Origin of the sequence: Streptomyces sp. NPDC002602 (genome assembly GCF_042889445.1) — a bacterium.
Lineage (GTDB): Bacteria > Actinomycetota > Actinomycetes > Streptomycetales > Streptomycetaceae > Streptomyces.
In genome coordinates this window covers 695428-808698 of the sequence record NZ_JBIAQX010000002.1, presented here as the reverse complement: position 1 = coordinate 808698, position 113271 = coordinate 695428, and the positions used below count along the sequence as shown (strand labels likewise).

At 72.7% G+C, this 113271-nt stretch carries 104 protein-coding genes, 5 tRNA genes and 1 riboswitch (2 of these 110 cut by a window edge); of the genes, 60 read left to right on the top strand and 49 right to left on the bottom strand.

What is annotated here, in order from left to right; all coding sequences use genetic code 11:
• Positions 1–238: the 3' portion of a hypothetical protein gene (locus ACFYW3_RS09000; protein ID WP_389385925.1), read on the top strand. 179 nt of this gene lie to the left of the window's left edge; only the last 238 of its 417 coding nucleotides appear in the window; the start codon falls outside the window, past its left edge; it ends in the stop codon at positions 236–238.
• A 42-nt stretch (positions 239–280) separates the two neighbouring features.
• Complete coding sequence (rdgB, locus tag ACFYW3_RS08995) at positions 281–892, top strand: RdgB/HAM1 family non-canonical purine NTP pyrophosphatase (RefSeq protein ID WP_351758985.1); 612 nt, start codon at positions 281–283, stop codon at positions 890–892.
• 46 nt (positions 893–938) lie between these two features.
• Here rdgB and ACFYW3_RS08990 read toward each other — a convergent pair.
• Both ACFYW3_RS08990 and bcp read right to left on the bottom strand, forming a co-directional pair.
• Positions 939–1022 (bottom strand) — tRNA-Leu (locus ACFYW3_RS08990).
• Between the two features lie 140 nt (positions 1023–1162).
• Positions 1163–1630, bottom strand: a complete 468-nt coding sequence (gene bcp / locus ACFYW3_RS08985) for a thioredoxin-dependent thiol peroxidase (RefSeq protein WP_266947601.1) — start codon at positions 1628–1630, stop codon at positions 1163–1165.
• Between the two features lie 59 nt (positions 1631–1689).
• Here bcp and ACFYW3_RS08980 point away from each other — a divergent pair, with 59 nt between their 5' ends.
• The 3 genes from ACFYW3_RS08980 to ACFYW3_RS08970 all read left to right on the top strand — a co-directional run bounded on the left by ACFYW3_RS08980 (position 1690) and on the right by ACFYW3_RS08970 (position 2976).
• Complete coding sequence (locus ACFYW3_RS08980; RefSeq protein WP_351758988.1) at positions 1690–2079, top strand: DUF3618 domain-containing protein; 390 nt, start codon at positions 1690–1692, stop codon at positions 2077–2079.
• Between the two features lie 88 nt (positions 2080–2167).
• Complete coding sequence (locus ACFYW3_RS08975; protein WP_267801653.1) at positions 2168–2470, top strand: co-chaperone GroES; 303 nt, start codon at positions 2168–2170, stop codon at positions 2468–2470.
• Positions 2471–2541: 71 nt separating this feature from the next.
• A riboswitch (guanidine-III (ykkC-III) riboswitch) is annotated at positions 2542–2625 on the top strand.
• A 30-nt stretch (positions 2626–2655) separates the two neighbouring features.
• Positions 2656–2976, top strand: coding sequence for a multidrug efflux SMR transporter (locus ACFYW3_RS08970; protein WP_007264331.1), 321 nt, complete (start codon positions 2656–2658; stop codon positions 2974–2976).
• A gap of 39 nt (positions 2977–3015) precedes the next feature.
• Here ACFYW3_RS08970 and ACFYW3_RS08965 read toward each other — a convergent pair whose 3' ends face one another.
• Positions 3016–5556, bottom strand: coding sequence for a transglycosylase domain-containing protein (locus ACFYW3_RS08965; RefSeq protein ID WP_389385924.1), 2541 nt, complete (start codon positions 5554–5556; stop codon positions 3016–3018).
• Between the two features lie 177 nt (positions 5557–5733).
• Between ACFYW3_RS08965 and ACFYW3_RS08960 the strand changes: the two genes are divergently transcribed.
• From ACFYW3_RS08960 to ACFYW3_RS08940, 5 genes are all read left to right on the top strand, one after another.
• The gene (locus ACFYW3_RS08960; RefSeq protein ID WP_351758993.1) at positions 5734–6549 is read left to right on the top strand and encodes an ABC-2 family transporter protein; all 816 of its coding nucleotides are present in this window, start codon (positions 5734–5736) and stop codon (positions 6547–6549) included.
• Positions 6542–7414: an ABC transporter permease gene (locus ACFYW3_RS08955; protein WP_389385923.1), complete on the top strand. Its 873-nt coding sequence runs from the start codon at positions 6542–6544 to the stop codon at positions 7412–7414. Before ACFYW3_RS08960 ends, ACFYW3_RS08955 begins: the two co-directional genes overlap by 8 nt.
• Positions 7415–7421: 7 nt before the next feature.
• On the top strand, positions 7422–8393 hold the full coding sequence (locus ACFYW3_RS08950) for an ATP-binding cassette domain-containing protein (protein WP_389385922.1): 972 nt from the start codon (positions 7422–7424) through the stop codon (positions 8391–8393).
• Positions 8394–8563: 170 nt separating this feature from the next.
• Complete coding sequence (locus tag ACFYW3_RS08945; RefSeq protein ID WP_351758998.1) at positions 8564–9238, top strand: DUF1707 domain-containing protein; 675 nt, start codon at positions 8564–8566, stop codon at positions 9236–9238.
• A 114-nt stretch (positions 9239–9352) separates the two neighbouring features.
• Positions 9353–10726 carry a DUF445 domain-containing protein gene (locus ACFYW3_RS08940; protein WP_351759001.1) on the top strand — a complete coding sequence of 458 codons (1374 nt, stop codon included), beginning with the start codon at positions 9353–9355 and terminating at the stop codon, positions 10724–10726.
• A gap of 101 nt (positions 10727–10827) precedes the next feature.
• Here ACFYW3_RS08940 and ACFYW3_RS08935 read toward each other — a convergent pair whose 3' ends face one another.
• Both ACFYW3_RS08935 and ACFYW3_RS08930 read right to left on the bottom strand, forming a co-directional pair.
• A complete protein-coding gene (locus tag ACFYW3_RS08935; RefSeq protein WP_053683112.1) occupies positions 10828–11127 on the bottom strand; it encodes a hypothetical protein in 300 nt (99 codons plus the stop codon).
• 127 nt (positions 11128–11254) lie between these two features.
• Positions 11255–11431 carry a hypothetical protein gene (locus ACFYW3_RS08930; RefSeq protein ID WP_351759004.1) on the bottom strand — a complete coding sequence of 59 codons (177 nt, stop codon included), beginning with the start codon at positions 11429–11431 and terminating at the stop codon, positions 11255–11257.
• A gap of 221 nt (positions 11432–11652) precedes the next feature.
• On the opposite strand from ACFYW3_RS08930, the gene ACFYW3_RS08925 reads away from it, so the two are divergent.
• The 3 genes from ACFYW3_RS08925 (at position 11653) to ACFYW3_RS08915 (ending at position 14092) form a co-directional block, all read left to right on the top strand.
• The gene (locus tag ACFYW3_RS08925; protein ID WP_234350314.1) at positions 11653–12189 is read left to right on the top strand and encodes a GNAT family N-acetyltransferase; all 537 of its coding nucleotides are present in this window, start codon (positions 11653–11655) and stop codon (positions 12187–12189) included.
• A 426-nt stretch (positions 12190–12615) separates the two neighbouring features.
• The gene (locus ACFYW3_RS08920; RefSeq protein WP_389385921.1) at positions 12616–13485 is read left to right on the top strand and encodes a hypothetical protein; all 870 of its coding nucleotides are present in this window, start codon (positions 12616–12618) and stop codon (positions 13483–13485) included.
• Positions 13486–13489: 4 nt separating this feature from the next.
• The gene (locus tag ACFYW3_RS08915) at positions 13490–14092 is read left to right on the top strand and encodes a very short patch repair endonuclease (RefSeq protein ID WP_389385920.1); all 603 of its coding nucleotides are present in this window, start codon (positions 13490–13492) and stop codon (positions 14090–14092) included.
• Between the two features lie 7 nt (positions 14093–14099).
• Here the strand turns inward: ACFYW3_RS08915 and ACFYW3_RS08910 are convergent, their stop codons facing one another.
• Positions 14100–15428: a DNA cytosine methyltransferase gene (locus tag ACFYW3_RS08910; protein ID WP_389385919.1), complete on the bottom strand. Its 1329-nt coding sequence runs from the start codon at positions 15426–15428 to the stop codon at positions 14100–14102.
• Positions 15429–15492: 64 nt separating this feature from the next.
• Positions 15493–16488, bottom strand: coding sequence for an SEC-C metal-binding domain-containing protein (locus ACFYW3_RS08905; RefSeq protein WP_351759016.1), 996 nt, complete (start codon positions 16486–16488; stop codon positions 15493–15495).
• 56 nt (positions 16489–16544) lie between these two features.
• Between ACFYW3_RS08905 and ACFYW3_RS08900 the strand changes: the two genes are divergently transcribed.
• The 4 genes from ACFYW3_RS08900 (at position 16545) to ACFYW3_RS08885 (ending at position 19850) form a co-directional block, all read left to right on the top strand.
• Complete coding sequence (locus ACFYW3_RS08900; RefSeq protein ID WP_389385918.1) at positions 16545–17402, top strand: class E sortase; 858 nt, start codon at positions 16545–16547, stop codon at positions 17400–17402.
• Between the two features lie 256 nt (positions 17403–17658).
• Positions 17659–17925, top strand: a complete 267-nt coding sequence (locus ACFYW3_RS08895; RefSeq protein ID WP_351759069.1) for a DUF6412 domain-containing protein — start codon at positions 17659–17661, stop codon at positions 17923–17925.
• Between the two features lie 110 nt (positions 17926–18035).
• Positions 18036–18872: a hypothetical protein gene (locus ACFYW3_RS08890; protein WP_389385917.1), complete on the top strand. Its 837-nt coding sequence runs from the start codon at positions 18036–18038 to the stop codon at positions 18870–18872.
• A 120-nt stretch (positions 18873–18992) separates the two neighbouring features.
• Entirely contained in the window at positions 18993–19850 is an 858-nt protein-coding gene (locus ACFYW3_RS08885; RefSeq protein WP_389385916.1) for a fumarylacetoacetate hydrolase family protein, read from the top strand.
• Positions 19851–19976: 126 nt separating this feature from the next.
• Here ACFYW3_RS08885 and ACFYW3_RS08880 read toward each other — a convergent pair whose 3' ends face one another.
• On the bottom strand, positions 19977–21074 hold the full coding sequence (locus ACFYW3_RS08880) for a Gfo/Idh/MocA family oxidoreductase (protein WP_351759027.1): 1098 nt from the start codon (positions 21072–21074) through the stop codon (positions 19977–19979).
• 79 nt (positions 21075–21153) lie between these two features.
• Here ACFYW3_RS08880 and ACFYW3_RS08875 point away from each other — a divergent pair, with 79 nt between their 5' ends.
• The 13 genes from ACFYW3_RS08875 (at position 21154) to ACFYW3_RS08815 (ending at position 34158) form a co-directional block, all read left to right on the top strand.
• Positions 21154–22227, top strand: a complete 1074-nt coding sequence (locus ACFYW3_RS08875) for an ROK family protein (protein ID WP_389385987.1) — start codon at positions 21154–21156, stop codon at positions 22225–22227.
• A 172-nt stretch (positions 22228–22399) separates the two neighbouring features.
• Entirely contained in the window at positions 22400–23209 is an 810-nt protein-coding gene (locus ACFYW3_RS08870; protein ID WP_351759032.1) for a hypothetical protein, read from the top strand.
• A gap of 33 nt (positions 23210–23242) precedes the next feature.
• Positions 23243–24013 (top strand): GntR family transcriptional regulator, encoded by a 771-nt coding sequence (locus ACFYW3_RS08865; protein WP_351759035.1) that lies wholly within the window; start codon positions 23243–23245, stop codon positions 24011–24013.
• A 147-nt stretch (positions 24014–24160) separates the two neighbouring features.
• Positions 24161–25282: a TIGR03364 family FAD-dependent oxidoreductase gene (locus ACFYW3_RS08860; RefSeq protein ID WP_351759038.1), complete on the top strand. Its 1122-nt coding sequence runs from the start codon at positions 24161–24163 to the stop codon at positions 25280–25282.
• A gap of 101 nt (positions 25283–25383) precedes the next feature.
• On the top strand, positions 25384–26115 hold the full coding sequence (locus tag ACFYW3_RS08855; protein WP_389385986.1) for a phosphonatase-like hydrolase: 732 nt from the start codon (positions 25384–25386) through the stop codon (positions 26113–26115).
• Positions 26112–27161 (top strand): ABC transporter ATP-binding protein, encoded by a 1050-nt coding sequence (locus ACFYW3_RS08850; RefSeq protein ID WP_351759044.1) that lies wholly within the window; start codon positions 26112–26114, stop codon positions 27159–27161. The genes ACFYW3_RS08855 and ACFYW3_RS08850 overlap by 4 nt, the downstream gene beginning before the upstream one ends.
• Positions 27154–28170: a 2-aminoethylphosphonate ABC transporter permease subunit gene (locus ACFYW3_RS08845; protein ID WP_389385915.1), complete on the top strand. Its 1017-nt coding sequence runs from the start codon at positions 27154–27156 to the stop codon at positions 28168–28170. Before ACFYW3_RS08850 ends, ACFYW3_RS08845 begins: the two co-directional genes overlap by 8 nt.
• Positions 28157–28954 (top strand): ABC transporter permease, encoded by a 798-nt coding sequence (locus tag ACFYW3_RS08840; RefSeq protein WP_389385914.1) that lies wholly within the window; start codon positions 28157–28159, stop codon positions 28952–28954. The genes ACFYW3_RS08845 and ACFYW3_RS08840 overlap by 14 nt, the downstream gene beginning before the upstream one ends.
• A 76-nt stretch (positions 28955–29030) precedes the next feature.
• Positions 29031–30119 carry a 2-aminoethylphosphonate ABC transporter substrate-binding protein gene (locus tag ACFYW3_RS08835; RefSeq protein WP_389385913.1) on the top strand — a complete coding sequence of 363 codons (1089 nt, stop codon included), beginning with the start codon at positions 29031–29033 and terminating at the stop codon, positions 30117–30119.
• Between the two features lie 133 nt (positions 30120–30252).
• Positions 30253–31773 (top strand): alkaline phosphatase family protein, encoded by a 1521-nt coding sequence (locus tag ACFYW3_RS08830; RefSeq protein WP_389385912.1) that lies wholly within the window; start codon positions 30253–30255, stop codon positions 31771–31773.
• 122 nt (positions 31774–31895) lie between these two features.
• The gene (locus ACFYW3_RS08825) at positions 31896–32675 is read left to right on the top strand and encodes an HAD-IIA family hydrolase (RefSeq protein WP_053684256.1); all 780 of its coding nucleotides are present in this window, start codon (positions 31896–31898) and stop codon (positions 32673–32675) included.
• 153 nt (positions 32676–32828) lie between these two features.
• Entirely contained in the window at positions 32829–33482 is a 654-nt protein-coding gene (locus ACFYW3_RS08820) for a hypothetical protein (RefSeq protein WP_389385911.1), read from the top strand.
• A gap of 49 nt (positions 33483–33531) precedes the next feature.
• Positions 33532–34158 (top strand): class F sortase, encoded by a 627-nt coding sequence (locus ACFYW3_RS08815; protein WP_351759059.1) that lies wholly within the window; start codon positions 33532–33534, stop codon positions 34156–34158.
• Positions 34159–34236: 78 nt separating this feature from the next.
• Here the strand turns inward: ACFYW3_RS08815 and ACFYW3_RS08810 are convergent.
• A tRNA-Lys gene (locus ACFYW3_RS08810) sits at positions 34237–34310 on the bottom strand.
• 229 nt (positions 34311–34539) lie between these two features.
• On the opposite strand from ACFYW3_RS08810, the gene ACFYW3_RS08805 reads away from it, so the two are divergent.
• The 5 genes from ACFYW3_RS08805 (at position 34540) to ACFYW3_RS08785 (ending at position 41317) form a co-directional block, all read left to right on the top strand.
• Positions 34540–35970 (top strand): peptidoglycan-binding protein, encoded by a 1431-nt coding sequence (locus ACFYW3_RS08805; RefSeq protein WP_389385985.1) that lies wholly within the window; start codon positions 34540–34542, stop codon positions 35968–35970.
• Positions 35967–38510 carry an SPFH domain-containing protein gene (locus ACFYW3_RS08800; protein WP_389385910.1) on the top strand — a complete coding sequence of 848 codons (2544 nt, stop codon included), beginning with the start codon at positions 35967–35969 and terminating at the stop codon, positions 38508–38510. Before ACFYW3_RS08805 ends, ACFYW3_RS08800 begins: the two co-directional genes overlap by 4 nt.
• Positions 38511–38768: 258 nt before the next feature.
• Positions 38769–39362, top strand: a complete 594-nt coding sequence (locus ACFYW3_RS08795) for a lytic polysaccharide monooxygenase (protein WP_389385984.1) — start codon at positions 38769–38771, stop codon at positions 39360–39362.
• Positions 39363–39388: 26 nt separating this feature from the next.
• On the top strand, positions 39389–41065 hold the full coding sequence (locus tag ACFYW3_RS08790) for an AMP-binding protein (protein WP_351763471.1): 1677 nt from the start codon (positions 39389–39391) through the stop codon (positions 41063–41065).
• Between the two features lie 178 nt (positions 41066–41243).
• A tRNA-Lys gene (locus ACFYW3_RS08785) sits at positions 41244–41317 on the top strand.
• 103 nt (positions 41318–41420) lie between these two features.
• Here ACFYW3_RS08785 and ACFYW3_RS08780 read toward each other — a convergent pair.
• Complete coding sequence (locus tag ACFYW3_RS08780) at positions 41421–42179, bottom strand: IclR family transcriptional regulator C-terminal domain-containing protein (RefSeq protein ID WP_351377391.1); 759 nt, start codon at positions 42177–42179, stop codon at positions 41421–41423.
• A gap of 246 nt (positions 42180–42425) precedes the next feature.
• Here ACFYW3_RS08780 and ACFYW3_RS08775 point away from each other — a divergent pair, with 246 nt between their 5' ends.
• The 3 genes from ACFYW3_RS08775 to ACFYW3_RS08765 all read left to right on the top strand — a co-directional run bounded on the left by ACFYW3_RS08775 (position 42426) and on the right by ACFYW3_RS08765 (position 46065).
• Positions 42426–43553: an LLM class flavin-dependent oxidoreductase gene (locus ACFYW3_RS08775; RefSeq protein ID WP_389385909.1), complete on the top strand. Its 1128-nt coding sequence runs from the start codon at positions 42426–42428 to the stop codon at positions 43551–43553.
• 254 nt (positions 43554–43807) lie between these two features.
• Positions 43808–45514, top strand: coding sequence for a glycosyl hydrolase family 18 protein (locus ACFYW3_RS08770; RefSeq protein ID WP_351763475.1), 1707 nt, complete (start codon positions 43808–43810; stop codon positions 45512–45514).
• 119 nt (positions 45515–45633) lie between these two features.
• Complete coding sequence (locus ACFYW3_RS08765; RefSeq protein ID WP_351755640.1) at positions 45634–46065, top strand: PPOX class F420-dependent oxidoreductase; 432 nt, start codon at positions 45634–45636, stop codon at positions 46063–46065.
• Between the two features lie 10 nt (positions 46066–46075).
• Here ACFYW3_RS08765 and ACFYW3_RS08760 read toward each other — a convergent pair whose 3' ends face one another.
• The gene (locus ACFYW3_RS08760) at positions 46076–47854 is read right to left on the bottom strand and encodes an EAL domain-containing protein (protein ID WP_351755637.1); all 1779 of its coding nucleotides are present in this window, start codon (positions 47852–47854) and stop codon (positions 46076–46078) included.
• Positions 47855–48293: 439 nt separating this feature from the next.
• Here ACFYW3_RS08760 and ACFYW3_RS08755 point away from each other — a divergent pair, with 439 nt between their 5' ends.
• Positions 48294–49529, top strand: a complete 1236-nt coding sequence (locus ACFYW3_RS08755; protein WP_351755635.1) for a M6 family metalloprotease domain-containing protein — start codon at positions 48294–48296, stop codon at positions 49527–49529.
• Between the two features lie 102 nt (positions 49530–49631).
• Here ACFYW3_RS08755 and ACFYW3_RS08750 read toward each other — a convergent pair.
• The 8 genes from ACFYW3_RS08750 to ACFYW3_RS08715 form a co-directional block, all read right to left on the bottom strand.
• Positions 49632–49705: transfer RNA gene (locus ACFYW3_RS08750), tRNA-Lys, on the bottom strand.
• A gap of 11 nt (positions 49706–49716) precedes the next feature.
• Positions 49717–50277, bottom strand: a complete 561-nt coding sequence (locus ACFYW3_RS08745) for a bifunctional DNA primase/polymerase (protein WP_389385908.1) — start codon at positions 50275–50277, stop codon at positions 49717–49719.
• 219 nt (positions 50278–50496) lie between these two features.
• On the bottom strand, positions 50497–50844 hold the full coding sequence (locus ACFYW3_RS08740; RefSeq protein ID WP_351755631.1) for a hypothetical protein: 348 nt from the start codon (positions 50842–50844) through the stop codon (positions 50497–50499).
• 82 nt (positions 50845–50926) lie between these two features.
• Positions 50927–51484 (bottom strand): NADPH-dependent FMN reductase, encoded by a 558-nt coding sequence (locus ACFYW3_RS08735; RefSeq protein WP_389385907.1) that lies wholly within the window; start codon positions 51482–51484, stop codon positions 50927–50929.
• Positions 51485–51628: 144 nt separating this feature from the next.
• A complete protein-coding gene (locus tag ACFYW3_RS08730) occupies positions 51629–52957 on the bottom strand; it encodes an AAA domain-containing protein (protein WP_351755625.1) in 1329 nt (442 codons plus the stop codon).
• Positions 52954–54531, bottom strand: coding sequence for a hypothetical protein (locus tag ACFYW3_RS08725; RefSeq protein ID WP_389385906.1), 1578 nt, complete (start codon positions 54529–54531; stop codon positions 52954–52956). Before ACFYW3_RS08725 ends, ACFYW3_RS08730 begins: the two co-directional genes overlap by 4 nt.
• Positions 54519–55691: a hypothetical protein gene (locus tag ACFYW3_RS08720; RefSeq protein ID WP_351755620.1), complete on the bottom strand. Its 1173-nt coding sequence runs from the start codon at positions 55689–55691 to the stop codon at positions 54519–54521. The genes ACFYW3_RS08725 and ACFYW3_RS08720 overlap by 13 nt, the downstream gene beginning before the upstream one ends.
• On the bottom strand, positions 55618–56466 hold the full coding sequence (locus ACFYW3_RS08715; RefSeq protein WP_389385905.1) for a phosphatase PAP2 family protein: 849 nt from the start codon (positions 56464–56466) through the stop codon (positions 55618–55620). Before ACFYW3_RS08715 ends, ACFYW3_RS08720 begins: the two co-directional genes overlap by 74 nt.
• Before the next feature lie 128 nt (positions 56467–56594).
• Here ACFYW3_RS08715 and ACFYW3_RS08710 point away from each other — a divergent pair, with 128 nt between their 5' ends.
• The gene (locus ACFYW3_RS08710) at positions 56595–57191 is read left to right on the top strand and encodes a histidine phosphatase family protein (protein ID WP_351755614.1); all 597 of its coding nucleotides are present in this window, start codon (positions 56595–56597) and stop codon (positions 57189–57191) included.
• A 127-nt stretch (positions 57192–57318) separates the two neighbouring features.
• Here ACFYW3_RS08710 and ACFYW3_RS08705 read toward each other — a convergent pair whose 3' ends face one another.
• A complete protein-coding gene (locus tag ACFYW3_RS08705; protein ID WP_351755611.1) occupies positions 57319–58641 on the bottom strand; it encodes a tetratricopeptide repeat protein in 1323 nt (440 codons plus the stop codon).
• Between the two features lie 243 nt (positions 58642–58884).
• Here ACFYW3_RS08705 and ACFYW3_RS08700 point away from each other — a divergent pair, with 243 nt between their 5' ends.
• Together ACFYW3_RS08700 and ACFYW3_RS08695 are read left to right on the top strand one after the other, a co-directional pair.
• Positions 58885–59334, top strand: a complete 450-nt coding sequence (locus ACFYW3_RS08700) for a hypothetical protein (RefSeq protein WP_351755609.1) — start codon at positions 58885–58887, stop codon at positions 59332–59334.
• Between the two features lie 25 nt (positions 59335–59359).
• Positions 59360–60229 carry a spermidine synthase gene (locus ACFYW3_RS08695; protein ID WP_389385904.1) on the top strand — a complete coding sequence of 290 codons (870 nt, stop codon included), beginning with the start codon at positions 59360–59362 and terminating at the stop codon, positions 60227–60229.
• Here the strand turns inward: ACFYW3_RS08695 and ACFYW3_RS08690 are convergent.
• Both ACFYW3_RS08690 and ACFYW3_RS08685 read right to left on the bottom strand, forming a co-directional pair.
• Positions 60226–61725, bottom strand: a complete 1500-nt coding sequence (locus ACFYW3_RS08690) for a class I adenylate-forming enzyme family protein (RefSeq protein ID WP_389385903.1) — start codon at positions 61723–61725, stop codon at positions 60226–60228. The two genes, ACFYW3_RS08695 and ACFYW3_RS08690, sit on opposite strands and share 4 nt — an antisense overlap.
• Before the next feature lie 16 nt (positions 61726–61741).
• Positions 61742–62290: a hypothetical protein gene (locus tag ACFYW3_RS08685; protein WP_389385902.1), complete on the bottom strand. Its 549-nt coding sequence runs from the start codon at positions 62288–62290 to the stop codon at positions 61742–61744.
• A 78-nt stretch (positions 62291–62368) separates the two neighbouring features.
• Between ACFYW3_RS08685 and ACFYW3_RS08680 the strand changes: the two genes are divergently transcribed.
• The 3 genes from ACFYW3_RS08680 to ACFYW3_RS08670 all read left to right on the top strand — a co-directional run bounded on the left by ACFYW3_RS08680 (position 62369) and on the right by ACFYW3_RS08670 (position 65409).
• Positions 62369–63058, top strand: coding sequence for a response regulator transcription factor (locus ACFYW3_RS08680; RefSeq protein WP_063839417.1), 690 nt, complete (start codon positions 62369–62371; stop codon positions 63056–63058).
• Complete coding sequence (locus ACFYW3_RS08675; RefSeq protein ID WP_351755599.1) at positions 63055–64416, top strand: HAMP domain-containing sensor histidine kinase; 1362 nt, start codon at positions 63055–63057, stop codon at positions 64414–64416. The genes ACFYW3_RS08680 and ACFYW3_RS08675 overlap by 4 nt, the downstream gene beginning before the upstream one ends.
• A gap of 315 nt (positions 64417–64731) precedes the next feature.
• Positions 64732–65409, top strand: coding sequence for an NAD(P)-binding domain-containing protein (locus ACFYW3_RS08670; RefSeq protein WP_351755596.1), 678 nt, complete (start codon positions 64732–64734; stop codon positions 65407–65409).
• Positions 65410–66071: 662 nt separating this feature from the next.
• Here ACFYW3_RS08670 and ACFYW3_RS08665 read toward each other — a convergent pair.
• Positions 66072–66566, bottom strand: coding sequence for a MarR family transcriptional regulator (locus tag ACFYW3_RS08665; RefSeq protein WP_351755593.1), 495 nt, complete (start codon positions 66564–66566; stop codon positions 66072–66074).
• A gap of 569 nt (positions 66567–67135) precedes the next feature.
• Here ACFYW3_RS08665 and ACFYW3_RS08660 point away from each other — a divergent pair.
• Positions 67136–67714 carry a WHG domain-containing protein gene (locus ACFYW3_RS08660; RefSeq protein ID WP_351755591.1) on the top strand — a complete coding sequence of 193 codons (579 nt, stop codon included), beginning with the start codon at positions 67136–67138 and terminating at the stop codon, positions 67712–67714.
• A gap of 7 nt (positions 67715–67721) precedes the next feature.
• Here the strand turns inward: ACFYW3_RS08660 and ACFYW3_RS08655 are convergent, their stop codons facing one another.
• From ACFYW3_RS08655 to ACFYW3_RS08640, 4 genes are read right to left on the bottom strand one after another with little or no spacing between them, the layout of a single operon-like run.
• Positions 67722–69065 (bottom strand): GH1 family beta-glucosidase, encoded by a 1344-nt coding sequence (locus ACFYW3_RS08655; RefSeq protein WP_389385983.1) that lies wholly within the window; start codon positions 69063–69065, stop codon positions 67722–67724.
• Between the two features lie 23 nt (positions 69066–69088).
• On the bottom strand, positions 69089–69913 hold the full coding sequence (locus ACFYW3_RS08650; protein ID WP_267799501.1) for a carbohydrate ABC transporter permease: 825 nt from the start codon (positions 69911–69913) through the stop codon (positions 69089–69091).
• Positions 69910–70890 carry a carbohydrate ABC transporter permease gene (locus ACFYW3_RS08645; protein WP_389385901.1) on the bottom strand — a complete coding sequence of 327 codons (981 nt, stop codon included), beginning with the start codon at positions 70888–70890 and terminating at the stop codon, positions 69910–69912. The genes ACFYW3_RS08650 and ACFYW3_RS08645 overlap by 4 nt, the downstream gene beginning before the upstream one ends.
• Positions 70891–70897: 7 nt before the next feature.
• The gene (locus tag ACFYW3_RS08640; protein WP_389385900.1) at positions 70898–72214 is read right to left on the bottom strand and encodes an ABC transporter substrate-binding protein; all 1317 of its coding nucleotides are present in this window, start codon (positions 72212–72214) and stop codon (positions 70898–70900) included.
• Between the two features lie 114 nt (positions 72215–72328).
• Here ACFYW3_RS08640 and ACFYW3_RS08635 point away from each other — a divergent pair, with 114 nt between their 5' ends.
• Entirely contained in the window at positions 72329–73354 is a 1026-nt protein-coding gene (locus tag ACFYW3_RS08635) for a LacI family DNA-binding transcriptional regulator (protein WP_351755585.1), read from the top strand.
• Between the two features lie 49 nt (positions 73355–73403).
• Here ACFYW3_RS08635 and ACFYW3_RS08630 read toward each other — a convergent pair.
• The 4 genes from ACFYW3_RS08630 to ACFYW3_RS08615 all read right to left on the bottom strand — a co-directional run bounded on the left by ACFYW3_RS08630 (position 73404) and on the right by ACFYW3_RS08615 (position 76159).
• Positions 73404–73476 (bottom strand) — tRNA-His (locus tag ACFYW3_RS08630).
• A gap of 97 nt (positions 73477–73573) precedes the next feature.
• On the bottom strand, positions 73574–74176 hold the full coding sequence (gene orn, locus ACFYW3_RS08625) for an oligoribonuclease (protein WP_053674688.1): 603 nt from the start codon (positions 74174–74176) through the stop codon (positions 73574–73576).
• Between the two features lie 112 nt (positions 74177–74288).
• Positions 74289–75461 carry a helix-turn-helix domain-containing protein gene (locus ACFYW3_RS08620; protein ID WP_267799505.1) on the bottom strand — a complete coding sequence of 391 codons (1173 nt, stop codon included), beginning with the start codon at positions 75459–75461 and terminating at the stop codon, positions 74289–74291.
• Positions 75462–75838: 377 nt separating this feature from the next.
• A complete protein-coding gene (locus ACFYW3_RS08615) occupies positions 75839–76159 on the bottom strand; it encodes a hypothetical protein (RefSeq protein WP_351755581.1) in 321 nt (106 codons plus the stop codon).
• A 485-nt stretch (positions 76160–76644) separates the two neighbouring features.
• Here ACFYW3_RS08615 and ACFYW3_RS08610 point away from each other — a divergent pair, with 485 nt between their 5' ends.
• Positions 76645–77175, top strand: coding sequence for a universal stress protein (locus ACFYW3_RS08610; RefSeq protein WP_053674694.1), 531 nt, complete (start codon positions 76645–76647; stop codon positions 77173–77175).
• A gap of 99 nt (positions 77176–77274) precedes the next feature.
• Positions 77275–77844: an acetate uptake transporter gene (locus ACFYW3_RS08605; RefSeq protein WP_351755578.1), complete on the top strand. Its 570-nt coding sequence runs from the start codon at positions 77275–77277 to the stop codon at positions 77842–77844.
• Between the two features lie 92 nt (positions 77845–77936).
• Here ACFYW3_RS08605 and glmS read toward each other — a convergent pair whose 3' ends face one another.
• The 3 genes from glmS to ACFYW3_RS08590 all read right to left on the bottom strand — a co-directional run bounded on the left by glmS (position 77937) and on the right by ACFYW3_RS08590 (position 81071).
• On the bottom strand, positions 77937–79754 hold the full coding sequence (gene glmS / locus ACFYW3_RS08600; RefSeq protein ID WP_389385899.1) for a glutamine--fructose-6-phosphate transaminase (isomerizing): 1818 nt from the start codon (positions 79752–79754) through the stop codon (positions 77937–77939).
• A gap of 73 nt (positions 79755–79827) precedes the next feature.
• Positions 79828–80103, bottom strand: coding sequence for a hypothetical protein (locus tag ACFYW3_RS08595; RefSeq protein WP_053674701.1), 276 nt, complete (start codon positions 80101–80103; stop codon positions 79828–79830).
• Between the two features lie 107 nt (positions 80104–80210).
• Entirely contained in the window at positions 80211–81071 is an 861-nt protein-coding gene (locus ACFYW3_RS08590; RefSeq protein ID WP_351755576.1) for a DUF4429 domain-containing protein, read from the bottom strand.
• A 52-nt stretch (positions 81072–81123) separates the two neighbouring features.
• On the opposite strand from ACFYW3_RS08590, the gene ACFYW3_RS08585 reads away from it, so the two are divergent.
• Entirely contained in the window at positions 81124–82710 is a 1587-nt protein-coding gene (locus tag ACFYW3_RS08585) for a beta-N-acetylhexosaminidase (RefSeq protein WP_389385898.1), read from the top strand.
• Positions 82711–82812: 102 nt separating this feature from the next.
• Here the strand turns inward: ACFYW3_RS08585 and ACFYW3_RS08580 are convergent, their stop codons facing one another.
• The 10 genes from ACFYW3_RS08580 to ACFYW3_RS08535 form a co-directional block, all read right to left on the bottom strand.
• Positions 82813–84594, bottom strand: coding sequence for an IucA/IucC family siderophore biosynthesis protein (locus tag ACFYW3_RS08580; RefSeq protein WP_351755570.1), 1782 nt, complete (start codon positions 84592–84594; stop codon positions 82813–82815).
• Positions 84591–85175: a GNAT family N-acetyltransferase gene (locus tag ACFYW3_RS08575; protein WP_351755567.1), complete on the bottom strand. Its 585-nt coding sequence runs from the start codon at positions 85173–85175 to the stop codon at positions 84591–84593. Before ACFYW3_RS08575 ends, ACFYW3_RS08580 begins: the two co-directional genes overlap by 4 nt.
• Positions 85175–86473, bottom strand: coding sequence for a lysine N(6)-hydroxylase/L-ornithine N(5)-oxygenase family protein (locus tag ACFYW3_RS08570; RefSeq protein ID WP_389385897.1), 1299 nt, complete (start codon positions 86471–86473; stop codon positions 85175–85177). The genes ACFYW3_RS08575 and ACFYW3_RS08570 overlap by 1 nt, the downstream gene beginning before the upstream one ends.
• Positions 86457–87947, bottom strand: coding sequence for an aspartate aminotransferase family protein (locus ACFYW3_RS08565; protein WP_351755562.1), 1491 nt, complete (start codon positions 87945–87947; stop codon positions 86457–86459). Before ACFYW3_RS08565 ends, ACFYW3_RS08570 begins: the two co-directional genes overlap by 17 nt.
• 171 nt (positions 87948–88118) lie before the next feature.
• Positions 88119–89024 carry a siderophore-interacting protein gene (locus ACFYW3_RS08560; protein ID WP_389385896.1) on the bottom strand — a complete coding sequence of 302 codons (906 nt, stop codon included), beginning with the start codon at positions 89022–89024 and terminating at the stop codon, positions 88119–88121.
• Positions 89025–89085: 61 nt separating this feature from the next.
• Positions 89086–90126, bottom strand: coding sequence for an ABC transporter substrate-binding protein (locus ACFYW3_RS08555; protein WP_351755557.1), 1041 nt, complete (start codon positions 90124–90126; stop codon positions 89086–89088).
• Between the two features lie 152 nt (positions 90127–90278).
• Positions 90279–91439, bottom strand: coding sequence for an acyl-CoA dehydrogenase family protein (locus ACFYW3_RS08550; protein ID WP_351755554.1), 1161 nt, complete (start codon positions 91437–91439; stop codon positions 90279–90281).
• A gap of 7 nt (positions 91440–91446) precedes the next feature.
• On the bottom strand, positions 91447–92364 hold the full coding sequence (locus tag ACFYW3_RS08545; protein WP_389385982.1) for a hydroxymethylglutaryl-CoA lyase: 918 nt from the start codon (positions 92362–92364) through the stop codon (positions 91447–91449).
• 11 nt (positions 92365–92375) lie between these two features.
• Complete coding sequence (locus ACFYW3_RS08540) at positions 92376–94385, bottom strand: biotin carboxylase N-terminal domain-containing protein (RefSeq protein WP_389385895.1); 2010 nt, start codon at positions 94383–94385, stop codon at positions 92376–92378.
• Between the two features lie 16 nt (positions 94386–94401).
• Positions 94402–96018: a carboxyl transferase domain-containing protein gene (locus ACFYW3_RS08535; RefSeq protein ID WP_053674723.1), complete on the bottom strand. Its 1617-nt coding sequence runs from the start codon at positions 96016–96018 to the stop codon at positions 94402–94404.
• 99 nt (positions 96019–96117) lie between these two features.
• Here ACFYW3_RS08535 and ACFYW3_RS08530 point away from each other — a divergent pair, with 99 nt between their 5' ends.
• Complete coding sequence (locus ACFYW3_RS08530) at positions 96118–96696, top strand: TetR/AcrR family transcriptional regulator (protein WP_351755550.1); 579 nt, start codon at positions 96118–96120, stop codon at positions 96694–96696.
• Positions 96697–96752: 56 nt separating this feature from the next.
• Positions 96753–97574: a phosphatase gene (locus tag ACFYW3_RS08525; protein WP_389385981.1), complete on the top strand. Its 822-nt coding sequence runs from the start codon at positions 96753–96755 to the stop codon at positions 97572–97574.
• A gap of 73 nt (positions 97575–97647) precedes the next feature.
• On the opposite strand, the gene ACFYW3_RS08520 is transcribed toward ACFYW3_RS08525, so the two are convergent.
• Positions 97648–98556 (bottom strand): SDR family NAD(P)-dependent oxidoreductase, encoded by a 909-nt coding sequence (locus ACFYW3_RS08520; RefSeq protein WP_351755547.1) that lies wholly within the window; start codon positions 98554–98556, stop codon positions 97648–97650.
• 43 nt (positions 98557–98599) lie between these two features.
• Here ACFYW3_RS08520 and ACFYW3_RS08515 point away from each other — a divergent pair, with 43 nt between their 5' ends.
• A complete protein-coding gene (locus ACFYW3_RS08515) occupies positions 98600–99049 on the top strand; it encodes a MarR family winged helix-turn-helix transcriptional regulator (RefSeq protein WP_389385894.1) in 450 nt (149 codons plus the stop codon).
• 76 nt (positions 99050–99125) lie between these two features.
• Complete coding sequence (locus ACFYW3_RS08510) at positions 99126–99956, top strand: DUF4253 domain-containing protein (RefSeq protein ID WP_389385893.1); 831 nt, start codon at positions 99126–99128, stop codon at positions 99954–99956.
• Between the two features lie 87 nt (positions 99957–100043).
• On the opposite strand, the gene ACFYW3_RS08505 is transcribed toward ACFYW3_RS08510, so the two are convergent.
• The 4 genes from ACFYW3_RS08505 to ACFYW3_RS08490 all read right to left on the bottom strand — a co-directional run bounded on the left by ACFYW3_RS08505 (position 100044) and on the right by ACFYW3_RS08490 (position 105039).
• Positions 100044–100922 (bottom strand): acyl-CoA thioesterase II, encoded by an 879-nt coding sequence (locus ACFYW3_RS08505; protein WP_267799520.1) that lies wholly within the window; start codon positions 100920–100922, stop codon positions 100044–100046.
• A 38-nt stretch (positions 100923–100960) separates the two neighbouring features.
• The gene (locus ACFYW3_RS08500; protein WP_351377512.1) at positions 100961–102118 is read right to left on the bottom strand and encodes an acyl-CoA dehydrogenase family protein; all 1158 of its coding nucleotides are present in this window, start codon (positions 102116–102118) and stop codon (positions 100961–100963) included.
• Between the two features lie 254 nt (positions 102119–102372).
• Positions 102373–102897: a CAP domain-containing protein gene (locus ACFYW3_RS08495; RefSeq protein WP_389385892.1), complete on the bottom strand. Its 525-nt coding sequence runs from the start codon at positions 102895–102897 to the stop codon at positions 102373–102375.
• A 327-nt stretch (positions 102898–103224) separates the two neighbouring features.
• The gene (locus ACFYW3_RS08490) at positions 103225–105039 is read right to left on the bottom strand and encodes a helix-turn-helix domain-containing protein (protein ID WP_389385891.1); all 1815 of its coding nucleotides are present in this window, start codon (positions 105037–105039) and stop codon (positions 103225–103227) included.
• Between the two features lie 112 nt (positions 105040–105151).
• Here ACFYW3_RS08490 and speB point away from each other — a divergent pair, with 112 nt between their 5' ends.
• From speB to ACFYW3_RS08460, 6 genes are all read left to right on the top strand, one after another.
• Entirely contained in the window at positions 105152–106114 is a 963-nt protein-coding gene (gene speB, locus ACFYW3_RS08485; RefSeq protein ID WP_053674744.1) for an agmatinase, read from the top strand.
• Between the two features lie 5 nt (positions 106115–106119).
• Entirely contained in the window at positions 106120–107805 is a 1686-nt protein-coding gene (locus tag ACFYW3_RS08480) for a thiamine pyrophosphate-binding protein (protein ID WP_389385890.1), read from the top strand.
• 207 nt (positions 107806–108012) lie between these two features.
• Entirely contained in the window at positions 108013–108450 is a 438-nt protein-coding gene (locus ACFYW3_RS08475) for a hypothetical protein (RefSeq protein WP_351755532.1), read from the top strand.
• 10 nt (positions 108451–108460) lie between these two features.
• Positions 108461–110602 carry a hypothetical protein gene (locus ACFYW3_RS08470; protein ID WP_389385889.1) on the top strand — a complete coding sequence of 714 codons (2142 nt, stop codon included), beginning with the start codon at positions 108461–108463 and terminating at the stop codon, positions 110600–110602.
• A 43-nt stretch (positions 110603–110645) separates the two neighbouring features.
• Complete coding sequence (locus tag ACFYW3_RS08465) at positions 110646–111269, top strand: hypothetical protein (RefSeq protein WP_351755527.1); 624 nt, start codon at positions 110646–110648, stop codon at positions 111267–111269.
• A 256-nt stretch (positions 111270–111525) separates the two neighbouring features.
• Positions 111526–113271: the 5' portion of an ABC transporter ATP-binding protein gene (locus ACFYW3_RS08460; protein WP_389385888.1), read on the top strand. The gene runs 2142 nt beyond the window's last position; only the first 1746 of its 3888 coding nucleotides appear in the window; the start codon lies at positions 111526–111528; its stop codon lies off the right edge, out of view.

The window sequence follows — 113271 nt, the reverse complement described above, 5'->3', positions numbered from 1 at the left end:
GGTCTCGCAGGCCGGCAACAGCCCGCAGGACGCGCAGAACGCCCTCAACGCCATCGACACCAACCTGAAGAAGATCGGCGACCAGACCGACAACGCCGACCTGGGCAAGGCCATCGACTCGATGACCACCGCCGTGAAGAACGTCCGCACCTCCATCGAGGGCGGCAACGTCAACCCCGACATCCAGCCGGTCGCCGACGCCGCCTCGGAGATCTCCAAGGTCTGCACCCCCGGCTGACCCGTCGCCGGGCGCCGCCGGGCGACGCGGGATAATCGGCGCATGACGACCTCGCCGCGCCTGATCCTCGCCACCCGCAACGCGGGCAAGATCTCCGAACTCCACGCCATCCTGTCCGACGCCGGCCTGCCGCACGAGCTGGTCGGCGCGGACGCGTACCCGGAGATCCCCGACGTCAAGGAAACCGGCGTCACCTTCGCCGAGAACGCCCTGCTCAAGGCGCACGCCCTCGCCCGGGCCACCGGCCTGCCGGCCGTGGCCGACGACTCCGGCCTCTGCGTGGACGTCCTGAACGGCGCCCCCGGCATCTTCTCCGCCCGCTGGGCCGGCACCCACGGCGACGACAAGGCCAACCTGGACCTGCTCCTGGCCCAGATCGGGGACATCGCCGACGAGCACCGCGGCGCCCACTTCGCCTGCGCCGCCGCCCTCGCCCTGCCGGACGGAACCGAACGCGTCGTCGAAGGGCGGCTCCTCGGCACCCTGCGCCACACCCCGGCCGGCGCCGGCGGCTTCGGCTACGACCCGATCCTCCAGCCCTCGGGCGACACCCGCACCTGCGCGGAACTCACCGCGGCGGAGAAGAACGCCATCTCCCACCGGGGTCAGGCCTTCCGGGCCCTGGTCCCCGTGATCCGCGAACTGCTCGGGTAGCACGAAGGGCCTGTGAATCGCGTTTCGATTCACAGGCCCTCACGGGTGCGGCGGAAGGGATTCGAACCCTCAAGCCGTTTCACGGGCCACAGATCCTAAGTCTGCTGCGTCGCCGTTGCGCCACCGCCGCCGGCCGCCTGCCATGATAGCGGGCGGCCGGCCGCCCCGGCCGGCAGGACCGGTCGATCTCGCGGCGGCGGTCTCACGACACCATGTGTCGGTGGTCGCGCGGCAGTTGGGGCGAGGTGCCCGCAGGCCCCCCGGGCCGGATCAGATCCCGAGGTCCTTGATGATCTTGGCTACGTGGCCGGTGGCCTTGACGTTGTAGAAGGCCCGCTCGACCTTGCCGTCCTCGTCCACGACCACCGTCGAGCGGATGACCCCGGTGACCGTCTTGCCGTACAGCTTCTTCTCGCCGAAGGCCCCGTACGCCGCCAGGACCTCCTTGGAGGGGTCGCCGACCAGGGTCACCTTCAGGTTCTCCTGCTCGCGGAACTTCGCCAGCTTCTCCGGCTTGTCCGGGGAGACTCCGATGACGTCGTAACCCGCCTGGGCGAGTACCGCCAGATTGTCCGTGAAGTCGCACGCCTGCTTGGTGCAGCCCGGCGTCAGGGCGGCCGGATAGAAGTACACGATGACCTTGCGGCCCTTGTGGGAGGCAAGCGAGACCTCGTTGCCGTCCGCGTCGGGCAGGGTGAAGGCGGGGGCGGTGTCGCCCGGCTCAAGTCGCTCGCTCATGTCAGGAGTCTCCTCGGGAGGGGATCGGTACGGTCCGAGACTAAGCTGACAGACTGTTCATGGTGGGCTACGCCCCCTTCACGACCGACCACGACGACGGAGGCAGCGCGGTGCCGGAAGCCAGGACCCCCGCACAGGATGCCAGGACCCCCGCACAGATCGAGGCGGACATCGTCCGTCGCCGGGAGCAGCTGGCCGAGACGCTCGACGAGATCGGTGTGCGCGTGCACCCGAAGACGATCGTCGGGGACGCCAAGGCCCGGGTGGTCGGCGTCGTCGACCACACCGCCGGGCGCGCCGTCGTCACCGCGAACCGTCTGGTGACGGACGTGAAGGACGGCCTGCGGCACGACGACGGGGCGCCGCGCCTCGAACGGATCGTGCCGCTCGCGCTGTTCGCGGTCGGCGTCGCCGGTCTGGTGGTGCTGGCCGTGCGCCGCAAGCGCTGATGGCCCGCCGGCGCACACCGGGCGCGCGGGCGGGTAGGTTCGGGGCGTGAGCGACGACACCACCACCCACGACAAGCTGCCCATCCGCATGCTGCACGACCGCGTGCTCGTGCGATCCGACTCTCCCGAGGGCGAGCGGCGCTCGGGCGGCGGCATCCTGATCCCGGCGACGGCCGCGGTGGGCAAGCGGCTCGCCTGGGCCGAGGTGGTCGCGGTCGGACAGAACGTCCGGGGCGTGGAGCCCGGCGACCGGGTGCTGTACGACCCCGAGGACCGGGCCGAGGTCGAGGTGCGCGGGGCGACGTACGTGCTGATGCGCGAGCGGGACCTGCACGCGGTGGCCGCGGAGCGGCTCGCGGGGTCCGAGGATTCCACCGGGCTGTACCTGTAGGAGCGCCGCGGGACCCGTAGGGGCGCCGCGAGCGGGGCGAAGGGCTGGTGGCGGAGGTCACCGGCCCTTTTCGTGCTCCTTTGCTACGGTGGGAAGGAACCCCGACGAGACGCGCCGTACCGGGTGGCCTTGGCTGTACGACAAGACGACGCACCCCGTTCGCTCTCGTTCCGGAGGTGCCTGTCATGGCCTGGGTTCTGCTCGTCGTCGCCGGTCTGCTCGAAGTCGGCTGGTCGATCGGCATGAAGTTCACCGAGGGATTCACCCGACTCTGGCCCAGCGTGTTCACCGGCGCCGGGATCGTCGCCAGCATGGTGCTGCTGTCCTACGCCGCCAAGACCCTGCCGATCGGCACGGCCTACGGGGTCTGGGTGGGCATCGGCGCGGCCGGCGCGGCGGTGTTGGGGATGGCGGTGCTCGGTGAGCCCGTCACCGCCGCCCGGATCTTCTTCATCTGCCTGCTGCTGGTCGCCGTGGTGGGCCTGAAAGCGACCTCCGGTCACTGACCGGGCGCCGTCCGGCCGCGCGCTTCGGGCCGGCGTGCGTCACTCCAGGTAGTCCGCCGGGGGACGGCGGCCCCGGAGGGGTCCGCCCGGGCCCTGGTCCGGGGGCTGGTCGCCCTGGCCCTCGCCCCCGGTGCTCTGGCCGCCCCGGGTCTGGCCGCCGCCGGTGTCGCCCCCGGTGGTCCGGCCCGCGGTGGCCTGTCCGCCGTTGGTCTGGCCGCCCTGGGTGTCGCCCCCGGTGCCCTGCCCTCCGTTGGTGTCGCCGCCCGTGTTCCGTCCGCCGTCGGTCTGCCCCTGGTCGCGGCCCTGGCCCTCGTTCTGCCCCTGCCCCTGTGTCCGGCCCTGGTCCCGGCCGCCCTGGTCCCCGCCGTCGCTCGGGCGGGCGGGCCGGCTCGGTGACACGGGCGCGGCGGGGGTGCGGCTGCCCGGGCTCTGCGGCCGGCTCGGCTCGACGGGCGGCACGGGGGGTGGGGCCGCGCCCTCCTGGAGTTCGAGGTCGAAGTCGACCGGGTCCGTGGCCTCCAGGGCCGTCTTCGTGTACGCCGCCCAGATGCGCGCCGGATACCCGCCGCCGCCGATGCGGCTCTCGCCGAGCGCCCCGTACAGGGACTCCAGCCTGCCCGTGTCGGGGTCCTGGCCCATCATCGAGACCACCGTGACCAGGTCCGGGGTGTACGCGGCGAACCAGGCGGCGCGGTCCAGTTCGGCGGTGCCGGTCTTGCCGGCCGCCGGCCGGCCGGCGGCGAGCGCGGCCGTGCCGGTGCCGTTGTCCACCACGCTGACCAGCATCGAGGTGGTGGTGTCGGCCGACTCGCGGCTGACGGCCTGCTGTGGGGTGCGGTCGGGGAGGCGGACGGTGTCGTCGCCCTTGCTGATCTTCTCCAGGAAGGTGTACGGGGTGCGGCGGCCGTGGTCGGCGAGCGTCGCGTAGGCCTGGGTCATGTCGAGGACGCTGGCCTGGATGGTGCCGAGCGCCATCGCCGGGCCGGGATCCCAGTTGGGGGTGTTCGCGGGGATTCCGAGGGCGACGGCGGTCTTCTTGACCTTGTCGGTGCCGACGTCGACGACCATCTGCGCGAAGACGGTGTTGACGGAGAGGTCGGTGGCGGTGTTCACGGTGATGTCCCCGTACGACAACTGCCCCTCGTTCTCCGGCGCGTAGACCAGCCGGGTGCCGACGACCCGGCGCTTGTTGTCCCCGTTGTAGACGGTGTTCGGGGTGATGAGTCGGCCGTCCTGGGTGCGGGAGTCGTTCTCGACGGCGGCGGCGAACACGAACGGCTTGAAGGTGGAGGCCACCTGGTAGTCGTGCCGGGTCGCGTTGTTCACGTACTGCCGGGTGTAGTCGATGCCGCCGTACATGGCGACGACCTTGCCGGTGGCCGGGTCGATGGAGACCCCGCCGGCCCGTACGACGCGGTCGGCCTTGCGCGTCTTCGGGTCGAGTTTGGAGACCATCTCGGTGTCGACGGCGGCGACGAAGGCGTTCTGGCGGCGCTTGTCGATGGTCGTGGCGATCCGGTAGCCGCCCTCGGCGAGGGTCTTGTCGTCGAGGATCCCGCGATCGACGATGTAGTCCTTGACGGCTTCGACGAGGTAGCCACGCTGCCCGGACAGCCCGGCCGCCGGGCGGAGTTTGCCCGGTTCGGGGAACCGGGCCGCCGCCCGTTCGGCCGGGGTCATCCAGCCCTTCTTCACCATGCCGTCGAGGACGTAGTTCCAGCGGGCGAGGGCGCGGCCGCGGCTCTGCGGGTGGGCGACGACGTCGAAGGCGCTGGGGGAGTTGAGGAGGGTGGCGAGGTAGGCGCCCTCGGCGGTGCCGAGCGTGCCCACGTCCTTGCCGTAGTAGGCCTGGGCGGCGGCCTGGATGCCGTAGGCGTTGCGGCCGAAGTAACTGGAGTTCAGATAGCCCTCCAGGATGTAGTCCTTCGACTTCTCGCGGCCGAGTTTGATCGCGATGAAGAACTCCTTGGCCTTCCGCTTCACCGTCTGTTCCTGGCCCAGGTAGTAGTTCTTGACGTACTGCTGGGTGATGGTCGACCCGGACTGCTTGCCCTTGCCGGTGAGCGTGTTCCAGGCGGCGCGGAGCATCGCCTTGGGGTCCACCGCCCGTTCGGAGTGGAAGTCCCGGTCCTCGGCGGCCAGTACGGCCTCCTGGACCGTGAGCGGGACCTGGGAGAGCGCGACGTTGACCCGGTCGACCTCGCCGTCACGGGCGAGCGGGGAGCCGTCGGCGTAGAGGTAGACGTTGGACTGGGCGGTGGCGGCGGCGTTGGCGGGCGGGATGCGGACCAGCAGGTAGCCGGCGACCAGGGCGCCGCCGACCAGCAGGGCGATCAGCAGGACGCCGCCCAGGAGCATGCGCCAGGTGGGGAGGGCCCGGCGCCAACCGGTCCGCCGGCGCCTGACCTTGCCGGGCCTCGGGCCCGTGCTCCCGGCGGTGCTCCCGGCGGTCCGCGCGCCGCCGCCCTCTTCCCGGGGCGTGCCCCCGGGGCCGCGTCCGACGTTCGGGGTCGATTGCGGTTCGTCGGGGGAGTCCGGGTCGCGAGGAGTCCAGCCCGGGGGTGGTGACTGGTCGCTCATCTCCTGGGCTCCTCGCGGCCGTCGTGCCAAATGTCCACATCTGTCCCTCATGGTGTCTACCTGATGGCCACTGATTCCGCGCCGGACGGGCATAAATCGGTCGCGTGGATCGCCCCTCCGCACTAAGCTCGCGCGCTTTGGCCGACACAGGAACGACGTGGGAAACGGAGGGATACGGTGCGTCAGAGAGCTGCTCTCTACACGGCCGTCGCGGCCGGCGGATTCCGGCGCTACGCCACCTACGGGACGGCGACCGCGGCCGGTGTGTTCACCAACACCGTGTTCGGTTTCATCGTCGCGTACACCTACATGGCGCTCTGGGACGAGCGCCCCGGTCTCGGCGGGTACGACCAGGCCGAGGCCCTCACCTTCGTCTGGGTCAGCCAGTCGCTGCTGGCGGCCGGGGCGCTCATCGGGGGCGGGTTCCAGGAGGAGATCCAGGAGCGGGTCCGTACCGGGGACATCGCCGTGGACCTGTACCGCCCGGCGGACCTCCAGATGTGGTGGCTCGCCTCCGACCTGGGCCGGGCCGCCTTCCAACTGCTGGGGCGCGGGGTACTGCCGATCGTGGCCGGCGCGCTCGCGTTCCGGCTGGCGCTGCCCACCGACCCGTGGCGCTGGGCGCTCTTCCTGGTGTCCGTGACGCTCGGTCTGGTGGTCGGCTTCGGGGTGCGCTACCTGCTCGGGCTGGCCGCCTTCTGGCTGATGGACGGGGCCGGGATCAACATGATGGCGACCGTCGTGTCCATCTTCTGCTCGGGGATGCTGCTGCCGCTGACGGTCTTCCCCGGAGCCTTCGGGGAGTTCGTCCGCGCCCTGCCGTGGGCGGCGATGCTCCAGGTGCCGATGGACGTGTTGATGGGCAAGCACTCCGGGGCCGGGGACGCCGCCGGGGCGCTGGGCTTCCAGGTGTTCTGGGCGGTCGTCCTGCTGGGGCTGGGGCGGCTGGTCCAGTCGGCTGCGACGCGCAAGGTGGTGGTCCAGGGTGGCTGAGACGACGCTGGAGCGGCCGCCGATCGGGCTGTCGGACCTGCCGCGACGCGGTCGGGTGCGGGAGGGACTGCGGGGCTACGGGCTGATCGCGGCGATGTGGATCCGCTCGACGATGACGTACCGGGCGTCGTTCCTGCTGTCCACCTTCGGGAACGCGGCGATCACCCTGCTCGACTTCGTGGCGATCTCCATCATGTTCTCGCACGTGGACGCGCTGGGCGGCTTCACGCTGCCCGAGATCGCCCTGCTCTACGGGTCCTGCTCCGCCTCCCTGGGCCTCGCGGACCTGCTGCTGGGCAACACCGACCGGATCGGCGTCCGCATCCGGGACGGCTCGCTCGACACGATGCTGGTGCGGCCGGTGCCGGTGCTCGCGCAGGTGGCGGCGGACCGGTTCGCGTTGCGACGGGTGGGGCGGATCGCCCAGGGGCTCGGTGTGCTGACCTGGGCGCTCTGGACCCTGGGCCCGCAGGTGGAGTGGACGCCCGGGAAGGTGCTGCTGGTACCGGTGATGATCACGGCCGGGGCGGCGATCTTCGGGGCGGTCATGGTGGCCGGGGCGGCGTTCCAGTTCGTCGCGGGCGACGCGGCGGAGGTGCAGAACTCCTTCACCTACGGCGGCTGCACGATGCTCCAGTACCCCCCGACCGTCTTCGCGAAGGACCTGCTGCGCGGGGTGACCTTCATCGTGCCGCTCGCCTTCGTCAACTGGCTGCCCGCACTGCACCTGCTGGGGCGGCCCGACCCGTTGGGCCTGCCGGGATGGGTGGCCTGCCTGAGCCCCCTGGTGGCCTTCGTGGTGTTCCTGCCCGCGTCGCTGGCGTGGCGCGCGGGAGTTCGTTCGTACCGCAGCACGGGGAGTTGAGGCAGGGATGGGAACGGACACGTTGATCTCGCTGGACGGGGTCGAGAAGGTCTTCGACGTACGGCGCCGCGTGGGCCTGGTACGTCGGGAGAAACGCCGGGTCAGGGCCGTGGACGGGATCAGCTTCGAGGTGGCGCGGGGTGAGGTGGTCGGCTACATCGGGCCGAACGGCGCCGGGAAGTCCACCACGATCAAGATGCTGACGGGGATCCTCACCCCGAGCGCCGGCCGGCTCCGCGTGGCCGGCATCGACCCGGCACGGGAGCGGATGCGGCTCGCGCACCGGATCGGGGTGGTGTTCGGACAGCGCACCACGCTCTGGTGGGACCTGCCGCTGAAGGACTCCTACGGGCTGATGCGGCGGATGTACCGGATCCCGGCGGTGCGGTTCAAGGAGAACCTGGAACGCTGCGTGGACCGGTTGGACCTGGCCGAGCTGCTCGACGTACCGGTACGCCAACTGTCGTTGGGGCAGCGGATGCGCGGTGACATCGCGGCGGCGCTGCTGCACGATCCGGACGTGCTGTACCTGGACGAGCCGACGATCGGGCTCGACGTGGTGAGCAAGGCGAAGGTGCGCGGGTTCCTGCGGCAGTTGAACGAGGAACTGGGCACGACCGTCCTGCTGACCACGCACGACCTCCAGGACATCGAGCAGCTCTGCGAGCGGGTGATGGTGATCGACCACGGGCGGTTGATGTACGACGGCCCGCTGGGCGGGCTGCACACCTCGGTGGCCGGCGGGGCGGGCGAGCGGACGCTGGTGGTGGACCTGGAACGGGAGGTCCCGCCGATCGAGGTGGTCGGGGCGCGGGTGGTGCGGGTGGACGGGCCCCGACAGTGGCTGGCGTTCCCCGCGCAGGCGTCGGCGGCGCCGCTCGTGGCGGCGGTGGCGGCGCAGTACCCGCTGGTGGACCTGTCGGTGCGGGAGCCGGACATCGAGGACGTGATCGCGCGGATGTACGCGGGACGGGGGTGACGCCTCGGGTCGGGGGCCGCACGGCGCGGGGCGGGGGTGACGCCTCGGGTCGGGGGCCGCACGGCGCGGGGGTGACGCCTCGGGTCGGGGGTGAACTCGGGGTAAAGCCCGGGTGGGGTGGGCCGCTCGGGCCATACAACTCGCCGGGATCACTGCATAGGCTGGGCCACATGAGTGACGATCGGTCGGAGAGGCCGTTGCCGGAACTGAGGGCGTCCGATGCCGACCGGGACCGGGTGGTGGAGCGTCTGCGGGACGCCGTCGCCGAGGGTCGGCTGGACATGGCGGAGTTCGAGGAGAGGCTGGAGGCGGCGTACGCGTCCCGTACCTACGGCGAGCTGGAACCCCTGACGAGCGACCTGCCCGCCGCGCCGGGGGCCGTGGCCCCCCTGGCGTCCGGGCGGCCCGCGCCCGCCGGCTCCGGTGTCGCGTGGCCCGCGCGGATCGGCGGCTCGGGCACCTCCGCCACGGCCGTCGCCGTGATGTCGGGCTTCCAGCGCAAGGGGCACTGGACGGTGCCCGCCCGCTTCAACGCGGTGGCGTTCTGGGGCGGCGGCGAGCTGGACCTGCGGGAGGCGAACTTCGCCGAGCGCGAGGTGGTGATCACCTGCGTCGCCGTCATGGGCGGCATCCAGATCACCGTGCCGCCGGGCGTGGAGGTGGACGTTCGGGGCATCGGGGTGATGGGCGCCTTCGATCAGCGCCCGACCTCCGAACGTGCGGAACCGGGGGCTCCGCGGGTGGTCGTGAACGGCTTCGCCTTCTGGGGCGGGGTCGAGATCAAGGTCAAGCCGCCGAAGACGCCCAAGCAGGCGCGCGGCGGGCGGCCCCGCAAGGAGCTGTAGGCCGTCCCTCGCGGATCTTGCCGGGGACGTTCGCCCGGATCGCCGACGGTCCCCCCTCGGGGGGATCGGTACGGCGCGCCGGGAACTCCTCGGACCTCCCGGGAGTCGGATGCTATGCAGACAAAACCGGCCACCGGGGGAAGGCAGGAGCACGTGGAAGACGTGGACAACCGCGACAGGGCGCACGCCGGGGCCGCGGCACCGGCCGCACCACCCGCCCGGGGCGCGTTCGTGTTCAACGCGGCGGACGAGGAGCGGCAGCGCGGCGTACGCCGGATGAAGGCCACCGCCACCGGCCTGCTGGTCCTGGTGGCACTGGTCTACGTGCTCGCCACATGGGCGGAGCACAGGGGCGCGGGCGCCTGGGCCGGGTACGTGGCGGCGGCGGCCGAGGCGGGCATGGTCGGCGCGCTCGCCGACTGGTTCGCGGTCACCGCGCTGTTCCGGCGACCGCTCGGCCTGCCCATCCCGCACACCGCGATCATCCCGACGAAGAAGGACCAGCTCGGCGTCTCCCTCGGGGAGTTCGTCGGGGAGAACTTCCTCTCCGCGGAAGTCGTGCGGGCCCGCCTCGGCGCGCTCGGGATCGGCGGCCGGCTCGGATCCTGGCTGGCGGAGCCCGCCCACGCCGACCGGGTCACGGCGGAGTTGGCCACCGCGTTGCGCGGGGCCCTGACCGTCCTGCGCGACGCCGACGTCCAGGCCGTCGTCGGCGAGGCGATCACCAGACGGGCCGAGAGCGCCGAGATCGCGCCCGGCATCGGCAAGATGCTGGAGCGGGTCGTCGCGGACGGCGGGCACCACCGCGGCGTCGACCTGATCTGCGTCAAGGCGCACGACTGGCTCGTGACGCACGGGGACTCGGTCATGGACGCGGTACAGGGCGGTGCCCCCGGCTGGACCCCCCGGTTCGTCGACCGCAAGATCGGCGACCGGGTGTACAAGGAACTGCTGCGCTTCGTCACCGAGATGCGGGACATGCCCGAGCACCCGGCACGGGGCGCCGTGGACCGGTTCCTGAAGGACTTCGCGGTCGACCTGCAGTCGGACACCGACACCCGGGCACGGGTAGAGCGGCTCAAGAACGACGTCCTGTCCCGGGGCGAGGTGCAGGACGTGATCGCCTCGGCCTGGACCGCGATCCGGGCGATGATCCTCTCGGCGGCCGAGGACGAGCAGAGCGAACTGCGCCTGCGAGTGCGGTCCTCGCTGATGTCCCTGGGCGCGCGCCTGGCCACGGACGGCCGGCTCCAGGCAAAGCTGGAGGGCTGGATCGAGGGCGCCCTGGTGTACGTGGTCACCACCTACCGGACGGAGGTCACCTCGTTGATCACCGACACGGTGGCGGGATGGGACGCGGAGCACACCTCGCGGAAGATCGAGGCGCACATCGGGCGCGACCTGCAGTTCATCCGGATCAACGGCACGGTCGTGGGCGCGCTGGCGGGGCTGCTCATCTACTCGGCCTCGAAGGCGTTCGGGGCGTAGGTCTTCGGGGCGCGGGCGTGCGGGGCGCGGGCCGTCTCTCTCGGATCCTGCCGGGGCGCGGGGCGGGCCCCGCAGCCCCGGGCGGGCTCCGCGGGAGCGGCTCAGCCCCGGTCGGCCACGACCCAGGCGGCGGCCGCGACCACGCCCGCCGCGCCGAAGACGGCCGGCCAGGCGCCGACCTTCTTGGCGAGGGGGTGGGAGCCCGCGAAGCCGGCCACGTACAGCGCCCCGAGTCCGGCCGCGGCGGGCGCGCCGGCCCGGCGGTGCCAGCCACGGCCGGCGGCGATCCCGGCGGCGCCGAGAACGACCCCGCCCAGGGGCCGCTTCCCGGTCCACCGGGCCACGGCGTAGCCGCCCACCAGTCCGGCCGCCGCCACCAACGAGGTCGGTACCCGCTCCATGTGTCCCACTCCCTCTGCGCGTTCTGACGTAGTCACCCCGCACGGTCCGGCAGTCCGGCAGTCCTGCAGTCCTGCAGTCCTGCAGTCCTGCAGTCCTGGGAACCATGCGTACGGTTGTCCGACGAGGCTAACGCGAGCGCCGGGCCATCCGACGGGCGCCCAACGCCCCGCACACCATCGCGATCCCGCCGATCACCGAGTCCGGTACCGCGGCCTGCACCGAACGTGGCAGCAACGCCACGCACCCGAGCACGAGGAGGAAGGCCAGGGCGCATCCGCCGGCCGCTCGAAACAGTCTGTCCACGGCTGGACAACGCTCCGCCCGGTTTCCCGACACGGAGACCGGGGAGGGGATTTGTCGCACACTCTCCTGATCCGCGTGATGCCCGTCCCGGCAACCCGAAGCGCATAAATTCGCTCTCCCAAGACAAACGGGAGATTCCCCACCACGGCCCTCGGGTCCCCGTGCCCGCGCGGACCCGCCCACCCCACCGCCCCACCCTCGACATCAGGAGCCCGGACATCGTGATCTGCTACGGACAGGCCGTCCTCGACCTCGCGGACGAACTGGTCGACGCCTACGCCGACGTCTTCTCCGCCCCACCGTGGAACGAGGATGAAGAAACCATTCGCCTGTTCGCGGCCCGCCTCCCGGCCGACGCCAGGCGCCGTGGGTTCCGTACCGCCCTCGCCCAGTCCGCGACCGGCATCGACGGCTTCGCCACCGGCTGGCTCACCCCGAACGCCTTCCCCAAGAATCGCGCCTACGCCCAGGTCGCCGCCCAGCTCGGACCGGCCCGGGTCAAGGAACTCCTCACCGGCGCGCTGGAGATAGACGAACTCGCCGTACGCCCCCACGCGCGCGGCCGCGGCACCGGCCGCGACCTGCTCACCGAGATCACCGCCGACGCCCCCGACCGGCGCGCCTGGCTGCTGACCTCCCGGCTCGCCCACGACACCGTGGCCACGTACCGGCGCCTGGGCTGGCACGAGGTCACCGCGCTGCCCGGCACCGAGACCGGCGTCGTCGTCTTCCTGGCCCCGGACCACCCGAACCGCTGATCTCTGCCCGGCCCGGGGGTGGGCCGCACCTCCACCGGGCAGGTCCGCGCCATGACCACCACGATGCGGACCCCACCGACCCACCCGAGCCGACCGAGCCGCGCGACCTCACCGAGCCCACCGACCTCACCGAGCCGCGCGACCCCGCCGATCCCGCCGACCTCGCCAAGCCGTACGGCCCCTCCGAGCCGGGCGACCTCACCGAGCCCACCGAGCCGCGCGACCCCACCGACCCACCAGAGCCGACCGAGCCGCGCGACCTCACCGAGCCCGCCGACCCGCTCGACCCGCCCGGCCGACGGCGCCGGTACGTCCCGGCCCACCCGGCACCGGTACGGCCTGGCCACCCGCCGGCAGCTCCTCGCCGCCGGCGTCCCCGCCGGGACGATCACCTCCCGGAGCCGGCCGGGCGGCCCCTGGCAGCGGTTGCTGCCCCGCGTCCACCTGCTCCAGACCGGCCCCCCGGACCGACGGCAACGCGCCCTCGCCGCCGTGATGTACGCCGCCGAGCCCACCGCCGACCCGCTCACCGGGGACACGGCCGCCCTCACCGGCGGCGCCGCCCTCGCCCTGCTCGGCGTCCGCGACGCCCCGGACACCCCCGCCGACGTCCTGATCCGCGCCCCGCGCCGGGTCGCGGCCACCGGCGGGGTCCGCCCGTTCCCCACCACCCGGTGGCCGCGCACCATCGCCGTCCACGGTGTTCCGAGCACCCGCCCGGTGCGCGCCGCCGCCGATTTCGCGGCCCGCGCCACGGACCCCGACCTCATCCGCTCCGTCCTGGCGCACGTCGTCCAGGCAGGCTGGTGCCACCCGCGGGACTTGCACGCCGAACTCCGCTCCGCCCGCCTCCTGGCCCGCCCGGCCGTCCGGGCGGCCGCCGCGGAACTCCTGGTGGGCGTCCGCTCGGTCGCCGAGGCCCGGGCCCGCGAGGCCCTGGCCGCCGGCGACCTCCCCACTCCCTTGTGGAACGCCCGCCTCCACACCCCCGAAGGGGCCTTTCTGGCCTCCCCGGACGCCTACTGGCCCGACGAGGGGGTGGCCCTGGAGGTCGACTCGGTCGAGTACCACTTCACCCGCGACGCCTGGCAGGCCACCCTCCGGCGCCGACTGCGCCTGGAGGCCCACGGTGTCCTGGTGGTCAGCGCCACCCCGTCGATGGTGCGCGACACCCCGGCGGAGGTATTGGCGGCCCTGCGGGTCCTGCTCGCGTTCGGCGGCGGCCCGCGACCGACGCGACCGACGGTCGTGGCCCGGGGGCACGTCCAGTTGGAGCTGCCCGTGGCACCACAATGAAGGGGTGGAAGCCCTGGAGAGCACTCCCGACGTCCGCGCTCGCATGAGCCGGCAGAAGAGCAAGGACACCAAGATCGAGGTGGCCCTACGGAAGGCCCTGCACGCCTCGGGGCTGCGGTTCCGCGTCCACGGCCGCCCCGTGAAGGGAGTGCGCAGGGAGGCCGACATCGTCTTCGGTCCGGCGCGGGTCGCGGTCTTCGTGGACGGCTGTTTCTGGCACGGCTGCCCGGAGCACGCGACCTGGCCCCGGCGCAACGCGGAGTTCTGGCGGGCGAAGATCGAGGGCAACCGGGCCCGGGACCGGGACACCGACGCGCGGCTCGCGGAGGCGGGCTGGCTGGCCGTCCGGGTGTGGGAACACGAGCCGCCGGCCGAGTCGGCGGTCCGGGTCGCCGAGGTGGTGGCGCGCCGGAAGGCGGAACGCGCCGCCCGCGCCGCCGCCCGTACGGCCGCCCGCGCAGCGGTCGTCCGTACGGCCGTCGGCGATGCCCGTACGGCCGCCGGTGAGGGACCTGCCGCGGCTGGTGAGGGACCTTCCGCCGCCGGTGATGCTCCTTCCGCCGCCGGTGGGGTCCCTGCCGAGGAAGGCGGGTCGCCCGCCGGGTGACCTCAGGTCACATGTGGCGGGCGAGGAAGGTGTGGATGGCCCCGGCCAGCGCGGTGCCGAGTCCGACGGGTACGGCGTTGCCGATCTGACGGGCGATCTGGATCTTCGTCCCGTACCACTTGAAGTCCTCGGGGAACCCCTGGATGAGGGCGGCCTCGTAGTGGGTGATGGGCCGGTCCGCGGTCGGGTGGAGGTACCGGCCCTTCTCGGGCTTGTAGAACTCGGTGCGGATGGTGACCGACGGGGTGTGTGCCCGCAGTCGTCCCATCACGTCCCCGGAACCCGAGTCGTGGTTGTCCCAGCTCTCCGTGGAGAGGTAGAACTCGGGCCCCTTGAGGCGCTTGTACTCCGGCCCCTCGGTGGACAGCCGGATGTTCCCCGACCGGTCGACGCGGTAGTGGACGCCCCGGAGGTCCTTGCGGTTGCCGTTCTCGGGGATCGCCTTGTACCTGGCGCGCGAGAGGTCTTCCGGGCTGCGGCCGAAGTGCAGGTCCGTGGTGAGGTGGTGGCCCTGTACGCCGTCCACGAGGGCGGGCTCGCCGCCGCGCGGACCCGGCATCCGGTCGAGGAGGGGCCGCCGCGCCGACCGCTCGAAGACCGTCGAGACCGGCTCCCAGCGCGGCAGCGTCGGCGGGGCGTCGACCAGGGGCGTACGGGGCTTCGAGCCGGAGCCGGAGCCGGAGCCGACGGCCGTGTCGGCCCCCTCGGCGCCCACCCCGCCCGTGTGGCCGTGCTTCGCGTGCGTCGGCTCGGGGTGCGTCAACGTCTCGCCCAGGTCCTTGCGCGTGCAGATGACGATCACGCGCCGGCGGGCCTGCGGCACCCCGTAGTCGGCGGCGTTCAACAGCGCGGGCACCACGGTGTAGTCGTAGAGCGGGTGCCCCGGGGTCTGCGAGGCCGTCCGCAGGTCCTCGAACTGCGGGGACTTCAGGAACCGATCGACGTTCTCGATCACGAAGACCTTGGGGTGGACCCGGGCAACGACCCGGACGTACTCCTGCCACAGCTCGTTGCGGGGGTCGTCCGGGTTCTGCTTGCCCAGGCCGGAGAACCCCTGGCAGGGCGGGCCGCCCATGATCACGTCGACCTCGCCCTTGAACGGGGTGGGGTCGAAGCCCGCGATGTCGCCGGGGTAGACGTGCGCCCCGCCGAAGTTGGCCGCGTACGTGGACGCGGCCGCGGGGTCGAACTCGACGGCCGCCACCGAGGTGAAGGGGTTGACGCCCGAACGAGGGGTGTAATGGGAGAAACCAGCAGAAAAGCCGCCGGCCCCGGCGAAGAGGTCCATGACCCGGATCTGGCCAGGCCGGGACGGCTGGGGCTGCTTTCTGGTCATGGGGGGCAAGTGTAGTCGCGGGGCATCGCCTCGACGGCCTGTCGGGCGAGCCCCGCCCGGGGGCCTATTCGCCGTGGCACTCCGCGTACGGCTTGCCCGAGGAGCACCAGCAGGAGTCCGTCCGCGCCGGGGGCCACGGGGTGGCCTTGCCGCGGGCGGCGAGGGTGGTGGCGAACTCCACCAGCAGGCTCGGGGAGGCCGGGGAGGTCTTCTCCGAGGCCGCGAAGGCCTCGAACGCGGGCACGCTCGCGGTGACGATCCCGAGATTGGTGGTTCCCGAGGCGGCCAGGGCGCGCAGGGAGGTCTCGACGTCCCGCAGGTGGGCCTCGTGCGAGGGGTACTCGGCGGCGAGCGTCGGATAGCTGGTCAGCAGCTCGGCCAGTTCCCGCTGCGGCCAGTGCAGGATGGCCACCGGAAAGGGGCGGGACAGGGCGGCCCGCCGGTCGCCCAGCTCGGCGCGCAGGCGGGCGATCTCGGCGCGGAGCTCGGCCGGGTCGTCGGAGCCCAGGGCCCAGATGCGCTTCGGGTCGTGGAGCTCGTCCAGCGGGATCGGCCCGATGTGGCGGGTGTCGGCGACCATGTCCCAGTCGTCGTGCGGAAGCCCGAGGAGACGGCGCACCCGGTGTCGGCCGGTGATGAGGGCGGTGGTGGCCCGGGTCAGGGGAGTGCTGTCCGAAATGAGGAGGTTCGCGGCTTCGGTGAAGCACTCCTCCGAGGCGGTCAACTCGTCGTGGGCCTCCAGGGCTTCGGCGATGACCTCCCAGGGGGCCGGATCGACCGGAGCCGCGGCACGGATGCCCTGGATGAGGGCGCGAGCCTCGGCCTCGTGACCGTACTCCCACAGGTTCGCGGCCTGGAGGGCCTTCACGAGGTGCGGATTGGCCGGCTCGCCGGCGAGGAGTTGGTCGTAGAGCGTGCTCGCCCGGTCGCGTGCGTCGGCCAGTTCGAGGTGGGCCGCGGCCTGGAGGAGCAAGGGCTCCTGGTCCTCGGGGTAGCGGGTCGCCGTGCGGATGAGGCGCTCGGCTTCGGCGATGTGCTCGGCAGGCGTGTCGGGGCGCATGGTTCACACCGTACTGGCCATGGTCAGTTGACGGGGGAAGACTTAGGGTGCCGCCCGTGCGGGATCACATACCTGTGGTGGTGCGGGGGAGCGGCCGGCGGGCGCGCCGGGCCGGTCTCGCGGGGGCGCTGTGGGCGGTCGCCGAGCTGACCGTCACGGCCGGCGTGGTGGTGTTGTTGCTGGTGGTGCACCAGGTGTGGTGGACGAACCGGCAGGCCCTGGCCGACGCGCGGGACGAGGTCCACGCCCTGGAACGGTCCTGGGCCGAGGAGCCGGCCGGACGTCCGGACCCCGCCCCCGATCCCGCCTCCACGGGCGAGGGGGCGACGCCGGCCCCCGAGGACGCCCCGGAACCCGCCCCGGAGTCGAAGGGCGGGCCGGGGTCGGGCGGGAAAGGGGGCCCGGGGACCGGTTCGGGCCCCTCCGGCTCCGGCGGGTCCGCCGCGGCCTCCCGCGCCGACGGGTCGCCGGCGCGGGAGGGCTCGTACGCGATCCTGCGCATCCCGCGCCTGGGCGTCGTGGTGCCCGTGGCGCAGGGGATCGACAAGCGGGCCGTCCTGGACAAGGGGTACGCCGGGCACTACCCCGGTACGGCCGCTCCCGGCGCGCGGGGCAACTTCGCGCTGGCCGGGCACCGGAACACCCACGGGGAACCCTTCCGGTACGTCAACCGGCTGCGCGCGGGGGACGAGCTGATCGTCGACGTGCGGGGCGAGCGGTACACGTACCTCGTGGGGAAGGTCCTGGCGCAGACCACCGAGCGGGACACCGGGGTGATCGCACCCGTGCCCCGCAGCGTGGTCCGACCCGATCAGGGCTACACCGAGCCGGGTGCCTACATCACGTTGACGACCTGCACGCCCGAGTACACGTCGCGGTACCGGCTCGTGGTGTGGGGGACCCTGAGGCGCTGAGCGGACGAACGGGCCGGCGCCCGATCCGGTGCCGGGAGGCGATCCGGTTCCGGGGGAGATCCGCGGACCGGAGGCCGGGACCGTTGTCGGTGCGGGCGGCTATCATCGGGGCGAGCAGCAGGTCTCGTACGCGAGTTCGTGAGAGGAGGCGGTCCCCATGACCGGACGACCCGTCGGTCGTTCCACCGGTCGCCTCGGCGCGCGCCTCTCCGCCCTCCTGTCCTCCGTGGTGTTCTCGCGGGGATCGCAGTTGGTGATGACCCTGTTGCTGCTCGGCGGGTTCCTCGGGCTGCTGCTCGGGGAGAACGGCCTGGCCGCCGCGGTGGTCGCGCTCGCCGCCGCCGTCGCCGTGGGCGCCGCGGCCCTGGCCGCCAGCCTCGTGCGGCCCGTGCCGCCCCACCGCATACGCACCGTCATCCGCGATCGCGAGCACCGTACGGCGTTCCTGCCGCAGCGCGATCCCGACGCCTCCGGCCGGTCGCGGCCCAGGGCACCCGGCCGCCTCGTCCCGACGGCCGCGTAGGGGCGCGCAGATCGCCTTGTCCCACCACTGATCACTGCTGTGCCCCTCGCGGGTCGTCACGCCGAAACGCACCTCTTTCGACGTTCGACGAGACCCTTCGGAGAGCCCGCGTGTCCGTTTTCACTCATCTTGTTGCCCAGTTGGGCCGGCTCCTGGAGCCGGTACTGGCCGAGTCCGCGACCGCCGCCGCGATCGTGCTGTTCACCGTGCTCGTACGGCTCGCCCTGCACCCGCTCAGCCGGGCCGCCTTCCGGGGCGCGACCCCGATGGCCGGGTGCCTGCCGATGCTGCTGCAACTGCCGGTGTTCTTCGTGATGTACCAGGCCTTCTCCTCGGCCGAGGTGGGCGGGGCGGCCAACGAACTGCTGGGGCACCGACTGTTCGCCGCGCCGCTCGGGGGCCGGTGGACGGACGCCCTGGGCGAGGGCGGCGTGTTCGGGGCGCCGGGTCTGGTGTTCCTCGGGCTGTTCGCGGCGATCGCGGTGGTGGCCGCCTGGAGTGCCGCACGGGGACGGCGGGCCGCCGCGGCTGCGCCGCCGGTCCCGGTCGCCCTGCCCGTCGGCGCGGCGAAGGGGGCCGCGGTGAAGGGGGCGGCGGCGAAGTACGGCGCCAAGGGGAACGCGGGCGCCAAGGGGAACGCCGGTGCCAAGGGGAACGCCGGTGCCAAGGGGAAGGGCAACGCCCACGCGAAGGCCGGCGCCAAGGCGAGTGCGTCGGTCGCCGCGAGCGGACTGCCGCAGGTCACGGCCGAGCAGCAGGCGATGATGCGCAAGCTCGGCGGCGTACTGCCCCTGCTGTCCTTCGGGACGCTGATCACCGCCGCCGTGGTGCCGTTGGCCGCCGGGCTGTACCTGCTGACCACCACCGCGTGGACCGTCGCCGAACGCGTCTGGCTCCAGCACCGCAAGGAGCGGCAGGGCGACGCGGCACAGCGTTCCAGTCCGTGAACAGGGTCTTGCGGATCGGTCAACCATCTTGGAGGATCAACCAATCTCCGATGGCCGCAACCCATCGGCCGGCCCGTGCACGCCCATGGGCCGACCACCCACGACCACGGGAGAATGCCCATGAAGCTGCTGCGTGTCGGACCGGTCGGGTCGGAGCGCCCCGCGCTGCTCGACCGGGACGGAACCCTGCGGGACCTGTCCGGCCTGATCACGGATGTGGACGGCGCCCTGCTGGCCGACGACTCCGTACTGTCCCGGGTGCGGGAAGCGGCGGCGTCCGGGGAACTGCCGGTGCTCGACGCCGAAGGGCTCCGCGTCGGGTCGCCGATCGGCCGCATCGGCAAGATCGTGGGCATCGGTCTGAACTACTTCGCCCACGCGACCGAGGTCGGCGCGGAACCCCCGGCCGAGCCGATCCTGTTCCTCAAGGCCGCGGACACCGTGGTCGGCCCGGACGACACGGTGTTGATCCCGCGGGGCAGCGTGAAGACCGACTGGGAGGCGGAGCTCGGCGTCGTCATCGGCGCCACCGCCCGCCGGCTGGACTCCGCCGAGGAGGGCCTGGCCCACGTCGGCGGGTACACGCTGGTGAACGACGTCTCCGAGCGCGAGTTCCAGATCGAGCGCGGCGGCACCTGGGACAAGGGCAAGAACTGCGAGACCTTCACCCCGCTCGGGCCCTGGCTGGTGACGGCGGACGAGGTCGCCGACCCGCAGCGGTTGGACGTGCGGCTGTGGGTCAACGGCGTCCTGCGGCAGGACGGCAACACGGCGGACCAGATCTTCCCGGTCGGCGAGGTCGTGCGGTACCTGAGCCGCTTCATGACGCTGTACCCGGGTGACGTCATCGTCACCGGCACGCCGGCCGGCGTGGCCATGGGGCAGCCGGAACCGAAGCCGTACCTGCGGGCGGGCGACGTCGTGGAGCTGGAGATCGAGGGCCTCGGCCGGCAGCGCCAGGAGTTCAAGGACGCGTAGGTCGTCTTCGCACGCGCCTGGCCGGCCGGGCGCACGGGGGGAGGGGCGGGTCGCCGGTCGGGCGGCCCGCCCCTTCGCCGGTCATCGCGCGCCCCGGTCACCGCGCCGGGGGCGTCACGTGGTCCGTCACCGCGCCAGGGTCACCGTCACGCCCTCGTCCGACGACCGGCGGGCCGCCTCCAGGACGGCCAGGCAGTCGGCCGCCTCCCGGGCGGTGACCGGGGCGGGGCCGCCCGTGCGAAGGGCCCGGGCGACCGCCGCGTAGAACGCCGGGTAGTCGCCGTGCTCCGTCGGCACCGGGATCCCGCTGCCGGTCAGCGGGGACTCGCCGGAGCCCAGCCGCCCCCACAGGTGCGGTTCCTCCTCGCCCCACAGCACTCCCTCGGCCGTGCTCGGCCGCAGGCCCTCGCGCAGCGCGGCCTCCTGCGGGTCGAGGCCGTACTTCACGTAGCCCGCGCGGGAGCCGAGGACCCGGAACCGGGGCCCCGACTGCGCGGTGGTCGCGCTGACGTACAGGTGGGAGCGGACCCCGCCCGCGTGGGTGATCGCGATGAACGTGTCGTCGTCCGCCTCCGCGCCCGGGCGGCGCACATCGGCCTCCGCGTAGACGCGCACGGCCGGACCGAACAGCACCAGCGCCTGGTCGACCACGTGGCTGCCGAGGTCGTACAGCAGGCCGCCGAGTTCCTCGGGCCTGCCGGACTCCCGCCAACCGCCCTTGAGCTGTGGCCGCCACCGCTCGAACCGGGACTCGAAGCGCTGTACCTCGCCGAGTTCCCCGTCCGCGATGAGCCGGCGCACGGTGAGGAAGTCGTTGTCCCAGCGGCGGTTCTGGAAGACGGACAGGAAGGTGCCGGTCCGGTCGGCGAGGGCGGCGAGTTCGCGGGCCTCGGCCGCGGTCGCGGCGAGCGGCTTGTCCACGACCGTCGGGACGCCGGCGGTGAGGGCGGCCGTGGCGAGGGGGACGTGCGTCTTGTTGGGGGCGGCGATCACGACCAGGTCGACGGGCGGGGTCCCGTCGCCGCCGGACCAGAGCGCGTCGGGGGACTCCGCGATCCGGATGCCCGGATGGGCCTCGCGGGCCTGGGCCTGACGGTCCGGGTCCGAGGTGACGACCGTGTCGAGGACGAGCCCCTCGGTGGCGGACACCAGCGGAGCGTGGAAGACGGAACCGGCGAGTCCGTAGCCGATGAGTCCGACGCGGAGCGGGGAGGTGGCGTTCATGGGCATACTTTGGCAACAGTGTTGCCTAAGTGCAAGGAGAGTCGGCAGGGTGAACCGGGGCAATCAGCCCAATGAGGGCATTGAGGGAAGCCGGGGCGGCGCCAACCTGCCGACGCTGCGCGGCCACAACGAGGCGCTGCTGCTGGACCTGTTGCGCGGGGCCGGACCGGCCGGACTGGGACGTGCCGAACTCGCCGCCCGGACCGGCCTCACCCCCCAGGCCGTCAGCAAGATCACGGTGCGGCTGGTCGCGGACGGCCTGGTCGCGGAGGCCGGGCGCGGCGCGTCGACCGGCGGCAAACCGCGCACCCTGCTGCGGTTGGTCCCCGAGGCCCGGCATGCGATCGGGGTGCACCTGGACCGCGACGAACTGCGTGCCGTACGGGTCGACCTCGCGGGCGGCGTCGTCGAGCGCTCGCAGGGTCCCCTCGACTTCGGGGCCGGGCCCCGGGCGGCGGTGGAGGAGGTGGCGGGCGCGATCGGCCGGCTCTCCGGCGCCGCCGGGGCGCCGCCGCTGCTCGGCGTGGGGGTCGCGGCCCCCGGGCCGCTCGACTGGCGCACCGGGGTGTTCGGCCCGGTGACGGGGTTTCCCGAATGGGCGGGGTTCGCGCTGCGGGCGGCCCTGGCGGAGCGGCTGGGGCCGGCGCTGCCGGTGGTCGTGGACAAGGACACCAACGCCGGGGTGGCGGTGACCGGCCCCGACCCGGGCGGCGCCGTGTACCTGCACGTGGGGACCGGTCTGGGCGCGGGGCTGCGGCTGGCCGGCGAGGTGTACCGGGGGGCGCGCTCGGCGGCCGGGGAGTTCGGCCATCAGGTGCTGGAACTGGACGGGCCGCGCTGCCGGTGCGGGGGCCGGGGGTGCGTGGAAGCGCTCTGTCTGGGCGCGGTGGACCGCGGCGACCTCGCCGAGGCGGCGCGGATCCTGGGCGAGGGCGCCGCGAACGTGGTGGCGCTGCTGGACGTGGAACGGGTCCTGCTGGGCGGACGCGTGGTGGACGCCGCCCCCGAGGCGTTCCTGACGGGGGTGCGGGCCGCGCTGGCCGGGCGGAAGGCGTTCCCCGCGCCGGTCGTGGAGGTGGCGGCGGGCGGTGTCGCGGAGGGCGCGGCGGAGCTGGTACTGGGGCCGTACTTCGGGCGGGGGCTGGGCCGGTGAACGGAGCGCCGGGCCAGGGTTGACCTCGTGAGCTGATCGGGGGTAAACCGGGACGGACCGGGCGTGGCGGTAGGCCCGGGATCTCGCGCGCGTGGAAAGGTGCGAGCAGGGCCGGGGTGATTGTCGCCTGGTCCGATCATCGTCCCCGTCCGGCGAGCTGCGAAGGTCTTCCATGCGAACGCGCAAAGCCCTTGCCCTCCCCGCCGCGTTTCCCGCCCCGCTCCCGTCCGCTCTCCCGGTCGTACGCCCGGCCCTTCTCTCGGCCTGTCTCTCCGCCGTCCTCCTCGCCGCCCTCGCACCCGGTGCCTCCGCCGACGTCGGCAATGGCGGGGGAGCGCGCCCCGCGCCCGCGCTGCCCTCCCGGGTGCAGGCCACCTGCGGGGACGGGAAGAGCACGGCCTTTCCCATCGGGGCCCGGATCCGCGGTGGCCCGGCCGTCTACCGGACCGGCGGCGACGCGCAGTCCTGGTACCTGGACCTGACCAACACCACCGGCGACCGGTGCACCGCCATCCACCCCGTGATCGTTTTGACCGACAAGGCGCGTGCCCTGCGCCCCGCCGATCTCCGGATGGAGTTCGACGCCCCCGGCGGCCCCCACCCCGTCTCCCTGGAGCACACCGACCGCGACGAGATCATCGCCGTCTTCGACGGCGGGGACGCCTTCTCCGGGTTCTCCGTCGCCGGTGGGGGTTCCCTCACCGTCAAGGTGCGGTTGGCCTTCGCGCCCGACGCCCCGCTCGGCGAGGTGGTCGCCGACGCGGCCCTCGTCCAGCGCAAGGCCGACGACGGGGACTGGGTCGGCGAGGCCGGCGGGTACCGGTTCTTCGTGGAGGGGACCGAGGACTCCGCCGAAGGGGGCGCGCTCGCGCACACCGGCCCCCGGGAATGGGTGTACGCCGTCGGTTCCGCGGTCGCCCTCGCCACCGGCGGCGGTCTCCTGCTCGCGGCCCGCCGGCTGCGCGCGCGGGCCGCGCGCTGATCGTCGTACACCTGGCCCACGTAGAGTCCCAGGGTGGAAGAACACACCCGGTACCAGCCGCACCGCCCCGGCCTGCCCGTGCGCTCGGGGATCCCCGAGCACGGCCGCGTCCCCAAGTACTACGCGGTCAAGGCCCGTGTCTCCGTACTCGTCGAGGAGCTGGGGGAGGGCGGGACGCTGCCCACCGAGCGTGACCTCGCCGAGCAGTACGACGTGTCGCGGGAGACGGTGCGCCAGGCCCTGCGCGAGCTGCTGCTGGAGGGGCGCCTGCGGCGCTCGGGGCGCGGCACCGTCGTCGCCGGGCCCAAGCTGGAGCAGCCCCTTTCCCTCGCGAGCTACACCGAGGGCGTGCGCCGTCAGGGCCGCCGCCCCGGCCGCAACCTGATCGGCCTGGAGCGGTTCCCCTGCCCGGCCGAACTGTGCCGCGGCATCGGCGCCGAGGTCGGCGAGCCGGTCTGGCACCTGGAACGTGTCCTCCTCGCGGACGACGAGCGGGTGGGCCTGGAGAGCACGTACATCCGGGTCGCGCGGGCGCCCCGGCTGGACAGCGATTTCAAGCCGGACTCCTCCTTCTACGGATACCTCGGCGACAGCCTCGGCATCACGTTCGGCGGCGCCGACGAGAAGCTGGAGACGGTGCTCGCGACACCGCGAGAAGCGCTGCTGATCGGAACCCCGCCCGCCCTTCCGATGCTGCTCATCCACCGTTTCTCACAGGATCAGGGGGGCGCCCCCCTGGAGCGTGTGCGTTCGCTCTACCGTGGTGACAGGTTCAGCTTCACGACGAGGCTTCGGCCCGAGTAGCGGAACACATCCATGAACAATCACCTTCAAAGGGGCGTAATGTCATCACAGAATGGTAACGGGTCTAGTCCAAGCGTCGAGGGCTGTTCACCGTCGCGACACCGGCCGGCCCTTCTCGGGACACGGTCCGCACCCACCGTGGACGGCGTGAGAGTCATAGTCGTCGGAGGCGGCGTGGTCGGCACCATGCACGCCTGGCAAGCAGTCGAACGCGGCCACGAGGTCGTCCAGATCGAGCGGGAAGCGGAGGCCCGGGGCGCGTCACTACGCAATTTCGGCCAGATCTGGGTCAGCGGACGAGCCGGCGGTGAGGAGCTCGACACCGCCCTGCGGGCCCGCGAACTCTGGGAGCGCATCGGTGCGGAGGTGCCCGGCCTGGGCTTCCGCGCCATCGGCTCCCTCACCCCCGTACGAGGCGCCCGCGAGTACGCCGTGGCGGAGGCGGCCGCGGCCCGGCCCGACGCCGCCGCCCGCGGCTACGAGCTGGTCGACGCCGCCGCGGCCCGGAAGATCAACCCGGCGCTGCGCGGCGAGTTCGACGCCGCCCTCTGGTGCGAACGGGACGCGGCCGTCGAACCGCGCACCGCCCAACTGCACCTGCGGGAGGCCCTGCGCGCCACGGGCCGGTACACCTTCCTCCCCGGGCGCGAGGTCCGCGAGGTCGTCGGACCCGGCGCCGTCCGCGACGACCACGGCGACGTCCACCGCGGCGACGCGGTGATCCTCGCCACCGGCGCCTGGCTGAGCGGCCTGGTCCGCGAGCTGGAACCGGACCTCCCCGTGCGCCGGGTCCGGCTGCAGATGATGCAGACCGCCCCGCTCGGCGAGCCGTTGACCACGTCGGTCGCCGACGCGGACAGCTTCCGCTACTACCCGGCCTACCGGAGCGACGCCCTGGACGCCCTCAACGCCGAGCAGGCGCAGGCGCCCGTCGCGGCCGAGCACCGCATGCAGCTCCTGATGGTCCAGCGCCGGGACGGCGGACTGACCATCGGAGACACCCACGAGTACGAGCACCCCTTCGCGTTCGACACCCTCGAAGACCCCTACGAGCACCTCACCGAGGTCGTGGAGTCCCTCCTGGGCCGCCCGCTGCCGAAGATCCGGCACCGCTGGGCGGGCGTGTACGCGCAGTGCACCGACACCACCCGCGTCGTCCACCGCAAGCAGGTGAGCGACGGCGTCTGGCTGGTGACTGGACCGGGCGGGCGCGGCATGACCTGCTCGCCCGCCATAGCCGAGACCACCGCGAACGAACTGGGCTGGTAACCACCATGAGCACCGAATCCACAGATACGACGAACAGCACGGACACCACGAACAGCACAGGCACCACGAACAGCACAGACACCACGAACGGCACGGGCAGCATGAACACCACGGGCAACACGACCACCACCGACCACGTGACCACCCCCGGCGGGCTGATCGTCCTCGACATGGCCGGCACCACCGTCGCCGACGGCGGCCTCGTCGAGCGGGCCTTCGAGCGCGCCGCCGAGCGCCTCGGCGTCGAACCCGGCACCGCCGACCACGCCGCGAAGCTCCAGTACGTCCGCGACACCATGGGCGAGTCGAAGATCTCCGTCTTCCGCCACCTGTTCGGCAGCGAGGACCTCGCCCGCCAGGCCAACGCCACCTTCGAGGAGGCGTACGCGGAACTCGTCGACGCAGGCCTCATCGGCCCGATCCCCGGCGCCCGCGAGACCATCGAGAAGCTGCGCGGCGACGGCCGCACCGTCGTCCTGACCACCGGCTTCGCCCGCGTCACCCAGGACGCCATCCTGGACGCCCTCGGCTGGCGCGACCTCGCCGACCTCACCCTGTGCCCCGCCGACGCGGGCGGTCGCGGCCGGCCCTACCCGGACATGGTGCTGGCCGCGTTCCTGCGCACCGGCGCGGTGGCCGACGTACGCGAGACGGTCGTCGCCGGCGACACGGCGTACGACATGCTCAGCGGTCGCCGCGCCGGCGCCGGGATCGTGGCGGGCGTCCTCACCGGCGCCCACGAGCGCCGGGCCCTCGACGAGCACGGCGCGACCCACGTCCTCGGCTCGATCGCCGAACTCCCCGCGTTGTTGACCCGGGAGTCCGGCACGTGAGCGGGATCCGCTTCGAGTCCGTCTCGGTCGCCTACGACGGCACCACCGTGCTGGACTCCCTGGACCTGACGGTCGAGCAGGGCGAGGTCATGGCCCTGCTCGGTCCGTCGGGATCGGGCAAGACCACGGCGCTGCGGGCGGTCGCCGGCTTCGTACGCCCCTTCGCGGGCCGGGTGTGGATCGGGGACCGGGACGTCACCGCCCTCCCGCCCCACAAACGCGGCATCGGCATGGTCGTCCAGCAGTACGCGCTCTTCCCGCACCTGCGCGTCGAGGACAACGTCGCGTTCGGGCTCAAGGCGCACAGGACGCCCAGGGCCGAGATACCCGGCCGCGTCGCGCAGGCCCTGGAGATGACCGGGATGGCCGCCTACGCCAAACGCCACCCCCGCGAACTCTCCGGCGGGCAGCAGCAGCGCGTGGCCATCGCCCGCGCGCTCGCCATCCGCCCCGGCGTGCTCCTCCTCGACGAGCCGCTGTCCGCGCTGGACGCCCAACTGCGCTCCGGGATGCTCGCCGAACTGGCCCGACTGCACCGCGAACTCCCCGACGTGTCGATCCTGTACGTCACGCACGACCAGATCGAGGCCCTGACCCTGGCCGACCGGATCGCCGTCATGGACAAGGCCCGGCTCCAGGACTGCGGCACCCCGAGGCAGTTGTACCGCTCGCCGCGCACCGAGTTCACGGCCTCCTTCGTCGGCAACGCCAACCTGCTCCCGGTGACCGTCGCCGACACCGGCGCCGTCTTCGAGGGGCACGCCCTGGAACTGGACCGGGGCCGGGCCGCGCCCGGCACCGGCGCCACCCTGTGCGTACGCCCGCACCTGATCGGCCTCGGCGCGGGCCCCAACGCCCTGGACGGCACGATCACCGAGGTGCAGTGGCGCGGCTCGACGCACCGGCTGTACGTGGACGTCGCGGGCCACCGGGTCAAGGCGGACCTGCCCGAACTGCGCGAGACCCCGGCGCTCGGCGACCGGGTGACCCTGCACTTCGAGCCCCGGGACGCGGTGCTGCTGTCGGCGGGGGTGTCGGATGGCTGAGGTCGCGGACCCGCGATCGGCCGCCGCAGGGCCGGCCCGCACGGCCGGCCCGGTGGGGAGCACGGGTGCGCCGCCCGCCGACGCGCCGCCCGGAGCCGCCCGCCGGGCCGTCCCCCGGCAGTCGGCCCGTACCCCCGCCCCCGGCCCGCACGCCACCCCGGGACCCGCACCCGCCACGTCCGCCGCACGCGGTGTCCCGCGTTGGGTGTGGAGCCTGCCCCCGGTGGTCGTCCTCGCGCTGGTCTTCCTCTACCCGCTCGCCCTGGTCGTCCGGCAGTCCTTCACCCCCGAGAACGGCGGCGGCGCCTTCGACGCGTACTCCGCCGTCTTCGCCTCCACCGCCTTCCGCGAGGCCCTCGGCACCACCGTCTGGCTGGCCGTCGGCGCCACCGTCGGATGTCTCGTGCTCGGCTTCGTGCTGGCCCTCGTCATCGCCTTCGTGCCCTTCCCGGGTGCCAGGGCCGTCTCCCGGTTCATCGACGTCTTCCTCTCCTTCCCCTCCTTCCTCATCACCCTCGCCCTCCTCTTCATCTACGGCACGGTCGGCATGGCCAACGGGATCTGGACCGACGTCCTCGGCGTCGCGGACGGACCGTTCCACTTCCTGGCCACCCCCTGGGGCGTCCTCCTCGCGGAGATCACCTACTTCACGCCGTTCGTCATGCGCCCCCTGCTCGCCGCCTTCTCCCAACTGGACACCGCCCAACTGGAGGTGGCCTCCTCGCTCGGCGCCGGACCCGCCCGGATCGTCCGGCGGGTGATCCTCCCCGAGGCGCTGCCGGCCCTCGCCGCCGGCGGCAGCCTGGTCCTCGTCATGTGCCTCAACGAGTTCGGCATCGTCCTGTTCACCGGAGCCAAGGACGTCACCACGCTCCCGATGCTCGTCTACGGCAAGGCGATCCTGGAATCCGACTACGCGGCCGCCTGCGTCGTCGCCGTCGTCAACATCGCGATGTCCGTCGGCCTGTTCGGCCTCTACCGGGTGGTGAGCAAGCGTGCTGGTGCATAGCAAGGCCGGCCGCCGGGCCGCCTGGGCCCTCTTCGGCCTCCTCTTCCTCCCCCTCTTCGCGCTGCCGCTGCTCGTCGTGGTGGCCGCCTCCTTCGCCACCCACTGGTCCGGCGCCCTCCCCTCCGGCCCGACCACGGCGAACTACGCCTCCGCCGTCCGGGGCGAATCCCTCCAGGCCCTCACCACGTCCCTGGTCACCGCCCTCGTCGCGAGCCTGCTCGCCCTCACCGTCGGCGGCTGGGCGGCGCTGGCCGCCGCCGGCTTGAAGAAGCGCGGGAAGCGTGTCCTGGACGCCCTGTTCATGCTGCCGGTCGCCGTACCGTCGGTGGTGGTGGGCCTCGCGGTCCTCGTCGCCTTCAGCCGGCCGCCCCTGCTCCTCAACGGGACGAGCACCATCGTCGTACTGGCGCACACCGTCCTCGTCACGGCGTTCGCCCACCAGTCGGTCTCCGCCGCGATCGTGCGGCTCGACCCCGCCTACGAGCAGGCCGCCGCATCCCTCGGGGCGCGTCCGGCCCGGGTGCTGTGGCGGATCAGGATCCCCCTGCTGCTGCCCTCCCTGACCGCCGCCGCCGGGCTCTGCTTCGCCCTGTCCATGGGTGAGTTGAGCGCCACGATGATGCTCTACCCGCCGGACTGGATGCCCCTGCCGGTCCGCGTCTTCACCGCCACCGACCGGGGTTCGCTCTTCGGCGGATCGGCCGTCGCGGTGGTCCTGATGGCCACCACCCTGTTGGTGCTCCTGGCCGTCTCCCGCATCCGCACCAAGGCGTCCTACCGCTGACCCACCCCGGTCACGTACCCGCCACGCCCCCGCACCGCCCCACCCCTGCCGACTCCCTTTCCCGTAAGGAAGCCCCATGCCCGGCAAGCGCAACAGTCGTCGTGTCCCCCTCCGCACCACCGCCGCCGTCACCGCCGGCCTCGCCCTCGCCGCCCTCACCGCCTGCGGCGGCGGATCGGGCTCCGCCGACTCCAAGGCCGGCGAGAAGATCGTCACCGTCTACAGCGCCGACGGCCTCAAGGGCGAGAAGGGCGACGGCTGGTACGACAAGGTCTTCGCCGCGTTCACCAAGGAGACCGGCATCGAGGTCAAGTACGTCGAGGGCGGCTCGGGCGAGATGGTGCAGCGCGCCGTCCGCGAGAAGACCAACACCCAGGCGGACGTCCTGGTCACCCTGCCCCCCTTCATCCAACAGGCCGACGGCAAGGGCCTCCTCCAGGCCTACGCGCCCCGCGGCTCGGAGAAGGTCAACGGCGCCGACAAGGCCACCGACGGCACGTGGACGTCGATCGTCAACAACTACTTCGGATTCGTCTACAACAAGAAGGAGTTGCCCCAGGCCCCCAAGACCTGGGAAGAGCTGCTGGACGCCAAGTACAAGGGCCGACTCCAGTACTCCACCCCGGGCGTCGCGGGCGACGGCACCGCCGTACTCGTCAAGTCGATGCACGACTTCGGCGGCAGGGAACCGGCGATGGAGTACCTCAAGAGGCTTCAGGCCAACAACGTCGGCCCGTCCTCCTCCACCAGCAAACTCGCCCCGAAGACCGACAAGGGAGAGCTGCTCGTCGCCAACGGCGACGTGCAGATGAACTTCGCGCAGGCCAAGTCCATGCCGAACCTGGGCATCTGGTTCCCCGCCAAGGAGGGCGGCAGGCCCACCACCTTCTCCCTGCCGTACGCGGCCGGCCTGGTCGACAAGGCCCCGCACACCGAGAACGGCCGCAAGCTCCTGGACTTCCTGCTCGGCGAGGAGGCCCAGAAGCTGGTCAGCGAGGTCGGCGGCGGCTTCCCCGCGCGTACCGACGTCAAGCCCACCGACGCCAACGCCGTCCAACTCACCAAGCTGATGACGGGAGTCGAGATCTTCGAGCCCGACTGGGCGGACATCGACAAGAACCTCAAGGCCCACGTGGACGCGTGGAAGTCGGCAACCGGAAGCTGACCGGTTACTCCCTGGCCACCCGAGGCCTGGAGAGTGACGTTGGGATAACGGGTCTGGACCGAACCGCGCACCTTCGGTCCGGACCCGTCGCACGCCCGCCCGCGCCATCCCCACGATCACCCCGGAGGAGCACGTGCCCCCTGCCCTGCCGTCGCACCGCGTCCTGACGGTCGCCGCCACCGCCGCCACCCTGCTGGCCACCGCCCTCGGCGCCCACCCCGCCGGCGCCACCGAGGCCGCCGGCACCGACAAGGTGCTCGTCATCGGCCTCGACGGCGTGGTCCTCGACCGCGTCAAGGTCGCCGACGCGCCCCACCTCAACGGCCTGATGGCCCAAGGCCTGACCGCCAAGAGCACCCTCTACGCGAACCCGATGGCCGCCACCTCCTCCGGCCCGGGCTGGTCCGGCATCGCCACCGGCGTCTGGCCCGACAAGCACGGCGTGAAGGACAACTCCTTCACCGGCAAGAACTACACGGCGTACCCGGACTTCCTGACCCGCGTCGAGAACGCCAAGCCGGCCCTCAACACCTACGCCGCCGCCGACTGGGAGCCCATCACCTCCACCGACCAGAACGGCCCGATCTTCTCCTCGAAGGTCGACAAGCGGCTCTCCCTCAAGGGCGACCGCGACGGCTACGGCAGCGAGGACCCCAAGATCGCCGCCGCGGCCGCCGCCGAACTGCGCGACCAGAACCCGGACGCCGCCTTCGTCTACCTCGGCGAGGTAGACCACGCGGGCCACACCTCCGGCGCGGCGAGCCAGGAGTACCTGAACGCCATCGCCCGCGTCGACGTCCTGGTCGGCAAGCTCCTCACCGCCGTCGAGAGCCGCCCCGACCGCGACCGGGAGAACTGGACGATCCTGGTCACCACCGACCACGGCCACACCGACGGCGGCGGCCACGGCGGCTCCACGATCGCGGAGCGCGGCACCTTCGTCATCGCCAAGGGCGCCGGGATCCCCGCCGGTTCGGTACGCACCGACGTACGGCTCGTCGACGTCGCCGCGACCGCGCTCGCCCAGGTCGGAGTCGGTGGCGCCGCCCTCGACGGGGTCCCGCTGAACGCCCCCGACAACGACCCCTTCGACACCCTGCGCCCCACCCTCCAGGCGCGCGTGGACGAGACGGGCATCCCGGCCGGCGTGAAGGGCTTCACGCACACCCCGCCCGCCGGCTGGGCCGTGGACAACTCGAGGATGGGCGCGGGCGGTGTCGCCGAGTGGGCCGGTTGGGCCTTCGCGACCGACGAGTTCTGGAGCCAGTCACAGCGCGACCAGTGGCGCGAGCTGAACGTCCGCTCCCGCGACGTGTTCGCCGTCGCGGACTCCGACGAGTGGGACGACAAGAGCCACACCGGCACCTTCGACTCCACCCTGGTCACCCCCAAGTGGCCGGTCACCGGTGGCTCCACGAGGACCCTGACCTACCGGAGCCACTACCGCCACGAGACCGGGCAGACCGCCCAGGTCCTGGTCTCGTACAACGGCGGCGCCCCGACCGTGGTCAAGACGCACACGGCCGACGGCCTCGCCAAGACCGAGAGCCTGAGCCTGCGGGTGCCGGCCGGCGCCACCGAGGTCCAGGTCCGCTTCCGCTACAGCGGCGCCAACAACTGGTTCTGGGCCGTGGACGACGTCACCCTCGGCTGAGCCGCCCCGAGGGGGCCGATGTCCGGGCCGTGGACGGGCTCCGCGTCCACGGCCCGTGCCGGATAGGGTGGTACAGACCAGAGGCCCCCGAGGTCAGAGGCCCCGCAGAGCGGAGAACCCCCGTGGCAGAGCGCAAGCCGATCGAATCCTGGCTCACCGACATGGACGGGGTCCTCATCCACGAGGGCACCCCGATCCCGGGCGCGGATGCCTTCATCAAGCGGCTGCGCGAGTCCGGCAAGCCCTTCCTGGTGCTGACCAACAACTCGATCTACACCCCGCGCGACCTCCAGGCCCGCCTGAACCGCATGGGTCTCCAGGTGCCCGTCGAGAACATCTGGACCTCCGCGCTGGCCACCGCCAAGTTCCTCGACGACCAGCGTCCGGGCGGCACGGCGTACGTCATCGGCGAGGCCGGCCTGACCACCGCCCTGCACGACATCGGCTACATCCTCACGGACCACGAGCCGGACTACGTGGTGCTGGGCGAGACCCGCACGTACAGCTTCGAGGCGATGACCAAGGCCGTCCGGCTGATCAACGCCGGCGCCCGCTTCATCTGCACCAACCCCGACGAGACCGGCCCGTCCACCGAGGGCCCGCTGCCCGCCACGGGCGCGGTCGCCGCGCTGATCACCAAGGCGACCGGCAAGCAGCCGTACTTCGCCGGCAAGCCCAACCCGCTGATGATGCGGACCGGCCTCAACGCCATCGGCGCGCACTCCGAGAGCAGCGCGATGATCGGCGACCGGATGGACACCGACGTCCTGGCCGGGCTGGAGGCGGGCATGCAGACCTTCCTCGTGCTGACCGGCCTCACCTCGGTCGAGGACACCGAGAAGTTCCCCTACCGCCCGACGAAGACGGTCGACTCGATCGCCGACCTGGTCGATCTCGTCTGACACCGGATCACCGACTCGCCGCGTACGGCTGACACGCAACGCGTACGGCCGACACGTACGGGGCGTTCGGCTGACACGTACGGGCCAAGCGGGCGCCGCTCCGGATGCGGAGCGGCGCGCCGCGCGTGAGGCTCCTTGTCGAGGAGGTTCACCATGCGCAGTGCTCTGATCGCTTTCCGTGCCACCGGGGTGGCCGTCGCCCTGACGGCCCTCACCGCCGTGGCCGCGCCCACCGTCGTCGCCGAGGACTGGGGCCGGGACAGGGATCGGGACCGCGGCAGCGTCTCGGTCCGGCCGAATCCCGCCGAACCGGGGGACCGGGTCAAGTTGGAGGTCCGCGGCTGCGCGTGCGACTGGGCCTCCGCGACGTCGTCCGTGTTCGCCTGGGAGGCCAGGCTGTCCCCGGGCCGAGACGATCGCAAGATCCTGTGGGGCGAGGCGACCATCGCCCGCCACGCCGAGCCCGGATGGCACGAGATCCGGGTCACGTGCGAGGGCCGGGAGGTGCGCGGCTCCCTTCAGATCCACCGTGACCGCCCGAACCCGCACCACTCGCCGGTCTGGCCCGTCCACGCGGGTGGCGGCGGCATGGCAGCCGAACTGGCCGCGTCCACGAAGATCGCCAAGGAACGGGAACAGGCCCGGGCCGCGGAGGGCGCGCCGGCGACCGTGACCGCGAAGAAGAGCCACGACGCCGACGGCCCGGGCCTGCCGCACACGGTGATCGGCGCCGTCCTGGCCGCCGCCGCGACGCTGGCCGTCGCCGGCCGGGCCCTGACCCTGCGCCGTCGCCGCAGCGGCGAGTGAGGGCCCGTCTCCGGTGACCGGGGAGCCGAGGAGCTCCGGCGGATCCCGTGTGCTGACCGTCGCCGCGTGGTCGGTGCTGGTGTGCGGCCTGTGGCTGTGGGGTCGCGAGATCACCGGGGTCCCGCCCGCGCCCGCCGGTCAGGCGGGCGGGGTGGTGGTCCCGGGGCTGCCGGCGGCGCACGCGCCGCTGGCCGGGGCCCTGCCCGCCCGGGTGGACGTGCCCGCCATGGGCATCCAGGCGCCGGTGATCTTCCGCAGGCTCGACGCGCAGGGCGCGATCGAGCCGCCGCCGTACGAGAGCCCGGGCACGGTGGGCTGGTGGAGCGGCGGCACCCTGCCGGGCGCGGCCGGCACCGCGTTGATGGTCGGCCACGTGGACACCAAGTCCAAGCCCGCCGTGTTCTTCGGTCTGAGCACCGCCGAGCCGGGCGGCAAGGTCCGGGTCCACCGGGCGGACGGCTCGGTCGCCGAGTTCACGATCGAGGAGGTGAAGGTCTACGAGCGCGCCGGCTTCGACCCGGCCAAGGCGTACGGCCCGCGGATCAAGGGGCGGGCGGAACTGCGACTGGTGACGTGCGGGGGCACGTACGACAAGGCCGCCAAGCAGTACACGGCCAATGTGGTGGTTTCCGCCTACCTGACGGGCGTCGGCGCCCGGCCCGGAACGGCGGCGTAGGCGGGCGGCGCGGGCAGGGCCGGACGATGGAACGAAGAAACCCCCGAGGCTTTCGCCTCGGGGGTTTCTTCTCGTCTGTGCGCCGCCAGGGACTCGAACCCCGGACCCGCTGATTAAGAGTCAGCTGCTCTAACCAACTGAGCTAGCGGCGCTTGGTGACAGGCAAAACTCTACCCCACCTCCGGACGTGCTCGTGACCAGCCGCGCCCGTGTTGTCCGATTAACCCATGTTTAAGGGGTTTATCGTGCACGATATGTCTGGGCCGAGCCGAATCTGATGCCCCGCCAGATGCGTGCCCGGACGCCGGACCAGTGGACGAGCAGGGGAGTGGACGGAACCGCATGACGATGCAGCCGCCGGTGCATGTGCAGATGCCGCAGATGCCCATGCCGGTCTTCGAGGAGTACGAGCCCGCGGGCGACTGCGTCTGCCTCGGGTGCGCGCAGCGCCGTCGCGCCCTCGCCCGCGCGCGGGCCATACCGCTGTGCGACGGCGGCCACCGTGCCGCCCGCGGCGCGCGCCGGGCGCTGGTGCTCGCCACCGCCGCCGGCGTGGTCCTGGGCGGCGGCGGCTCCGCCGCACTGGCCGCCTCCGCCGCGGCACCCGGACTCGGTCCGGTGCGGCTCGACGGCCCCGATCCGGGCTCCCCGCAAGGCGGCCGATCCCCGCTGCACGGGCCGAAGGGCACGCCCGCCAAGCCCGGCGGCCTGCCCGGCGCCCCGTCGACGATCCGACGCATCGACCGGACGACGATCATCAACCGGGCGAAGCTGTGGCTGGACGCCAAGGTCCCCTACAGCATGTCCGAGTACTGGTCGGACGGCTACCGACAGGACTGCTCGGGCTACGTCTCGATGGCCTGGAACCTCGGCACCAACGAGTGGACCGGCAGCCTCGACACCTTCGCCACCCGGATCACGAAGGAGGAGCTGCTGCCGGGCGACATGCTGCTCTTCCACAATCCGGCGGACCCCAACAACGGCTCGCACGTCGTCCTCTTCGGCGGCTGGGTCGACGGGACGCGGACGCACTACGTCGCCTACGAGCAGACCCGCCCGTACACCCGCAAGCAGGCCACCCCGTACGGGTACTGGGCCAACGCGACGAAGTACCTCCCCTACCGCTTCAACGGGGTCACGGGAGGCGTCCCGGGCAGCACGCCCACGCCTCCGGTGACGCCCGTCGAACTCCCGGCGACCGGATCCCCGCCGGCGGTGTCGGCGACCTTCCCCGGTGCCTCGAAGTTCGGGCCGGGCGCGAACAACGAGTACGTGACCCAGCTCGGCCGGTTGCTGATCGAACGCGGCGGCGCCCGGTTCTACCCCAACGGCCCGGGCCCGGTGTGGTCCGACGAGGACCGGCTGGCCACCCAGGCGTTCCAGCGGGCGCAGGGGTGGACCGGCGCGGACGCCGACGGCATTCCCGGCGCCCACACCTGGCGGCTGCTGGCGCTGAGGCAGGGCAAGAGCATCCCGGCGGCATCGACCACGCCGACCACCCCGACCAAGCCCACCACCCCCACCACGCCCACGAAGCCGACGACGCCGGTCGGTCAGGCGGGGCCGGGCGGGGTGCCCGCCTACCCGGGGAAGGCCTTCTTCCGCCCGGGCCGGTCCCACGCGCTCATCACCTCCCTCGGTCGCCGACTGGTGCGGAAGGGATTCGGCAAGCACTACACGTCCGGCCCGGGCCCCCTCTGGAGCGAGGCCGACCGCCGCAACGTCGAGGCCTTCCAGCGCGCTCAGGGCTGGCGCGGTGCCTCGGTCGACGGCTACCCGGGCCCGGAAACCTGGCGCCGGCTGTTCGCATGACGGAGGCAACGATGTACCCCACCCGCACCACGTCCACGACGGGCGACTTCCCCGTTCCTCCGGTCCCGAGCGGTTCCCGGCCCCTCGCCGCCGGCGCCCGCCCGGGCCCCGCCGCCGGGGACGGACCGATCCGGCCCGACGCGACGGCTCCCGCCCCGACCCCCCGTCCGGGACGCTGGACCACCGCCCCGGCACCGACCCCGGCGGTGCCCGCGGCTCCGGCCGCGGTCGAATCGCTCGCGGCTCCTGCCCCGGCCCCGGCCCGTCCCGCGTGGGCGCCCGGGGTCCGGCCGGAGCCCGTCACGACCCTGCCCCACCCGGCCGTCGCGACAGCCGCGCACGACCTCGACGTACCGCGTCCGGCCGCCGACGCCGCCCCGCAGCCGGTGCCCTCGCCGGTCCCACCGGAACCCCGCGAGGGAGAGGCGGCCGACGGCGCGGCGTCCCGGTACCCGGGCGATCTGCCCGCCCCGGCCCGGCACCCGTGGGCCTCCCACCCCGGCGCCCCGTCGCCGGTCGACGCCGCGCCCCGGGTCGTGACCGCCGTTCCCGCGCCCGGCGCCGCCGGCCGCGCCGACGAGTCGCCCGCGTACGCCCCGGCGCCCCGCCCCCACCCGGCGCACGCCGCCGACCGGCCGGTCGAGGCGGGGCCCCGGCCCGCCGACGAGGCGCCCGCCCGGGCGGCCGTGCCCGAGCCGATGCTCCCGACGCCGCACCCGGCGTTCGCTCGGCCGGCGTTCGCCCACGCGGGTCCGCCCGAGGCGGCGGACCCGGTCGCGGGGGGTGCGGGTGCGGGGGGTGCGGGGGAGCCGTACCCCCGCCACGCCCGCCCGGAGCCCGCGGCGTCGCCGGTGCTCGTGCCGGAGTACCGCGGCTCCGTCCCGGTCGAGCCGGAGCGCCGCCCCCCGCGCGCCGCCGCACCCGAGCCGTCGGCCCCGCACGCGTACCCGACGCACGCCCACGCGCACCCCGGGGACGTCTCGAACCCGGACCCCGCACGGCCCGCGTGGCCCGCTCGCGCGGAGTCGGCGCCCCCGTGCCCGCAGCCGCCCCGGGACGGTGCGGCGGACCGCGCGCCCGAGCCCGGGGCGGACCACGCCGCCCCGGTCGACGGCCCGGTCGAGGCGGCCCCGGACGCGCGGGCGCACCCGGACGGAGTGCCGGCCGCGCGCGCCGAGGTCGACGCGCCGTCGGACGCCCCGCAGTCCCGGCCCGTGACGGACCGCCACCCCGCCCCGGCCGCCCCGCCCCTCGAACCCTGGCCCCCGGCCGCCCTCGCCCCGACCCCCGCCCCGGCCCCGGCCGTGTCCGGCCACCCGCAGGACGAGCTCTGGCCGCCCGCCGAACCCGTCGTGCGCACGGTTCCCGGACCGGACGTGGCCGGCGTCGCGGCGGACGACGTCGCCGATCTCGTCGCCCGGGCCGTGGCCCGCGGCATGGCGGACGCCGACGAGGACGACACCCGGGACCTCCCCCGGTTCCGCCCCGCCCCGGGGGCCTCGGCCACCGCGGTGCCCGTGCACCTGCCCTTCCTCGGGCAGACGCCCACAGGGCCCCCCGTTGCGGCCGGGGACCCGGCCGCACGGCGGTCCGGGCGCACGGCCCCCGCGTCCCGCCCGGCCGCCGGCCGTCGTGTCCCGCGGGGCGACGACCGGCTCCGCGAACACCGCGGCCCCGTACTGCCCGGCTGGATCGCCGTGGCCGTCGGCGGCCTCGCGCTGGCCGGCTGCTCGGTGGTGCTCTGGCGGGCCGGCGCCGTCCCCGACGCCCTCGCCGCCGGCTTCGGGGCGGCCCCGCGCGCCTACCACGGGCTGCGCGCGACCCACTGGCCCCCGCTCGCCTTCCTCGGCATCGTCACGCTCCTCGCGCTCGGCGGGCTCGGCCGCGCCAAGGCCGGCCACGCCTGGGTGCTGACCCTCTTCGGCAGTTACCGGGGCACGGTCCGGCGCACCGGCCTCACCTGGGTCAGCCCCCTGCTGCTGCGCCGGCGGGTGGACGTACGGCTGCGCCACTGGCGCAGCGACCCCATGCCCGCGGTGGACTCGGGGGGCCTCGCCCTCCAGGTGGTCGTACAGGTCGTCTGGCAGGTCAAGGACACGGCCCGCGCCACCCTCGCCGTCGGGGACCACACGGAGTACCTGGCCGAGCAGGTCGAGTCGGCCATGGCCCGGGTGCTGTCCCAACTGCCGGCCGACGCCTTCCACGACGACGCCCCGACACTGCGCGACGCCGAGGCGGTCGGTGACGCGCTGACCCGCCTGCTGGCCGCCGAGACCGAGGCCGTCGGCGTGGAGGTCTTCTCCGCCCAGCCCACCCGAATCGAGTACGCCCCGGAGGTGGCGGAGGCCATGCGGCGCCGGCGGATCGCGGCGATCGACGCCCGGCACCGGGACGCCGTGCTGTCCTCGGTCGTCGACGCGGTCGACGACACGGTCCACCGGCTCACGTCACGGGGGATCGTCGAGCTGGACGACTACGAGCGCAAGGCCCTGGTGAAGGACCTCACCGTGGCCTTCTACACCGGCCGCTCCGACCAGTAGCGGCGATCTGCCGCCGAGGCACGGGAGGAGACGGCGGCGACGCGGGAGAAGGCCGCGGGAGAAGGCGACGAGCGACGAGCGACGCGGGAGAACGGGTGGCCGGGAACGACCGGACCACCCGTTTTCCCATTGGTATAGACATGGCCAACTCTCATCAATAATCTGGGACTTGGTCTAGACCTGGAAATCATCCCCACGCGTGCGCACGCTCTCGTCAGACTCCCCCCACGTCCAAGGAGCATCATGCGTTCCTTCCGCATGCCCAAACGAGCCGGCGTCACGGCCCTCGGTCTCGGCCTCGTCGCCGGCGCCACCCTCCTCGGCACCCCCACCGCCAGCAGCCACGGATACACCGACACCCCCATCAGTCGCCAGAAGCTCTGTGCCAACAAGACCGTCTCCAACTGCGGCCAGATCCAGTGGGAACCGCAGAGCGCCGAGGGCTTCAAGGGCTTCCCGGCCGCCGGGCCGGCCGACGGGAGGATATGCGCGGCCGGCAACGCCCAGTTCGCCGAGCTCGACGACCCGCGCGGCGGAACCTGGCCCGCCACCCGCGTCAACAGCGGCCAGAGCTACGCCTTCCGGTGGCAGTTCACCGCCAACCACTCCACCACCGACTTCAAGTACTACGTCACCAGGAACGGCTGGGACCCCACCAAGCCGCTCACCCGGGCCGCCCTCGACCCCCAGCCCTTCCTCACGGTCGCCTACAACGGCGCCCGCCCCGCCATGACCACCGTCCACCAGGGCGCCATGCCGAGCGGGAAGACCGGTCGGCACATGATCCTGGCGGTCTGGACCGTCAACGACACCCCGATGGCCTTCTACTCCTGCTCCGACGTTCAATTCTGACGCGACGTCAGCTAACCTCCGGCGGCATGCGGACGACGACCACACCCGACACCGTCGCGGAGCTCATCGCGCGCCAATGGGGCGACCACCGGCCCGGGCTGAAGCACGAGCACGCCGTCCTCAGTCGCCACCGGACCGCCCAGGAGGCCGCCGCGCGCGCCGCGCTGCTCGTCGACCTCCTGCCGCCGGAGGCCGAACCGCACCTGGGAGTGCTGCTCGACAACACCCCGGAGTTCCCGTTCTGGCTCGGCGCGGCGGCCCTCGCGGGGGCCGCCGTCGCCGGGATCAACCCGACCCGGCGCGGCCCCGAACTGGCCCGCGACATCCTGCACACCGACTGCCGGATCCTCGTCACCGAGCGCGCCCACCTGCCGCTGCTGCGCGGCCTCGACCTGCCGGACGTACGGATCCTCGTGACCGACACCGACGAGTACGCGCGACTGCTGGAGCCCTACGCGGGAGCCGAGCCGGGGGAGGCCGTACTCTCCGGCGGCCCCACCCCCGCCTCCCGGATGCTCCTCTACTTCACGTCCGGCTCCACCGGCGCCCCCAAGGCCGCCCTCTGCACCCAGGGCCGCCTGGCCGCCGCCGGAACCTCGCTGGCCCGCCGGTTCTCGGTCACCCCCGACGACGTCCACTACGTCTGCATGCCGCTCTTCCACGGCAACGCGGTCATCGCCGACTGGCTGCCGGCGCTGGCCGGCGGCGCGTCCGTGGCCCTGCGGCGGCGCTTCTCGGCCTCCCGGTTCCTGGACGACGTACGGACCTACGAGGCCACCTACTTCACCTACGTCGGCCGGGCGATCCAGTACCTCCTGGCCACCGAGCCCCGCCCCGACGACCGCGCGCACACCCTGCGGCTCGGCTTCGGCACCGAGGCCGGCGCGGTGGACGCCGCCCGTTTCACCGAGCGGTTCGGGGTCCGCCTGGTGGAGGGCTACGGGGCCACCGAGGGCGGCGCCTCCGTGGTCCGCACCCCCGACACCCCGCCGGCCGCACTGGGCCGGGCCGGCGCCGGGGACGACCTCGCGGTCGTCGACCCCGAGACGGGGGCGGAGTGCCCGGCCGCCGTGCTCGACGGCTCGGGCCGCCTCCTCAACGGCCGCGAGGCCATAGGGGAACTCGTCAACCGCGGTCGCGCCCTGTTCGAGGGCTACTGGCGCAACCCCGACGCCGAGGCGGAGCGCACCCGCGACGGCTGGTACTGGACCGGCGACCTGTTCTTCCGGGACGCCGCCGGATTCCTCTACTTCGCGGGCCGCACCGACGACCGACTGCGGGTCGACAGCGAGAACCTCGCCTCGGCCGTCATCGAGAACGTCCTCGCCCGATGGCAGGACGCGGCGGCCGTGGCGGTGTACGCCGTCCCGGACGAGGTCGCGGGCGACCAGGTGATGGCGGCCGTCGCCCTCCGGCCCGGAACGGAGTTCTCCCCGTCGGCGTTCGCCGCCTTCCTCGCCGCGCAGCCCGACCTGGGCACGAAGATGCCGCCGCGCTACGTCCGGGTGGTCCCCGAGATGCCGACGACGGCCACGAACAAGGTCCACCGCGTGGCCCTGCGCCGCGCCGGCTTCCGCTGCCCGGACCCCGTCTGGTGGTCCCCGCCGGGCGAACCGGGATACCGGCCCCTGGACGCGCAGTCCCTGGCCGCCCTGCTGTCGTCCTACGAGGCCCGGGGCCGGGCCGACCTCCTGGACCGCTGACCCGGACGCCGCGACCGCCCTCCGGGGTGTGGCCGGCGTCACCCCCGCCCGAGCCGCCCCGCCGGCGCCCGTGGCCCGGCCCGGACCCCGGGGCCGGCGAGAGCGCGGGGTCCTCGCGTACCTCCGGGCGCAATGGTTTTGAGCACCCCGGGGGACCGGGTAGTATTTTCTCTGTCAGGCGCCGCTAGCTCAGTTGGTTAGAGCAGCTGACTCTTAATCAGCGGGTCCGGGGTTCGAGTCCCTGGCGGCGCACCTGTACTTCGGGCGGTTCCCGGTTCACCGGGAACCGCCCGAAGTGGTTTCCGGCCCCGGCGCACGGGCCCGAGGGGATGTTCGTCCCCGGGTGCGCCACCCGTCAGAGCGTGAGCGACAGCAGCAGCGGCGCGGCCTTGCGGTTCAGCGTTTCCGCCGCGGCCCGCAGCCGGTGCGCGTGCTCGACCGGCATCGACAGGGCCAGGCAGCCCACCGAGGCGCCGGCGGTGATCGGCACCGCCGCGCAGACGGTCCCCACGGCGTACTCCTGGAGGTCCAGCACGGGCACGGTGGCGGGTTGGCTGTCCAGCTTGGAGAACAGCACGCGCTCGTTCACGATCGTCTTCGACGTCAGTCGCGCGATCTTGTGCCGGGACAGGTGGTCCCGTCGACCGTTCTGGTCGAGCTGGGTCAGCAGACACTTGCCGACCGCGCTGGCGTGCGCCGCCGAGCGGAAGTCGACCCACTCGTGCACCTTCGGGGTGCGGGGACTGTCCGCGAACTGGGTGATGCGGACCTCGCCGTCGACGTAGCGGCTGATGTAGACCGCCGCTCCGACCGAGTCCCGCAGTCGGTCCAGGGTGTCCTGGAGCTTGTCCTGGAGGGCCTGCTGCCGGTCGACGCCGGAGCCGAGGAGGACGAGGGAGTCCCCTATGGCGTAGGCGCCGTCGGACACCTGGAGCACGTACCCCTCCCGGCGCAGCATGAGCAGCATCGGGGACAGGTGGACGGAGGGCAGGCCTGTCTCACGCGCTATCTGCGCGTCGGTCACACCGCCGGTGTGCCGGGCGATCGTCTCGAGTACGCGCAGCGCGTACTGCACCGAATGGAACGGCGCGGTCGGCTCGGGCTTCAGCGCCACGGTTTCCCCCTACCAGGTTGTTACCGCTTGCTCCCCCACGATAGCCATCAAGAGGCTTGTGTGGAGCGCCTGTTGAAGAGATTGATGGCTCAATCAAGTCCCTCTGCCTGGATCTACTCGCTTGGCATATGCCAGAGGCATGGCCGACTCGGCGGCCCGTCGGGAATGCCCCGGCCCCCTCAATGGTTCGAATTCCTCGTACGGACATGCAGGAAGCCGCGAGGGCCGCACGGGACGGGAGCGACGATGAGTGACGCCGGGGACGAGGGAATCAGGGCAGCCGGGACGGGAGGGACCGCGGATCCGATCCGGGGGACCGTACGGGGGAGCGCGCCGGTCCCGCTGTCGGTGCTGGACCTCGTCACCGTCGGCGCCGGCAGCACCGCACACGCGTCGCTGCGCACCAGCGTGGCGATCTCCCGACTGGCCGAATCCCGGGGGTTCCACCGGCACTGGGTGGCCGAACACCACTCCATGCCCGGAGTGGCCAGCTCCTCCCCGGCGGTGATCCTCGCCCACCTCGCCGCCCACACCTCCCGGATACGGCTCGGCTCGGGCGGGGTCATGCTGCCCAACCACGCCCCGCTGGCCGTCGCCGAGCAGTTCGGCACCCTGGAGGCCTTCGCCCCGGGCCGGATCGACCTCGGATTGGGGCGCGCCCCCGGCACGGACCCCCGTACCGCCGCCGCGCTGCGCGGAGCCGGACGGGCGGACGACGCCGCCGACGGGTTCCCCCGGCAACTGGGGGAGCTGATCCGCTTCCTGGACGACGACTTCCCCGACGGCCACCCCTACGCCCGGGTGCACGCCGTGCCCGGCCCCGTCCAGGGTCCCGCCGGTCGGCCGCCGATCTGGTTGCTCGGCTCCTCCGGTTTCAGCGCCCGCCTCGCCGGCGAGCTCGGCCTGCCCTTCGCGTACGCCCACCACTTCTCGGCCGCCGGCACGATTCCCGCGCTGGACCTGTACCGGCAGAGCTTCCGGCCCTCGGCCGTGCTCGACACCCCCTACGCCCTGATCGGGGCCGCGGCCCTGGCCGCCGACACCGACGAGGAGGCCCGGGCGCAGGTGCTGACGGGCGCGCTGTCGATGCTGCGGCTGCGCGGCGGGCGACCCGGGCTGGTCCCGACGCCCGAGGAGGCGGCCGCGTACCCCTTCTCGCCGCTGGAGCGGGAGTTCGTGGACGGCTGGCTCGCGAACATCGTCCACGGCACCCCCGACGAGGTCCGCGAGGGGCTCGACGACCTGGTGAAGCGGACGGGCGCGGACGAGCTGATGCTGACCGCCAACGCCCACGGCGGGGATGCCCGGTTGCGCTCCTACGGGCTCATCGCAGATGCGTACGCCATGCCGGTGGAGGACTCGAACCCCGCCTGAGCGCACAAGAACGGGGTTTGGCTGGTTTGTTGCCGAAACCTTGCCGGCGCATGGCTTAGTGCAGCCTTAAACCGCTCGTCACCCGGGGTGGCGAGCGGTTCTGCGTCTGCCCCCAAGTCTCTGACGAGGCCTTTTGGCGCCTGAGTGGTCTAGTCCTTCTTTGGTCCAAACCATTGACTGGGGGTCGGGGTGATCGCTATCACTTCTCTCACCTGAAGCTGATGCCCCCCTCTCCCACCCCCCGGAGTCAGTTCATGCACATCCGTAAACCCCTCGTCGCGGCCGCCGCCACGGCCGCGCTGGCAGCCGGAGCGCTGGCCGGCTTCGCGGGCCTCGGTACCGCCCAGGCCGCGGGTTCCGCGAGCACGGCGAGCGCCGGCGGCGTGAAGATCGCGTACTACGACCAGTGGAGCGTGTACGGGAACGCCTTCTACCCGAAGCACCTCGACACCCGCGGCATCGCCGGCAAGCTGGACGTGATCAACTACTCGTTCGGCAACATCCACCCCACCAACCTCACCTGCTTCGAGGCGAACAAGGCGGCGGGCGACGACAACAACCCCAACGCCGGTGACGGCGCGGGCGACTCGTACGCGGACTACCAGAAGTCCTTCAGCGCGGCCGACAGCGTCAGCGGGGTCGCCGACAAGTGGGACCAGCCGATCGTCGGCGTCTTCAACCAGTTCAAGCAGTTGAAGGCCAAGTACCCCCACCTGAAGATCAACATCTCGCTGGGCGGCTGGACCTACTCGAAGTACTTCAGCGACGCGGCCAAGACCGACGCCTCCCGCAAGAAGCTCGTGTCGTCCTGCGTCGACCAGTACATCAAGGGCAACCTGCCGGTCGAGGGCGGCTACGGCGGCCAGGGCGTCGCGGCCGGCATCTTCGACGGCATCGACATCGACTGGGAGTACCCCGGCTCCTCCGGCGGTCACCTGGGCAACCACTACGCCCCCGAGGACAAGCAGAACTTCACGCTCCTGCTCAAGGAGTTCCGCAGCCAGCTCGACGCCTACGGCGCGGCCAACGGCGGCAAGAAGTACCTGCTGACCTCCGCCCTCCCGGCCGGCCAGGACAAGATCAAGTACATCGAGACGGACAAGATCGGCGCGTACCTCGACTACGCGAACATCATGACGTACGACATGCACGGCGCCTGGGACGGCGACGGCCCCACGTACCACCAGTCCCCGCTGTACTCCCCGGCCGGCGACCCGACCGACCCGATCGCCCCGGGCACCCAGAAGTACAGCATCGACAACGCCATCGACTCCTGGATCGACGGCAACCCGGCCTACGGCATCACCGGCGGCTTCCCGGCCAACAAGCTGACCCTGGGCTACGAGTTCTACTACCGCGGCTGGAAGGGCGTCCCCGCCGGGGCGAACAACGGCCTCGCCCAGTCCGCGACCGGCGCCTCCGGCGCCCGGCCCACCAGCCAGCAGGCCGGCATCGCCAACTACAAGGAACTCGGCGGCCTCGTCGACAACCCGGCGAACACCTTCTGGGACGACCAGGCCAAGGCCTCGTACTTCTACAAGGACGGCGAGTTCTTCACCGGCCTCAACCAGAAGTCCATCCAGGCCCGGGTCGACTACGGCAAGCAGCGCGGCCTGGCCGGCGCGATGATGTACTCCCTCCTCGGGCTGGACAACAACACCACGCTGCTGAACCAGATCTCGGACGCCCTCGGCGGCACCACCCAGCCGCCGACCACCCCGCCGACCACGCCTCCGACCACTCCGCCCACGACCCCGCCGACCACGCCCCCGACCACGCCTCCGACGACGCCGCCCACCGGCTGCGGTTCGGTCCCGGCGTACGTCGCGGGCACGGTCTACACCGGCGGCACCGAGGTCTCCCACAACGGTCACAAGTGGAAGGCCCAGTGGTGGACGCAGAACGAGGTGCCCGGCTCCACCGGTGAATGGGGTGTCTGGAAGGACCTCGGCGCCTGCTGATCCCCCCACCCCGCGCCGAGCGCCGGCCGCCCCCGCCCCCTCCCGGGGCGGGGGCGGCCGTGTTCCGCGCACCGGCGCGCCGGGAACAACCCCCGACCGGTCTCGGGTTGACTCCGGACATGACTGCCACGCCATTCGAACCGCGCGCGCTGCTCGCGGGGAGCCGACTCGGTGTCCTCGCCACGATCAAGTCGAGCGGCCTCCCCCAACTCTCGCCCGTCATGCCCTTCTACGACCGCGAGTCGGGCCTGCTGCACGTCTCGATGACCGAAGGGCGGGCCAAGACGGCGAACCTGCGCCGCGACCCGCGGGCCGCCCTGGAGGTCACCGCGCCCGACGGCCGCTCCTGGGCCACCGCCGAGGGGCCCGTGACGCTCGTCGGCCCGGGCGCCGACCCGCACGGCCCCGAGGTCGACGCGCTGGTGGACTACTACCGCCTCGCCGCCGGCGAGCACCCGGACTGGGAGGAGTACCGGTCGGTGATGGTGTCCGACCGCCGGGTGCTGATGACGATGACGGTCGAGCGCGTGTACGGCGAGAAGCTCGGCTGACCCGCCCGGCCTATCCCCGGGCCCCGGGGCGCGAGCCGATCATCTCGGCGATCCGTTCCGGGGCCACCGCCCGCGAGTACAGCCAGCCCTGGCCCGTGTCGCAGCCCACGCGGCGCAGGCGCGCCGCCTGGCCCGCGGTCTCCACGCACTCGGCGGTGACCGTCAGGCCCAGCCGGTGGGCGAGTTGGACGAGCGCCTCGACGATGGTCTCGTCGGCCGGGTTCGGGTGGGAACCCTCCTCGTAGCGGAACCCCCGGACGAAGGAGCCGTCCAGCTTCAGCACCGACACCGGCAACCGGCTCAGGTAGGCCAGGTTCGAGTACCCGGTGCCGAAGTCGTCGATGGCGATCCGCACGCCCATGTCGCTCAGCGCCTGGAGCGCCTGCAACGGCCGCCCCGCCGAACCCATCACCGCCGACTCCGTCAGCTCCAACTGGAGCAACTGCGGGGCCAGTCCGGTCTCGGCGAGGATCTCCGCGACATCGCCGACCAGGTCCGAGTCCCACACCTGGCGGACCGCCACGTTGACGGAGACGAACACCGGTGAGTCACTGGGCTGTTCGATCTGCCAGCGACGCGCTTGCCGGCACGCGGTCCGCAGCACCCACTGTCCCAACGGGACGATGGAGCCGTCCTCTTCGGCGATCCCGATGAACCGATTCGGCGTCAGCATGCCGAACTGCGGGTGGTTCCAGCGCACCAGGGCCTCCACCCCGCGCACGGTCCCGCTCTCCAGGTCCACCAACGGCTGGTACTCCAGCCGGAACTCGTCCCTCTCCACGGCCGGTCGCAGCGTCGAGGACAGGGCCTGTCGGGTCATGCGGTGCGCGTTGCGCTCCGGGTCGAAGAGGGTCCAGCGGGCCTTGCCGTCCGCCTTCGCCCAGTACAGGGTCGTGTCGGCGGCCTGCATCAACCCCGTCGCCGAGGTCCCGGCCGCGGCCCGCTCCACCACCCCGATCGACGCGGAGACCGACAGCCGCTGACCGGCCAGGTCGAACGGCTCCTGTACGGCGTTCAACACGCTCCGCGCCAGGTCCGCGAGTTGCTCGGTGCCGGTGGAGTCCTCGACGAGCAGGGCGAACTCGTCGCCGCCGAGCCGGGCCACCAGGTGCCCGCTCGTGCGCCCGTACCCGGACTGGTCGGCGCACTGTGTCAGTCGGGCCGCGACGGCCGCCAGCAGCCGGTCCCCGACCCGGTGGCCCAGGGTGTCGTTGACGGCCTTGAACCCGTCGAGGTCCAGGTAGCACAGCCCGATCCGGCCCGTGCCGCCGTGCTCGTACGAGGAGTGCTCCAGGGCGGCCGAGAGTCGCTCGAAGAACAGTGTCCGGTTGGGGAGTCGGGTCACCGGGTCGTGCATCTGGAGGTGGCGCAGCCGGGCCTGGAGGTCGCGCCGGTCGCTGATGTCGGCGACCGACAGCAGGACGTCCCGGCTTCCGGGGACCGGCCCGAGGGTGACCTCGGTCCACAGGGAGTGCCCGTCGGGGTGTTTGAGGCGGCGGGTGCAGCGCAGTCGGGCCTGCCGGCCGCGGAGCACCTCCTGGTAGGCCTGCCAGGTGCGGGCCTCCGCGGCGAGGTCCACAAGGTCGGCGGCGGACCGTTCGACGAGCGCGAGCGGTTCGGCGCCCAGCAGCGCGGCGAGCGCCTCGTTGGCGGCGACGACGTGTCCGCTGCGGTCGACGACGGCCATCGCGAGGTGGGCCGCGTTGAAGGCGGCCTGGTAGTCGCGTGCCTCGGACGTGCGCGGGGACCGCGGGGCCGACGTGGTCGCCGCCGCGGGTTCGGTCGACATGCCGGGCACGGCCGGCACCGCCGGGTGACGCTCCGTAGTGGCCGATCGGATGCGGTCGGCCGCCGAACCGGTTCCCTCTGAGGTTCCGCTCACCGTTGGCTCCCGCAGTGCTCGTGAGTGTCCGTGCAGGAAAGTGTGCCGATCATAGAGGCTGCCGGACGGCCCCATCCAGCGGCGTCGCCGTACGGAGGGCGGTGGTTCGCGGTGATGACGGATCGTCGGCCGACCGACGCGTGATCGTTCCTGTGCGGCTGTGAGCACCAGAAGGCCGTAGCTGATCTCCCGTGATCGGTCGTGACGTTCTGTAGGCGCGTCCGTGAAGTCCGGGGGTCACCGACTTGACGTATCGCTCACTCGTGTGGGGCAGCGGAACAGGGCATTAGTAAGACAATCGCCTCAAAGTGGATGGAAGGGTACGAATCCACCACCGGAGGTCGATGTGCCGCGACAGCAGACACCCGGGGGAGTGGAGCGCTCCCGCATCCGAAGTACGGCGGCAGTCGTCACTTCCATGGCGGCGCTCGCCGCGATGTCGCTCGTCGCCACCCCCGCGGCGGCCGCTTCCGGTGCCGGTCCCTGCGCGCTGACCCGTACGGCGGCGCACCACTCCCTCGGGCTGGACACCTGGAACGGCGCCTACCCCAGGCCCGAGCGCACCCTGAACGCGCTCATGGTCTTCCTCTCCTTCCCCGACCATCGCACCGCCGTCACTCCCGAGGAGCTGACCGGCGACTACTTCCCCGCCACCAGCGAGTTCTTCCAGCGGGCCTCCTACGGGCGCTTCCGGCTGGTCCCGCACCCGCAGAAGCGGTGGATGCGGATGCCCAAGCCGTCCACCGCGTACGGGATACAGCGCGACTGGGCCCCCGGGGACCGGGCGGCGTACCTGCGGGACGCCGTCGCCACCGCCGACCCCGGGGTGGACTTCAGCCGGTACGACGTCGTGTACTTCGTCGCCGACCCGGACGCGCCCGGAGTGGACTCGGACGCCACCAAGGTCGTCAACTTCGACCGGCCCATCCGGGCCGACGGCACGGACCTGCGGCGGATCGTCACCGTCTTCGAGCAACACCCGCCGGACCGCAACGTCCTCGCCCACGAGACCGGGCACGTCTTCGACCTGCCCGACCTCTACCACCGGCCGTCCGACGGCAAGGGCGACTGGGACACGTACGTCGGCGACTGGGACGTCATGGGCAGCCAGTTCGGGATGGCCCCGGACCTGTTCGCCTGGCACAAGTGGAAGCTGGGCTGGCTGAGCCCCTCCCAGGTCGACTGCGTGCGCTCCGGCTCCTCGCTGCACACCCTGCAACCGCTCGCGGAGGGCGTGCCCAACGGCGGCACCGGCGGCACCCGGCTGGCGGTGGTCCGCACGGGTCCCGGCAGTGCCATCGCCATCGAGGCCCGGGGCTCCGCCGGCAACGACGGGGACACCTGCACGGAGGGCGTCCTGATCTACCGGGTCCGCAACGAGCCGGCCTCGGGCGGCGGTCCGATCGAGGTGTTGGACGGGCATCCGGGCACCGAGGCCTGCTGGGACCGGTCCGTGTACCCGCCGCTGGCGGACGCCCCGCTGGAGGTCGGCGAGACGTTCACGGTGCCGGGGGAACGCATCCGCGTCGAGGTGGTGGACCGGACCCAGTCGGGCGCGTACACCGTGAAGATCACCACCTAGTGCGGTGAACCGTTCCGGCCGCGGCACCAGCCGCGCGGGCCCCCGCCCGGGGGGGCGGGCACGAAAAAGGCCCCCACTCGCGTGGGGGCCTTTCTCCGTCTGTGCGCCGCCAGGGACTCGAACCCCGGACCCGCTGATTAAGAGTCAGCTGCTCTAACCAACTGAGCTAGCGGCGCTTGGTGACGAGCTAGACATTAGCATCAGGATCGGCCGAACCAAAAATCGATACCTGCAGGCGGGCGGCGTGCAGGAAGGCCCAGAGCAGCGAATCGGCACCCGGCAGCCAGGGCCGCCGGGAGTCCGGGGCCACCAGCCAGCGGGACGGCCCGGGAGAGGGTGCCAGCGGGGGCACGGTGACCGCGTCGCCTCGGCCGTGACAGAGCGGTGCGGCCGCGGTCTCGCCCCACTCCTCCCAGGCGAGCAGGGCCGGCAGCCGCTGGGCGGTGCCCGGCGCGGCGAAGAGCAGCGTCCGGCCGCGGTGCACGGCGGCGGGCCCGGAGCCGGGCCCCTCGGCCCACAGCAGGTCGAGCATGCGGCGCCCGAGGACGAGCGGGACGTTGACGACGTCGAAGGCGGTCCCGCAGGGCAGCGCGGCCGGCGCGGCGGGCCGCGCCCGCCACGCGGCGAGCGTCTCGTGCGGCAGGGCGCACGCGGAGGCCAGCCAGGCCGCGCCCTCGGGGGTGACGAGGGTCGCGGACGCGGGGGCGGTGCGGACTTCGAGGGCGGCGCAGCCGGTCAGGGTCGTCATGCCCCCAGGTCTACCGGGGGTAGCCCGACCGTTCCGGGGAGTTACGGGAATCCGGGACACGGGCGACCGCGCCGGAGTATGGTGCGCCCCGCATATGCCAGATGTGACGTGCGCCGCACCCGGATCCGGATGCGGCGCACGGGCCGGCTCGCTTCGCGGAGACCTCCGGGCCGTCTCCTCCGGATCTTGCCTGACCCGCCAAGATCCGAAAGAGACGGCCTAGGGGCCGTCCGGGTGGCCGTCCCGCAGCAGGGTCTCGCCGAACTCGATCATCTTGACCGCGTAGTCCTCGGTCCACTCCGCCTGCTCCGCGATGGCCGCAGCGGGCAGCCGGTCGAACCGGCGCGGGTCCGCCAGCTGCGCCGCGGCGACGGCCTGGAACTCCACCGCGCGCTCCTGGGCCGCCCGGAAGGCCAGCGTCAGCTCGGTCGCACGGGCCAGCAGCTCCCGCGGGTCGTCTATCGACTCCAGGTCGAAGAAGTGCTCCGGGTCCGTTGCCACCTCGGAAGGCTCGAAGAGCAGCGGCGCGGGCCGCAACCTCCGCTCGGTGCGCTCGGGCTCTGCCATGCGTGTCCTCCTGCTGCGCGTACGTCGTCCCTTCAGGGCCACCCTCCATTGTCCAACGTCGCGCAAGAGTGCACCCGGGGCGTCACACGCCCGCGGGCTCCTTCGCGAGCGCCGCGATGTCGTCGAACACGCCGGTGAGCTCCTGCGCGAGCCCCTCCGGAGCCTCGAATCCCTGGTCCGTGACCAGCGCGTTGATACCGGGGACGGCCACCGACCGCTCGGTGGGCAGCATGCGCAGGCGGGTCAGGACCGGGCGCAGCATCTCGGCGGCGGGCGCTCCGCCGGTCGGGCCCGCGCTGTAGCTGACGATGCCGACCGGCTTGCCCCGCCATTCGCGGTAGAGGAAGTCGATGGCGTTCTTGAAGGGGGCGGTGTAGCCGCCGTTGTACATCGGCAGGACGAACAGCACGGCGTCCGAGGCGTCGATCAGCGCGCTCCACGCCCGCGTGTGCGGATGGGTGTAGATGCCGCTGGAGGCGTACTCCGGCTCGTCCAGGAAGGGCAGCGCGATCTCGGCGAGATCGATCGGGGTGACCTCGAACGCGCCGTGCCCGCGGGCCCGGCCGACGACCCACTCGGCGAGCGGACGCCCCGAGGAGGTGGGGCGGGTCGCGGCGTAGATGACGTGCAGACGGGTCATGGGGCGTTCGTTCCTTCGGCTGTCGGTGCGGTGCGTCGGGGGCAGTCTGGTGGGTGACGCGGCCCCCGGCAAAGCCGCGGACGGGTGAGGCGCCAACCGGGTGGGCACGGCCCCACCGACGACGCGGGCGCCCGAGCACCCGCCTCAGGGCCGCCAGGACACCCGGTGCTCCGCCAGGTGCGCCAACACCGAGTGGTTGGCCTCCCAGCCGTCCGGGAACTTCACCGTCACCCCCAGTTGCACCGGCTCCGAGGACGGATGGTCGTCCAGCAGTTCCGCTATGCCCGCGCGGGCCACCACCACACAGGCGTGCCGGTGTCGGGACGCCAGCACGCACAGCCGCCCCGTCTCCAGGTGGAACGCGGTGGCGTCCGGCCGTCCCGACAACGGGTGCAGCACCACCGTCAGGTCGTACTCCCGCCCCTGGAGCCGGTTCGCGGTGTCCACCGTCACCCCCGGGACGCCCAGCGCCGTCAGCGCCGCCCGCACGGCGGCGGCCTGGTCCCGGTGGGCGGTGCCCACCGCGATCCGGTCGGCGGTCAACGGCGCGGGGCCCGCCGCCTGTTCGTCCTCCGTCACCGCACCCCGGTCCAGCGCCCGGCGCACCACCAGTGCCACCGCCCGGACCGCCTCCGGGTCGGTCCGCGGGGTGTGCCGCGCGGGCAGCTCCAGCAGGCCCCAGCCCGACTCCGCGGCCTCGTCCAACACCCGGTCCGGCCCCGACCCGTCCGAGGCGACCCCGTACGACAGCCGCCGCTCGCCGGGGCCGGTGCCGCTGCGGAACCGGCTGTACGGGTAGAACGCCCGCGACACCAGCGGCGCGGCCGACGCGGGCAGCCGCCAGGACACCGGCAGCCGGTGCTGCGGCAGGTGCGGGTTGTGGGCCAGCAGGGTGGACACCGCCGAGGCCGAGGGGTCGTAGGACAGCCCGGCCCACTGCTCCGCGCCGACCACGCTGAACGGGTCGAGCTGCCCGGGGTCGCCCACGAACAGTGCCCGCTCGAACAACCCCGCCACGGCCAACAGCGCGTCGGAACGCATCTGGTACGCCTCGTCCACGATGGCGTGCTCCCACGGCTCCGTGTCCTTCACGTACGCCCACTTCGCCGCCGTCGAGATGGTGATCGGCAACTCGGCGAGGTCGGCCGGCTTCGCCGACAGGGTCACCGAGGGCAGCTCGCGCAGCGCCGGGTCGTAGGCGTCGCCGTCGCTGCTGTGCAGCCGGCCGACCTTCAGCCCCGGATCCTTGCCGTGCAACCGCAACACCAGGTCGTCGACCTGCGCGTTCGTCTGCGCGACCACCATCAGCCGGCGCCCGGCGGCGGCCAGCTCCCGGGCGGCCCGGACCACGAGCGTGGACTTGCCGGCGCCCGGCGGGGAGTCGACGACGACGCCCCGCTCCGCGCCGTGCAGGGTGTCGTGCAGGATGGCGGCGGTCGCCCGGTCGGCGGCCGCTCCCGGATCGAAACTCACAACAGGTCCTCGGCGGTCACGGGATCGGGCGCGGGCAGGTGCGGTCGGTCGGCGCCCAGGTGCGCAGGCGGACCTCCGTGCGTCCACGGGGTGTTCTCCGGATCGGGCAGCTTGGGGCCGCCGCGCGCGTCGTGCTCGAACAGCGTCCAGCAGAGCCGGTCGCCCTTCTCCGGCACCGAGCCGGGAACGGGCTCCTTGCCGCCGCCCATCTTGTCGAGCAGCCGCAGCACGATCCGCCCCGCCTCCTCGAACCGCACGAACTCGGCCGCCTGCGGGCGTCCGTCGAGCGAACGGAACACCTTCCCGCCTCCGCCGTCCGCCAACTGGGGCCGGTCCTCGGTGTCCACCGTCACCAGCGGGCGCGGGCGCGGCCGCTTGGCCTGCGTCCACTCCATGACCACCTCGGTGACCTCGCCGGCGAAGGCCTCCCCGGACAGCCGCCGGCCCGCCATCACCAGGGGGTCGTCCAGCGCCTCCTGGGCGTCGAGGCGCACCTGCTCGGTCTCGCGCGTGGCCAGCTTCTGGGCGGCCGTCACCGCGTCGTCGCGGCGCGGCTGCGGGGGCTCGCCCGCCCGCACCCGGTCGCGGTGCCCGGTGTACGACCAGCGGTCGCGGGTCCAGCGTTCCTCGGTCCGCTCCCCGGCGGGCAGCGCGCGCACCAGCTCCAGCGCCCGCCACACCGCCGCCCACGTGGGCCTCATCTGGTCCGCGACGAGCTCCCGAACGGCCTGCTCGGCCCGCTCCACGGCGGCCGGATCGCCCGAGGCGCGCGCCGCGTCGAAGCGGGCCATCGCCGGGGCCAGCAGCCGGTTGTCGAAGGCGGGGTCGGTGGCCGGTCCGGCGGGCGGAACGAGGAGCACGCCCCGCGGGTCCCGGGCGACCTCGGCGCGCAGGGCCGCCTCCGCGCCGGATTCCCCCTCCGGAGGTGCCGTCCAGGCGAGCAGGGCGCCCAGGTGCTGGTCCTCCAGATTGCTCTGGCCCGTCGCCCAGTGCCGACCGAGCAGCTCCGTCGCCGACAGCAGCATCGAGGAACCGGGCACCCGCGCCCGCTCCCCGAGGTGCGTGAACCAGCGCCCCAGCAGCGGCACCCGGGCCGGCGCCGGATACGGGTTCTCCGGGTCCTCCTCGGCCGTCCGCCGGAACCGCATCGACCGGCCGAGGAGGCGTACGTACTCCACGCCCGCACGGCTGGGCACGATCAGTTGGGGGGCGTCCAGGCACAGCTCGGCGGCGACCTTGTTCTTGGCGCCCGTCTCGGGATCGGTCTCGTTGCGCTCGACGAGCTCGACGTCGTCCGCGTACCCGTCCACGTACGGCAGGACCAGGTCGGCCAGCTCCGCGAGGAAGGTCCAGCGCAGGTCGCGGTCGCGCGGCTGCGGGACGACGAGCAGCGTCGGCTCCGCCGGATCGGTGCCGACCAGGGCGCCCAGCGGCGCCCCGGCCTCGCCGGCGGTGGTCAGTGGCACGACGACCAGCGGGCGCTCGCCCAGATGCCGGTGCCGCACGGTCGCCAGTGCCTGGGCGCGGCCCGCCCGGACCGCCTCCAGGCGCGCGAGGGTGTTCAGCAGGGGCATGCGGTCGCCTCCGGGGACGTCCGGGCGGGGGCGAGGGCGAGGGCCTCGGCGCGCAGCCGGGCGGCCTGGTGCAGCGCGGCCGCGATCGGGTCCTCGGCGGAGCCCGCCCCGGAGGCCGCCGCGAGGGCCGCCTCCACGGTGGTCAGACCGCCCAGCTCGCCCCGCAGGGACCTGCCCAGAGCGGTCACCTCGTCGGAGTCGCGGGCCCGCTCCCGGCAGTGGAAGGCCAGCTCGCAGGCGGCCAGACACTCGGGGGCGTACGCGGCGGTGACGGCGGACACCGCCTCGGTCAGCTCCTCGGCCGGCCGGGCGGGATCGAAGCAGGTCCCCTCCGGCAGGGCGGCTGCCAGGTCCTCGACCCGGGTCAGTCGCTCCAACTGGCGTAGGGTCACCGCGCGTTCGCGCCGCACGTCGACGAGCGCCGCGGTGGGCAGGTTGGAGAAGTCCTTGGGGCAGACCAGTACGACCTGGTGACCCACGGTGGAGCCGGGCAGCTTCTCCGCGGTCTTCTCCAGGGCCAGCACGTACACGGCGGCCTGCCGCGCGGCGGCGCCCACCTTCGCCGCGTCGGCGCCCCCGTCGATCATCGGGAACGACTTGATCTCCACGACGGTCCACCGACCGTCGGGGTGCACGACGACGGCGTCCGGCTCCAGGTAGGCGGGCGTGCCCGCCACCTCCAAGGCCAGCATCGGGTGGTCGAGCAGCGTCCAGGTCCCGGCGGCCGTGGCCTCGCGCAGGGCCAGCGCCGTGCGGGCGGCGCGTCCCTCGGGGCCGGCGGCGGTGAGATCGGGCACCGGGGCGGCCGCGCCGGGAGGCTCCGCCCCGGCGCCGAGCCGTTCGTGGACCAGGCGCAGGAGTTCGGCCCCGCCGTCGCCCTTGACCTTGGCCTCGAAGGAGTTGCCCCGCACCATGGCGAACTGGGACTGCCCGAAGGGGGCGGGGGAGCCGAGGGCCTGCGCGAGAGCCGTCTTGTCCACCCCGGCCCCGTCGAGCAGGGCCCGTCTGCCGCAGCCCGGATTGGCGGCGAGCGCGGCCAGCGCCCGGGCGTCGAGCGGGCGGGGCGGCACGGCGGGGCCGCGCAGGTCAGCGAGCCGCTGCCGCAGTGTCGTCGTCTGCGGTGTTCTCTGCGGAGGGCCGCCGGTCGGGTAGGAGCTCACGGGCGGAAGTGTCCCATCCGCCACTGACAATCGTGGTCTTACGCCGGAAACCGGCTGTTCCCGAGCGGAACCGGCGGGTCAGGAGCAGGCCCAGGCCCATCACGGCGGCCCCGGCGACGGCGTCGAGGAAGTAGTGGTTGGCCGTGCCCATGACCACGAGCGCGGTGGCGGCCGGGTAGGCGATGCCCAGGGCCCGCGCGAGGGGGTGCCGGGCGTGGGTCCACAGCAGTACCCCGCACCACAGGGCCCAGCCGACGTGCAGGCTCGGCATCGCCGCGTACTGGTTGGTGAAGGACCCGAGCCCGCGCGGGGCGCTGGCCTCCCCGCCCCACCAGCCGTACGCGCTGTACTGGGCCATCGTGTCCGTGAACCCGTGCGCCGCGTCGAGCAGCCGGGGCGGGCAGGTGGGCATCAGGGCGAAGCCGACCAGGCCCAGCAGGGTGGACGTCACCAGCCAGGTGCGGGCGGACCGGTAGTGCGCGGGCCGCCGGCGGTGGAGCCAGACCAGGACGGCCGGGGTGACGAGGTAGTGGAGCGAGGCGTAGCCGAAATCGGCGGGCACGCCCCACCAGGGGGATCCGGAGAACAGCCGGTTCAGCGGGCGCTCGAAGTCGATCCGCAGCACCTCCTCGACGCGCAGGACGCTGAGACCGTGCCCGACGGCGAGGTCGGCGTCGCCCCGGGCCAGGAGCCGGCCGGCGGAGTACGCGCCGTAGACGAGTCCGAGGAGGAGCAGTTCCGTCCACCATCGAGGGGGCCGCTGCCTGTCAGTCATGGGGTGTAGGACGCTTGTGCGACCGGGGGAGTTGCCCGGTGTCCATGTGTTGGATGATGGACGGACGACGGAACCGCCTCGAAAGCGTGCTGATCCGTACACCTCCACATGTACCGGGAGAAATTCACATGGCCCCCCGCATCCTGCTGGCCCGCCACGGCCAGACGGCGTGGTCGCTGCTCGGCAAGCACACCGGGCGCACCGACGTGCCCCTGCTGGAGGAGGGCCGGCGGGGCGCGAAGCTGCTCGGAGAGCGGCTGGCGCGCGAACCGTGGGCGGGCCTGCCCGGCCTGGAGGTGCGCACCAGCCCCCTGGTCCGCGCGAGCGAGAGCTGCGACCTGGCCGGTTTCGGGGCCCGCGCCGAGCCCTGGGACACCCTGATGGAGTGGGACTACGGCGACTACGAGGGCATGACCCCGGCCGAGATCCAGGCGATCCGTCCCGGCTGGCTGATCTGGCGCGACGGGGTCCCCGGCGGAGAGTCCGTCGCGGACGTCGCCGCCCGCGCCGACGAGGTCGTCGCCTGGGCCCGCTCGGCCGAACGCGACGTCCTCGTCTTCGCCCACGGCCACGTCCTGCGCACCCTCGCCGCCCGCTGGCTCGGCTTCGAGGCCTCCTTCGGCGCCCGGATCCGGCTGGAGCCCACCTCCCTGTCGGTGCTGGGCTGGGCGTACGGGGAGCCCGCGCTGGAACGCTGGAACGACACCGGCCACCTGGACGGCTGACCGTCGCGACGAGGCGACGGCCCGGACAGGCCCGGCCCGGACGGACCGGACAGGCCCGGCCCGGACAGGCCCGGATTGGCCCGGATCGGATCGCCCCGGATCGGACCGATCGGGGGTCCCGTGGGCGTCAGGCCGTCGCGTGGCGGGCCAGGAAGGCGCCGACCCGCGGTGAACGCTGCTGCGGCACCAGCGTCTTGGCCGTACCCGCCAGTATCGACCTGACCCGGGTCGACTGGACCTCGGTGAGCAGGTCCAGCACCCGGGTGCCCGCCCAGGCGGCCTCGTCGGGCGCCCCCGCGTGCGCCAGGTTGTCGGCGAGCTCGGCGGTGTAGAGGGCCACGTTCCGGGCGAAGTGCGGGTCCTGGAGGTCCGCCGCCCGGCGGGCGTGCCGGGCCGCGCGCGCGTGCTCCCCGAGCGCCGCCCAACACCGGGACTCCAGGGACTCCAACTCGGCCTCCCCGAAGAACGACATCCACTCGGGGTCCGCGCCCGCCGCGCCCCGCGAGAACTCCGTGTGCGCCCGGGTCAGCGCCTCCTCGCAGGCCCTGCGGTCGTCCAGCCCCGCCCACCCGCCCGCCTCCCGCAGGGCCAGCAGCGACAGCAGCCGGGGGGAGCCCAGCGCGCGGGCCGCGCGCCGGCCCGCCTGGGCCGCCCGTACCGACTCGCGCGGCCGCCCGCAGTCCCGGGCCAGGAACGCCATGTTGCTGAAGGCGTGCGCCTCCAGGGCGGAATCGCCGCACACCCGGGCCGTCGCCAGGGCCTCCGCGTAGTGCGAGCGGGCGTCCTCGAAGCGGCCCGAGTCGTGCGCCAGCCACCCCACCGACACCGCCAACTCGCCGGCCCCCGAGTGCAGTCGGTCCTCGGTGGACTGCCGGGTGGCGCCGGCGTCGAGCAACGCGTAGGCCGTGCGCAGGGGTTCGGCCGCCCGCCGGTACAGGGCGTCGGCCCCGTGCCGGTCGTCCAGCAGGCGGATCTGACGCACGGCCTCCTCGACGGCGGCGGCCTCGGACTCGCCGGCCCGCGAGGGGAGCCGACGGGAATCGCCGAGCAGGGTGAGGCCGAGCGTCGCGGCCGCCACGGTCGCGGAGCCGCCCGCCATGAACGCGCGACGCAGCACGTCGCTCTCCTTGGAACGGTGGATGAGGTGGGGGAAGGAAGGGGGCGTGGGGGCGCCGCGCTGCGCGGAACGCCCGCGCACCGCCTCGCGCGGGGAGAAGCCGAGGTCGGCCAGGGTGCGACCGGGGAACATGTGCAGGAAGACGCGCTCGTAGGCGTAGTTGGGACAGCGGATCTCGCCGGACTCCACCCGCCCGATGTAGCGGGCGTCGCAGGAAACCGTTTCGCCGATCTCCCGCGCGGCCCGGCGGACCGAGGCCGCGAACTCGGCCGGGGAACGCGCTCCGCGCAAGCGCCGGAAGGAGGAGTTGGGTGAGTGGGGGGACGCCGCCATGGACGTGGCCTCTCTGGACTTCGGGCTTTCCTCAGACTGTGCCCGGCGCGCATGAAGGTACCGCCGGCGAAGGACCGTTCATGCGGTGTTTGGCTACAAAACGGATATCTCACCCGCGATCCGCCATGAACTGCCATCCTTTGCGGCATCGTTGCGCCGCACCCGTTGACGTCCCACCGCGTTGAACCCATGCGGAGTGGCTCGTACGCGGATCGAGGAGGGGTTCCCTTGGTGGAGGGCGGCATGGAGAGCATCGGAACGAACACCGCGCCCGAGCCCCGGGCGGTCGGGACGCTGGACACCCTCGACGCGCCGGCCCCGACCGAGGCGCCGGACCTGGTGACCGTGCCCACCCGGCAGGGACTGGAGGCGGTCGACATCATCCGTCGGGCCACCCACCACACCGCCCCCGGCGTCGGCCCGGTCCTGCACGACGGCTCCGGCGACACCCTCGGCTTCCTCGTCCCGCCCGGCACCGCCGACGCCTGGGACCTGCCCGGCAGCGCCTGCACACAGACCAACGGACGCGGTCTGCGCATCGGCGACGCCGGGGCCTTCGCCTCGCCCGCCGTGGACGGCGGCGGCTGGCTGCTGCCCCCGGAGGCCGTCGGACCCGTCACCGACCCCGACGTGCTGCGCGCGGCGCTCGGCGAGGCCGCCCGGCTGATCGAGGCGGCGGACAACTGCCGCTGATGCCCTGACCGGCGATAATGGGCGCATGGCAGGGAAGAGCAAGGGCAGTGGGCGCAGGGGCGCCGTGGAGCCGGTCGTCGGACAGGTGGACGGCGGCCGCGCGGAGTTGGCCCCCGATCGTGAGCGCGCGGGCGCCTGGACCCTGCTGATCGACGGGGCGCCGCAGTCGCACGTCGATCTCGCCGACCCGGGGTACCTGGACTTCGCGTACCAGCGCCGCATCGGCCACCTGATCGACCTCGTCGCGCCCGCCCGGCAGCCCCTGAACGTGGTGCACCTGGGCGGCGGCGCCTTCACCCTGGCCCGTTACACCGCGGCGAGCCGCCCCCGCTCCACGCAGCAGGTGGTGGAGATCGACGCCGGCCTGGTGGCCTTCGTACGGGAACACCTTCCGCTGGACCCGCAGGCGCGGGTCCGGGTGCGGGCGGTGGACGCGCGGGCGGGCCTGGCCAAGGTGCCGGACGGCTGGGCCGACCTGGTCATCGCGGACGTGTTCGGCGGCGCCCGCACCCCGGCCCACCTGACGAGCGCCGAGTTCCTCGACGACGTACGCCGGGCCCTGGCACCCGGCGGCTGGTACGTCGCCAACCTCGCCGACGGCCCGCCGCTGGCGCACCTGAAGGGCCAGATCGCCACCGCCGCCACCCGGTTCGCGGAACTGGCCCTGGCAGCCGACCCCGTGGTGTGGCGGGGGAAACGCTTCGGCAACGCCGTCCTCGTGGCCGCCGACCGGGAGCTGCCGGTCGCGGAGTTCACCCGGCGCGTGGCGAGCGATCCCCACCCCGGACGGGTGGAACACGGTCGGGCCCTGGCCGACTTCGCGGGCGGCGCGGCCCCGGTGACCGACGCCTCGGCGGTGGCCTCGCCGGAACCCCCGCCGGCGGTGTTCCGCTAGGCCGCGTCCCGCCGGGCCAGCTCGCGCAGGCGGCGCTTGTCCGGTTTGCCGCGGTCCGTCAGGGGGAGGGCCGGCAGCCAGAACACCGCCGTCGGGCGGTGGTCCCGCGCCAGCTCCCGCTCCACCCGCGCGCAGGCCGCGTCGGCCGCCTCCCCGGACGGCTCCGAACCGGCGGCCGGCACCAGGAAGGCGCACACCTCCTCGCCGGTGACCTCGTGGAACCGTCCCACCACCGCGGCCTCGGCCACCGCGGGATGCCGGGTCAGCGCCGCCTCCACCGGCCCGCAGTAGATGTTCTCCCCGTCCACCATCACCACGTCCTTGACCCGGTCGTCGAGGTACAGGTACCCGTCCGCGTCGAAGTGACCGAGGTCCCCGGTGCGCAGCCACCCGTCGCGCAGCACCTCCGCCGTCATGGCCGGCCGCTTCCAGTAGCCGGCCATCACCGTCGCGGACCGCACCCACACCTCGCCGGTGTCGCCCTCCGCGCACGCGCTCCCGTCCGCCGCACGGACCCGCGCCGTCACCCCGGGCACGGGCCGGCCCACCGAGCCGAGGAGTTCCGGGCGGTCGCCGGCCGCCGCCTCGTGGTCGGCCGCGGTGAGCCGGCAGATCACCCCCGACTCGTTCATCCCGTACCCCTGCCGCCACTCCTTGCCGGCCCCCCAGCCGGTCAGTGCCCGACGCAGCCGCTCCGGGTGGACGGGCGCGTCCCCGTACGAGACCTGCTCCAGGCCGGGCACCCCGGCGGCGGTCACCGGGTCGTCCAGCAGCCGGTAGACCATCGAGGTCGTCAGGTACGTGGACACGGGCCCCAGCCGGCGGCAGGCCTCGGCGAACCCCCTCGTGTCGAACGGGCCGAGGACCTCGCTGCGGCCACCCGCCCGCAACTGTTCCAGGCACCGGCCCCCGGACCGCTGGGCCAGGGAGGTCACCGACAGGTAGACCCGTTCGGCGCTCCGGCCGCGATCCGCCTTGCGGGCCGCCATCGCCCCGAACGTGGACGCCACCCCCTTGGGGCGGCCCGTCGTACCGCCCGTGTACGTCACCCGGGCCACGTCCTGTTCGCGGGCCCCCACCGGTACCGGCGTCGCGTCCAGGGCGCGGGCCGACTCCAGCAGCGCGCCCACCGCCACGCGGGCGACCCCGGTGTCCGGGACCGGGGTGTCGTGGACCACCAGCGCCGGTTCGCAGTCCCGCAGCAGGAACTCCAGGCCGTGGGTGGCCGGTCCGACGACGACCTGGGTCAACCGGGCACCCAGCAGGTGCGCCGCCAACCGTACGAGCAACTGCTCGGGCGGGTTGCCGGCCGTCACGCAGGCCAGCCCCGAACCACGGCCGACGCCGAGCCCGGACAGGGCGCCGGCCAGCCGGTACGCGTCGGACAGCACCTCGTCGAAGGTCAGCAGCCAGGACGGGCCGGCGCCGAGCGCGGGCTTGCCCGCGTGCCGCTCGCACGCCTCGATCAGGTCCGTGACGTACCGCGCGCCACCCATGTCCTACGTCCCTTCCTCACGGGTCCACGATCTGCACGCGCGGGGCCGTGTCGTGCCAGGTGCAGAACACCGATACCTCGCGGCTCTCCTTGGTGAAGGTGACCCGGATCCAGAAGTCCTGCTTCCACACCTGCATGCGCCAACCGGCCGCCGGGGTGGCCGACACCAACTCGGCCGAGGACTTGCCGATGTCGAAGGCCACCCGACCGCCGGACACCGAGTACCCCTTCACGTCGTCCCCGCCGGACCCGTCGTCCGGCTGCCGGTAAGGGCGCGGGCTCGGCGGCGCGGCCGGCGGCTTCGGCTTCCCGGCGGACGGCGTGGCGGACGGTGACGGGGCCGAGGACGAGGGGGAGGGCGACGGGGAAGCGGGCGGCGGAGCGGGGGAGGACGGCGGATCCGTGTGGTGCGTCGAAGAGGACAACGGCACCGCGGTCAGCGGGACCGCGAGCGGAGGATCGTAGGCGGTGCCGGACATGACGGTGTGCACGCCCCACCACGACAGCGTCACCGCCGCCGCCGTGGACAGCGTCCACGCCATGGCATGTACAAGTCCTCTCAGCATCACGGCACATACTGCACCACCCGCCACAGAGACGGCCCGGCGCCTCCCGGCGTCCCCCGAATGGACTACGGTGCCGCCATGGCAAGTGTGCTCGTGGTCGAGGACGACCAGTTCGTACGTTCCGCCCTCATCCGGCACCTGACCGAGGCCTCCCACACCGTGCGGAGCGTCGGCACGGCCCTGGAGGCGCTGCGCGAGGTCGCGCACCACCGCTTCGACGTGGTCATCCTCGACCTCGGGCTGCCCGACCTGGACGGGGCCGAGGCCCTGAAGATGCTGCGCGGCATCACCGACGTCCCCGTCATCATCGCGACGGCCCGCGACGACGAGGCCGAGATCGTCCGGCTCCTCAACGACGGCGCCGACGACTACCTCACCAAGCCGTTCTCCGTCGAGCACCTCTCCGCCCGGATGGCCGCCGTCCTGCGCCGCTCCCGCGCCGCCGCCGGCGTGGAACCGCCCTCACGGGTCCTGCGGGTCGGCGGACTGGCCATCGACCCGCTGCGCCGGCAGGCCGAACTCGACGGGGCGGTCCTCGACCTCACCCGACGGGAGTTCGACCTGCTGGCCTTCCTCGCCGGCCGGCCCGGCGTGGTCGTGTCCCGACGGGAACTGCTCGCCGAGGTGTGGCAGCAGTCGTACGGGGACGACCAGACCATCGACGTGCACCTGTCCTGGCTGCGCCGCAAGCTCGGCGAGACCGCCGCCAGCCCCCGCTACCTGCACACCCTGCGGGGTGTGGGCGTCAAACTGGAGCCGCCGGCGTGAGATGGGCGCTGGTCAAGGTGTGCCTCGCGGTCACGGCCATGGTGGTCGTGGCCTTCGCCGTACCCCTCGGGCTCGTGGTCCAGGAAATGGCCAGCGACCGGGCCTTCTCCAACGCCGAACGACAGGCCGCCACCATGGGGCCCACCCTCTCCATCACCACCGACCCCGTCCAACTGCGCAAGGCCGTGGAGTCCACGCAGATGGGCGCCGCCGGGCGGATGGCCGTCCACGTGCCCGCGATCGGCGACAGCGCCCCCGTGGACATCGGGGACGGCTGGGCCGGGGAGCACGCCGTCACCCAGACCCGCAAGATGGGCCGCGCGACCACCGCCAAGGTCTCCGGGGGTGGCTCGGCGCTCCTGCAGCCCACCGCGCTCGGATCCGGGGACATCGCCGTGATCGAGATCCACGTGCCGGAGAGCGAGGTCAGCAACGGGGTCGCGACGGCCTGGATGGTCCTCGCGGGCGTCGGACTCGCCCTGATCGTGGGCTCGGTGGCGGTCGCGGACCGACTCGGCGCCCGCCTCGTGCGACCCGCCGAACGGCTCGCCGACGCCGCCCACCAGTTGGGCGAGGGGCGGCTCGGGGCACGCGTACCGGAGGACGGCCCCAAGGAACTCCGCTCGGCGGCCGTCGCGTTCAACTCCATGGCCGACCAGGTGGTGGAACTCCTCGCCAACGAACGGGAACTCGCCGCCGACCTCTCGCACCGGCTCCGGACCCCGCTCACCGTGCTGCGCCTCAACGCGGCCTCCCTCGGCGACGGCCCGGCCGCCGACCACACCCGGGCGGCGGTGGAGCAACTGGAACGCGAGGTGGACACGATCATCCGTACCGCCCGCGAACAGCGCTCCCCCCACACCTCGGTGGGCGCGGGCTGCGACGCGTCCGAGGTGATCCGCGACCGGATGGACTTCTGGTCGGCGCTCGCGGAGGACGAGGGACGCGAGGTCCGACTGGCGGGCGTGGACCGCACCGTGCGGATCCCCGTGGCCAGGGCCGAACTCGTGGCCGCCCTGGACGCCATGCTGGGCAACGTCTTCCGGCACACCCCCGAGAACACGCCCTTCGCGGTGGACGTCCACGACGCCGGGGACGCCGTCATCGTGCTCGTCTCGGACGCGGGACCGGGCATCGACGACCCGGACGCGGCGCTGCGCCGCGGCAACGACGGCGGCCGCGACGGTTCGACCGGCCTGGGCCTGGACATCGTGCGCCGGGTCGCGGAATCCACGGGCGGCGACGTACGGCTGGGGCGCTCGGTGCTCGGCGGGACCGAGGTACGGGTGTGGATCGCACTGGACGGCCGGGCGCGGGGCGAGGCGCGCCGCAGCCGGCGCAAACGACGGGGCGACTGACGGGGCGACTGACGGGCGACTGACACGGCGACTGATGGGGCGACTGACACGGCGACTGATGGGGCGCCTGACGGGGCGCCTGACGGACGATCGGGTGCGGACGTCGGGAGTCGGGTGCCGGGTGCGGGGGTCGGGTGCCGGTGCCGGGGGTGTGTTGGGCCGGTCGGGGGCGGTCGGGACCGTGTGCGGGCGGTGCGGGGCGCGCCTGGCGGCCCGTGCGCCGGCGGGTCGGTACGGTCCCACGGCACGGTTCGCGGCGCCGGCCGCCACGGACCTCTTCCCCGCACGACATCGGCACCCGGATCGGACGTGAGCATGCGCTACGCAGTGCTGGGCACGGGCACGGTCGGCCGCACGATCGCCGGCCGCCTGCTCGACCTGGGCCACGAAGTGGTCATCGGAACCCGTGTCCCCGAGGCCACCCGCCAACGCGCCGAGTTCGCCGACGGTCGCCTCCCGGTGGCGACCTTCGCGCAGGCCGCGAGCGAAGGCGAGACGCTGATCAACGCCACGAACGGGCTGGCGAGCGTCGCCGCGCTGCGGGAAGCGGGCGCGGCGGACCTGGACGGCCGGATCCTGATCGACGTCGCGAACCCGCTGGACTTCGCGGAGGGATTCCCGCCCCGACTGGACGTGGTCAACGACGACAGCCTGGGGGAGATGCTCCAGCGGACGTTCCCCGGACTCCGGGTGGTGAAGACGCTCAACACGATGAACTGCCGGATCATGGTGGACCCGGCGCGGGTCCCCGGGGACCACCAGGTGTTCCTGTCCGGGGAGGATCCGGAGGCGAAGCGGGTCGTGCGGGAACTGCTCCACTCCTTCGGCTGGCCGGATGCCCGCATCCTCGACCTCGGCGGCATCGAGACCGCCCGCGGCACGGAGATGCTGCTGCCGCTGTGGCTGCGCCTGATGGGCACGTTGGGGCACGCGGACTTCAACTTCCGGGTGGAGGCGGCCGAGGTGGGCGCGGGCGAGGTGGGCGCGGGCTAGGTGGGGGCGGGCGGATCGGCCTGAGGCGGGTGCGCCCGGGGCGGCCCCGACTTCGTTCGGGGCCCCGACCCGGGAGCCCGCACACCCCTGCCGGCGGGGCGTTTGCCCGCCGTCGGCGAGGGCCTGACCCGGCCAGAGGGCGGAGGCGACGGCGCCGGCCGCCCCGATCCCGTCGCACGTGTTGATGAGCATGAGCATGAGCGTGCCGACGGGGCGGAGCGCGGCGGGCGACCGGTCCAGGAACGCGCGGACGGGAGCGGACGGGAAGGGCGCCGCCGCCGACCGAGGGCGAACACACCGCGAAGACCGCTCGGAGTGGCTGTGGATCGGGACACGGACATCCTCCATCCGCACGCCGCCCCTCCCGTGTCTGCGGCGCGCGTCGTGCCCGTCTCTCCGGCGCGCGTCGTGCCCGTCGATCCGGGACGGTAGCGGGCGGAACCCCCGCCTTTGAACCCCGTGTCCGACGGCCGGACCTGCCCGGTAGGTGGGAGGGCGGACCTTCCGGTGGGCGGACGGGCGGACCTTCCGGTGGGCGGCCGGGTGCCGGGTGCCGGGCGGGGCAGGGCGGGCGGGGCGGCTGGACCGCGGGTGGCGGCTGCCGGGTTCCGGCGATGGGGCGGTCGGGTGGCGGCCGTGGTCGTGAGCCGGCCGGGCGGGCATCAGTCGGCGGAGTCGAGCCGCTCGGCCTCGACGCGCCCCACCTCGGCGGCGCGGTGCAGGTAGTCGGCGATGACGGCGAGTTCGCCGTCCGAGTAGTCCCGCAGCGCGGTGCCGAAGGCCCGGTCGGGGACCTCCCAGGCGGCGCCGATCCGCCGGCGGGCCTCGGGTGCCAGGGAGACGAGGGAACGGCGGCGGTCGTGCGGGTCGGCGTGCCGCTCGACCAGGCCCGCTTTGACCATCCGGTCGACCAGACGCGTGGCGGACCCGGAGGTCAGACCGGTGAGCCGGGCGATGTGGCCGGTGCTGACCGGCTCCGTCTCGTTCGCGAGGAGGCGCAGGCACTGCGTGTCGGTGGGGTGCAGGCCGAGGTGGTCGGCCATGGCCTGGTGGAGGCGCGCGTAGTCGGTGTGGTGCCGGTCGCTCTCGATGAGGATCCGCGCGAGGAGTTCCGCGCGGGTCCATTCCTTACCCGAACGAGGGGAATCGGTTGACATCGGCTTCTCCGTGCTTCAAATTTAACTGTGTGACGCAGGGAATGCGTCACGCAGAATCTGTGTCAGGGCTCATTCTAGGGGGAGGTGCCCGCCATGTCGCTGCCCGTCGTGTCGGTGTCTGTCGTATCGGTGTCTGTCATCAAGGCGTTCGTCCTGTCGTTGTCTGTCGCGTCGACCCTCGCCGCCGGTCGACGCTCGGCAGGGGAGCGGTGGAGGACGTGGTGGAGGGTGTGGTGGGAGAAGCCGGGCGGGGAACTCCGGCCGACCGGGCATGGGGTGACCGGGCATGGGGTGACCGGTGTGCGACATCCGACGCTCCGGGAGTGGGCGGCGCGGGACGGGCCGACGATGGGCGGTCGATACCGGGGGCGCCCTGGTTCCCTCACGGGAGACCGGACCGGGAAGGTTTTCCGAAGAGCCGCCGGTCCAGGGCTCCGCGCGAAGGGCGGCGGGGGCGCCGCGCCCGCCTGACGCGGCCCGGGCCCGCGTCGCGGGGGCTCCCGGGGAGGCGTATGTATATTCGGAGAATTCCCCGGACGGTCCGGGAACCAGGGGGCGGAGGTGAACGCATGGCCCCGCGCGCGGGTCTGACGGCCGAGCGGGTCACCCGGGCGGCCGCTGACCTGGCCGACGAGGTCGGCTTCGACAAGGTGACCGTGTCGGCCCTCGCCCGGAACTTCGGGGTGAAGGACGCCAGCCTCTACTCCCACGTCCGCAACCTCCAGGACCTGCGGATCAGGGTGGCCGTGCTGGCGGCCGGCGAGATCGCGGACCTGATCGGCGCGGCGGTGGCCGGGCGTTCGGGCCGGGACGCACTCGCCGCCTTCGCCGACGCCTACCGCGACTTCGCCCTGAGTCACCCCGGCCGGTACGCGGCCACCCAGATCCAACTCCCCCCGGAGCGGGGCGCCGCGTCCGCCGGCCACCTCCGCTTCATCGAGCTCACGTACGGGGTGCTGCGCGCCTACGGCCTGGCCGAACCCGACCTGACCGACGCCGTTCGCCTGCTGCGGAGCACCTTCCACGGGTACAGCGGCCTGGAGGCCACCGGCGGCTTCGGCCACCCCCGGGACGTTGGCGCGTCCTGGGAGCGGATCATCGACGCGCTGCACGTCGCCCTGGAGAACTGGCCCCCGGCCGGGGGCTGAGCACCGGTCACCGCAAGAGGCCGCTCCGGGCCAGGTCGGCGTACCAGAGGGCACTGGAGCGCGGGGTGCGGACCTGGGTCTCGTAGTCGACGTGGACGATGCCGAACCGTTTGCCGTAGCCGTGGCTCCATTCGAAGTTGTCCATCAACGACCAGAGGAAGTAGCCCTCCACGGGCGCCCCGTCGGCCAGTGCACCGTGGATCGCCGAGAGGTGCCCGCGCAGATAGTCGATACGCAGCGGATCGTCCAGGTCAGGGCCGTACGCGGCGCCGTTCTCGGTGACGAGGAGCGGCAGGCCCGGTGCCTCGCCGGCGAACCGGGACAACAGCTCGCGCAGCCCGGTCGGATCGATCGACCAGTTCATGTCGGTCCGCTCGCCCGGAGGCTGGTGGAAGGCCACGGACTCCGACCCGGGCCACGGCGAGTGCTCGCTGTCGCCGTGCCCGTCGGCGCGCGGGCCGCCCGAGGCCGCCGAGACCACGGCCGGGGTGTAGTAGTTCACCCCGAGGAAGCCCAGGGGTTGGTGGATCAGCGCCTCGTCGCCCGGCCGGACGAAGGACCAGTCGGTCAGCGCGGCCGTGTCGACCCGCAGGTCGTCGGGGTAGGCGCCGTGCAGCAGCGGCCCGGTGAAGATCCGGTTCGCGAGGGCGTCGATTCGCCGCACGGCGTCCAGGTCGGCCTCCGAGTCGGTCAGCGGACGCACCGCGCTCGGGTTGAGGGCGATGCCGACCCGCGCCGAGGACGGCAGGACCGAGGTCAACGCCGACGCGGCCAACCCGTGCGCGAGGTTGAGGTGGTGCGCGGCGCGCAGCGAGTCGGCGGGCGAGGTGCGCCCCGGAGCGTGGACCCCCGAGGCATAGCCGAGGAACGCGCTGCACCAAGGCTCGTTGAGGGTGGTCCAGCGCCCCACCCGGTCCCCGAGGGTCTTCGCGACCGTCTCCGCGTACGAGGCGAAGGCGTACGCGGTCTCCCGTTCCGGCCAGCCGCCCGCGTCCTCCCACTCCTGCGGCAGGTCCCAGTGGTACAGCGTCGGGCACGGCTCGATCCCGTGCGCGAGCAGCTCGTCGACGAGCGCGTCGTAGAAGCCGAGCCCGCCGGACAGCACCCGGGGCCAGGACACCGAGAACCGGTACGCCCTTAGCCCCAGCCCGGCCATCAGCCGGACGTCCTCGCGCCACAACCTGTGGTGATCGGCGGCCACGTCGCCCGTGTCGCCGCCGCGCACCTTTCCCGGCGTCCGACAGAAGGTGTCCCAGATCGACGGCCCGCGCAGCTCGGCCGCGCCCTCTATCTGGAAGGCGGCCGTGGCCGCGCCCCACAGGAACCCGTCGGGGAACCGCATGTCGCCCATCCCGCTCATCCCGATCAACCCGCTCAACCCTTCACCGCTCCCTGCATGATGCCGCCGACGATCTGGCGGCCGAAGACGAGGAACACCAGCAGCAGCGGGAGCGTGCCCAGCAGCGCACCCGCCATGATCACGGACTGGTCGGGGATGTACCCCCGGCCCAGACCCGTCAGGGCCACCTGCACCGTCGGGCTGCCGTTCTGCGTCAGCGCGACGATGGGCCAGAAGAAGTCGTTCCAGGCCATGACGAAGGTCAGCATCCCCAACACCGCCATCGCCGGACGCGCCGCCGGGAACACCACGTGCCACACGACGCGCCACGAGCTCGCCCCGTCGGTCCGCGCCGCCTCCACCAGTTCGAACGGCAGCGCGTGCACCAGGTACTGCCGCATGAAGAACACCCCGAAGGCACCCACCAGGGCCGGCAGCACCACCGCCTGGAGCCGGTCCGTCCAGGACAGCTCGGCGATCAACATGTACAGCGGGACCACGCTCAACTGCGGCGGCACCAGCATCGTCGCGACCACCAGCGCCATCAGCGGCCGACGCCCCCGGAACCGCAGTTTCGCGAAGGCGAAGCCGGCCAGGGTGGAGAAGAGCACGGTGCCCGTGGTGATCGTGCCCGCCACGATCACCGTGTTCAGCAGGGCGGTGCCCATGTTCGCGTCGGTCCAGGCGACCGACAGGTTGTGGCCCAGGTTCCCGCCGAACCAGAACGGGGGCGGGGTCTGCGCCAGCCGCGTGTTGTTCCGGGACGCCGCGATCGCCGTCCACACCAGGGGGAACAGGGATCCGAGGGTGAAGACCCCGAGGACGACGTACGTCGGCTTCCCCGCGCGCAGCGATCTCATCGGGACACCCTTCGCAGCAGCCGGGCCAGGCCCGCGATCAGCAGCAGGATCAGGAACATCGCCCACGCGATGGCCGAGGCCCGCCCCAGGTGCAGGTTCACCCAGCCCTGCTCGTACAGGTACAGCCCCAGCGTCTGGAACTGGTGGTCCGAGCCGCCCGTGGCACCCGCCCCGCCGTTGAACAGCAATGGTTCGCCGAAGAGTTGGGTGGCCCCGATGGTCGACACCACACAGGTGAAGAAGATCGTCGGTCGTAGTGAGGGCACGGTGACGTGGACGAACTGCTGCCACCGCGAGGCACCGTCCAACTCCGCCGACTCGTAGAGGTCGGCGGGGACGGCCTGCATGGCCGCCAGGTAGATCAGCGCGTTGTAGCCCGTCCACCGCCACACCACGATCGTGGACACCGCCACCTGGGAGGCGAACGGGCCGTTCTGCCAGTCCACCGGCCCGAAACCGACCGTGGAGAGAAACCAGTTGACCATGCCGTGGTCCCGGCCGAAGAGCAGTACGAAGACCAGCGTGGCCGCGGCCACCGACGTGGCGTACGGGGTGAGCACCGCGACCCGGAAGAAGGCCGAGCCGCGCATCTTGTAGTTGAGCAGGTGCGCCAGCCCCAGCGCGATCGCCAACTGCGGCACCGTCGACAACAGCCCGATGGTGAAGGTGTTGCGCAGCGCGTTCCAGAAGAACGTGTCGTCCCAGAGCCGGGTGAAGTTCCGCAGCCCCACCCAGGTCATGGCGTCCGGGTCCGTCAACTCCACCTGGTGCAGCGCCGCCCAGCCCGTGTAGAGCAGCGGGAACAGCCCGAACGCCGCGAAGAAGAGGAAGAAGGGCGCCACGAAGCCGTACGGACTCCAGCGCAGGTCCCACCGGTAGCGGCGGGAGCGCCACACCTGGCGCCGGTCGCCCCCCTCCGCCGCCGGCCGGTCACCGCCGGCGGCGGAGGGGGCGAGAACAGCCGTCTCGTCCGTCACCGGAACCTCACTGCTCCAGGGCGTTGTCGATCGCCTTCACCGCGGCGTCCCAGCCCTCCTGCGGAGTGCGGCCCTTCTGGTCGACCTGGAGCATCCCGATGTCCGCCAGGTTCTGCGCGATGACCAGGTCCTTCGGGCCGATCACCGTCACCGGCACCCCCTCGGCGGCCCGCGCGAAGATCTCCCCGATCGGGGCGCCGCCGAAGTACGCGTGCTTCGCGCCCGACACCGCCGGCAGGCTGTAGGCGGCGCTCGCGCTCGGGAAGCTGCCGCGCTTCTCGAACAGCTTCGCCTGCTGCGCCGGGGCCGTCAGCCAGGCCGCCAGCTTCGCCGCCTCCTCGGCCTTCTTGCCCGCCTTCGGCACCACCAGGAACGAACCGCCCCAGTTGCTGGGCTTCGGGGCCTGCGCCACGTCCCACTTGTCCTTGCCCGCCGGACCGGCCTTGTCCTGGATGTAGCCGAGCATCCAGGCAGGGCAGGAGACGGTGGCGAAGTTCCCGTTGGAGAAGCCCTGGTCCCAGGCCGGGGTGAACTGCTGGAGCTTCGCGCTCAACCCCTCGACGGCGAAGGAGGCCGCCAGGTCGAAGGCGCCGCGCACCGCGGGATTCGTCTTGTACGCGACCTTGCCCTGTGCGTCGTAGAACCGCTCCGCGCTGCTGCCCGTCACCGCCGCCATCACGCCCGACGCGGAGTCCACGAAGGCCTTGCCCGTCCCCGCCTTCGCCTTGTACGCCTTGCCCGTCTCCAGGTACTTGTTCCAGTCGCCCGCCCACAGCGCGCCGACCGCGGCCCGATCGGTGGGCAGCCCGGCCGCCGCGAAGAGGTCCTTGCGGTAGCAGACGCCCTGCGGGCCTATGTCGGTGCCGAGGGCGACCGTGGCCCCGTTCTTCGCGGTGCCCTGGGCCCACTTCCACGGCAGGTAGGCGCCCTTGTCGACGCCGGGCGCCTTCGCGAGGTCGACCAGCTTGTCCGCCTGGGTCGCGGTGACCTCCGCGATGTTGTTGACCTCCACGGCCTGGATGTCGGCGAGTCCGCTGCCGGTGCCCAGGTGGGTCAGGAGCTGCGGGTAGTAGTTCTCGTTGCGCTCGATGGAGGTCTGCTCGATCCTGACCCCCGGGTTCTGCGCCATGTACTCGTCGTACAGGCCCGCCTCCTGGAGCCCGAAGGCACCGAAGACCCCGACCGTGAGGGTGGTCTTCGCCTTGCCACCGGTCGAGCCGCCCTGGGCGGGGGCCTCACCGGGGTCCTGCGAGCACCCCGCGAGGAGCAGCGCCGTCGCGCCCATCGCACCGACCGCGGTCACAAGTCTTCTTCGGGCTCGCATCAGGATCCTCCCGGGGGGATGGAACGTGTCGGGTGTCGTGTGCCACAGTGTGGGAGCGCTCCCACCATCGTCAAGAGGCAGTCAACGGGTAGATTCACCAGCCGGGAGGAAGTCATGAACGGGCACGGGCGCAGCGGGGGACGGCCGACGCTGGAGGAGGTCGCGGTCCGGGCCGGGGTCGGACGCGGCACGGTCTCCCGGGTGATCAACGGATCCTCCAAGGTCAGCGAGCACACCAGGGTCGCCGTCGAGGCCGCCGTCGCCGAACTCGGCTACGTCCCCAACCGCGCCGCCCGGGCCCTCGCCGCGAACCGCACCGACGCCATCGCCCTCGTCATCCCCGAGCCCGAGGCCCGCTTCTTCGCCGAGCCGTACTTCTCCGACGTGGTGCGCGGAGTCGGCGCCACCCTCGCCGAGACCGACGTGCAACTGGTGCTCACCCTCGCCGGCAGCGAGCGGGAACGCCGTCGACTGGCCCAGTACCTGTCCGGGCACCGCGTCGACGGGGTGCTGCTGGTCTCCGTGCACGCCGGGGACCCGCTGCCGGAGCTGCTCGCCGAACTCGGCATCCCGGCGGTGATCAGCGGACGTCGCTCGGCGGACGAGACGCTCCCCAGCGTGGACTCCGACAACCTCGCCGGAGCCGCCGAGGCCGTACGCCACCTCCTCGGCCGGGGCCGTCGCGCGATCGCCACCGTCACCGGGCCCCTCGACGTGTACGGCGCACAGTGCCGCCTCGACGGCTACCGGCAGGCGCTCCGGGCCGCCGGGCACCCGATCGACGAGGCACTGATCGCGGTCGGGGACTTCACCGAGGAGGGCGGCGGCCGGGCCGTGCGCGAGCTGCTGGACCGCCGGCCCGACCTCGACGCCGTGTTCGCCGCCTCCGACGTGATGGCGGCGGGCGCCCGCCGCGAGCTGCGGGCCGCCGGCCGCGGCATTCCGGGGGACGTGGCACTGGTCGGCTTCGACGACTCGGTGGTGGCCCGCCACATGGACCCGCCGCTGACCAGCGTGCGCCAGCCGATCGAGGAGATGGGCCGCACCATGGCGCGGCTCCTGCTGGAGCGGATCGCCGGCGAGTCGCAGGAGACGGCGGTCGTGCTGCCGACGGAGCTGGTGGTCCGGGAATCCTCCTGAGCACGCGAAAGGCCCCGGCCCGCTCGCGCGGGACGGGGCCTTTCCACAGGGTGAGTGACGGGACTTGAACCCGCGGCCACCTGGACCACAACCAGGTGCTCTACCAACTGAGCTACACCCACCATGTCCGGTCGGAAAACCGACCGGCCGAAGAAAAGCGTACAGGGTCCGGGAGGGTGCTCGCTCCCCCCTTTCCCCGCCGCCCACCTCCGGAAGGTGCTACGCGCCGCCCACCACGTGCCTGGCGGCGATGGTGCGGGCCGTGTCCGAGTCGGGCCCGGGCTGCGGCACGAAGACCGCCTCGCGGTAGTAGCGCAGCTCGGCGATGGACTCCTTGATGTCCGCGAGCGCCCGGTGGTTCCCGTTCTTCGGCGGGCTGTTGAAGTACGCCCGCGGGTACCAGCGGCGGGCCAGCTCCTTGACCGAGGACACGTCCACGATCCGGTAGTGCATGTAGCTCTCCAGCGCGGCCATGTCGCGCAGCAGGAAGCCGCGGTCGGTGCCGACCGAGTTCCCGCAGAGCGGAGCCTTGCGGGGCTCCTTGACGTGTTCCCGTACGTACGCCAGGACCTGCGCCTCGGCGTCCGCGAGCGTGGTCCCGCCGGCCAGCTCGTCGAGCAGGCCGGACGAGGTGTGCATCTCGCGCACCACGTCGGGCATGGTCTCCAGGGAAGCGTCCGGCGGGCGGATCACGATGTCCACGCCTTCGCCGAGCACGTTGAGCTCCGAGTCGGTGACCAGTGCGGCCACCTCGATAAGTGCGTCGTCCGTCAACGAGAGCCCGGTCATCTCGCAGTCGATCCACACCATGCGATCGTTCATGCGCCCACCTTATGCGGTCTTCGACGGATCGGACCGGGCCCGTACGCGCCCGAAGGCCCCTCTCGTCGGGGACGGCCGACGAGAGGGGCCTTCGATGTCCTGGTGGACGGTGCTACGCGTGCTCGCGCAGCACCCGGTTCGGCGCGTACAGCTCCGTCACCGACGGACCGGCCGCGGCCAGGGCCGCCGCCGCCCGCTGGGGCTGCGGAGTGCGCTGGTGCGGGAGCGGGCCCTCCGAGATCTGCGTCACCTGCGACACGTCGGCCTGCGGCCTGCGTGCCCGGTACGCGGACCGGTAGGCGGCCGGGGAGGAACCCAGCTGCCGGCGGAAGTGACCGCGCAGCGCGACGGGCGAACGGAACCCGCAGCGCCCGGCGACCTCGTCGACCGAGTAGTCGGAGGTCTCCAGCAGTCGCTGTGCCTGGAGCACCCGCTGGGTGATCAGCCACTGGAGCGGAGCGCTGCCGGTGAGCGAACGGAACCGCCGGTCGAAGGTGCGCCTGCTCATGTAGGCGCGGGCGGCCAGCGTCTCCACGTCGAACTGCTCGTGGAGGTGTTCCAGCGCCCAGGCGACGACCTCGGCCAGCGGGTCCGCGCCGATCTCTTCCGGAAGTGACCGGTCGAGGTAGCGTTCCTGGCCACCCGTGCGGCGCGGCGGTACGACGAGTCGGCGGGCCAGAGCCCCGGCCGCCTCGCTGCCGTGGTCGGTGCGCACGATGTGCAGGCACAGGTCGATTCCGGCCGCGGTGCCCGCGGACGTCAGCACGTCGCCGTCGTCGACGAACAGCTCGCGCGGGTCGACGTGGACGGACGGGTACCGCTTGGCCAGCGTCGGCGCGTACATCCAGTGCGTCGTCGCGGGCCGACCGTCGAGCAGACCGGCGGCGGCGAGCACGAAGGCCCCCGTGCACAGTCCGACGATGCGGGCACCCTCCTCGTGCGCCAGACGCAGTGCGTCGAGCGCCTCCGGCGGCGGCGGTGAAGTGATGGAGCGCCAGGCCGGAACGACGACCGTGCCTGCCCGGGCGATCGCCTCCAACCCGTACGGCGCGGTCAGTTCGAGTCCGCCGGTGGTCCGCAGCGGACCGTCCTCACCGGCGCACACGAGCAGTCGATAGCGTGGAACTCCCGCGTCCTGCCGGTCGATGCCGAACACGGAGAGTGGAATGGAACTCTCGAAGATCGGGCCGCCGCTGAACAGCAGCACGGCGACGATCTCTCTGCGGCGACGCCCCGCGAGCTTCCGGCCCGCGTCCGCGACGACGGCGGTGGAATCCTGGCTCATGGCGCTAAGCCCCCCTTGGGTGTCGCGACTCCTTGGTCTGGTCGCACCTGCACGTTTCCCCTCGGCCTTGCACGTGGATCCCCCGCCGTAAATACATGATCGAATCTACTGCGTCCCGTGGTGTCGGCGTGACAAGTTCAGCACGCAGCGCTATGTCGACTTGGCAACTTGGCGAAAAGCATTCGATCAGTAAGGGTTCCACTCCGCTACCCGTGCGGGAAGCGCAGAGTCCGGCCATGGCCAGTACCCGTAGGGTCGCGAGCCCCCCCGGAGCTCTGTCGTCGCTGGTGATGGGGGGGTTGGGGGGACATTCCGGCAAGGGGGGCGACCTGCCGGGAAGTTGGCTGAAAACAGGCGGGTGTGTACGTGCGAATCGGTCAGCCGACAGGGGAGATGCCCTCGGAACCGCGGCGACCGCGGTGTGAACCGGCCCCGCCGCGCGCGTGCCGGCCGCGCCGATCGGGCGCGAACGGCTCCTCGGCGGGCCCCCGGGTCGCGGATCGCTCCGCCTCCACGGAGTGACGCAGCAGCGCCCGGCAGGCGGCGGTGACGGCGGCGAGACCCAGGGTCGCGACGGCCGCCCCGCCGAAGGAGGTTCCGTAGACGACCAGGACCACGGGGACGAGCAGGCAACTGAAGACGGCCCAGCGCACCACGTCACCCGCGGGGTCCTCGTGCGGGGGTCGGGCGCGACGCACGGAAGGGTGAAGACGCACGGAAGAGTGAAGAGGGGCGGGCGCGATACGCGGTGTCGCGTCGCCGGAGTGCGCGCCGGAGCGGACGCCGGAACGCGGCGTCGTGCCGGGAGGGACGGAACGCGTCGGCGGAGCGGGCTGGACGGGGTGGACCGGACGGCCGGGCACGGCGTACTCCCTGCGGGCTCTTCCTGGACGGTCGGACGCCTGTCCAACGGTGTCCGGAGGGGCTCGGTCACTGCGCGCACGGGTGGTGCCCGCTCTCCTCGTCACTGGCTGTAGGGGCCAGCCGACATTGCCAACGCGCCGTCGCTCCGGCATGCTCCCTGGGACGCTCTCCAAGGGCGGCATGCCCTGTGCAGGACAGGAGTGTCGCCGTACCCTGGAGGGTATGGGCTTGGGAAGATGCTTCCCGGACAGAGCTCCGTCACACTGCGTCGCCGATATCGTCCCTGTCGCTTCCCCCGAGGACCCTTCGCCGAGACACCATGGCCGGTCACGAATTCTCCGAACCCGCGGACCGCAAGCGCAAACCCCTCGCCGACTCCGCGTCGGCCGACCTGCGCGCGGTGGAACAGACACGCCATCCCTGCGACCCGGCCTTCCGGCACGGCGTCGTGGTGGGCTTCGACGGCTCGACCTCCAGTGAGCGGGCCCTCGCGTACGCCATCGGGATGGCCCGCCGCTCCGGATCCGGTCTGATCATCGTGCACGTGGCCAACCGGCTGCCCACCACGGTGTGGGCCGGCTGTGAGCCCCCCGTCTTCGTGGACGTCCCGGACCATCGCACCGAGGTGCTGGGACTGGAGCTGGCCTGCGCGGACTATCTGTCCGAGGTGCCCTGGATCCTGGTCGAGCGGGGCGGGGACATCTGCCACGAGCTGGAGGAGGTCGGCCGGGAGTACTCGGCCGACGCCATCGTGGTCGGCTCCACGCACGGCATCGTGGGCCGGATCTTCGGCTCGGTGGCGGGCCGCCTGGCCAAGCGGGCCCAGCGACCGGTTGTTGTCATTCCGTGACCCTCTGTACGCCGTTCGTGCGGTTGTGAACCCTCATGTAAAGGGTAGATAAGTGCTGCTGGGACGCAGCAAACAACTGCAGATCGAAGGGAGCCCGCCGTGGACAACGGTGTCTCTGCGGGAAGCACGGCCTCTACTTCGACCCTCGGGCACATTGCCCTGGGTCTCACCCTTCTCGCGTTCGGTATCGGCCACACCGGCATCATCGACGGCGTGACCGTCGCGAACTCCGTGTCGCTCGCCACCTACGTCGGCGGTCTCGCACTGTTCGTCCTCGGGATCCTGGAATTCCGGGGCGGCAACGGCTTCAACGGCACCGCGTTCGCGGGACTCGGCGCCTTCTGGTTCACCTGGGCCGCGGGGGCCGACGGAAAGGTTTCGGCGGATGCCGCCGGAGCGTTCCTCGTCCTGTTCGCCCTGCTCGGCCTGACCCTCACGGTGGGGGCGGCGAGCGGACTGTTCGGGCAGGGCGTGTACGCCCTGTTCACCCTCTCCCTGCTGCTCCTCGCGGTGGGGGCCTTCGCCGACAGCGGCCTGCTCGCCAAGATCGCCGGCTGGGTGGCGGCGGTCGCCGGGCTGCTGGCCTGGTACGGGGCCACGGCCGCGCTGGCGCACTGGCCGGTGGCGCTCGGCAGCAGGGCCCGCGGGGACGCGGTGCCCGCGAGCTGAGCCGTACGAGGGAGCCGTGAGGAACGCGGAAGGCCCCCGGGGGACGTGATCCCCCGGGGGCCTTCCGCGCGTGCTGTCGTCCGACCGCTCGACTACTCGACGGTGACCGACTTGGCCAGGTTGCGCGGCTTGTCGATGTCCCGGCCCAGGGCCAGGGCGGTGTGGTACGCCAGGAGCTGGAGCGGGATGCCCATCAGGATCGGGTCGAGCTCGTCCTCGTTCTTGGGCACGAGGATCGTGTGGTCGGCCTTCTCCTGCTCGCGGTGGGCGACCGCGAGGATGCGGCCGCTGCGGGCCTTGATCTCCTCCAGCGCCGCGCGGTTCTTCTCCAGCAGGTCGTCGTCCGGGACGATCGCGACCGTCGGCATCGCCGGCTCGATGAGCGCGAGCGGGCCGTGCTTGAGCTCCGAGGCCGGGTAGGCCTCGGCGTGGATGTAGGAGATCTCCTTGAGCTTCAGGGAGGCCTCCAGGGCCACGGGGTAACCGCGGACCCGGCCGATGAACATCATCGACTTGGCGTCGGCGTACTCGGCCGCCAGCTTCTTGATGTCCTCCTCGCCTTCGAGGATCTCCTGGATCTGCGCGGGCAGCTTGCGCAGGCCCTCGATGATCCGCTTGCCGTCGGTGACCGAGAGGTCCCGGATCCGGCCGAGGTGCACGGCGAGCAGCGCGAAGGCCACGACCGTGTTGGTGAAGCACTTGGTGGAGACGACGCAGACCTCGGGGCCGGCGTGCACGTACACGCCGCCGTCGGCCTCGCGGGCGATGGCGGAGCCGACCACGTTCACGACGCCGAGGACGCGGGCGCCCTTGCGCTTGAGCTCCTGGACGGCCGCGAGGACGTCGTAGGTCTCGCCGGACTGGGAGACCGCGATGTAGAGGGTGTCGGGGTCCACGACCGGGTTGCGGTAGCGGAACTCGGAGGCCGGCTCGGCGTCCGCGGGGATGCGGGCCAGGCCCTCGATGAGGCCGGCGCCGATCAGACCCGCGTGGTACGAGGTGCCGCAGCCCAGGATCTTGACCCGGCGGATGCCGCGCGCCTCGCGCGGGTCCAGGTTCAGGCCGCCCAGGTGCACGGTGTTGAAGCGGTCGTCGATCCGGCCGCGCAGGACGCGGTCGACCGCGTCGGACTGCTCGGAGATCTCCTTGTGCATGTACGTGTCGTGACCGCCCATGTCGTACGAGGCGGCCTCCCACTCCACGGTCTCGGGCGTGGCGGTGGTCGTCGTGCCGGAGGTGGTGTAGGTGCGGAAGTCGTCGGCCTTGAGGGTGGCCATCTCGCCGTCGTCGAGGGTGACGATCTGGCGGGTGTGGGCGACCAGCGCGGCGACGTCCGAGGCGACGAACATCTCCTTCTCGCCGATGCCGAGGACCACCGGGGAGCCGTTGCGGGCCACGACGATGCGGTCCGGGAAGTCGGCGTGCATGACGGCGATGCCGTACGTGCCCTCGATGACCTTGACGGCCTCGCGGACCTTCTCCTCGAGGGTGTCGGCCGTGGAGCGGGCGACGAGGTGCACGATGACCTCGGTGTCGGTCTCCGAGAGGAAGACGACACCCTCGGACTCCAGCTTGGCGCGCAGCTCGGAGGCGTTGTCCACGATGCCGTTGTGGACGACCGCGACGTTGTTGTCGGCGTCCAGGTGCGGGTGCGAGTTGATGTCGCTGGGGGCGCCGTGGGTGGCCCAGCGGGTGTGGGCGATGCCGGTGGTGCCGGCGAAGCGCTTGGGGACCCGGGACTCCAGCTCGCGGACGCGACCCTTGGCCTTGACGACCTTCAGGGCCGCGGACTTCGGGCTGTTGACGACGATGCCGGCGGAGTCGTAACCCCGGTACTCCAGCCGCTGGAGGCCTTCCAGCAGCAGCGGTGCCACGTCACGCTTGCCGATGTAACCCACGATTCCGCACATACGGTTTTGCCCCTCCTGAAGTCCTGAACGAGTGCTCCGGTCGTCTCCGCGCGTCCGTCCGCGCGGTCACCGGTCAGCCGTAGACGATGCGGCGCAGTTGCCGGAGCGAGAGCTCCGGCGGCGCCACGGCGCGGTGCGGCAGTTCGGCCGCGATCCGCTCGAAGATCTCCGTGTTGACCGCGCCACCGGACTGCAGTTCACGGTGGCGGCGGCGGACGAATTCCTCCGTCGTCTCGTCGAAGTAGGCGAGCACGTCGAGTACCACCCGGGCCGCCTCGCCCCGCTGGAGCGAGGTGCTGCGCACCAGGTGGTCGACGAGATCGTCATGTGACGGGCGGCGGTCGAGCACCCGTAGATACTCGCGGGATGTGGGCCGGAATGCAAAGATCCTGCCCGAATCCGGGCAGGATCGGGCTGGTCTGGACCAGGAGAATGGGTAATTCCGGTCTTGGTCGGTCAGAAACGGCGCAAAATCGCCGCTTTCGCCGTCGAGAACTCCTCGGCCGTGAGGAGGCCCGACGTGTGCAGTTCCCCGAGCTCGCGCAGCCGACGCAACAGCGCGTCGTGGTCCGCGCCGTCCGCCGGGAGCGCGGCCGGGGCGGGGGCCGGGGCGGGGGCCGGGTGCGGCAGGCGGGCCGCCACGGCCGCCGCGACCAGCGCGGTCGCCAGCTCCTTGCGGCCCGTGCCGAACAGCTCCAGCGCGTACGGGTCGTACTTGGGGGACGGCGGCGCCTGCGCCCCCGCCGGGGTGAACCGCAGCACGCCGTTGGAGAGCCCCCGGGACGGGGCCCACTCCACACCCCGGAGATCGGCGACCCGGAACTGCCGGGAGCCCGCCGACTGCTTGGCGTCCTCCGCCGTCCAGTTCCAGTCCAGGGTGATCCGGTCGCCGTCGAAGGCCACCGTGCCGTCGCCCCCGCTCGCGGTGATCGGCACCGCCGGACCCGGCAGCAGGTAGCGGTCGCTGGGGCCGGGGTCCACCTGGTCCAGCAGGAGCGCGTTGCGGATCTCGTCGACGAAGTACTCCGCCACTCCGGTGCGGTCCGACTCCACGGTCAGCCGGTAGGGGTCCGAGGTCTCCGGCAGCCGCCCGCCCGTCACCTGGAGCAGGGGATCGGCGCCGTCACGCAGCCGCAGCCGCAACCGGCCCGACCTGCGGCCCGGTTCGTAGGAGACGCCGGCGATCGCGCCCAGCGGCACGAGCAGTTCCCCGAGGGCCTGCCGCAGCGGGCCGACCTCCTTGTCGCGGCCCGGCACGATGCGCACCGCGTCCCCGTCGAAGGTCCACGTGCCGTCCTTCTGGATGATTTCCGCCATCCCGCGATTCTCGCATCGGCGTGTCGTGCCCGATTGGCCTATACCTGAGGTCATGAGAGTCCTGCGACGCACGCTCGGTGCCCTCCTCGCCCTCGGCGCGGCGGCCGTTTCCTGCACCGCCGCCCACGGCGACGACTCCCGGCCCGGGGGCGCGCTCGCCACCGCGCCCACCCCCTACGAACGGCTGCTGCCCGCACCCGTGTCCGCGCGGGCCGAGGGCGCCGGGTACGCGTTCGGGGCGGGCACGGTGCTCCGTACCGCCCCGGGCTCGGACCCGGAGGTGCGGCAGGTCGGGGAGCTGCTCGCCGGGCAACTGCGCGCGACGGCCGGCCTGCCGCTGCCCGTGGTGGTCGGGGCGGAGGGGGACGGGATCCGGCTGCGGCTCGACCGGGATGCCGGCGCGCTCGGCGAGGAGGGCTACCGACTGGACGCCGGCCCGAGCGGGGTCACGCTCACCGCGCGCACCCCCGAGGGGCTGTTCCACGCGGGGCAGACCCTGCGGCAACTGGTGCCGGCGCGGGGCGCGGGGACGGTGCCGGGCGGCAGGGTGCAGGACACGCCTCGGTTCGCGTACCGGGGAGCCATGATCGACATCGCCCGCCACTTCTTCCCGGTGGAGCAGGTGAAGCGGTACGTGGACCAGCTCGCCCAGTACAAGGTCAACACCCTGCACCTGCACCTGACCGACGACCAGGGCTGGCGGCTCGCGAGCGACTCCTGGCCGCGGCTCGCCGAGTACGGCGGCGCCGGCGAGGTCGGCGGCGGCCCGGGCGGCCACTGGACAAAGGACGAGTACCGGGAACTGGTCGCGTACGCGGCCCGGCGGTACGTGGACGTCGTCCCCGAGATCGACATGCCCGGACACGTCAACGCGGCCCAGGCCTCCTACGCCGAGCTGAACTGCGACGGCAAGGCGCGCGAGCGGTACACCGGGATCAAGGTGGGCTTCAGCTCGCTGTGCGTGGACAGCGAGCGGACGTACGAGTTCATCGACGAGGTGCTCGGCGAGCTCGCGGAGATGACCCCGGGGAAGTACCTGCACATCGGCGGGGACGAGGCGCACTCGACGCCGGCGGCGGACTACGCGGCCTTCATGGACCGGGCGCAGGCGGTCGTCGGCACGTACGGCAAGACGGTGGTGGCCTGGCACCAACTGGCCTCGGCGCGACCGGCGGCGGGCGCGGTGCTCCAGTACTGGGGACACGACCGGACGTCGGCGGCCGAGAAGGCGGGCGTGGCGGCGGCGGCGAAGGCGGGCCACCCGGTGATCCTGTCCCCGGCGGACCGCCTGTACCTCGACATGAAGTACGACAAGGAGACGAAGCCGGGGTTGGCGTGGGCCGGGTACGTGCCGGTGCGGCGGGCCTACTCCTGGGACCCGGGGACCTACCTGCCCGGGGTCCCGGAGTCGGCGGTGCTGGGTGTGGAGGCGCCGCTGTGGACCGAGACGGTCGCCACCCGGCAGGACTGGGAGTACCTGGCGTTCCCCAGGGTGCTGGGGCTGGCCGAGCTGGGCTGGTCGCCGGCGGCGGCGCTGGGCTGGGACGACTACCGGGAGCGGCTGGCGGCCCAGGGCCCGAGGCTGGACGCGCAGGGCATCGGCTACTTCCGGGCGCCGGACGTTCCCTGGACCCGGTGACCCGGTGACCCGGTGACGCGGCAGGCGGGCAGGCGGGCAGGCGGGCGCAAGGGCGCGGGCGGGCTTCCGAGGGACCGTATCGGAAGCCCGCCCGCGGGTCGGTCACCGTCGGGCGAAGGGCGCGACGGGGTTCTTGAGGTCGCCGATCAGCTGGAGGGCCGCCGACGGGTCGGAGAGGTCGACCATCTGCTTGTTGTTGCGCAGTTGGAGACGGTTGAGGCAGGACAGCTGGAACTCCTCGGCGAACAGGTCGTACCGCTCGAAGCGCTCCGCCAGTTGGGGCATGGACTCCTGGTAGTCGTGGCCGCAGTCCGCGACGGCCTTCCAGAAGGTGTCCTCCTCGCAGATGCCCTCGTCGGCGAGGATCGCGCCGAGGAAGCGGAAGAAGCAGTCGAAGACGTCCGTGAAGATCGACAGGAGCTTCATGTCCTCGGGGATGTCCGCCCGGACCCGCTCGACCGCGGGCGGCAGCACCGCGTCCGCGTCCATGATGACGATCTCCTCGGCGATGTCCTTGAAGATCGCCCGCTTCACCACGCCGCCCTCGATGACGAGGATGGTGTTCTCGCCGTGCGGCATGTAGGCGAGGTCGTACTGGTAGAAGCAGTGCAGCAGCGGGACCAGGTACGCCTTCAGGTACGAGCGCAGCCACTCGGTCGGGGTGAGGCCCGACTCCGCGATCAGCGCGCCCACGAAGGACTTGCCCTCGGCGTCCACGTGCAGGAGCGAGGCCATCGTGGCGAGCCGCTCGTCACCCTGGATCGAGTTGACCGGGGACTCGCGCCACAGCGCGGCCAGCATCTTGCGGTACGGGGAGTACCGGTCGGTGGCGCGCTCGTACTGGCGGTGGTGGTAGCCGATCGCCGCGCGCTCGCGGATGATCGAGAAGTCCACCGACTTCAGGACCTCGTCGCCCTCGATCAGCTGGTGCAGCCAGTCGTTGATGGCCGGGGTGGCCTCCATGTACGCGGCCGACAGACCCCGCATGAAGCCCATGTTCAGGACCGAGATGGCGGTCTTGACGTAGTGCTTGCGCGGCGCGCTCCGGTTGAAGAACGTGCGGATCGACTGCTGCGCGAGGTACGCGTCGGGGCCCTCGCCCAGCAGCACCAGGCGGCGGCCCGCGATCTCGGCCGCGAAGGTGACCGTGGTCTTGTTCCACCACTGCCAGGGGTGCACGGGGAAGAGGTGGAAGTCGGCCAGGTCCAGGCCCAGCGCGGTCATCCGCTCGGCGAAGACGCCGATGGTCTCGTCGCCGAGTTCCTCGCGCATGAAGGAGTCGTGGTCCAGGCCCGCGCCCGCCGTGAAGGTGGAGACGTCCTTGCGGGCGGCGACCCACACGAGGTGGACGGGGCTGGCGGTCTCCGGGGCGTACGAGAGGTAATCGTGCACGCCGAAGCCGAGCCGGCCGTTGTTCGCGACGAAGCAGGGGTGGCCCTCGGTCATGCCCGTCTCGATGTCCTGGAAGGAGGACTTCGCGAGGACCTCGGAGGAGACCTGCGGCTTCGTGTACTTGTAGCCGGTGCCGGCCAGGGTGGAGGAGATCTCCTCCAGGTACACCGGAAGGACCTCGGCGCTCAGGCCCAGGGTCTCGCGCAGCTCGATGTGGAAGTCGAGGGCGTCCGGCTCCAGCTCGACGCCGCCCCGGTGGCGGGTGATGGAGGTCTCGTCGACCGACCAGTGGTCGAGGGCGTGCCGGACCGCCTTGAAGCGGTACTCCACGGTGGAGTCGTCGCTGAGGACCGAGTAGAGGTCGGAGCCCAGCGGCTTCGGGGTCAGCAGGCGCTCGTGGGAGAACTCCGCGAGGCCCTTGCGGACCAGGGCGCGGTTGGCGCGGGCCCACAGTTCGGGGGTCAGGTGCGCGACGGCGTCGGAGAGGCTCATATGGACACCCCCTGGGCGGCCGTGGCGGCCTCGAACTGCTCGCGGGTGCAGAAGCTCAGCAGGGCTTCCTTCTCCGGCTTGGTGACCTGGCGCTCCGGCACGAATCCGACCGTCTCGTTGAGGGCGTGCACGGCGGTGTTGGCGACGTCCGGCTCGACCACGACGCGCTCGGTGGCCGGGTCGGCGAAGACCGCGGCCATGACCGTGGTGATCACGGCGCGGGTGAAGCCGTGCAGCGGGGTGTCGCTCGGCGCGACGAGGAAGTGCATGCCGACGTCGCCCGGCCGGGCGTCGTACAGGCCGACCAGCTCCAGCTCGGACGGGTCGTAGGTCTCCATCAGGAACGCGGGACGGCCCTCGTGCAGGCCGATGAAGGCCTGGTGGTGCTCGTGGGCGGCGATCCGCATGTACTCGCGCTCGACGTCCGGGAGGGAGGCGTCCTGCATCATCCAGAACGACGCCTTCGGGTGGGTGACCCAGCCGTGGAGCAGCTCCGCGTCGGCGAAGGGGTCCAGGGGGCGCACGGCGAAGGAACCGAGTTCCTTGTCGGTGCGGGAGAAGAGGAGTTCGGTGGTGCTCATCAGAGGGTGCCTTCCGGGGCGGCGAACTGCTGGAACGCGATGGACTTCTCGACCTTGTAGTGCTCGCGGCCGAGGAGCTCACCGACGATGTACGCGTTCCGGTACGCCGCCATGCCCAGGTCGGGCGAGGTGAGGGAGTGGTTGTGGGTGGTGCCGTTCTGCAGGTAGACCCCGCGGCCCGTGGTGTCGATGCTGTAGTTGCGGGCGGCGTCGAGACGGCCGCGCCCGTCGAAGTTCAGGCGGTCGCGCACCGGGTTCAGGAACTCCGGGAAGGCGTACTTGTAGCCGGTGGCCAGGACCAGGCCCTCGGAGGCGAGGGAGAAGTCCCGCTCCTGCTCCTCCTGGCGCAGCCCCAGCGTGTACGTGCCCGTGGTGGTGTCGTACGCGGTGCTGTTCAGGGAGGTGTTGGTCAGCAGGGTGGTCGGGACCTGGCCCGGCATGCTGATCTTCTTCTGGTAGAGCAGGTCGAAGATGGCGTTGATCAGGTCGCCGTCGATGCCCTTGAAGAGGTTCTTCTGCTGGGTCTCCAGCCGGTACCGAGTGTCCTCGGGGAGTGCGTGGAAGTAGTCCACGTACTCGGGGGAGGTCATCTCCAGGGTCAGCTTGGTGTACTCCAGCGGGAAGAACCGCGGCGAGCGGGTGACCCAGTTGAGCTGGTAGTCGTGGACGTCGATCTCGGCGAGGAGGTCGTAGTAGATCTCGGCCGCGCTCTGGCCGGAGCCGATGAGGGTGATGGACTTCTTCTTCTGCAGCTCCGCCTTGTTCTGCATGTAGGCGGAGTTGTGCAGGAAGTCGCCGCCGAGGCCCTCGCAGGTCGGCGGGACGTGCGGCGGGGTGCCGGTGCCCAGGACCAGGCGGCGGGCCCGGTGGGTCTCGCCCTTGTCGGTGTGGACCTCGTACAGGCCGGCCTGCTCGTCGTAGGTGACCTCGGTGACCGAGGTGGACCACCGGACGTTGTCGAGGCGGTCGGCGGCCCAGCGGCAGTAGTCGTTGTACTCGGCCCGCAGCGGGTAGAAGTTCTCCCGGATGTAGAAGGAGTACAGCCGGTCCTTGTCCTTCAGGTAGTTCAGGAAGGAGAAGGGCGAGGTCGGGTCGGCGAGCGTGACCAGGTCCGACATGAAGGGCGTCTGCAGGTGGGCGCCGTCCAGGAACATGCCGGCGTGCCACTCGAAGTGCGGCTTCGACTCGATGAAGAGACCGTCGATCTCTTCGAGCGGGGCGGTCAGGCAGGCGAGTCCCAGATTGAACGGACCGACGCCGATGCCGATGAAGTCGTGGGTCTTAGCGGTGGACGGCAAGGGATTCTCCCAGGAACTGCTCGGCATGTGCGGCGAGAAGGTCGAGGACGGCAGCGATGTCGGCCGTCGTGGTCTGCGGGTTGAGGAGGGTGAACTTCAGGTACTGGCGGCCGTCCACCTTGGTGCCGGCGACGACGGCCTCACCGGAGGCGAACAGGGCCTTGCGGGCGTGCAGGTTGGCCTCGTCGACGAGGTCGGCGCGGACGTCGCCCTCGGGGACGTAGCGGAAGACCAGCGTGGAGATCTGCGGCTTGACGACGACCTCGAAGCGCGCGTCGGCGTCGATGATGTCCCAGCCCTCGGCGGCCAGCGAGACGACCTCGTCGAAGAGCGAGCCGAGACCGTCGGCGCCCATGACGCGCAGGGTCATCCAGAGCTTGAGGGCGTCGAAGCGGCGCGTGGTCTGGATGGACTTGTCCACCTGGTTCGGGATCCGCTCCTCCGCCATCCGGCGGGGGTTGAGGTAGTCCGCGTGGTACGTGGCGTGCCTCAGGGTGTCCCGGTCCCGGACCAGCACGGCGCTGGAACTCACGGGCTGGAAGAACGACTTGTGGTAGTCGACGGTGACCGAGTCGGCGCGCTCGATGCCGTCGAGGAGGTGCCGGCGGGTGGGCGAGATCAGCAGCCCGCAGCCGTAGGCGGCGTCCACGTGCATCCACGTGGAGTACTGCCCGGCCAGGCGGGCGATCTCGTGCAGCGGGTCGATGGACCCGAAGTCGGTGGTGCCGGCGGTGGCGACGACGGCCATCGGGAAGAGGCCCTCGCGCTCGCACTCCTCCAGCTCCAGGGCGAGTACCGAGGTGTCCATGCGGCGGTTGCGGTCGACCGGGACGGAGACGACGGCCTCGTAGCCGAGGCCGAGCATGGCCGCCGACTTCTTCACGCTGAAGTGGCTGGCGTCGGAGCTGAAGATGCGCAGCTTGGGCAGGACCTCGGCCTTGCTCAGTTCCCGACCCTCGTCCAGCGCCCGCTTCATGACCAGGCGGCAGGCCTCGTCGCGGGCCAGGAGCAGCGCGTGGAAGTTGGACTGGCTGCCGCCGGAGGTGAAGACGCCGTCCGCGCCCTCGCCGAGGCCGATGCGCCGCGCGGTCCAGTCGATCAGGCGGCGCTCGATGAGGGTGCCGCCGATGGACTGGTCCCAGGTGTCGAGGGAGGAGTTGACGGCGGAGAGGATCGCCTCGCCGAGCACGGCCGGGATGACGACCGGGCAGTTGAGGTGGCCGAGGTAGCGCGGGTGGTGGAAGTACACCGCGTCCCGGAGGTAGACCTCTTCGAGTTCGTCCAGTACGGCGGCCGGGTCCTCGAGGGGCTTGTCGAGGTCGATCGCGTCGATGACCGGGGCGAGTTCGTCGACGGATATACCGGTGTGGGGCCGTTCCGTGGTCGCGATCTTCGCGGCGACGCGTTCGACGCCTTCGGTGACGGTACGCCGGTAGAGGTCTGCGGTCGTCTCGTTCAGCAGATGCGAACGCATCAACTTTCCTCCGGGCAGGGGAAGAGGGGGGAGTAAGAAGAAGTCTTAGGTTAGCCTAGCCTAAGTTTCAGACCAAATAGAGATGGGTCCCGGCCGAAAGCCGAGACCCATCTCTCAATGTCCGCGCGGGGCGCGGGAGTTGTGTGTGCGGGACCGAAGGTCCGCGAGGCCTTACAGGGTCGCGGTGGCGTCCTCGCTGGGAGCCTGGCCCGCGTAGGCCTCGGCGAGCAGCTCTTCCTCGCTCGCGCCGAGGCGCCAGTAGCCGACGAAGCGCACCGCGCGCCGGTCGATGGAACGTTCCCGCACGAGGTGGCGGCGGACCGCGCGGATCGTGCCCGCCTCGCCGGCGATCCAGGCGTACGGGGCCTGCGCGGCGGGCAGTTCGGCCGCGCGGATCGCGTCCACGAGCCGGTCGGCGCGCTCGCGCCCCAGGGCGGGGTCGCGGACGATCCAGGTGATGTCCGCGTCGGCGAGGGTCACCGGGTCGAGCCGGTCGTCCTCGTGCGGGACCTCGAACCAGGCCTTCACCGGCGTGCCCGCGGGCAGTCGTTCGAGGATGGCGGAGGCGGCGGGCAGCGCGGTCTCGTCCGCGTACAGCAGGACGGCGTCGGTGGCGGCCGGCGGCTGGAACCGCACGGACTTGTTCTCCGCGACGGCCGGCCCGATCAGCATCACCCGGCGGCCGGCGACGGCCCGCCCGGCCCAGCGGGACGCGGGGGAGGAGTCGCCGTGGAGCACGAAGTCGATGTCGACCTCGTCCACGCCCTCGGGCGTGCGGCGCTGCTCGCGCACGGTGTACGAGCGCATCACCGGGCGCTCGGCCTCGGGGATCGCCCGCCAGGCGGCGAACCAGGTGTCCTCGTCCGTGGAGGGCAGGACGGTGTGCTCGGCGCCCTCGGCCGGGAGGAAGAGCGACAGGCTCTGGTCGTACCCGCCGGAGCGGAACTCCGAGAGGGACTCGCCGCCGAACGTGACGCGCAGGAACGAGTGGCCGAGACGGCGCGTGCGGAGCACCTCGAGTTCGAAGAACCGGAAGTGGGCCACGGCCGGGGCCGCGTCGGATGCGGTGACGGTCATGCGGTGAGTCCCTCCTGGGGTGTGTGCGGCGCCGGTCGGGCGCCGGGAATCAGCCGGTGGGTCAGCTGACCTTCTTGGCGCCCTGGATGGACTTCGCCAGGTCCTCCAGCAGTTGGGCGCACTTCTCGTACGAGAAGATCGGCTCGGTCACCCGCGGGGTGATCTGACCGGCCTTGACGGCGGGCATCTCGGCCCAGGTCGGCTTGGCCGCCAGGTCCTTCGGCTGCAGGGTGCCGGTGCGGTTGTCGAGCAGGATGACGTCGGCCTTGTACTTGCCGGCGTTCTCCCAGCTGAGGCTCTCGAAGAAGCCGCCCTCGTCCAGCTTCTCCGGGATGACGAACTCGACGCCGAGCGACTCGAAGTACTTCAGGTCGGCGGAGGTCTTCGGGGTGGAGGCGTAGAACAGGTCGGCCGCGCCGGAACCGACGAGCACCTTGATGCCCGGGTTCGCCTTGGTGGCCTCGCGGACCTTGGCGGAGGCGGCCTCGAAGCGGGCCTTGGCGTCCACGGTCTTCTTGGCGTTCATGTCGGCGCCGAGGGACTTGGCGAGGTCCGCGGTGCGGGCCAGCGCCTTGTCCATGCTGACGTCGCCGCCGACCTTGATCGCGGCGGCCGGGGCCAGCTTCAGGATCTTGTCCTTGGAGGCCTCCGGGACGTACCAGTACGAGCCGTCCCAGGAGTTGGTGACCAGCAGGTCGGGCTGGAGGGCCGCGTACTTCTCGACGTTGAACTCGTCGTAGACGTTGCCGAGGATCTCGACCTTGGATATGTCCATCGAGCCGGCCTGGACGTCGGGCTTGCCGTCGGCGGTCTTGGTCGGGCCGAAGACGCCCTTGACGCTCACGCCGTAGTCGTGAAGGGCGGCGGCGGTGCCGGTGAAGGCGACGACGTTCTTCGGGGTGGCCTTCGTGGAGACGTCCTTGCCGAGGTCGTCCTTGAAGGTCCAGGGGCCCGAGGCCGCAGCGGTCTTGTCCGCCTCGCCGGCCCCGTCCTTCGCCTTGTCGGTGCCGCCGCACGCGGAGAGCGCCGCGACGAGGCTCAGGGCACCGCCGGCCGCGATGAGACCGCGGCGGGTGAGGAGGGAGGATCGGGACTTGGGCATGTCGATGTCCGCTTTCGTGCGTGCCGGGCGACCACTGGGCCGTTCGAAGGGAAGGTTAGCCTAACCTTGGCCGAAAACGATAAGGGGGCCCTAAGTTTCTCGGGCCCCCTCGTGTGAGCTGTCGCACGACCGACCTGTCGGTCGGCCATCGGTCAGCCGGCGAAACCCAGTTCGCGGGCGATCAGCATGCGCTGCACCTCGCTCGTGCCCTCGCCGATCTCCAGGATCTTGGAGTCCCGCCACATGCGGGCCACCGGGTACTCGTTCATGAACCCGTAGCCGCCGTGGATCTGGGTGGCCTCGCGGGCGTTGTCGACGGCGACCGTGGAGGAGTACAGCTTGGCGATGGCCGCCTCCTTCTTGAACGGCTCGCCGGCCACCAGCCGCGAGGCCGCGTCCCGCCAGCCCACACGGGCCATGTGGGCGCGCATCTCCATGTCCGCCAGCTTGAACTGGATGGCCTGGTTGTCGCCGATGGGCCGGCCGAAGGCCTTGCGCTCCTTGGCGTACTTCACCGACTCGTCGACACAGCCCTGGGCCAGGCCCGTGGCGAGCGCGGAGATGGCGATGCGGCCCTCGTCGAGGATCCGCAGGAACTGGGCGTAGCCGCGGCCCTCCTGGCCGACCAGGTTGGCCAGGGGCACCCGCACGTCCTGGAACGACAGCTCACGGGTGTCGGAGGAGTTCCAGCCGACCTTGGAGTACGGGGCCGCCACCGTGAAGCCGGGCGTGCCGGACGGCACGATGATCGAGGAGATCTCGGGCCGGCCGTCCGCCTTGCGCCCGGTCACCGCGGTGACCGTGACCAACCCGGTGATGTCCGTACCGGAGTTGGTGATGAAGCACTTCGAGCCGTTGATCACCCACTCGTCGCCGTCCTTGACGGCCGTCGTGCGGGTGCCGCCCGCGTCCGAGCCGCCGTCCGGCTCGGTCAGACCGAAGGCGCCCAGCACCTCGCCGGAGCACATCTTCGGCAGCCACTCCCGCTTCTGCTCCTCGGTGCCGAACAGGTGGATCGGCATGGCGCCGAGCGAGACGCCGGCCTCCAGGGTGATGGCGACAGAGGAGTCGACGCGGGCCAACTCCTCCAGGGCGATGCCCAGGGCGAGGTAGTCGCCGCCCATGCCGCCGTACTCCTCCGGGAAGGGCAGGCCGAACAGGCCCATGCGGCCCATCTCGCGGACGATCTCGTACGGGAACTCGTGCCGCTCGTACAGGTCGCCGATCTTGGGGGCGACGACGTCGTGCGCGAAGGCCTCGACGGTGCGGCGGAGTTCCTCGTGCTCGGGGGTGAGCCGGTGGTCGAGGGACATGTCTTCGTTACTCCTTGTGGGAGAGGGCGCGGACGGTACGGGAGGGGCTGGGGCGCCCCAACCGCTCGGCCATCCACACGCTCGTGGCGGTGAGTGCGGCCAGGTCGACCCCGGTCTCGATGCCGAGGCCGTCGAGCATCCACACGAGGTCCTCGGTGGCCAGGTTGCCGGTGGCGCTCTTCGCGTACGGGCAGCCGCCGAGGCCGCCGGCGGAGGCGTCGACCGTGGTCACGCCGTGCCGGAGCGCGGCGAGGGTGTTGGAGAGGGCCTGGCCGTAGGTGTCGTGGAAGTGGACGCCGATCCGATCGGTCTCCACGCCCTCCTCGTCGAGCCCGTCGAGGAGGGCGCCGACATGGCCCGGGGTGGCCACGCCGATGGTGTCGCCGAGGCTCAATTCGTCGCAGCCGAGGTCCAACAGGGCCTTGGCCACGGAGACCACCTGCGGGACGGGCACGGCGCCCTCCCAGGGGTCGCCGAAGCACATGGAGAGGTACCCGCGCACATGGGCGCCCTGCTCCTTCGCCCGGGCCACCACGGGTTCGAACATGGCCAGGGACTCGGCGACGGTCCGGTTGAGGTTGCGGGCCGCGAAGGTCTCCGTCGCGGAACCGAACACCGCGATCCGATCGGCCCCGAGGGCGAGCGCGCGGTCCAGGCCGCGCTCGTTGGGGACGAGGACGGGCAGGTCCGCGGACACGTCGGAGAGCAGCGGGAAGAGCTGCTCCGCGTCCGCGAGCTGCGGCACCCACTTGGGGTGGACGAAGCTGGTGGCCTCGATGGTGGTGAGGCCGGCCGCGGCGAGCCGGTGGACGAACTCGGCCTTCACCTCGGTCGGTACGGGCGTCTTCTCGTTCTGCAGTCCGTCGCGGGCACCCACCTCGTGGATGCGGACGCGGGTCGGCAGCCCGGGATCGGGGACCGTCATGGGCAGACCGTTCACTCGGCGCCCTCCTCTTCCTCCGGGGTGACCACGGCCAGGATCTGGTCCATGGCGACGGTGGTGCCGGGCGTCACGTCGAGCTCGGTGACCGTGCCGGCGTGCGGGGCGGAGATGACGTGCTCCATCTTCATCGCCTCCACCACGAGCAGGCTCTGACCGGCCGCCACCCGGTCCCCGACGGCCACCTTCACGACGGTGACGGTGCCGGGCATCGGGGCGGCCAGCGTGCCCGCGCCGCCGTGGCCGCGGCCGGTGAGCGCCGCGGCGACGGGGTCGTGGCGCTGGAGGTGCCAGGAGTCGCCGTCGCGCCCGAGCCAGGTGCCCTCCGGGGACGCGGCGTGGCTGAAGCGGTGGGTGACGCCGTCGAGTTCCACCGTGACCGTGTCGGGGGTCCGGGCCACGATCCGGCCGCGGGCCGGGGTGCCGGAGCCCCCGGGGAGGATCTCCGTGTCCCGCCCGGCCGGGCGGGTGCGCACCTCCACCGGGTCCTGGCCGGGGAGGCGCAGGTGGTGGACCGTCCAGGCGGGGGTGCCGCCCAGGCGCCAGCCGTCGGCGGCGTCGAACGGGTCCACCCACCCTCCCGGCCGCGCGGGCGCGGGCTCCTCGGCGAGCAACGCCGCCGCCGCGTACACCTCGTCCGGGATCCCCTCCGGGAGCAGCGACGCCAGGTCGCGTTCGACCAGCCCGGTGTCGAGGTCGCCCGACACCACGTCGGGGTGCGCCAGCAGCCGCCGCAGGAAACCGGCGTTGGTCTGCACGCCCAGGATCACGGTGTCCGCGAGGGCCCCCCGCAGCAACCGCAGGGCGCTCGCGCGGTCCGGCCCGTACGCGATGACCTTGGACAGCATCGGGTCGTAGGCGGAGCCCACCGGCACGCCGGCCGTCAGACCGGAGTCGGTGCGCACCGCTCCGCCGTTCGGCTCCGACAGGGCCAGGACCGTACCGCCCGAGGGCAGGAAGCCGCGGGCCGGGTCCTCGGCGCAGACGCGGGCCTCGATGGCGTGGCCGGTCAGGGTCACGTCCTCCTGCCCGAACCCGAGGGGAGCCCCCGCCGCGACCCGCAGTTGCTGTTCGACCAGGTCCAGTCCCGTGATCAGTTCCGTCACCGGGTGCTCCACCTGGAGGCGGGTGTTCATCTCCATGAAGTAGTACGAGGACGGGTCGCCGCCCGGCACGATGAACTCCACGGTGCCCGCGCCGACGTACCCGCAGGAACGGGCCGCCTCCACGGCCGCCGCGCCCATCGACGCCCGCAGTTGCGGCGTCAGCAGGACCGACGGGGCCTCCTCGACGACCTTCTGGTGGCGCCGCTGGAGCGAGCACTCCCGCTCGCCCAGGTGCACCACGTTGCCGTGCGCGTCGGCCAGCACCTGGATCTCGATGTGCCGTGGCCGGTCCACCCACCGCTCGACGAGCAGGGTGTCGTCACCGAAGGAGGACCGGGCCTCACGGCGCGCCGCGGCGATCTCCTCGCCGAGCAGCTCCGCGTCGCGGACCAGCCGCATGCCCTTGCCGCCGCCGCCCGCGGAGGGCTTCAGCAGCACCGGCATGCCGATCTTCTCGGCGGCGGAGACCAGTTCGGCGTCGGTGAGGCCGCTGCCGGAGGAGCCGGGGACGACGGGCACGCCCGCCTCCTTCACCGTCTCCTTCGCCCGGATCTTGTCGCCCATCAGGGAGATCGCGCTCGCCGGGGGCCCGATGAAGGCCAGCCCGGCCTCCGCGCAGGCCGCGGCGAAGGCGGCGTTCTCCGCGAGGAAGCCGTACCCGGGGTGGACCGCCTCGGCGCCGGTGCGGCGGGCCGCGTCCAGGAGCCGCTCCACCGACAGGTAGCTCTCGGCGGCCGCCTCCGGACCGATCCGGACGGCCGTGTCGGCCTCCCGTACGTGGCGGGCGTCCGCGTCGGCGTCGCTGAAGACGGCCACGGAGCGGATGCCGAGCTCCCGCAGGGTGCGGATGACCCGGACCGCGATCTCGCCGCGGTTCGCGACCAGAACAGTGCTGAACATCGAAGAGGTCCTCACGTCACATGCGGAAGATGCCGAAAGCGGAGTCGCCCAACGGGGCGTTCGCGCACGCGGTCAGGGCCAGCCCGAGCACCTGCCGGGTCTCCATGGGGTCGATGACCCCGTCGTCCCAGAGGCGGGCGGTGGCGTAGTAGGCGTTGCCCTGTTCCTCGTACTGCGCGCGGACCGGTGCCTTGAAGGCCTCCTCGTCCTCGGCCGGCCAGTCCTGGCCCGCGCCCTCGATCTGGTCCCGCTTGACGGTGGCCAGCACGGAGGCCGCCTGCTCGCCGCCCATCACCGAGATCTTCGCGTTCGGCCACATCCACAGGAAGCGCGGCGAGTAGGCCCGGCCGCACATCGAGTAGTTGCCCGCCCCGTAGGAACCGCCGACGACCACCGTCAACTTCGGGACCCGGGCGCACGCCACGGCCGTCACCATCTTGGCGCCGTGCTTGGCGATGCCGCCCGCCTCGTAGTCCCGGCCGACCATGAACCCCGAGATGTTCTGGAGGAAGAGGAGCGGGATCCCGCGCTGGTCGCACAGCTCGATGAAGTGCGCGCCCTTCTGGGCGGACTCGGAGAAGAGGATGCCGTTGTTGGCGATGATGCCGACCGGGTGTCCGTGGATCCGGGCGAAACCGGTGACCAGCGTCTGCCCGAACTCCGCCTTGAACTCCTGGAAGCGGGATCCGTCCACGACCCGGGCGATGACCTCGCGGGCGTCGTAGGGGGTGCGGGAGTCGACCGGCACCGCGCCGTACAGGCCGTACGGGTCCACCTTCGGCTCCTCGGGAGCCTCCACCGACCAGGGCAGGGCCGCGCGGTCGGGCAGCGTCGCCACGATGTTCCGTACGATCCGCAGCGCGTGCGCGTCGTCCTCCGCGAGGTGGTCGGTGACGCCCGAGATCCGCGAGTGGACCTCGCCGCCGCCGAGCTCCTCGGCCGTGACGACCTCGCCCGTCGCGGCCTTCACCAGCGGCGGGCCACCGAGGAAGATCGTGCCCTGGCCGCGCACGATGACGGCCTCGTCGCTCATGGCCGGGACGTACGCCCCGCCGGCGGTGCAGGAACCGAGCACGGCCGCGATCTGCGGGATGCCGGCCCCGGACATGCGGGCCTGGTTGTAGAAGATGCGGCCGAAGTGCTCCCGGTCGGGGAAGACCTCGTCCTGCATGGGCAGGAAGGCGCCGCCGGAGTCGACCAGGTAGAGGCAGGGGAGACGATTCTCCAAAGCCACCTCCTGGGCGCGGAGGTGCTTCTTGACGGTCATCGGGTAGTAGGTGCCGCCCTTGACGGTGGCGTCGTTCGCGACGATGACGCACTCGCGACCGCTGACCCGGCCGATGCCCGCGATGACCCCGGCGGCCGGGGCCGCGCCCCCGTACATGCCCTCGGCGGCCAGCGGGGCCAGCTCCAGGAAGGGCGATCCGGGGTCGAGGAGGGCGTCCACGCGGTCGCGGGGAAGCAGCTTCCCGCGGGCGGTGTGGCGGGCGCGGGCCCGCTCCCCGCCGCCCAGGCGGGCCGCCTCCAGCCGGGCGCGCAGGCCCTCGGCGAGTTCGCGGTGGGCGGCCTCGTTGGTCCGCCAGGCCTCGGACGCCGGGTCCGCGGCGCTCGTCAGCACTGGTGCCTGCTGCATCGGTCGAGCTCCCTTGCTCGGTGCACGCGGTTAATGGTCGTTAACGCGTATGGACCTTAGGTTAACGAGCGCTAACGGCCCTGTCTAGAATGGTTTCCCATGAGCACCAGAGCGGCCGCCCCGACCCGTCGCGAGCAGATCCTCAGTGAGGCCGCTCGTCTCTTCGCCGAGCGCGGCTTCCACGGCGTCGGAGTGGACGAGATAGGGGCCGCGGTGGGCATCAGCGGCCCCGGCCTGTACCGGCACTTCGCCGGCAAGGACGCCATGCTCGCCGAACTGCTCGTCGGGATCAGCGAGCGGCTGCTCACGGGCGGCCGGCGGCGCGCCGAGGAGGCGGCCGGCGACCCGGCGGCGCTGCTGGCCTCGCTCGTCGAGGGCCACATCGACTTCGCGCTCGACGACCGGGCGCTGATCACCCTGCACGACCGGGAGCTGGACCGGTTGCGGGAGGCCGACCGCAAGCTCGTACGACAGTTGCAGCGCCAGTACGTCGAGCTGTGGGTACAGGTCGTGCGCGAGCTGCACCCCGAGGTGGGGGAGGCGCGGGTACGGGTCTCCGTGCACGCGGTCTTCGGCCTGCTGAACTCCACCCCGCACCTGGCGGCGCTGGGCCGGGAGGCCACCGAGTCCCTGCTGCGGCGGCTGGCGAACGGCGCCTTCGGGGCGCTGTCGGGGTGACGCCCGGCGTCCGCGGGTCGAAATGGTTCCGGCGCGTGACGGCGCGCGACGGCAGAATGGGCCGTATGCCGAAGCCGATAGAGACGCCCGCCCAGTCCTCTCAAGCGCCGAGCCGCGCCGAACTCGTCGACCACCTGGTCCGCACGCGGATCGCGGGCGACGTCGCGACCTCGCGCGAGAACAACCTGTCCCACTACCGCAAGCTCGCCAACGGCGACCGCCACTACTGGCTGGGCCTGGAGCTCGGCGACCGCTGGAGCGACGAGCAGGACGTGCTCGCCGTGATGGCGGAACGCTGCGGAGTGGTCGACGACGCGACCCACCGGCACGGCCAGGACACCATCGACCCGGAACTGACGGTCGCCGCCCTGGACCGGCTCGCGGCCCGACTGCGCAAGGCCGCGTCGGACCGGCAGAGCGTCCTGCTGGCCACCGGGCACCCCGGCGGCCTGCTGGACGTCCACCGGGCGACCGGCGAGGCCCTGCGGGCGGCCGGTTGCGAGATCGTGGTCATCCCGCGCGGGCTGGTCGCGGACGAGTGCTCCGTGTGGCAGTTCGCCGACGTCGCCGTGCTGGAGCGGGGCGCGACCCTGTGGCACACCCACTCGCCGGAGCCCATGGCCGCGATCCTGGACGGGCTGGCGGCCGAGGGGCGCCCCCAGCCGGACCTGGTCCTGGCCGACCACGGCTGGGCGGGCTGCGCCGCGCAGCGGGGTCTGGACGCGGTGGGCTACGCGGACTGCAACGACCCCGCCCTGTTCCTCGCCGAGGCGGAGGGCACCCTCCAGATCGCGATCCCGCTCGACGACCACGTCCGGGACCCGCGCCACTACGACCCGATGGTGGCCTACCTGCTGGACGCCGCGGGCCTGGCCTGAGGGCCGCCGGCGCCGGCCGGGGCGTGCGCCCCGCCCGACGGGTCGGGCCGCGAGGGCCGCGTCGCGGGTGTGGTCACTTCAGCCAACCGCCGGTGAAGTCCTGGACGGCCGAACCGTCGAGGTCCGCCAGCTTCATGCCGACGAAGTCCCGCGCCCAGTCGGAGGTCTGCACCCGGAACGGCATCCGCTCCGCGGTCAGCGCCTCGACGACGGGAGCGGCGGCCTCGGCCGAGGTCTGGGCGTGGTCGTAGGCCTGTGAGGTGCGCCCGAGGTAGGCCTGGAGCGCGGGGGCGTACGGTCCGGCCTCGGTGAGCAGGGTCGGTACGTCGACCCCGATGCTGGCGACGAACTCGCTGGTGACGGCGCCCGGTTCGACGACGGCCACCTGGACACCGGTGGTGGCGGCGACCGGGGCGAGCGACTCCATGAAGCCCTCGACGGCGAACTTGGCCGCGCAGTAGGCCTCGTTGAACGGCTGGCCGATCATGCCGCCGACGCTCGTCACCGTGACGACCCGGCCGCCCGAGGCGCGCAGGTGGGGGAGCGCCGCCCGGGTGACCTCGACGACGCCGAAGTAGTTGACCTCCATCGCGGCCCGGACCGGCTCCATGCCGTGCTGTTCGATCGTGCCGACGAACCCGGCGCCCGCGTTGTTCACCACCGCGTCGAGCCGGCCGTGTTCGGCGACGACCTCCGCCACGCAGCGGGCCACGGAGTCGGCGTCGGTCACGTCGAGCGGCTTGACCTGGATCAGGTCGGAGACGCCGGCTTCGGCGGCCGCCTCCAAGAGGGCGTCGGCACGGCCGGTGTCGCGCATGGTGGCGACGGTGTGCAGGCCCGCTCGGGCGGTGGCGACCGCGGCGGCCAGGCCGATGCCGGTGGAGGTGCCGGTGATGAGGACGACCTTGGGGCCGGTGGGGGTGGGGGTGGCGGACATGGGGGTCTCCTGAGGATCGACATTTCTGTGCGTGCACACACACATTAGCCATGTGTGCGTGTGCACGCAATTAGGTAGGCTTCTCGACATGGCGCACACCGAGCTCTCCATGGGCGGACTCACCCCCCGCGACCACGCCTTCTACGGGCTGGTCTGGGCCGGCACCACCCTCACCGCCCGGGTCGACCAGGCCCTCACCCGCCGGCACGACCTGCCACTCTCGTGGTTCGAGGTGATGCTGTGGCTCCACGCCCAGCAGGAGCCGGTCGCCTCCTCCGAGCTGGGGGCCAGGACCCTGCTCAGCCGCAGTCAGGTCTCCCGGGTCGCCGACTCGCTCCAGGCGCGCGGCCTCGTCGAGCGGATACCCTCCCCGACCGACGCGCGCTCCGTGCGGATCGCCCTGACCGACGCCGGTCGGCGCGCCTTCCAGGAGGCCGACGCCACGCGCCGCGAGGCCCTCGCCGAGGTCTTCGACGACCGGCTCGATGATGCGGACATCGCCGCGCTCGGCGCGATCTGGGCCAAGCTCAAGGCGTAGGCCGTCCTTTCGCCCCGACCGGCAACGGCGCCCGGACGGGCGGGCGTTGTCAGTGTCGGCGCCTACGGTCGCCCCCATGACCAAGACGTCGAACCCGCTGTCCGTGCTGTCCGCCGACCCGCGAGGCCGTTCCCTGGGGCTCGCGTTGCCGCCCGGCACGCTGATCGACGGGCCCGGCCGACGGTTCGCGCGCCGGCCGCCCCTGGTGTGGGTCTCCGACGAGCCCGTGGGCCCCGGAGCGCTCGCCGTCCACCGCGGCCCGGCACGGGCGGCCGGCCTCCAGGCGGTGCTGTTCCAGGGCCGCCGCGGCCTGGAGAGCTGGTGGACCCGCGGCGAGCTGCGGCCCCGCGAGATGTCCGCACCCGACGACCACCACGTGGAGCCGGTCCTGCGCGCGTACTGGGCCGGGGCGGTTCCCGACCCCGAGGAGGGAGCGGAGGGCGCGGAGCTGATCGCGCCCTTCGGCCGGGAGTGGCCGGGGCTCGCCGAACCCGGGGTCCCGGACGGGGACCCGGAGGAGCAGGCCGTCGCCCGGGCCGACGAACTGATCCGGGAGGGCGTCCTGCCGAGCCCCCGACTCGCCCTGATTTCGGCGGCCCGGGGAGCGGACGCGCCCACGGCGATGGGGTGGCGCGGCCCCCTGAACCACGAGAGCGACACGGCTCGCGTCAGCACCGTCCTGCGCTCCTGGGAGGACCGCTACGGCGCCCGCGTCCTCGCCCTCGGCTTCGACGAACTCCACCTCTCGGTGGCCGCCCCGCCCGCGACGCGGGCCGCCGCCCTCCCCGTCGCCGCCGAGCACTTCGCCCTCTGCCCGGACAACGTCTGGCAGGGCTCCGGCAGCGTGCACGCCTACGCGGACGAGGCCGTCGTCGGCGCGCGGACCTGGGGATTCTGGTGGGACTGAGGAAAGCGTCCCGGCCTCGGCCCCGCCCGCCCGTTTGCCCGGCCGGCGGTTCGCCCGGCTGCTCGACCGGCCGTACCGGCCGCGGACTCAGCCGCGCGGGACGCGCACCACGCCCTCCTGGATGACGGTGACGGCCAGCCGCCCGTCCTGGGTCCAGATGCGGGCCTGCCCCAGACCCCGGCCGGCGGCGGCCGAGGGGGACTCCTGGTCGTACAACAGCCACTCGTCGGCGCGGAACGGCCGGTGGAACCACATCGCGTGGTCCAGCGAGGCGCCCACCACGTCACCGACGGCCCAGCCGCCCCGGCCGTGCGCGAGCAGCACCGAGTCGAGAAGGGTCATGTCCGAGACGTACGTGGCCAGGCAGGTGTGCAGCAGGGCGTCGTCGCTCTCCAGCTTCCCGGCGGTGCGGAACCACACCTGCGAGCGCGGTTCGACCGGCTGCCCGACGCTGCCCCACGGAGGGGTCGTCGCGTACCGCAGGTCCACCGCGCCCCGTGCCTCGATCAGCCGCTCCACCGTGTCCGGGTCGCGGAAGATGCCCCGGTACGCGGGCAGGGCCTCGGCGGCGGTGGGCAGGGTCTCGGGATCGGGGGCGTCCGGCATCGCCGTCTGGTGGTCCAGCCCCTCCTCGTACGTCTGGAACGACGCGGAGAGGTGGAAGATCGGCTGGCCGTGCTGGACGGCCACCACCCGGCGGGTGGTGAAGGAGCGCCCGTCGCGGATCCGGTCCACCGAGTACACGATGGGCGCGCCGGGGTCGCCGGCGCGCAGGAAGTACGAGTGCAGCGAGTGCGCGGTGCGGTCCCCGGGCACGGTCCGACCGGCCGCTACCAGCGCCTGGGCCGCGACCTGTCCGCCGAAGACGCGCGGTACCAGCGCCGAACGGCTGGTACCGCGGAAGATGTTCTCCTCGATCTGCTCCAGGTCGAGCAGATCGAGGAGCGTCGTCAGAGCCTCGTTCATGGGGGGAAGGGTAGGTCCCGCGAGGGGTCCGGAATCCCTTACAGGCCCATGGACTTGGCGATGATGGACTTCATGACCTCGCTGGTGCCGCCGTAGATGCGGTTCACGCGGTTGTCGGCGTACAGGCGGGCGATCGGGTACTCGTTCATGTAGCCGTAACCGCCGTGCAGTTGGAGGCACTTGTCGATGACGCGGTGCGCGACCTCGGTGCAGAACAGCTTCGCGGACGCGGCCTCGGCGGCGGTCAGCTCACCCGCGTCCAGGGCCTCCAGGGCGCGGTCGGCGACGGCCTCGGCCGCGTCCACCTCGGCCTGGCAGGAGGCCAGTTCGAACTTGGTGTTCTGGAAGTGCGCCACCGGCTTGCCGAAGACGGTGCGGTCCGTCACGTACTGCTGGGCGAACCGGACGGCGGCCTTGGCCTGGGCGTACGCGCCGAAGGCGATGCCCCAGCGCTCCGAGGGCAGGTTCGCGCCGAGGTAGTAGAAGCCCTTGTTCTCCTCGCCCATCAGGTCCTCGACCGGGACCTTCACGTCGACGAACGCCAGCTCGGCGGTGTCGGAGGTGCGCAGGCCCAGCTTGTCGAGCTTGCGGCCGATCGAGTAGCCCGCGGACTTGGTGTCCACGGCGAAGAGGGAGATGCCGAAGCGGCGGTCGTCCTCGCGCGGGGAGGAGGTGCGGGCGCAGACGATCACCCGGTCGGCGTGCACGCCACCGGTGATGAAGGTCTTGGAGCCGTTGAGGACGTAGTGCGTGCCGTCCTCGGAGAGCTTGGCGGTGGTCTTCATGCCCGCGACGTCGGAGCCGGTGCCGGGCTCGGTCATCGCCAGCGCCCACATCTCCTCGCCGGTGACGAACTTCGGCAGGAAACGCTTCTTCTGCTCGTCGTCGGCCAGCATCTTGATGTAGGGCAGGGCGAGCAGCACGTGCACGCCGGAGCCGCCGAAGTTGACGCCCGCGCGGGAGGTCTCCTCGTAGAGGACGGCCTCGAACTTGTGGGTGTCCAGGCCCGCGCCACCGAACTCCTCGGGCACGTTGATGCCGAAGATGCCCAGCTCACCGAGCTTGTAGTAGAAGTCGCGGGGCGCCTGGCCGGCCTGGAACCAGTCGTCGTAGACCGGTACGACCTCGGTCTCGATGAAGTCCCGGATGGTCTCGCGGAACGCCTCGTGGTCCTCGTTGAAAACGGTACGGCGCACGGCCGGACTCCCTTCGTCGCGGCGGTCCGCCGCTTATGTCTAAGCGCTTGCTCATACAAAGTTACCGGCGAGTTGTCCATCCGTCCAGAGAGAGGCGCGGCACACCGCGCGCAGCGCCCGGCACGGGCCTGCCGGGCGCTGCGCGCGAACGGTCGAAAGGGGGGGCGGGAAGGGGGTGCGTACGGTGCGGTCCCGACCTCGCGTCGCCCCGGTGGACGGGGGCCGCCGGTCGGGCGGTCGGGCGTCCGGGCGGGTCAGGAGTAGTGGCACACGGTGACCCAGCCGCCCTGGACGTCGGCGCCGCTCCTCGCGCCGCAACCCATCCTGGTGTAGTTCGGCTGGACCATGTTGTAGTAGTGGCCCCAGTCCCGGTACGAGGGGCTGTTGGTGTCGTGGTCGGGCCCCGCGGCGTCGTAGGCGCCCTTCTCGGAGGCCCACTGGCCGACCGCCCCGTCCGGTCCGACGCTCGATATGTTCTCGGCGACGTTGATCGAGCTGTGGTTCAACTGGTTGCCCGCGGAGGACTGCGGGTCGTCGGCCCATCCCTGGGCCTGGTTCGCGAGCCCGCCGTCCCAGCTGAGGGGCGGCCGGCCGTTCTGTTGGCGGACGCTGTTGGTCTCGGCGAGCATCGACTGCTGCTCGGCCGGGCCGACCGCCGACGGGAGGCCCGCGGAGGCGGCGACGGTCGCCGAGGCGCCCGTCGCCAGCAGTAGGCCTCCGGCCATCAGGGCCGCCGAGGCGGCGGCCGTGGCACGGCGGTGTGTCCGGGTGTGGTTCATGGCGACCTCCTGGTCGCACGGGGGCATGCGGGAAGGTCCGGCGCACGTGGGGGCGGTCCCGGTGACGGGCCGCACGGCCGGCTCGGGGCGATGGCTCCAAGTGGCCATCGGCGAGACGAGATCCGGTCGGCGGCCCCCGCCGCCTCCGGTGAGTCCAGCGTATGTCCGGGGTATGCGTGCGGCGACCGGAGCCGGGGCGGCCCCCGTTGCCGCGCGGGCCGCCGGTGGACGCGCCCCGGGAGCGGGCAACTCCCTTGTGTCCGCGCTCTCTTCGCGGCCGTGGGCGGTAGGGCGGCAGGGTGGCGGGGGTCCGTGCGGGGACGTCCGTCAGGCCCGGGGTTCGGGCGGCGGCGACCCCGCGGGCGGAGCGGCGGCCCAGCGCAGGGCGAACCACAACTCCATCCGTACGTCCGCGTCGTCGGGGTCCCGCTCCAACAGGGCCGCGCAGCGGGCGATGCGCTGGCGGACCGTGTTGCGGTGCACGCCCAGAGCCGCCGCGGTCCGGTCCCAGCTTCCGTGATGGGCCAGCCAGCCGCGCAGGGTCTCCCGCAGCACGGGGCTCAGCGGAGCCAGCACCGCCTCGGCGTGTGCGCGGGCCTCGGCTTCGCCCACCAGCCCGGCGACACCGGTGTCCGCGTGCCGGGCCAGGGGTGCGCGGGCGCTCTCGGCGCGCTGGAGGGCGCGGGCGGCCTGCGCGTCGGCGGCGGCCAGCGCCGCGGGATCGGCCGGCGCGGGCGAACTCACCCCGAGCCGCCAGCCCGCCCGGGGGCCGGGATCGCGCGGGGTGAGGAGGCGTACGAGGGTGCCCTCGGCGGCGTACAACGGGGTGCCGAGCGCCGAGGCCAGGGCGGCGGGGTCGCCGCCGCCGCGGGCGTGCACCGCCGTCCACGGGCCGGGCCCGAGCGCCTGGGCGGGGGTCGCGCCGAGCAGTAGCCGGGTGAGGGCGGCCGCCTCGCCGGACCCGCCGGGCCGGTCGGCGGTGAGCAGGGTCAGCAGCACGGCGGCGATCGAGGCGATCGTCTGGTCGCCCGGCGCGCGCAGCGGGGTCGCCACCGCGAGCACCGGCCCGGGGGGAGCGGAGACGGCCTGTGAGCCGGGGTCGGCGGGGGGAGGCGGGGTGCCGGTCCCCGCGCCCGGCCCCGGCCCCGCGCCGACCCCCGCGCCCGTCGGGTCGGCGGCGGCGCCGGTCGGGCGGCGGCCCAGGGCGTACACCGACAGGTGCCAGCCCGCCGCCCGGTCGGTGGCGGTGGCCGGGCCGGGCGCGCCCACGTGGCGGGCCAGGGCCGCCAACGCCTCCCGGGCCCCCTCGGGAACCGGCCGTCCGGCGGCACGGTCCGGCGCGCCCGGGGTGACCAGGGCCGCGTGCCCGGACAGGGCGGTGGCCAGCCGGGCCAGGACCGACGGGACCGGGTCGGGGCGCGCCGCCGCGGCCGCCAGGGACTGCTGGGCCTCGGCGACCCGGCGCAGTTCGGCCGTACGGGCCTGCGCCATCAGCCGCCAGACGGCGCGGGCCACCGCCGTGAAGGGGGTGCCCGGCGGGACCTCCACGAGCGGCAGTCCGAGCGCGGCGCAGGCGTCCGTCAGCTCCCGCGGCACGGTCCCGTGCACGGGGGTGACGCCGAAGCCGAGCGCGGCCACCCCGGCCCGCACGAGCCGCTCGACGTACCGGAGCGCACTCGCCGCGCCCCGGTCCGCCTCCGACCGCGCTCCGTCGCCCGTCGACCGGTCCGCTCCCGACCGCGCTCCGTCGCCCGTCGACCGGTCCGCCTCCGACCGCGCTCCGTCGCCCGTCGACCGGTCCGCTCCGGCCGGCGCCCCGTCGGCCGGGGCCCGCGCGCCGCCGTCCGCCTCCCTCACCGCCCCAGGCGTGTCGCCCCCGCCCAGCCAGGCGCCCGCCGTCAGCAGCAGTTCCCCGCCGAGAAGGTACGGGGACGGGTCCGGCATCTCCGAGGCGTGGACGGCGTGGACGGCGTGGACGGTGTGGATGGCGTGGACGGCGTGCGCGGAGGCGACCGCGGCCGCGGAGGTGGTCCCCCCGCCGCCCGGCGCGAGCACGCGCAGTCCCAGCTCCCGGTCCGCGAGCAGGGCCCCCAGTTCCACGCCGGGGGTGGGCGGCTGCTGCTCCTGCACCACGCGCGGCATGGATACTCCGTATGGATCGGGGGGTCCGGGTGGATGAAACGTACACTTCGTGACCCCGGGATGTCCGTTTACGCTCGAAGGACCGCACACCCCCTCCGGAAGGCACCCCCTGATGAGCACGCAGCCGCGCGGACCCGTCGACTCCTCCCGCATCCCGCGCTACGCGGGCCCCGCGACCTTCGCCCGGCTGCCCCGCCTCGACGAGGTCGGCTCGGCCGACGTGGCCGTCGTCGGCGTGCCCTTCGACTCCGGCGTCTCCTACCGCCCGGGCGCCCGCTTCGGCGGCAACGCCATCCGCGAGGCCTCGCGCCTGCTGCGCCCGTACAACCCGGCGCAGGACGCCTCCCCGTTCGCGCTCGCCCAGGTCGCCGACGCCGGGGACATCGCCGTGAACCCCTTCAACATCAACGAGGCCGTCGATCAGGTCGAGGCCGCCGCCGACGAGCTGCTCGGCGCCGGCTCCCGCCTGATGACCCTGGGCGGTGACCACACCATCGCCCTCCCGCTGCTCCGCTCGGTCGCCAAGAAGCACGGCCCGGTCGCGCTGCTCCACTTCGACGCGCACCTCGACACCTGGGACACCTACTTCGGCGCCGAGTACACCCACGGCACCCCGTTCCGCCGCGCCGTCGAGGAGGGCATCCTCGACACCGAGGCGCTCTCGCACGTCGGTACCCGCGGCCCGCTGTACGGCAAGCAGGACCTGACCGACGACGCCAAGATGGGCTTCGGCATCGTGACCTCCGCCGACGTCTACCGGCGCGGCGCCGACGAGGTCGCCGACCAGCTCCGCCAGCGCATCGGCGACCGCCCGCTGTACATCTCCATCGACATCGACGTGCTGGACCCGGCGCACGCCCCCGGCACCGGCACCCCGGAGGCGGGCGGCATGACCTCCCGCGAGCTGCTGGAGATCATCCGCGGACTGTCCTCCTGCAACCTCGTTTCCGCCGACGTGGTCGAGGTCGCCCCGGCGTACGATCACGCCGAGATCACCTCGGTCGCGGCCTCGCACACCGCGTACGAGCTGACCACGATCATGTCGCGACAGATCGCGCAGGCGAAGGGCAAGTAAGCGAAGTGACGCACGACCACGACCTGGTACTCCGTCCCACCGAAGCCCAGAGGGCGGCGGCCCTCGCGCCGCCCCCGGGGCGGACGGGCGGGGACCTGGTCGTGGAGACGCTGCGTTCGCTCGGCGCCACCACCGTGTTCGGGCTGCCGGGGCAGCACGCCCTGGCGATGTTCGACGCGGTGGGGCGGTCCGATCTGCGGCTGGTCGGGCTGCGGGTCGAGAACAACGCGGCCTTCGCCGCCGACGCGTACGGCCGGCTCACCGGCGAGGCCGTCCCGCTGCTGCTGTCCACCGGCCCGGGCGCGCTGACCGCCCTGCCCGCCCTCGCGGAGGCCGCGGCCGCCTCCGCCCCCGTACTGGCCATCTCCTCCCAGGTCCCGAGCGCGGGCCTCGGCGGGGGCCGGCGCGGGCACCTGCACGAACTGCGGGACCAGGCCGCCTCGTTCCGCGAGGTCGTGAAGTCCGTCCACATCGCCCGCACCCCCTCCCAGATCCCCTCGGTCGTCGCCGAGGCCTGGGAGTCGGCGCTGACCGCCCCGCACGGGCCCGTCTGGGTGGAGATCCCGGAGGACGTCCTGCGCGCCGAGACCGTGATCCCGCAGGTCACGGGCGTGGACGCGACCCCGCACGAGCTCGCCCCGCGCCCGGAGCTCACCGCCGTGGCCGCGCACTGGCTGGAGAACGCCGAACGCCCGGTGATCATCGCGGGTGGCGGGGTCGTGCGCTCCGACGCGGCCGGCAAGCTCAAGCAGCTCGCGGAACGCCTGAACGCCCCGGTCGTCACCACCTTCGGCGGCAAGGGCGCCTTCCCGTGGACGCACCCGCTGTCCCTCCAGTCCTGGCTGGAGGACCGCCACATGACGGACTTCCTGGAGGACGCGGACGTCCTGCTCGTCGTGGGCTCGGGGCTCGGCGAACTCTCCTCGAACTACCACACCTTCTTCCCCGAGGGCCGGGTCGTCCAGATCGAGGCGGACCTCGGGAAACTGGAGTCGAACCACGCGGGCCTGGGCATCCACGCCGACGCCCGACTCGCCCTCCAGGCCCTCCTGGAGACGGTGTCCGAGCGCCCCGACCCGGCGGCGCCCGAGCGCGTGCGCCTGGTCCTGTCCGCCATCGCGGCTCGACTCGCGGAGCAGGACCTGGCCCTGGAGCAGCGGCTCCTGACGTCGATCCGCGCCGCCCTTCCCGCCCGTTCCCCGTCCTTCTGGGACATGACGATCCTGTCCTACTGGGCCTGGTCCGCCTTCGACGCCAAGCACCCCAACACCATGCACTCGGCCCAGGGCGCGGGCGGCCTCGGCTACGCCTTCCCGGCCGCCCTCGGCGCCTGCGTCGCGGAACCGGGCACCCCGGTCCTGGCCGTCTCGGGCGACGGCGGCGCGATGTACTCGCTCGCGGAGCTGGCCACCGCCCGGCAGCACGACCTCGACGTCACCTGGCTGATCGTGGACGACGGCGGCTACGGCATCCTGCGCGAGTACATGACCTCCGCGTTCGAGGGCCGTTCGACGGGTACCGAACTCGGCCGCCCCGACTTCGTCGCCCTGGCCGCCTCCTTCGGCGTACCGGCGGCCACCACCACCCCGGAGACCCTCCGCGAGGACCTCGCCAAGAGCCTCGCCACCCCGGGCCCGTCGGTCCTGGTCCTCCCGACGACCCTGCGGATGTTCGCCCCGACGCACCTCTAGTGCTTTGGCCGGCAGGGTTCGTACACGCCTCGTACACGTTTCGTACGCGGGTTCCCCGCGCTTCTTCCGCCCTGTGAGGGCCCCCTGCGGCGGCTCGGTAGGCTGCCCGTGATCCAGCGCGCGGGGAATCCGGCGTGCGGGGAGTCCAGCAGCCAGGGGATCCGGCACGCAGGTCCCGGGGTCGAGTCGGAACACGGGAGGGGAACAGTGTCGTTCGAGCAGGAGTGGAACAGCGGCGGCCAAGGCGCGCCCGAAGGCCCGTCCCCGAGGATGCGGCTGAACCAACTCGCCGCCGATCCGGGCGGATCCACCACGCCGGGCATCCCCGGCACCCTCGCGACGGCCCCTCCCGCGAAGAAGAAGGCGGCCAACACCATCGAGAACGTCCTGCAGCCCGGCACGAAGAAGGCGGCGGACGTGGCCGACGAACCGACGAAGACCGCCGTCAAGGCCTTCACCGGTTGGGACACGGCAGCGGGCCTGACGAAGGCGCACGCGCACTGGGACGACCAGGTGAAACGCCTGATGGCCAGGCTCAATTCGGAGAAGACCGCGCTGCGCGGGGCCTCGAACCTGTTCACCGGCAACGACCAGCTGACGGGCCGCAGCTTCCAGCCGGGGCAGTCCAAGGTCGCGGGACTGTAGGGAAATCGTCATGCCGAGCTATTCCGAGATCGTACAGACGGACCTCTCCGCGCTGACCACGGCCGCCGACGGCTGGAAGGCCATGGCCGCCCAGTTCAAGACCATGGAGGACGTCTACAAGGACGAGGTCCAGAGCGTGTCCGCCGGCAACGGCTGGATGGGCTCCAGCGCGCAGACCGCCTCCGCCAACGCGGGCATGACGCGAGGGGAGTTCGCCTCCGCGCAGAAGGAGGCGCTGGCCATGGAGTCGCTGCTCCGTGACGCGCACACCCGGTTCACGGACCTCAAGGGCCGGGTGAAGTCCGCCGTGGCGGACGCCGAGGCCGCGGGCATGAAGGTCTCCGACCACGGCATCGCGAGCTACGACTACAGCAAGGTCGACGGCAACACCGAGAAGGCGATCCGGCACGACCCGGACCTCCCCGAGGTCGAGCGGTCCTGGACGCGCCGGATCGGGGACGCGGTCAAGGCGGTCACCGAGTTCGACGCCGACGTCAAGACCGCCCTGCTCAACGCGTCGGGCGCCGACGGGACCGCGATGTTCGGCTTCAACTCCAAGCCGGTCGGCGACGTCGAGGCCGTGGAGGCCCTCGCGCTCACCTCGAAGGTCCGCGACGGCAAGGCCTCTCCGGAGGAACTGCGGCACTACAACGACATCCTCAGGCAGAACGGCGACGACAAGCACTTCAGCGAGGCGTACCTGCATGCCCTCGGCGCGAAGGACACCCTGCACCTCGCCGACCAGATGAACCTGGCGGCCAACGACCGCGGGGCGTCCGCGGCCGACAAGAAGCTCTACGAGTCGATCAACTCCGGTCTCGCCTCGACGGTCGCCTCCGGCACCAAGGACCCCGGGAGCTACGCCTACAAGCCGTTCGTCGACGGGCTCAGGGAACTGGGCCCCGAGCTGGTGGCCAAGGGCGCGCGGCCGACGTACGGGTACCAGTCGCTGGTCACCCTCATGGCCAACGGTGACGGCTACGGCAAGCAGTTCCTCAACGACCTCGGCAACGGCATGATCGAGGCCGAGAAGTCGAAGCCCCACATGTACGACCACGCCTACGACCCCCAGCGCCCCAACCTGGTCTCCGACCCGCTGGACGGCCTGCTGGGCATCATGGCCAAGGACCCGGACTCGGCGACGTACTTCCTCGACCCCGACGCGGCCGGCAACAAGAACGAGCACCTGAAGTACCTGCTCAAGGACCGGGACATGCCGGACCCCTGGATCTCGACCGCCGTGGGCCCGCCGATGGAGATGCACGGCGACAAGACGGCGGGCCTCGGCGCGGCCATCCAGGCGGCGGCCACCGGCCACGTGGACGGCGAGAAGCTGGGCCCGCCCGGCCCCCACACCGAGGGCCAGGCCCGGGTCATGCACAACGCCGTCCGCCTCCTCGACGACGAGATGGGCGGCGACGAGTTCCCGGAGGACCTGGAGGGCCTGCGCCAACCGATGGCGAAGGCGCTGGTCGACTACGTCGACGACACCCACGACATCCTCGGTGGCCAGAACACGGACCTGGGCGGCGTCGCCGGCAAGGACTCCATCCACGGCTCGGGCGACAAGGCCCAGATCGCCGTGGGCCAGGGCAGCCTGATCCGCGTGATGCGCGGCATCGCGGACGACGGCCCGGCCTACGCCCTGATGGTCGAGGCCGAGCGGGCGTACTCGGCGGACCAGCTCGCCACCGCGGCGCCGCACAACAGCGCAGACCACGGTGTGGACTGGGACAACCGCGCGCATGGCGTCGGCGTGGCGGCGGGTGCCCTCAACGGCATCGGAGCCGATGTCCACAAGGACAAGGAAGACGACAGGGTCGAGTGGGCGGAGGCCACGTCCACGTACTCGGCTGCCGGCGCGAACGGACTCATCGGCGAGATTCCGGTCGTGGGCACGGTCGGTGGTTCGCTGATCGACGTGGCCGCCTATGACTGGGTGGAGGGCGTCAAGGATGCGGCCGAGGAGCTGAGCAAGAAGGAGTCCAGCGAGAACTACGCTGCGGGTGTGGACGGGACCAACGAGCTGTTCGGCATCTGGGGCAAGGATCGGGGGATCCAACAGGACCCGGCCTTCGAGCACGCCCAGAACACGGCGAACACCTCCTACTCGACCGGGCGGGAGGCGGCTCGTGCGCATCTGCGGCCCTGACGCATCGAAGATTCTCGCGCGGTCGACGGCTGCCGTGCTCGCCGTGCTGACTCTGGCGTCGTGCACCTCGGGCGAGCCCGAGGCGAAGGCGGACGATTTGTGCTCCATCACCTCGGCGTCGGAAGAGGACAAGCTTCTTCGGGGGATCATCCGCGCAGACAGCTTCGAGACCTACGTCACCAGCCGCACGGGCAGCCTGGTGAAGACGCTGGAACGCTCACTGGGAGAGATGAAGCCGACGACGGAGACGTTCGCGTCCTCCACCTGCAGGTACAGTCCGCCCACTCGGACCGAGAGCGCGGCGTTCAGCGTCGGGTGGGTGCCCCGCACGGCGAAGTTCGTCGAGCCGTCACTGCCCGAGGCGGGCCGATTCGACGTGAACGGTTCTTTCGGTGAGAGCAACTACTTCTCCACGAAGCTGTTCGTCCGGTGCGACATGCCCGGCGACCTGGCCGAGCCGTCGAAGTCGGCGTGGCTGTACGCGAAGGCTTCGTACACGGTGAACCTCGGGCGGACGGACATCACCCCGGCGGACATCGACCAGCCGGCCAAGGACCGCCAGACCTCCCTCACGTACCTCATGACCCGCCGCGTCACCGAAGCCCTCGGCTGCGAGAACAAGCCCCTCGCGAAGCCCCCGGTGGTGAAGTCCGCCCCCACCCCTTGAGCCGTGGGGCCGGTGTACCCACCGGACGGTCCCGCACGGGCGCGCCGCCACCTGACACCTGCCCATCACCCCCTGTCACCGTGAGTGGCGGGCAGGCGACCATGTCGCTCCCCACACCCCCCCGCCCGCCCCTCCCACGGTCGGGTGCGGCTCGCGTGCCGTCCCCGGACGGGAGTGCGATTGTTGCGGCGGGATGAAATCCGCCGGTCGGCGCGTTGGGTGAGGCGGCAGGAACGAACCAACGGGGAGGCACCACGTGGCGGCGGCGCAGACGGCGACAGGGGAGAAACAGGGCTGGGGCAGGAGGCTGGCCGCCTACACCTGGCGGTACCGGCTCAATGTGCTGCTCGCGCTCGGGTCCTCGCTGGGCGGCATGGCCGTCATGGCGCTCGTGCCACTGGTGACCAAGATCATCCTCGATGACGTCATAGGTGACAAGAGCCGGCCCATGGGCCCGTGGGCGGGGATGCTCATAGGCGCGGCCGCGCTCGTGTACGTGATGACGTACATACGCAGGTACTACGGCGGTCGGCTCGCGCTCGACGTGCAGCACGACCTGCGCACCGACATGTACGACGCGATCGCCCGCCTCGACGGCCGCCGCCAGGACGAGCTGTCGACCGGCCAGGTCATCGGTCGCGCCACCAGCGACCTCCAGCTCATCCAGGGCCTGCTGTTCATGCTGCCCATGACCATCGGGAACTTCCTGCTCTTCGGGATATCCCTGGGGATCATGCTGTGGCTGTCGCCGCTGCTGACCCTGGTCGCCCTGCTCATGGCCCCCGTGCTGTGGTTCATCGCCAAGCGCAGCCGCAAGAAGCTCTTCCCCGCCACCTGGTACGCGCAGGCCCAGGCCGCCGCGGTCGCCGGAGTCGTCGACGGGGCCGTGACCGGCGTCCGCGTCGTCAAGGGCTTCGGGCAGGAGGAGCAGGAGACCGGCAAGCTCCGCGAAGCCGGCCGCCGGCTGTTCGGCGGACGGATGCGGGCCATCCGGCTCAACTCGCGCTACACCCCGGCCCTCCAGGCCGTGCCCGCCCTCGGGCAGGTCGCCATCCTGGCCCTCGGCGGCTGGATGGCCACCAAGGGGCAGGTCACCCTCGGCACCTTCGTCGCCTTCTCCACCTACCTCGCGCAGCTCGTCGGCCCCGTCCGGATGCTCGCCATGGTCCTCACCGTCGGCCAGCAGGCCCGCGCCGGCGCCGAGCGCGTCTTCGAGCTCATCGACACCGAGCCCGTGATCCGCGAGGGGGAGCGGGAACTGCCCGCCGACGCCCCCGCCACCGTGGAGTTCGAGGACGTCGCCTTCGGCTACGACCCGGCGCGCCCCGTGCTCGACGGGTTCTCGCTCGCCATACGGGAGGGCGAGACCGTCGCCCTCGTCGGCGCCTCCGGAAGCGGCAAGTCCACCGTCTCGCTGCTGCTGCCGCGCTTCTACGACACCGACCGCGGCGCCATCCGCGTCGGCGGGCACGACGTCCGCGACCTGACGTACGACTCGCTGCGCGGCGCGATCGGGCTGGTGCCCGAGGACTCGTTCCTCTTCTCCGACACCCTCCGCGCCAACATCTCCTACGGGCGCCCCGACGCCACCGACGCGCAGATCGAGGCCGCCGCGCTGGCCGCGCAGGCCGACGGGTTCATCCGCGCCCTGCCCGCCGGGTACGACACCACGGTCGGCGAACAGGGCCTCACCCTCTCCGGCGGCCAGCGCCAGCGCGTCGCGCTCGCCCGCGCCATCCTCACCGACCCCCGGCTGCTGCTCCTCGACGACGCGACGTCCGCCGTCGACGCCCGCGTCGAGCACGAGATCCACGAGGCGCTGCGGGCCGTGATGGCCGGCCGTACGACCCTGCTCATCGCCCACCGCCGGTCCACGCTCGCGCTGGCCGACCGGATCGCGGTACTCGACCGGGGCCGGCTCTCCGACATCGGCACGCACGAGGAGCTGGAGCGCCGCTCGCCCCTCTACCGCAGGCTGCTGACCGACCCCGAGGCTCTCGGC

Bases quoted from the DNA above. Each gene is read 5' to 3' on its own strand.
- rdgB (WP_351758985.1), top strand. From the start codon at position 281: ATGACGACCTCGCCGCGCCTGATCCTCGCCACCCGCAACGCGGGCAAG.
- bcp (WP_266947601.1), bottom strand. From the start codon at position 1,630: ATGAGCGAGCGACTTGAGCCGGGCGACACCGCCCCCGCCTTCACCCTG.
- ACFYW3_RS08980 (WP_351758988.1), top strand. From the start codon at position 1,690: ATGGTGGGCTACGCCCCCTTCACGACCGACCACGACGACGGAGGCAGC.
- ACFYW3_RS08975 (WP_267801653.1), top strand. From the start codon at position 2,168: ATGCTGCACGACCGCGTGCTCGTGCGATCCGACTCTCCCGAGGGCGAG.
- ACFYW3_RS08970 (WP_007264331.1), top strand. From the start codon at position 2,656: ATGGCCTGGGTTCTGCTCGTCGTCGCCGGTCTGCTCGAAGTCGGCTGG.
- ACFYW3_RS08965 (WP_389385924.1), bottom strand. From the start codon at position 5,556: ATGAGCGACCAGTCACCACCCCCGGGCTGGACTCCTCGCGACCCGGAC.
- ACFYW3_RS08950 (WP_389385922.1), top strand. From the start codon at position 7,422: ATGGGAACGGACACGTTGATCTCGCTGGACGGGGTCGAGAAGGTCTTC.
- ACFYW3_RS08945 (WP_351758998.1), top strand. From the start codon at position 8,564: ATGAGTGACGATCGGTCGGAGAGGCCGTTGCCGGAACTGAGGGCGTCC.
- ACFYW3_RS08940 (WP_351759001.1), top strand. From the start codon at position 9,353: ATGCAGACAAAACCGGCCACCGGGGGAAGGCAGGAGCACGTGGAAGAC.
- ACFYW3_RS08935 (WP_053683112.1), bottom strand. From the start codon at position 11,127: ATGGAGCGGGTACCGACCTCGTTGGTGGCGGCGGCCGGACTGGTGGGC.
- ACFYW3_RS08910 (WP_389385919.1), bottom strand. From the start codon at position 15,428: ATGACCAGAAAGCAGCCCCAGCCGTCCCGGCCTGGCCAGATCCGGGTC.
- ACFYW3_RS08905 (WP_351759016.1), bottom strand. From the start codon at position 16,488: ATGCGCCCCGACACGCCTGCCGAGCACATCGCCGAAGCCGAGCGCCTC.
- ACFYW3_RS08895 (WP_351759069.1), top strand. From the start codon at position 17,659: ATGACCCTGTTGCTGCTCGGCGGGTTCCTCGGGCTGCTGCTCGGGGAG.
- ACFYW3_RS08885 (WP_389385916.1), top strand. From the start codon at position 18,993: ATGAAGCTGCTGCGTGTCGGACCGGTCGGGTCGGAGCGCCCCGCGCTG.
- ACFYW3_RS08880 (WP_351759027.1), bottom strand. From the start codon at position 21,074: ATGAACGCCACCTCCCCGCTCCGCGTCGGACTCATCGGCTACGGACTC.
- ACFYW3_RS08870 (WP_351759032.1), top strand. From the start codon at position 22,400: ATGCGAACGCGCAAAGCCCTTGCCCTCCCCGCCGCGTTTCCCGCCCCG.
- ACFYW3_RS08855 (WP_389385986.1), top strand. From the start codon at position 25,384: ATGAACACCACGGGCAACACGACCACCACCGACCACGTGACCACCCCC.
- ACFYW3_RS08845 (WP_389385915.1), top strand. From the start codon at position 27,154: ATGGCTGAGGTCGCGGACCCGCGATCGGCCGCCGCAGGGCCGGCCCGC.
- ACFYW3_RS08835 (WP_389385913.1), top strand. From the start codon at position 29,031: ATGCCCGGCAAGCGCAACAGTCGTCGTGTCCCCCTCCGCACCACCGCC.
- ACFYW3_RS08820 (WP_389385911.1), top strand. From the start codon at position 32,829: ATGCGCAGTGCTCTGATCGCTTTCCGTGCCACCGGGGTGGCCGTCGCC.
- ACFYW3_RS08805 (WP_389385985.1), top strand. From the start codon at position 34,540: ATGCCCATGCCGGTCTTCGAGGAGTACGAGCCCGCGGGCGACTGCGTC.
- ACFYW3_RS08800 (WP_389385910.1), top strand. From the start codon at position 35,967: ATGACGGAGGCAACGATGTACCCCACCCGCACCACGTCCACGACGGGC.
- ACFYW3_RS08795 (WP_389385984.1), top strand. From the start codon at position 38,769: ATGCCCAAACGAGCCGGCGTCACGGCCCTCGGTCTCGGCCTCGTCGCC.
- ACFYW3_RS08790 (WP_351763471.1), top strand. From the start codon at position 39,389: ATGCGGACGACGACCACACCCGACACCGTCGCGGAGCTCATCGCGCGC.
- ACFYW3_RS08775 (WP_389385909.1), top strand. From the start codon at position 42,426: ATGAGTGACGCCGGGGACGAGGGAATCAGGGCAGCCGGGACGGGAGGG.
- ACFYW3_RS08770 (WP_351763475.1), top strand. From the start codon at position 43,808: ATGCACATCCGTAAACCCCTCGTCGCGGCCGCCGCCACGGCCGCGCTG.
- ACFYW3_RS08765 (WP_351755640.1), top strand. From the start codon at position 45,634: ATGACTGCCACGCCATTCGAACCGCGCGCGCTGCTCGCGGGGAGCCGA.
- ACFYW3_RS08760 (WP_351755637.1), bottom strand. From the start codon at position 47,854: ATGTCGACCGAACCCGCGGCGGCGACCACGTCGGCCCCGCGGTCCCCG.
- ACFYW3_RS08745 (WP_389385908.1), bottom strand. From the start codon at position 50,277: ATGACGACCCTGACCGGCTGCGCCGCCCTCGAAGTCCGCACCGCCCCC.
- ACFYW3_RS08740 (WP_351755631.1), bottom strand. From the start codon at position 50,844: ATGGCAGAGCCCGAGCGCACCGAGCGGAGGTTGCGGCCCGCGCCGCTG.
- ACFYW3_RS08735 (WP_389385907.1), bottom strand. From the start codon at position 51,484: ATGACCCGTCTGCACGTCATCTACGCCGCGACCCGCCCCACCTCCTCG.
- ACFYW3_RS08725 (WP_389385906.1), bottom strand. From the start codon at position 54,531: ATGCCCCTGCTGAACACCCTCGCGCGCCTGGAGGCGGTCCGGGCGGGC.
- ACFYW3_RS08715 (WP_389385905.1), bottom strand. From the start codon at position 56,466: ATGACTGACAGGCAGCGGCCCCCTCGATGGTGGACGGAACTGCTCCTC.
- ACFYW3_RS08710 (WP_351755614.1), top strand. From the start codon at position 56,595: ATGGCCCCCCGCATCCTGCTGGCCCGCCACGGCCAGACGGCGTGGTCG.
- ACFYW3_RS08705 (WP_351755611.1), bottom strand. From the start codon at position 58,641: ATGGCGGCGTCCCCCCACTCACCCAACTCCTCCTTCCGGCGCTTGCGC.
- ACFYW3_RS08700 (WP_351755609.1), top strand. From the start codon at position 58,885: ATGGAGAGCATCGGAACGAACACCGCGCCCGAGCCCCGGGCGGTCGGG.
- ACFYW3_RS08695 (WP_389385904.1), top strand. From the start codon at position 59,360: ATGGCAGGGAAGAGCAAGGGCAGTGGGCGCAGGGGCGCCGTGGAGCCG.
- ACFYW3_RS08690 (WP_389385903.1), bottom strand. From the start codon at position 61,725: ATGGGTGGCGCGCGGTACGTCACGGACCTGATCGAGGCGTGCGAGCGG.
- ACFYW3_RS08685 (WP_389385902.1), bottom strand. From the start codon at position 62,290: ATGCTGAGAGGACTTGTACATGCCATGGCGTGGACGCTGTCCACGGCG.
- ACFYW3_RS08680 (WP_063839417.1), top strand. From the start codon at position 62,369: ATGGCAAGTGTGCTCGTGGTCGAGGACGACCAGTTCGTACGTTCCGCC.
- ACFYW3_RS08670 (WP_351755596.1), top strand. From the start codon at position 64,732: ATGCGCTACGCAGTGCTGGGCACGGGCACGGTCGGCCGCACGATCGCC.
- ACFYW3_RS08665 (WP_351755593.1), bottom strand. From the start codon at position 66,566: ATGTCAACCGATTCCCCTCGTTCGGGTAAGGAATGGACCCGCGCGGAA.
- ACFYW3_RS08660 (WP_351755591.1), top strand. From the start codon at position 67,136: ATGGCCCCGCGCGCGGGTCTGACGGCCGAGCGGGTCACCCGGGCGGCC.
- ACFYW3_RS08655 (WP_389385983.1), bottom strand. From the start codon at position 69,065: ATGGGCGACATGCGGTTCCCCGACGGGTTCCTGTGGGGCGCGGCCACG.
- ACFYW3_RS08650 (WP_267799501.1), bottom strand. From the start codon at position 69,913: ATGAGATCGCTGCGCGCGGGGAAGCCGACGTACGTCGTCCTCGGGGTC.
- ACFYW3_RS08640 (WP_389385900.1), bottom strand. From the start codon at position 72,214: ATGCGAGCCCGAAGAAGACTTGTGACCGCGGTCGGTGCGATGGGCGCG.
- ACFYW3_RS08635 (WP_351755585.1), top strand. From the start codon at position 72,329: ATGAACGGGCACGGGCGCAGCGGGGGACGGCCGACGCTGGAGGAGGTC.
- orn (WP_053674688.1), bottom strand. From the start codon at position 74,176: ATGAACGATCGCATGGTGTGGATCGACTGCGAGATGACCGGGCTCTCG.
- ACFYW3_RS08620 (WP_267799505.1), bottom strand. From the start codon at position 75,461: ATGAGCCAGGATTCCACCGCCGTCGTCGCGGACGCGGGCCGGAAGCTC.
- ACFYW3_RS08610 (WP_053674694.1), top strand. From the start codon at position 76,645: ATGGCCGGTCACGAATTCTCCGAACCCGCGGACCGCAAGCGCAAACCC.
- glmS (WP_389385899.1), bottom strand. From the start codon at position 79,754: ATGTGCGGAATCGTGGGTTACATCGGCAAGCGTGACGTGGCACCGCTG.
- ACFYW3_RS08590 (WP_351755576.1), bottom strand. From the start codon at position 81,071: ATGGCGGAAATCATCCAGAAGGACGGCACGTGGACCTTCGACGGGGAC.
- ACFYW3_RS08585 (WP_389385898.1), top strand. From the start codon at position 81,124: ATGAGAGTCCTGCGACGCACGCTCGGTGCCCTCCTCGCCCTCGGCGCG.
- ACFYW3_RS08580 (WP_351755570.1), bottom strand. From the start codon at position 84,594: ATGAGCCTCTCCGACGCCGTCGCGCACCTGACCCCCGAACTGTGGGCC.
- ACFYW3_RS08575 (WP_351755567.1), bottom strand. From the start codon at position 85,175: ATGAGCACCACCGAACTCCTCTTCTCCCGCACCGACAAGGAACTCGGT.
- ACFYW3_RS08565 (WP_351755562.1), bottom strand. From the start codon at position 87,947: ATGCGTTCGCATCTGCTGAACGAGACGACCGCAGACCTCTACCGGCGT.
- ACFYW3_RS08560 (WP_389385896.1), bottom strand. From the start codon at position 89,024: ATGACCGTCACCGCATCCGACGCGGCCCCGGCCGTGGCCCACTTCCGG.
- ACFYW3_RS08555 (WP_351755557.1), bottom strand. From the start codon at position 90,126: ATGCCCAAGTCCCGATCCTCCCTCCTCACCCGCCGCGGTCTCATCGCG.
- ACFYW3_RS08550 (WP_351755554.1), bottom strand. From the start codon at position 91,439: ATGTCCCTCGACCACCGGCTCACCCCCGAGCACGAGGAACTCCGCCGC.
- ACFYW3_RS08545 (WP_389385982.1), bottom strand. From the start codon at position 92,364: ATGACGGTCCCCGATCCCGGGCTGCCGACCCGCGTCCGCATCCACGAG.
- ACFYW3_RS08540 (WP_389385895.1), bottom strand. From the start codon at position 94,385: ATGTTCAGCACTGTTCTGGTCGCGAACCGCGGCGAGATCGCGGTCCGG.
- ACFYW3_RS08535 (WP_053674723.1), bottom strand. From the start codon at position 96,018: ATGCAGCAGGCACCAGTGCTGACGAGCGCCGCGGACCCGGCGTCCGAG.
- ACFYW3_RS08530 (WP_351755550.1), top strand. From the start codon at position 96,118: ATGAGCACCAGAGCGGCCGCCCCGACCCGTCGCGAGCAGATCCTCAGT.
- ACFYW3_RS08525 (WP_389385981.1), top strand. From the start codon at position 96,753: ATGGGCCGTATGCCGAAGCCGATAGAGACGCCCGCCCAGTCCTCTCAA.
- ACFYW3_RS08520 (WP_351755547.1), bottom strand. From the start codon at position 98,556: ATGTGTGTGTGCACGCACAGAAATGTCGATCCTCAGGAGACCCCCATG.
- ACFYW3_RS08515 (WP_389385894.1), top strand. From the start codon at position 98,600: ATGGCGCACACCGAGCTCTCCATGGGCGGACTCACCCCCCGCGACCAC.
- ACFYW3_RS08510 (WP_389385893.1), top strand. From the start codon at position 99,126: ATGACCAAGACGTCGAACCCGCTGTCCGTGCTGTCCGCCGACCCGCGA.
- ACFYW3_RS08505 (WP_267799520.1), bottom strand. From the start codon at position 100,922: ATGAACGAGGCTCTGACGACGCTCCTCGATCTGCTCGACCTGGAGCAG.
- ACFYW3_RS08495 (WP_389385892.1), bottom strand. From the start codon at position 102,897: ATGAACCACACCCGGACACACCGCCGTGCCACGGCCGCCGCCTCGGCG.
- ACFYW3_RS08490 (WP_389385891.1), bottom strand. From the start codon at position 105,039: ATGCCGCGCGTGGTGCAGGAGCAGCAGCCGCCCACCCCCGGCGTGGAA.
- speB (WP_053674744.1), top strand. From the start codon at position 105,152: ATGAGCACGCAGCCGCGCGGACCCGTCGACTCCTCCCGCATCCCGCGC.
- ACFYW3_RS08470 (WP_389385889.1), top strand. From the start codon at position 108,461: ATGCCGAGCTATTCCGAGATCGTACAGACGGACCTCTCCGCGCTGACC.